This window comes from Hydrogenophaga crocea (assembly GCF_011388215.1).
GTDB classification, from domain to species: domain Bacteria; phylum Pseudomonadota; class Gammaproteobacteria; order Burkholderiales; family Burkholderiaceae_C; genus Hydrogenophaga; species Hydrogenophaga crocea.
Window position 1 is genome coordinate 1,165,742 of record NZ_CP049989.1, and the last position, 110,841, is coordinate 1,276,582.

Annotated in this window: 109 protein-coding genes and 3 tRNA genes (2 of these 112 only partly in view); 50 read left to right on the forward strand and 62 right to left on the reverse strand. The window is 65.1% G+C overall.

Annotated features, from left to right (window positions below; genetic code table 11):
- The 7 genes from pheT to G9Q37_RS05735 form a co-directional block, all read left to right on the forward strand.
- Positions 1-1,756: the 3' portion of a phenylalanine--tRNA ligase subunit beta gene (gene pheT / locus G9Q37_RS05705; protein ID WP_166225804.1), read on the forward strand. 665 nt of this gene lie to the left of the window's left edge; 1,756 of the gene's 2,421 nt are visible here — the last part of the coding sequence; its start codon lies off the left edge, out of view; it ends in the stop codon at positions 1,754-1,756.
- Positions 1,757-1,788: 32 nt separating this feature from the next.
- Positions 1,789-2,115 carry an integration host factor subunit alpha gene (locus tag G9Q37_RS05710; protein WP_166225807.1) on the forward strand — a complete coding sequence of 109 codons (327 nt, stop codon included), beginning with the start codon at positions 1,789-1,791 and terminating at the stop codon, positions 2,113-2,115.
- A gap of 122 nt (positions 2,116-2,237) precedes the next feature.
- Positions 2,238-2,693 carry a MerR family transcriptional regulator gene (locus G9Q37_RS05715; RefSeq protein WP_166225810.1) on the forward strand — a complete coding sequence of 152 codons (456 nt, stop codon included), beginning with the start codon at positions 2,238-2,240 and terminating at the stop codon, positions 2,691-2,693.
- 37 nt (positions 2,694-2,730) lie between these two features.
- A tRNA-Pro gene (locus G9Q37_RS05720) sits at positions 2,731-2,807 on the forward strand.
- A gap of 131 nt (positions 2,808-2,938) precedes the next feature.
- Positions 2,939-3,685 (forward strand): translesion DNA synthesis-associated protein ImuA, encoded by a 747-nt coding sequence (gene imuA, locus G9Q37_RS05725; protein WP_166225813.1) that lies wholly within the window; start codon positions 2,939-2,941, stop codon positions 3,683-3,685.
- Positions 3,645-4,949 carry a Y-family DNA polymerase gene (locus G9Q37_RS05730; RefSeq protein ID WP_205710727.1) on the forward strand — a complete coding sequence of 435 codons (1,305 nt, stop codon included), beginning with the start codon at positions 3,645-3,647 and terminating at the stop codon, positions 4,947-4,949. The genes imuA and G9Q37_RS05730 overlap by 41 nt, the downstream gene beginning before the upstream one ends.
- 8 nt (positions 4,950-4,957) lie before the next feature.
- Positions 4,958-8,083: an error-prone DNA polymerase gene (locus G9Q37_RS05735; protein ID WP_166225816.1), complete on the forward strand. Its 3,126-nt coding sequence runs from the start codon at positions 4,958-4,960 to the stop codon at positions 8,081-8,083.
- Between the two features lie 5 nt (positions 8,084-8,088).
- Here G9Q37_RS05735 and G9Q37_RS05740 read toward each other — a convergent pair whose 3' ends face one another.
- The 10 genes from G9Q37_RS05740 to G9Q37_RS05785 all read right to left on the reverse strand — a co-directional run bounded on the left by G9Q37_RS05740 (position 8,089) and on the right by G9Q37_RS05785 (position 18,634).
- Positions 8,089-10,698 carry a hypothetical protein gene (locus G9Q37_RS05740; RefSeq protein ID WP_166225819.1) on the reverse strand — a complete coding sequence of 870 codons (2,610 nt, stop codon included), beginning with the start codon at positions 10,696-10,698 and terminating at the stop codon, positions 8,089-8,091.
- A gap of 20 nt (positions 10,699-10,718) precedes the next feature.
- Complete coding sequence (locus G9Q37_RS05745; RefSeq protein WP_166225822.1) at positions 10,719-11,198, reverse strand: hypothetical protein; 480 nt, start codon at positions 11,196-11,198, stop codon at positions 10,719-10,721.
- A 74-nt stretch (positions 11,199-11,272) separates the two neighbouring features.
- Positions 11,273-11,722: an EVE domain-containing protein gene (locus G9Q37_RS05750; protein ID WP_166231000.1), complete on the reverse strand. Its 450-nt coding sequence runs from the start codon at positions 11,720-11,722 to the stop codon at positions 11,273-11,275.
- 20 nt (positions 11,723-11,742) lie between these two features.
- Positions 11,743-12,921, reverse strand: coding sequence for an MFS transporter (locus tag G9Q37_RS05755; RefSeq protein ID WP_166225825.1), 1,179 nt, complete (start codon positions 12,919-12,921; stop codon positions 11,743-11,745).
- Between the two features lie 11 nt (positions 12,922-12,932).
- Complete coding sequence (locus G9Q37_RS05760; RefSeq protein WP_166225828.1) at positions 12,933-13,487, reverse strand: NUDIX hydrolase; 555 nt, start codon at positions 13,485-13,487, stop codon at positions 12,933-12,935.
- 71 nt (positions 13,488-13,558) lie between these two features.
- A complete protein-coding gene (locus G9Q37_RS05765) occupies positions 13,559-14,605 on the reverse strand; it encodes a TRAP transporter substrate-binding protein (RefSeq protein ID WP_166225831.1) in 1,047 nt (348 codons plus the stop codon).
- 95 nt (positions 14,606-14,700) lie between these two features.
- Positions 14,701-15,396 carry a fumarylacetoacetate hydrolase family protein gene (locus tag G9Q37_RS05770; RefSeq protein WP_166225834.1) on the reverse strand — a complete coding sequence of 232 codons (696 nt, stop codon included), beginning with the start codon at positions 15,394-15,396 and terminating at the stop codon, positions 14,701-14,703.
- A gap of 33 nt (positions 15,397-15,429) precedes the next feature.
- Positions 15,430-15,753 carry a 2Fe-2S iron-sulfur cluster-binding protein gene (locus G9Q37_RS05775; protein WP_166225837.1) on the reverse strand — a complete coding sequence of 108 codons (324 nt, stop codon included), beginning with the start codon at positions 15,751-15,753 and terminating at the stop codon, positions 15,430-15,432.
- 23 nt (positions 15,754-15,776) lie between these two features.
- Positions 15,777-17,252 carry a glutamine synthetase family protein gene (locus G9Q37_RS05780; protein ID WP_166225840.1) on the reverse strand — a complete coding sequence of 492 codons (1,476 nt, stop codon included), beginning with the start codon at positions 17,250-17,252 and terminating at the stop codon, positions 15,777-15,779.
- Positions 17,249-18,634: a Rieske 2Fe-2S domain-containing protein gene (locus G9Q37_RS05785; protein ID WP_166225843.1), complete on the reverse strand. Its 1,386-nt coding sequence runs from the start codon at positions 18,632-18,634 to the stop codon at positions 17,249-17,251. Before G9Q37_RS05785 ends, G9Q37_RS05780 begins: the two co-directional genes overlap by 4 nt.
- 72 nt (positions 18,635-18,706) lie before the next feature.
- Here G9Q37_RS05785 and G9Q37_RS05790 point away from each other — a divergent pair, with 72 nt between their 5' ends.
- Entirely contained in the window at positions 18,707-19,426 is a 720-nt protein-coding gene (locus G9Q37_RS05790; protein ID WP_166225846.1) for a GntR family transcriptional regulator, read from the forward strand.
- A 190-nt stretch (positions 19,427-19,616) separates the two neighbouring features.
- On the opposite strand, the gene G9Q37_RS05795 is transcribed toward G9Q37_RS05790, so the two are convergent.
- The 6 genes from G9Q37_RS05795 to G9Q37_RS05820 form a co-directional block, all read right to left on the reverse strand.
- Positions 19,617-20,327, reverse strand: coding sequence for an ABC transporter ATP-binding protein (locus G9Q37_RS05795; protein ID WP_420810308.1), 711 nt, complete (start codon positions 20,325-20,327; stop codon positions 19,617-19,619).
- Positions 20,327-21,088, reverse strand: coding sequence for an ABC transporter ATP-binding protein (locus tag G9Q37_RS05800; protein WP_166225852.1), 762 nt, complete (start codon positions 21,086-21,088; stop codon positions 20,327-20,329). The genes G9Q37_RS05795 and G9Q37_RS05800 overlap by 1 nt, the downstream gene beginning before the upstream one ends.
- Entirely contained in the window at positions 21,085-22,068 is a 984-nt protein-coding gene (locus G9Q37_RS05805; protein ID WP_166225855.1) for a branched-chain amino acid ABC transporter permease, read from the reverse strand. Before G9Q37_RS05805 ends, G9Q37_RS05800 begins: the two co-directional genes overlap by 4 nt.
- Complete coding sequence (locus G9Q37_RS05810) at positions 22,065-22,928, reverse strand: branched-chain amino acid ABC transporter permease (RefSeq protein ID WP_166225858.1); 864 nt, start codon at positions 22,926-22,928, stop codon at positions 22,065-22,067. Before G9Q37_RS05810 ends, G9Q37_RS05805 begins: the two co-directional genes overlap by 4 nt.
- A gap of 82 nt (positions 22,929-23,010) precedes the next feature.
- The gene (locus G9Q37_RS05815; protein WP_166225861.1) at positions 23,011-24,198 is read right to left on the reverse strand and encodes an ABC transporter substrate-binding protein; all 1,188 of its coding nucleotides are present in this window, start codon (positions 24,196-24,198) and stop codon (positions 23,011-23,013) included.
- Positions 24,199-24,315: 117 nt separating this feature from the next.
- Positions 24,316-24,807, reverse strand: coding sequence for a flavodoxin domain-containing protein (locus G9Q37_RS05820; protein WP_166225864.1), 492 nt, complete (start codon positions 24,805-24,807; stop codon positions 24,316-24,318).
- Positions 24,808-25,048: 241 nt separating this feature from the next.
- Between G9Q37_RS05820 and G9Q37_RS05825 the strand changes: the two genes are divergently transcribed.
- Complete coding sequence (locus G9Q37_RS05825) at positions 25,049-26,197, forward strand: site-specific integrase (protein ID WP_166225867.1); 1,149 nt, start codon at positions 25,049-25,051, stop codon at positions 26,195-26,197.
- 101 nt (positions 26,198-26,298) lie between these two features.
- Positions 26,299-26,454: a hypothetical protein gene (locus tag G9Q37_RS05830; protein ID WP_166225870.1), complete on the forward strand. Its 156-nt coding sequence runs from the start codon at positions 26,299-26,301 to the stop codon at positions 26,452-26,454.
- A 111-nt stretch (positions 26,455-26,565) separates the two neighbouring features.
- On the opposite strand, the gene G9Q37_RS05835 is transcribed toward G9Q37_RS05830, so the two are convergent.
- Together G9Q37_RS05835 and G9Q37_RS05840 are read right to left on the reverse strand one after the other, a co-directional pair.
- Entirely contained in the window at positions 26,566-26,895 is a 330-nt protein-coding gene (locus G9Q37_RS05835) for a hypothetical protein (protein ID WP_166225873.1), read from the reverse strand.
- Positions 26,896-27,403: 508 nt separating this feature from the next.
- Positions 27,404-28,510, reverse strand: coding sequence for a ParM/StbA family protein (locus tag G9Q37_RS05840; protein ID WP_166225876.1), 1,107 nt, complete (start codon positions 28,508-28,510; stop codon positions 27,404-27,406).
- 1,629 nt (positions 28,511-30,139) lie between these two features.
- Here G9Q37_RS05840 and G9Q37_RS05845 point away from each other — a divergent pair.
- From G9Q37_RS05845 to G9Q37_RS05860, 4 genes are all read left to right on the forward strand, one after another.
- Entirely contained in the window at positions 30,140-31,576 is a 1,437-nt protein-coding gene (locus G9Q37_RS05845) for a tyrosine-type recombinase/integrase (protein WP_166225879.1), read from the forward strand.
- A 216-nt stretch (positions 31,577-31,792) separates the two neighbouring features.
- On the forward strand, positions 31,793-33,790 hold the full coding sequence (locus G9Q37_RS05850) for an AAA family ATPase (protein ID WP_166225882.1): 1,998 nt from the start codon (positions 31,793-31,795) through the stop codon (positions 33,788-33,790).
- Positions 33,791-34,269: 479 nt separating this feature from the next.
- Entirely contained in the window at positions 34,270-35,409 is a 1,140-nt protein-coding gene (locus G9Q37_RS05855; protein WP_166225885.1) for an XRE family transcriptional regulator, read from the forward strand.
- Positions 35,406-36,005, forward strand: a complete 600-nt coding sequence (locus tag G9Q37_RS05860) for a hypothetical protein (RefSeq protein WP_166225888.1) — start codon at positions 35,406-35,408, stop codon at positions 36,003-36,005. Before G9Q37_RS05855 ends, G9Q37_RS05860 begins: the two co-directional genes overlap by 4 nt.
- Before the next feature lie 101 nt (positions 36,006-36,106).
- On the opposite strand, the gene G9Q37_RS05865 is transcribed toward G9Q37_RS05860, so the two are convergent.
- From G9Q37_RS05865 to G9Q37_RS05875, 3 genes are all read right to left on the reverse strand, one after another.
- The gene (locus tag G9Q37_RS05865; RefSeq protein WP_166225891.1) at positions 36,107-37,705 is read right to left on the reverse strand and encodes a DEAD/DEAH box helicase; all 1,599 of its coding nucleotides are present in this window, start codon (positions 37,703-37,705) and stop codon (positions 36,107-36,109) included.
- Positions 37,702-40,356 carry a hypothetical protein gene (locus tag G9Q37_RS05870; protein ID WP_166225894.1) on the reverse strand — a complete coding sequence of 885 codons (2,655 nt, stop codon included), beginning with the start codon at positions 40,354-40,356 and terminating at the stop codon, positions 37,702-37,704. The genes G9Q37_RS05865 and G9Q37_RS05870 overlap by 4 nt, the downstream gene beginning before the upstream one ends.
- A gap of 2,490 nt (positions 40,357-42,846) precedes the next feature.
- Positions 42,847-43,488, reverse strand: a complete 642-nt coding sequence (locus G9Q37_RS05875) for a LysE family translocator (protein ID WP_166225897.1) — start codon at positions 43,486-43,488, stop codon at positions 42,847-42,849.
- A gap of 206 nt (positions 43,489-43,694) precedes the next feature.
- On the opposite strand from G9Q37_RS05875, the gene G9Q37_RS05880 reads away from it, so the two are divergent.
- The gene (locus G9Q37_RS05880) at positions 43,695-44,561 is read left to right on the forward strand and encodes a PhzF family phenazine biosynthesis protein (RefSeq protein WP_166225900.1); all 867 of its coding nucleotides are present in this window, start codon (positions 43,695-43,697) and stop codon (positions 44,559-44,561) included.
- A 48-nt stretch (positions 44,562-44,609) separates the two neighbouring features.
- On the opposite strand, the gene G9Q37_RS05885 is transcribed toward G9Q37_RS05880, so the two are convergent.
- The 3 genes from G9Q37_RS05885 to G9Q37_RS05895 form a co-directional block, all read right to left on the reverse strand.
- A complete protein-coding gene (locus G9Q37_RS05885; protein ID WP_166225903.1) occupies positions 44,610-45,536 on the reverse strand; it encodes a DMT family transporter in 927 nt (308 codons plus the stop codon).
- Positions 45,537-45,621: 85 nt separating this feature from the next.
- Positions 45,622-46,527, reverse strand: a complete 906-nt coding sequence (locus G9Q37_RS05890) for an EamA family transporter (protein WP_166225906.1) — start codon at positions 46,525-46,527, stop codon at positions 45,622-45,624.
- Positions 46,524-47,090 (reverse strand): hypothetical protein, encoded by a 567-nt coding sequence (locus G9Q37_RS05895; protein WP_166225909.1) that lies wholly within the window; start codon positions 47,088-47,090, stop codon positions 46,524-46,526. The genes G9Q37_RS05890 and G9Q37_RS05895 overlap by 4 nt, the downstream gene beginning before the upstream one ends.
- 194 nt (positions 47,091-47,284) lie before the next feature.
- Here G9Q37_RS05895 and G9Q37_RS05900 point away from each other — a divergent pair, with 194 nt between their 5' ends.
- Entirely contained in the window at positions 47,285-47,566 is a 282-nt protein-coding gene (locus G9Q37_RS05900; protein WP_166225912.1) for a DUF2917 domain-containing protein, read from the forward strand.
- 37 nt (positions 47,567-47,603) lie between these two features.
- On the opposite strand, the gene G9Q37_RS05905 is transcribed toward G9Q37_RS05900, so the two are convergent.
- Positions 47,604-49,055, reverse strand: a complete 1,452-nt coding sequence (locus G9Q37_RS05905) for a CoA transferase (RefSeq protein ID WP_205710728.1) — start codon at positions 49,053-49,055, stop codon at positions 47,604-47,606.
- 368 nt (positions 49,056-49,423) lie between these two features.
- Here G9Q37_RS05905 and G9Q37_RS05910 point away from each other — a divergent pair, with 368 nt between their 5' ends.
- Genes G9Q37_RS05910 through G9Q37_RS05925 form a run of 4 tightly spaced genes read left to right on the forward strand, consistent with a single transcriptional unit; the run spans position 49,424 to position 52,504 of the window.
- Entirely contained in the window at positions 49,424-50,167 is a 744-nt protein-coding gene (locus G9Q37_RS05910) for a sulfite exporter TauE/SafE family protein (protein WP_166225914.1), read from the forward strand.
- A 2-nt stretch (positions 50,168-50,169) separates the two neighbouring features.
- Positions 50,170-50,430 carry a hypothetical protein gene (locus G9Q37_RS05915; RefSeq protein ID WP_166225917.1) on the forward strand — a complete coding sequence of 87 codons (261 nt, stop codon included), beginning with the start codon at positions 50,170-50,172 and terminating at the stop codon, positions 50,428-50,430.
- A complete protein-coding gene (locus G9Q37_RS05920; RefSeq protein WP_166225919.1) occupies positions 50,427-51,758 on the forward strand; it encodes an MFS transporter in 1,332 nt (443 codons plus the stop codon). The genes G9Q37_RS05915 and G9Q37_RS05920 overlap by 4 nt, the downstream gene beginning before the upstream one ends.
- Positions 51,755-52,504 carry an SDR family NAD(P)-dependent oxidoreductase gene (locus G9Q37_RS05925; RefSeq protein WP_166225922.1) on the forward strand — a complete coding sequence of 250 codons (750 nt, stop codon included), beginning with the start codon at positions 51,755-51,757 and terminating at the stop codon, positions 52,502-52,504. The genes G9Q37_RS05920 and G9Q37_RS05925 overlap by 4 nt, the downstream gene beginning before the upstream one ends.
- A gap of 35 nt (positions 52,505-52,539) precedes the next feature.
- Here the strand turns inward: G9Q37_RS05925 and G9Q37_RS05930 are convergent, their stop codons facing one another.
- On the reverse strand, positions 52,540-53,442 hold the full coding sequence (locus G9Q37_RS05930; RefSeq protein ID WP_166225925.1) for a LysR substrate-binding domain-containing protein: 903 nt from the start codon (positions 53,440-53,442) through the stop codon (positions 52,540-52,542).
- 236 nt (positions 53,443-53,678) lie between these two features.
- Between G9Q37_RS05930 and G9Q37_RS05935 the strand changes: the two genes are divergently transcribed.
- Complete coding sequence (locus tag G9Q37_RS05935) at positions 53,679-54,761, forward strand: TRAP transporter substrate-binding protein (RefSeq protein ID WP_166225928.1); 1,083 nt, start codon at positions 53,679-53,681, stop codon at positions 54,759-54,761.
- Between the two features lie 42 nt (positions 54,762-54,803).
- Here G9Q37_RS05935 and G9Q37_RS05940 read toward each other — a convergent pair whose 3' ends face one another.
- Both G9Q37_RS05940 and G9Q37_RS21820 read right to left on the reverse strand, forming a co-directional pair.
- Entirely contained in the window at positions 54,804-55,574 is a 771-nt protein-coding gene (locus tag G9Q37_RS05940) for an enoyl-CoA hydratase/isomerase family protein (RefSeq protein WP_166225931.1), read from the reverse strand.
- 46 nt (positions 55,575-55,620) lie between these two features.
- Positions 55,621-55,926, reverse strand: coding sequence for a hypothetical protein (locus tag G9Q37_RS21820; protein ID WP_240936698.1), 306 nt, complete (start codon positions 55,924-55,926; stop codon positions 55,621-55,623).
- Here G9Q37_RS21820 and G9Q37_RS05945 point away from each other — a divergent pair.
- Positions 55,816-56,439, forward strand: coding sequence for an aspartate/glutamate racemase family protein (locus G9Q37_RS05945; protein ID WP_240936629.1), 624 nt, complete (start codon positions 55,816-55,818; stop codon positions 56,437-56,439). The genes G9Q37_RS21820 and G9Q37_RS05945 overlap by 111 nt on opposite strands.
- A gap of 50 nt (positions 56,440-56,489) precedes the next feature.
- Here G9Q37_RS05945 and G9Q37_RS05950 read toward each other — a convergent pair whose 3' ends face one another.
- From G9Q37_RS05950 to G9Q37_RS05965, 4 genes are all read right to left on the reverse strand, one after another.
- Entirely contained in the window at positions 56,490-57,632 is a 1,143-nt protein-coding gene (locus G9Q37_RS05950; RefSeq protein WP_166225937.1) for a YbfB/YjiJ family MFS transporter, read from the reverse strand.
- A 43-nt stretch (positions 57,633-57,675) separates the two neighbouring features.
- Positions 57,676-58,335 (reverse strand): glutathione S-transferase family protein, encoded by a 660-nt coding sequence (locus G9Q37_RS05955; RefSeq protein ID WP_240936530.1) that lies wholly within the window; start codon positions 58,333-58,335, stop codon positions 57,676-57,678.
- A 234-nt stretch (positions 58,336-58,569) separates the two neighbouring features.
- On the reverse strand, positions 58,570-58,965 hold the full coding sequence (locus G9Q37_RS05960; protein WP_166225943.1) for a VOC family protein: 396 nt from the start codon (positions 58,963-58,965) through the stop codon (positions 58,570-58,572).
- Between the two features lie 33 nt (positions 58,966-58,998).
- Positions 58,999-59,874, reverse strand: coding sequence for a LysR substrate-binding domain-containing protein (locus G9Q37_RS05965; RefSeq protein WP_166225946.1), 876 nt, complete (start codon positions 59,872-59,874; stop codon positions 58,999-59,001).
- A gap of 164 nt (positions 59,875-60,038) precedes the next feature.
- On the opposite strand from G9Q37_RS05965, the gene G9Q37_RS05970 reads away from it, so the two are divergent.
- Positions 60,039-60,950: a LysR substrate-binding domain-containing protein gene (locus G9Q37_RS05970; RefSeq protein ID WP_166225949.1), complete on the forward strand. Its 912-nt coding sequence runs from the start codon at positions 60,039-60,041 to the stop codon at positions 60,948-60,950.
- Here G9Q37_RS05970 and G9Q37_RS05975 read toward each other — a convergent pair.
- On the reverse strand, positions 60,947-61,873 hold the full coding sequence (locus G9Q37_RS05975; protein WP_166225952.1) for a LysR substrate-binding domain-containing protein: 927 nt from the start codon (positions 61,871-61,873) through the stop codon (positions 60,947-60,949). The two genes, G9Q37_RS05970 and G9Q37_RS05975, sit on opposite strands and share 4 nt — an antisense overlap.
- 93 nt (positions 61,874-61,966) lie before the next feature.
- On the opposite strand from G9Q37_RS05975, the gene G9Q37_RS05980 reads away from it, so the two are divergent.
- The 5 genes from G9Q37_RS05980 to G9Q37_RS06000 all read left to right on the forward strand — a co-directional run bounded on the left by G9Q37_RS05980 (position 61,967) and on the right by G9Q37_RS06000 (position 66,099).
- Positions 61,967-62,314: a hypothetical protein gene (locus tag G9Q37_RS05980; protein ID WP_166225955.1), complete on the forward strand. Its 348-nt coding sequence runs from the start codon at positions 61,967-61,969 to the stop codon at positions 62,312-62,314.
- Positions 62,311-63,513: an MFS transporter gene (locus G9Q37_RS05985; RefSeq protein ID WP_240936531.1), complete on the forward strand. Its 1,203-nt coding sequence runs from the start codon at positions 62,311-62,313 to the stop codon at positions 63,511-63,513. The genes G9Q37_RS05980 and G9Q37_RS05985 overlap by 4 nt, the downstream gene beginning before the upstream one ends.
- Positions 63,510-63,659, forward strand: coding sequence for a hypothetical protein (locus tag G9Q37_RS05990; protein ID WP_166225958.1), 150 nt, complete (start codon positions 63,510-63,512; stop codon positions 63,657-63,659). The genes G9Q37_RS05985 and G9Q37_RS05990 overlap by 4 nt, the downstream gene beginning before the upstream one ends.
- A gap of 128 nt (positions 63,660-63,787) precedes the next feature.
- Positions 63,788-64,330, forward strand: a complete 543-nt coding sequence (locus G9Q37_RS05995) for a TRAP transporter small permease subunit (RefSeq protein ID WP_166225961.1) — start codon at positions 63,788-63,790, stop codon at positions 64,328-64,330.
- Positions 64,331-64,383: 53 nt separating this feature from the next.
- Positions 64,384-66,099 carry a TRAP transporter large permease gene (locus G9Q37_RS06000; RefSeq protein WP_166225964.1) on the forward strand — a complete coding sequence of 572 codons (1,716 nt, stop codon included), beginning with the start codon at positions 64,384-64,386 and terminating at the stop codon, positions 66,097-66,099.
- 139 nt (positions 66,100-66,238) lie between these two features.
- Here the strand turns inward: G9Q37_RS06000 and G9Q37_RS06005 are convergent, their stop codons facing one another.
- Positions 66,239-67,327: a TRAP transporter substrate-binding protein gene (locus G9Q37_RS06005; protein ID WP_166225967.1), complete on the reverse strand. Its 1,089-nt coding sequence runs from the start codon at positions 67,325-67,327 to the stop codon at positions 66,239-66,241.
- Positions 67,328-67,619: 292 nt separating this feature from the next.
- Between G9Q37_RS06005 and G9Q37_RS06010 the strand changes: the two genes are divergently transcribed.
- Both G9Q37_RS06010 and G9Q37_RS06015 read left to right on the forward strand, forming a co-directional pair.
- Positions 67,620-68,471 (forward strand): CmcJ/NvfI family oxidoreductase, encoded by an 852-nt coding sequence (locus tag G9Q37_RS06010; RefSeq protein WP_166225970.1) that lies wholly within the window; start codon positions 67,620-67,622, stop codon positions 68,469-68,471.
- A gap of 16 nt (positions 68,472-68,487) precedes the next feature.
- Positions 68,488-69,081 (forward strand): 2-hydroxychromene-2-carboxylate isomerase, encoded by a 594-nt coding sequence (locus G9Q37_RS06015; RefSeq protein ID WP_166225973.1) that lies wholly within the window; start codon positions 68,488-68,490, stop codon positions 69,079-69,081.
- Position 69,082: 1 nt separating this feature from the next.
- Here the strand turns inward: G9Q37_RS06015 and G9Q37_RS06020 are convergent, their stop codons facing one another.
- Positions 69,083-69,910, reverse strand: coding sequence for an isocitrate lyase/PEP mutase family protein (locus G9Q37_RS06020; RefSeq protein WP_166225976.1), 828 nt, complete (start codon positions 69,908-69,910; stop codon positions 69,083-69,085).
- Positions 69,911-69,932: 22 nt separating this feature from the next.
- Positions 69,933-71,171, reverse strand: coding sequence for an aminotransferase-like domain-containing protein (locus tag G9Q37_RS06025; RefSeq protein ID WP_166225979.1), 1,239 nt, complete (start codon positions 71,169-71,171; stop codon positions 69,933-69,935).
- Positions 71,172-71,268: 97 nt separating this feature from the next.
- On the opposite strand from G9Q37_RS06025, the gene G9Q37_RS06030 reads away from it, so the two are divergent.
- Positions 71,269-71,790 (forward strand): PaaI family thioesterase, encoded by a 522-nt coding sequence (locus G9Q37_RS06030; RefSeq protein WP_166225982.1) that lies wholly within the window; start codon positions 71,269-71,271, stop codon positions 71,788-71,790.
- On the opposite strand, the gene G9Q37_RS06035 is transcribed toward G9Q37_RS06030, so the two are convergent.
- Entirely contained in the window at positions 71,774-75,346 is a 3,573-nt protein-coding gene (locus G9Q37_RS06035; protein ID WP_205710764.1) for an indolepyruvate ferredoxin oxidoreductase family protein, read from the reverse strand. The two genes, G9Q37_RS06030 and G9Q37_RS06035, sit on opposite strands and share 17 nt — an antisense overlap.
- Before the next feature lie 325 nt (positions 75,347-75,671).
- Here G9Q37_RS06035 and G9Q37_RS06040 point away from each other — a divergent pair, with 325 nt between their 5' ends.
- Together G9Q37_RS06040 and G9Q37_RS06045 are read left to right on the forward strand one after the other, a co-directional pair.
- Positions 75,672-76,628, forward strand: coding sequence for a LysR family transcriptional regulator (locus G9Q37_RS06040; protein WP_166225987.1), 957 nt, complete (start codon positions 75,672-75,674; stop codon positions 76,626-76,628).
- A gap of 89 nt (positions 76,629-76,717) precedes the next feature.
- A complete protein-coding gene (locus G9Q37_RS06045; protein ID WP_166225990.1) occupies positions 76,718-77,233 on the forward strand; it encodes a pyridoxamine 5'-phosphate oxidase family protein in 516 nt (171 codons plus the stop codon).
- 42 nt (positions 77,234-77,275) lie between these two features.
- Here the strand turns inward: G9Q37_RS06045 and G9Q37_RS06050 are convergent, their stop codons facing one another.
- Both G9Q37_RS06050 and G9Q37_RS06055 read right to left on the reverse strand, forming a co-directional pair.
- Positions 77,276-77,872, reverse strand: a complete 597-nt coding sequence (locus G9Q37_RS06050; RefSeq protein WP_240936630.1) for a LysE family translocator — start codon at positions 77,870-77,872, stop codon at positions 77,276-77,278.
- Positions 77,873-78,005: 133 nt separating this feature from the next.
- Positions 78,006-78,893, reverse strand: a complete 888-nt coding sequence (locus G9Q37_RS06055) for a LysR substrate-binding domain-containing protein (RefSeq protein ID WP_166225996.1) — start codon at positions 78,891-78,893, stop codon at positions 78,006-78,008.
- A gap of 79 nt (positions 78,894-78,972) precedes the next feature.
- Between G9Q37_RS06055 and phnC the strand changes: the two genes are divergently transcribed.
- The 4 genes from phnC to G9Q37_RS06075 are packed head-to-tail and all read left to right on the forward strand — an operon-like array spanning position 78,973 to position 82,505.
- Complete coding sequence (phnC, locus tag G9Q37_RS06060) at positions 78,973-79,812, forward strand: phosphonate ABC transporter ATP-binding protein (protein WP_474099922.1); 840 nt, start codon at positions 78,973-78,975, stop codon at positions 79,810-79,812.
- A 34-nt stretch (positions 79,813-79,846) separates the two neighbouring features.
- Positions 79,847-80,725 carry a phosphate/phosphite/phosphonate ABC transporter substrate-binding protein gene (phnD, locus tag G9Q37_RS06065; RefSeq protein ID WP_166225999.1) on the forward strand — a complete coding sequence of 293 codons (879 nt, stop codon included), beginning with the start codon at positions 79,847-79,849 and terminating at the stop codon, positions 80,723-80,725.
- Entirely contained in the window at positions 80,722-81,522 is an 801-nt protein-coding gene (phnE, locus tag G9Q37_RS06070; protein ID WP_166226002.1) for a phosphonate ABC transporter, permease protein PhnE, read from the forward strand. The genes phnD and phnE overlap by 4 nt, the downstream gene beginning before the upstream one ends.
- A 14-nt stretch (positions 81,523-81,536) precedes the next feature.
- The gene (locus tag G9Q37_RS06075) at positions 81,537-82,505 is read left to right on the forward strand and encodes an NAD(P)-dependent oxidoreductase (RefSeq protein ID WP_166226005.1); all 969 of its coding nucleotides are present in this window, start codon (positions 81,537-81,539) and stop codon (positions 82,503-82,505) included.
- Positions 82,506-82,512: 7 nt separating this feature from the next.
- On the opposite strand, the gene G9Q37_RS06080 is transcribed toward G9Q37_RS06075, so the two are convergent.
- The 7 genes from G9Q37_RS06080 to G9Q37_RS06110 form a co-directional block, all read right to left on the reverse strand.
- On the reverse strand, positions 82,513-82,878 hold the full coding sequence (locus G9Q37_RS06080) for a VOC family protein (RefSeq protein ID WP_166226008.1): 366 nt from the start codon (positions 82,876-82,878) through the stop codon (positions 82,513-82,515).
- A 25-nt stretch (positions 82,879-82,903) separates the two neighbouring features.
- Entirely contained in the window at positions 82,904-83,623 is a 720-nt protein-coding gene (locus tag G9Q37_RS06085; RefSeq protein ID WP_166226011.1) for a penicillin-binding transpeptidase domain-containing protein, read from the reverse strand.
- A gap of 183 nt (positions 83,624-83,806) precedes the next feature.
- Positions 83,807-84,853, reverse strand: a complete 1,047-nt coding sequence (locus G9Q37_RS06090) for a helix-turn-helix domain-containing protein (RefSeq protein WP_166226014.1) — start codon at positions 84,851-84,853, stop codon at positions 83,807-83,809.
- Positions 84,854-85,004: 151 nt separating this feature from the next.
- Positions 85,005-85,721 (reverse strand): ABC transporter ATP-binding protein, encoded by a 717-nt coding sequence (locus tag G9Q37_RS06095; protein ID WP_166226017.1) that lies wholly within the window; start codon positions 85,719-85,721, stop codon positions 85,005-85,007.
- Entirely contained in the window at positions 85,718-86,509 is a 792-nt protein-coding gene (locus tag G9Q37_RS06100; protein ID WP_240936533.1) for an ABC transporter ATP-binding protein, read from the reverse strand. Before G9Q37_RS06100 ends, G9Q37_RS06095 begins: the two co-directional genes overlap by 4 nt.
- A 13-nt stretch (positions 86,510-86,522) precedes the next feature.
- Positions 86,523-87,680: an ABC transporter permease subunit gene (locus tag G9Q37_RS06105; protein ID WP_166226022.1), complete on the reverse strand. Its 1,158-nt coding sequence runs from the start codon at positions 87,678-87,680 to the stop codon at positions 86,523-86,525.
- Positions 87,681-87,710: 30 nt separating this feature from the next.
- Positions 87,711-88,640, reverse strand: coding sequence for a branched-chain amino acid ABC transporter permease (locus G9Q37_RS06110; protein WP_166226025.1), 930 nt, complete (start codon positions 88,638-88,640; stop codon positions 87,711-87,713).
- A 353-nt stretch (positions 88,641-88,993) separates the two neighbouring features.
- Here G9Q37_RS06110 and G9Q37_RS06115 point away from each other — a divergent pair, with 353 nt between their 5' ends.
- Both G9Q37_RS06115 and G9Q37_RS06120 read left to right on the forward strand, forming a co-directional pair.
- Complete coding sequence (locus tag G9Q37_RS06115) at positions 88,994-90,133, forward strand: branched-chain amino acid ABC transporter substrate-binding protein (protein WP_337179382.1); 1,140 nt, start codon at positions 88,994-88,996, stop codon at positions 90,131-90,133.
- 122 nt (positions 90,134-90,255) lie between these two features.
- Positions 90,256-90,504 (forward strand): DUF1272 domain-containing protein, encoded by a 249-nt coding sequence (locus G9Q37_RS06120; protein ID WP_166226028.1) that lies wholly within the window; start codon positions 90,256-90,258, stop codon positions 90,502-90,504.
- Between the two features lie 39 nt (positions 90,505-90,543).
- On the opposite strand, the gene G9Q37_RS06125 is transcribed toward G9Q37_RS06120, so the two are convergent.
- On the reverse strand, positions 90,544-91,209 hold the full coding sequence (locus G9Q37_RS06125; RefSeq protein ID WP_166226031.1) for a GntR family transcriptional regulator: 666 nt from the start codon (positions 91,207-91,209) through the stop codon (positions 90,544-90,546).
- A gap of 79 nt (positions 91,210-91,288) precedes the next feature.
- Between G9Q37_RS06125 and G9Q37_RS06130 the strand changes: the two genes are divergently transcribed.
- Positions 91,289-92,479 carry a pyridoxal phosphate-dependent aminotransferase gene (locus G9Q37_RS06130; RefSeq protein WP_240936535.1) on the forward strand — a complete coding sequence of 397 codons (1,191 nt, stop codon included), beginning with the start codon at positions 91,289-91,291 and terminating at the stop codon, positions 92,477-92,479.
- Between the two features lie 278 nt (positions 92,480-92,757).
- On the opposite strand, the gene G9Q37_RS06135 is transcribed toward G9Q37_RS06130, so the two are convergent.
- The 3 genes from G9Q37_RS06135 to G9Q37_RS06145 form a co-directional block, all read right to left on the reverse strand.
- Positions 92,758-93,675 (reverse strand): MBL fold metallo-hydrolase, encoded by a 918-nt coding sequence (locus tag G9Q37_RS06135; RefSeq protein WP_166226033.1) that lies wholly within the window; start codon positions 93,673-93,675, stop codon positions 92,758-92,760.
- 62 nt (positions 93,676-93,737) lie between these two features.
- Entirely contained in the window at positions 93,738-95,021 is a 1,284-nt protein-coding gene (locus G9Q37_RS06140; RefSeq protein WP_166226036.1) for an MFS transporter, read from the reverse strand.
- Between the two features lie 20 nt (positions 95,022-95,041).
- Positions 95,042-95,326 (reverse strand): metal-sensing transcriptional repressor, encoded by a 285-nt coding sequence (locus G9Q37_RS06145; protein ID WP_166226039.1) that lies wholly within the window; start codon positions 95,324-95,326, stop codon positions 95,042-95,044.
- 112 nt (positions 95,327-95,438) lie between these two features.
- Here G9Q37_RS06145 and G9Q37_RS06150 point away from each other — a divergent pair, with 112 nt between their 5' ends.
- From G9Q37_RS06150 to G9Q37_RS06170, 5 genes are all read left to right on the forward strand, one after another.
- Positions 95,439-95,789, forward strand: a complete 351-nt coding sequence (locus G9Q37_RS06150; RefSeq protein ID WP_166226042.1) for a hypothetical protein — start codon at positions 95,439-95,441, stop codon at positions 95,787-95,789.
- Between the two features lie 182 nt (positions 95,790-95,971).
- The gene (locus G9Q37_RS06155; RefSeq protein WP_240936631.1) at positions 95,972-96,619 is read left to right on the forward strand and encodes a HupE/UreJ family protein; all 648 of its coding nucleotides are present in this window, start codon (positions 95,972-95,974) and stop codon (positions 96,617-96,619) included.
- A gap of 19 nt (positions 96,620-96,638) precedes the next feature.
- Positions 96,639-97,352, forward strand: a complete 714-nt coding sequence (locus G9Q37_RS06160; RefSeq protein ID WP_166226048.1) for a transmembrane anchor protein — start codon at positions 96,639-96,641, stop codon at positions 97,350-97,352.
- Between the two features lie 54 nt (positions 97,353-97,406).
- Positions 97,407-97,787: an ATP-binding protein gene (locus G9Q37_RS06165; RefSeq protein ID WP_166226051.1), complete on the forward strand. Its 381-nt coding sequence runs from the start codon at positions 97,407-97,409 to the stop codon at positions 97,785-97,787.
- Complete coding sequence (locus tag G9Q37_RS06170) at positions 97,784-98,164, forward strand: response regulator (RefSeq protein WP_166226053.1); 381 nt, start codon at positions 97,784-97,786, stop codon at positions 98,162-98,164. The genes G9Q37_RS06165 and G9Q37_RS06170 overlap by 4 nt, the downstream gene beginning before the upstream one ends.
- Before the next feature lie 442 nt (positions 98,165-98,606).
- Here G9Q37_RS06170 and G9Q37_RS06175 read toward each other — a convergent pair whose 3' ends face one another.
- Positions 98,607-99,083 carry a hypothetical protein gene (locus tag G9Q37_RS06175; protein ID WP_166226056.1) on the reverse strand — a complete coding sequence of 159 codons (477 nt, stop codon included), beginning with the start codon at positions 99,081-99,083 and terminating at the stop codon, positions 98,607-98,609.
- A 110-nt stretch (positions 99,084-99,193) separates the two neighbouring features.
- Here G9Q37_RS06175 and G9Q37_RS06180 point away from each other — a divergent pair, with 110 nt between their 5' ends.
- Positions 99,194-99,424 carry an MBL fold metallo-hydrolase gene (locus tag G9Q37_RS06180; RefSeq protein WP_240936539.1) on the forward strand — a complete coding sequence of 77 codons (231 nt, stop codon included), beginning with the start codon at positions 99,194-99,196 and terminating at the stop codon, positions 99,422-99,424.
- Between the two features lie 287 nt (positions 99,425-99,711).
- On the opposite strand, the gene G9Q37_RS06185 is transcribed toward G9Q37_RS06180, so the two are convergent.
- The 4 genes from G9Q37_RS06185 to G9Q37_RS06200 are packed head-to-tail and all read right to left on the reverse strand — an operon-like array spanning position 99,712 to position 103,986.
- Positions 99,712-100,743 (reverse strand): Cj0069 family protein, encoded by a 1,032-nt coding sequence (locus G9Q37_RS06185; protein WP_166226059.1) that lies wholly within the window; start codon positions 100,741-100,743, stop codon positions 99,712-99,714.
- Positions 100,740-101,651: a Fe-Mn family superoxide dismutase gene (locus G9Q37_RS06190; protein ID WP_166226062.1), complete on the reverse strand. Its 912-nt coding sequence runs from the start codon at positions 101,649-101,651 to the stop codon at positions 100,740-100,742. The genes G9Q37_RS06185 and G9Q37_RS06190 overlap by 4 nt, the downstream gene beginning before the upstream one ends.
- A gap of 11 nt (positions 101,652-101,662) precedes the next feature.
- Positions 101,663-103,045: a chromate efflux transporter gene (gene chrA, locus G9Q37_RS06195; protein WP_166226065.1), complete on the reverse strand. Its 1,383-nt coding sequence runs from the start codon at positions 103,043-103,045 to the stop codon at positions 101,663-101,665.
- A complete protein-coding gene (locus G9Q37_RS06200; RefSeq protein ID WP_166226068.1) occupies positions 103,042-103,986 on the reverse strand; it encodes a chromate resistance protein ChrB domain-containing protein in 945 nt (314 codons plus the stop codon). Before G9Q37_RS06200 ends, chrA begins: the two co-directional genes overlap by 4 nt.
- Positions 103,987-104,515: 529 nt before the next feature.
- On the opposite strand from G9Q37_RS06200, the gene G9Q37_RS06205 reads away from it, so the two are divergent.
- The gene (locus G9Q37_RS06205; RefSeq protein ID WP_166226071.1) at positions 104,516-105,037 is read left to right on the forward strand and encodes a hypothetical protein; all 522 of its coding nucleotides are present in this window, start codon (positions 104,516-104,518) and stop codon (positions 105,035-105,037) included.
- 623 nt (positions 105,038-105,660) lie between these two features.
- Positions 105,661-105,846 carry a hypothetical protein gene (locus G9Q37_RS06210; protein ID WP_166226074.1) on the forward strand — a complete coding sequence of 62 codons (186 nt, stop codon included), beginning with the start codon at positions 105,661-105,663 and terminating at the stop codon, positions 105,844-105,846.
- Between the two features lie 60 nt (positions 105,847-105,906).
- Here G9Q37_RS06210 and G9Q37_RS06215 read toward each other — a convergent pair whose 3' ends face one another.
- Positions 105,907-107,253: a type II toxin-antitoxin system HipA family toxin gene (locus G9Q37_RS06215; RefSeq protein WP_166226077.1), complete on the reverse strand. Its 1,347-nt coding sequence runs from the start codon at positions 107,251-107,253 to the stop codon at positions 105,907-105,909.
- A gap of 3 nt (positions 107,254-107,256) precedes the next feature.
- Positions 107,257-107,541 (reverse strand): helix-turn-helix domain-containing protein, encoded by a 285-nt coding sequence (locus tag G9Q37_RS06220; RefSeq protein WP_166226080.1) that lies wholly within the window; start codon positions 107,539-107,541, stop codon positions 107,257-107,259.
- 190 nt (positions 107,542-107,731) lie between these two features.
- On the opposite strand from G9Q37_RS06220, the gene G9Q37_RS06225 reads away from it, so the two are divergent.
- Positions 107,732-108,199, forward strand: a complete 468-nt coding sequence (locus tag G9Q37_RS06225) for a hypothetical protein (RefSeq protein ID WP_166226083.1) — start codon at positions 107,732-107,734, stop codon at positions 108,197-108,199.
- A 42-nt stretch (positions 108,200-108,241) separates the two neighbouring features.
- On the opposite strand, the gene G9Q37_RS06230 is transcribed toward G9Q37_RS06225, so the two are convergent.
- From G9Q37_RS06230 to G9Q37_RS06245, 4 genes are all read right to left on the reverse strand, one after another.
- On the reverse strand, positions 108,242-108,562 hold the full coding sequence (locus tag G9Q37_RS06230; RefSeq protein WP_166226086.1) for a hypothetical protein: 321 nt from the start codon (positions 108,560-108,562) through the stop codon (positions 108,242-108,244).
- Between the two features lie 277 nt (positions 108,563-108,839).
- A tRNA-Arg gene (locus tag G9Q37_RS06235) sits at positions 108,840-108,916 on the reverse strand.
- A gap of 60 nt (positions 108,917-108,976) precedes the next feature.
- Positions 108,977-109,053: transfer RNA gene (locus G9Q37_RS06240), tRNA-Pro, on the reverse strand.
- A 77-nt stretch (positions 109,054-109,130) separates the two neighbouring features.
- Positions 109,131-109,835 (reverse strand): glutathione binding-like protein, encoded by a 705-nt coding sequence (locus G9Q37_RS06245; protein WP_166226089.1) that lies wholly within the window; start codon positions 109,833-109,835, stop codon positions 109,131-109,133.
- Positions 109,836-109,900: 65 nt separating this feature from the next.
- Between G9Q37_RS06245 and G9Q37_RS06250 the strand changes: the two genes are divergently transcribed.
- The gene (locus G9Q37_RS06250) at positions 109,901-110,584 is read left to right on the forward strand and encodes a hypothetical protein (protein WP_166226092.1); all 684 of its coding nucleotides are present in this window, start codon (positions 109,901-109,903) and stop codon (positions 110,582-110,584) included.
- Here G9Q37_RS06250 and G9Q37_RS06255 read toward each other — a convergent pair.
- Positions 110,568-110,841 carry the end of an acyl-CoA dehydrogenase family protein gene (locus tag G9Q37_RS06255; RefSeq protein ID WP_166226095.1) on the reverse strand. It continues 986 nt past the right edge of the window, so 274 of the gene's 1,260 nt are visible here — the last part of the coding sequence; its start codon lies beyond the right edge, outside the window — the gene reads right to left on this strand; its stop codon occupies positions 110,568-110,570. The two genes, G9Q37_RS06250 and G9Q37_RS06255, sit on opposite strands and share 17 nt — an antisense overlap.

Here is a 110,841-nt window from a genome sequence, read left to right on the forward strand (position 1 = left end):
CGGCCGTGTGGTGCGTGGCGTGAACACGCAGGTGCAGACGCCGGCCTGGATGGTGGAACGACTGGCGCGCTGCGGCCAGCGCAGCGTCTCGCCGCTGGTGGACATCTCCAACTACGTGATGTTCGAGTTCGGCCGCCCCTCGCACATCTTCGACCTCGACAAGATCCACGGCGGCCTGCAGGTGCGCTGGGGCCGTGCGGGCGAATCGCTCAAGCTGCTCAACGGCAACACCATCACGGTCGACGCCGAGGTCGGCGTGATCGCCGACGAGCAGGCGGTGGAGTCGCTCGCGGGCATCATGGGCGGCGACGCCACCGCGGTGTCCGACGACACGAAGAACATCTACATCGAGGCCGCGTTCTGGTGGCCCAAGGCCATCGCGGGCCGCTCACGCCGCTACAACTTCAGCACCGACGCGGGCCACCGCTTCGAGCGCGGCGTCGATCCCTCGACCACGGTCGAGCACATCGAACACATCACGCGCCTCGTGCTCGAGATCTGCGGCGGCCAGGCCGGCCCGATCGACGACCACGTGGTCAATGTGCCGCAGCCCAGGCCCGTGACGCTGCGCGTGGCGCGCGCGAGCAAGGTCATCGGCATGCCCGTGAGCCAGGCGCAGTGCGCCGACACCCTGCGTCGCCTGGGCCTGGCGGTGCAGGAAGGCGAGGGCACGGTGACCGTCACGCCGCCGGCCTACCGCTTCGATCTGCAGATCGAGGAAGACCTGATCGAAGAGGTGGTGCGCCTGATCGGCTACGAGCAGCTGCCGACCACGCCGCCGCTGGCGCCCATCACCGCCAAGATCCGCCCCGAGGCGCGCCGCGGCCCGTTCGCGCTGCGCCGCCAGCTCGCGCAGCTGGGCTACCAGGAAACCATCAACTTCAGCTTCGTCGAGGCGCGGTGGGAGCATGAACTCGCGGGCAACGCCGACCCGATCAAGCTGCTCAACCCGATCGCGAGCCAGATGAGCGTGATGCGCTCCTCGCTCGTGGGCAGCCTGATCGCCGCGCTCAAGTTCAACCTCGACCGCCGCGCGGAGCGCGTGCGCCTGTTCGAGATCGGCCGCGTGTTCCGCAAGGACACGTCGGTCGCCGACAGCGACACCAGCGTGGCCGGCTTCGACCAGCCCATGCGCGTGGCCGGCCTGGCCGGCGGTCCGGTCAATGCCTTGCAGTGGGGCGAGGCCGAACGCGTGGCCGACTTCTTCGACGCCAAAGGCGATGTCGAGGCGCTGCTCGCGCCGCGCCGCGCCGAGTTCCGCGCCGCCGAGCACCCCGCGATGCACCCGGGCCGTTGCGCCGCCGTCTGGCTCGATGGCCGCTGCATCGGCCATGTGGGCGAACTGCATCCGCGCTGGCGCCAGGCCTACGACTTGCCCAGCGCCCCCGTGCTGTTCGAACTTGAACTCGACGCGGTGCTGGCCCGTCCCGTGCCCGTGTTCCAGGGCGTGAGCCGCCACCAGCCGGTCGAGCGCGACCTGGCCCTGGTGGTGAACGAGTCGGTGACGCACGACGCGGTGCTGTCGGCCATCCGCGCCGCGGGCGGCGAGTGGCTGCGCGACGCGGTGCTGTTCGATGTCTACCGGCCCAAGAAAGGCGCGCCCGCGGGCAACCTGGCCGCCGACGAGAAGAGCCTCGCGGTGCGCCTCGTGCTCAACCGCGACGACGCTACACTGACCGAAGAACAGATCGAGGCCACGGTGGCCGCGGCACTGGCGGCGCTGCAACAGCGCACCGGCGCGCGCCTGCGCACCTGAACCCGGCCCGTCGCAAGCAAGGAGATCGAAGAATGGAACTGGCTGTCGAAAGCCTCGAAACCCCGGCCCTCACGAAGGCGCAACTGGCCGAGCTGCTGTTCGACCAGATCGGTCTGAACAAGCGTGAGTCCAAGGACATGATCGACGCTTTCTTCGACCTCATCACCGAGAGCCTGGTCAACGGGACCGACGTGAAGATCTCCGGCTTCGGCAATTTCCAGATCCGCACCAAGGCGGCCCGTCCCGGCCGCAATCCGCGCACCGGCGAGCCCGTGGCCATCGAGGCACGCCGCGTGGTCACCTTCCACGCCAGCCCCAAGCTCAAGGAGCAGGTGCAGGCGGCGGTCATCGGCGATTGATCGCCGCTGCTCGGCCGCCTGGAGTCTGGCTGCAACATATCTCACGAAAACCGGCATACCCCCCTCCGGTTGGCCGGCACTTAGAGTAAATTCAAGGTTCGGTTTCTACCGCCTTGATTTACATGGAGAATTCTCTCCCCCCGATTCCCGCCAAGCGCTACTTCACCATCGGTGAGGTGGGCGAGCTCTGTGGCGTCAAGCCGCACGTGCTGCGCTACTGGGAGCAGGAGTTCACTCAGCTGCGCCCCATGAAGCGCCGGGGCAACCGGCGCTATTACCAGCACCACGAGGTGTTGATGATCCGTCGCATCCGCGAGCTGCTGTACGAACAGGGCTTCACCATCAGCGGGGCGCGCAACAAGTTGCAGGAACTGGCCCAGACCGAACGCGACGAGAAGCGCCGCCGCGACGACGAGGACGAGGCCATCGATGTGATCGATCTCGACGCCGTCATCCACGAGGACGACACGGTGGTGGTGTCGGCCACGGTGGCCGCGCCGGTGGTCCCGACTTCGCTCGTGAGCGAGGTGCGGCGCGAGTTGCTCGAAATTCGCGAACTTCTGCGCCTGACTCCCTGAAAACGGCCTTTTTCGCAGGCTATAATGCGAGGCTTGTCGGCGTGTAGCGCAGCCTGGTAGCGCACTTGCATGGGGTGCAAGGGGTCGCGAGTTCGAATCCCGCCACGCCGACCATTTATTGCGAAAGCCCTCGAATCGAAAGGTTCGAGGGCTTTTTTGCTTTCCGGCTGCGTGAACTCTTTATACTGTAAATAAATACAGTATCGTGAGGATTCCATGATCCAGCCACCGCGCCGGAGGACACCATGTCCCTGGCCGTTTTGAAGCCTTCTGCGTCCGTGGCCCCTGCCTGGCCCGCCGGCGTCTGGTCGGCCAATCAGCTCGACGCGGCCGTGCGGCGCACCTGGTCCAGCGGTTTTGCGCCGCTCGACGCCGTGCTGCCCGGGGGCGGCTGGCCCGCACACGCCCTCACCGAAATCCTGGGCGAGCCCGATGGCGGCACCGAGTGGCGCCTGCTGGCGCCCGTGCTGGCCAGCCTGGCCCGCGAAGGCCGGGAGCTGCTGCTGGTCGGGCCGCCGCACCCGCCGCACCTGCCCGGGCTGGTGGCCTGGGGCCTGCCGGCGCGGCAACTGGTCTGGCTGCAGGCCCGGGCACCGGCCGAGCGCCTGTGGAGCACCGAGCAGCTGATCAAGGCCCGCACCGGCGGCGCGGTGCTGGCCTGGTTGCCGCAGGCGCGCGGACCGCAACTGCGCCGCCTGCAGGTGCTCGCAGCCGAGCACGACGCGCCCGTGTTCATCTGCCGGCCGGCCCAGGCCGCGCACCAGGCCTCGCCCGCACCCTTGCGCCTGAAGACCCGGGCGCAGCCCGATTGGGGCATTGAACTCGAGTTGCTCAAGCGCAAAGGGCCGCCGCTGGCGCGGCCGTTGCGCCTGCAGGTGGTGCCGCCCGGGTTGGCGGCCGTGTTGCCGCCGCGGCTGTGGCCGCTGCCAAGGCCTTCGACGGAGCCCGCACGTGTGGTGGTGCGCCCTGTGTCCGAGCCCGTCCTGCACTGAGGCCACCCAGCGCGCGCTCGGGCTCTGGGCCCTGGGGTACACGCCGCGGGTGGCGCTGGTCGACGAGGCCGTGCTGGTCGAGTTGTCGGCGAGCGTGCGCCTGTTCGGTGGCCGCGCGGCCTTGCGCGCACGCGTGCAGAGCGAGGCCGCGCAGCTCGGGGCCGAGGCCATGGCCTGGGGGCCCAACGGCCTGGCTGCGCTGGCCCTGGCGCGAGCCGGCCGGGGCGAGCTCGACGGCCGCACACTCGCGCCAGCGCTCGATGCCTTGCCGTTGTCCGTGCTGAGCGCGGCGCGCCCGCACGCCCAGGCCCTGGCGCAGACCGGCTGCCGCACCCTGGGCGAGCTGCGCCGCCGCCCGCGCGCCGCGCTCGGACGCCGTTTCGATCAGGCCCTCTTGCATGCGCTCGACCAGTTGTATGGCGAGGCCCACGAGGCCCATGGCTGGCTGGTCGCGCCCGAGGTGTTCGAGGCCCGCCTGGAGCTGCCGTCGCGCGTGGACGAGGCCGGCGCCCTGGTGTTCGGGGCGCGCCGCCTGCTGATGCAGCTGGCGGGTTGGCTGTTCGCGCGGCGCAGCGGGGTGCTGGCCTTCACGCTGCGCTGGGCGCACGACGCGATGCGTTCGCGCGAGGTCGGTCCCGAAGACGCCCTGGGCGTGCGCACCGCGCAGCCCACGCGCGACGTCGAGCACCTGGCGCGCCTGCTGGCCGAGCACCTGGCGCACGTGCAGCTGCAGGCGCCTGTGGGCGAGTTGTGGCTGCGGGCCGACGAGGTGCGCCCCCTGGTCGAGACCAGCACCGACCTGCTGCCGCCCACGCCCGGCGCGGCGCAGGGCGGCGAGGCCTTGCCGCGGGTGCTCGAGCGCATCGCCGCGCGGCTGGGCGAGCAGCGCGTGCTGCGCCCCGTGCCCGTGGCCGACCACCGTCCCGAAGCCATGTGCCGCTGGCAGCCCGCCGATCGGCCACTGCCGCGCCAGGCGGTGCCGCTCACCGACACCCCGCAGCCGGGTTTTCTGCTGCCCGAGCCGCTCAAGCTCGTGGTGCGTGGCAACCGCCCGGTGTACTTCGACGAACTGCGCCTGTTGCTCGGACCGCAGCGGGTGGAAGGCGGCTGGTGGGACCGCGAAGAATCGCGGGGCCGCATGCACCTGGTGGTGCGCGACTACTGGCTGGCGTTTTCCGCGCGCGCGGGCCTGTTGTGGGTGTTCCAGACCCGTGCCACCGACGGCGCGGCACCGGCTTGGTACCTGCACGGCTTTTTCGCCTGAGGCCCCCGATGGATGCCCCCGCCACCCTGCCGGCGTACGCCGAGCTGTGCTGCCTCTCCAACTTCTCGTTCCTGCAGGGCGCGAGCCACCCCGAGGAGCTGGTGGCGCGCGCGCACGAACTCGGCTACAGCGCGCTCGCCATCACCGACGACTGCACCCTGGCCGGCGTGGTGCGCGCGCACGTGGCCGCGAAGGAGCGCGGCCTGCCGCTGCTGATCGGCAGCCGCTTCGAGGTCGACGACCCGGTGCACGGCCGCTTCGCGCTGGTGCTGCTGGCCACCTCGCGCGAGGCTTATGGCCACCTGTGCGAGTTCATCACGCGCCTGCGCCGGCGCTCGCCCAAGGGCACGTACCGGCTGGCGCCGCACGACATCGACGGCGCCGCGCTGCCCGAATGCCTGGCCATCGCCATGCCCGCACGGCATGCGCCGCAAAGCGCCTGCGACGCGATCGCGCGCTGGCTGCTGCAGCACTTCATCGGCCGCTGCTGGCTGGGCGTGGTGCAGCGCCGCGCGCTCGACGACGAGCTGCACCTGCACCGCCTGCGCGAAAGCGGCCGGTTGTGCGCCGTGCCGCTGGTGGCGGTGGGCGATGCGCGCCTGCACCGGCGCTCGCGCAAACCGCTGCACGACGTGCTCACCGCCACGCGCGTGGGCCGGCCCTTGCGCGACTGCGGCTTCGAGCTCGCCGAAAGCGCCGAGCAGCGGCTGCGTTCGCGCCTGCTGCTGTCGCAGCGCTTTCCGCCCGAGCTGCTGGCCGAGACCCTGCAGGTGGCGGCGCGTTGCCGCTTCTCGCTCGACGAGCTCAGGTACCAGTACCCCGACGAGGTGGTGCCGCCGGGCCACACGCCCGCGAGCTGGTTGCGCCAGCTGGTGCGCGAAGGCATGGCCTGGCGCTGGCCCGAGGGCGTGCCGCCGCGCTGGGAGCGGCAGATCGAGCACGAGCTCGCGCTCATCACCGAGCTGCGCTACGAGCACTACTTCCTCACGGTGCACGACGTGGTGGCCTTCGCGCGCCGCGAGAACATCCTCTGTCAGGGGCGCGGCTCGGCGGCCAACAGCGTGGTGTGCTTCTGCCTGGGCATCACCGAGGTGAACCCGGGCGAGATGTCCATGCTGTTCGAGCGCTTCATCTCGCGCGAGCGCCGCGAGCCGCCCGATATCGACGTGGACTTCGAGCACCAGCGGCGCGAGGAGGTGATCCAGTACCTCTACCGCAAATACGGCCGCGACCGCGCCGCGCTCACGGCCACCGTCATCAGCTACCGCCCGCGCAGCGCGTTGCGTGACGTGGCCAAGGCCCTGGGAGTGGACCTGGGGGTGATCCAGGCACTCAACAAGGGCGTGCGCTGGTGGGAGGGCGAGGGCATCGCGCCCGAACGGCTGATCGAGGTCGGTCTCGACCCCGCGTCGCTGCAGGTGCGCCAGCTGGTCGAGCTCGCGACCGAACTCATGGGCTTTCCGCGCCACCTGTCGCAGCACACCGGGGGCTTCGTGCTCACGCGCGGGCCGCTCACGCGCCTGGTGCCGGTGCAGAACGCGGCCATGCCCGACCGCACCGTGATCGAGTGGGACAAGGACGACCTCGACGCGCTGGGCCTGCTCAAGGTCGACGTGCTCGCGCTCGGCATGCTCACCGCCATCCGCAAGGCGCTCGAGCTGATCGGTCAGCGCCTGGGCCGGCCCTTCGGCATGCCCGACGTGCCCCGGGAAGACGCGGCCACCTACGACATGGTCTGCGAGGCCGACACCGTGGGCGTGTTCCAGATCGAAAGCCGCGCGCAGATGAGCATGCTGCCGCGCCTGCGGCCGCGCCGCTTCTACGACCTGGTGATCGAGGTGGCGCTGGTGCGGCCCGGCCCGATCCAGGGCGGAGCGGTGCACCCCTACCTGAACCGGCGCCAGGGCAAGGAGCCCGTGGTCTACCCACCGGCCCTGCACGACGCGCTGGAACGCACGCTGGGCGTGCCCGTGTTCCAGGAGCAGTGCATGCAGATCGCCATGATCGCCGCGGGCTTCACGCCCGACGAGGCCGATGGTCTGCGCCGCGCAATGGCGGCCTGGAAGCGCAAGGGCAACCTGGGCCGCTACGAGCAGCGGCTGCTGCAGGGCATGGCCGATCGCGGCTACGACCCGGCGTTCGCGCGTGGCGTGGTCGAGCAGGTGAAGGGCTTTTCGAGCTACGGTTTTCCCGAGAGCCATGCCGCGAGCTTTGCCAAGCTGGTCTACGTGAGCTGCTGGATCAAGCGCCACCACCCCGATGTGTTCCTGGTGGCTTTGCTCAACAGCCAGCCCCTGGGCTTCTACACGCCGAACCAGTTGATGCAGGACGCGCGCCGCCACGGGGTGGAGGTGTTGCCGGTGGACGTGTCGCACAGCGACTGGGACGCAGCGCTCGCCCCCCCGACCCAGGCGGCCGGCCCCCTGCGAGCCGTGCGCCTGGGGCTAGGTCTCGTGGACGGTTTGTCGGCGGCGGCCGGGCAGCGCATCGTGGCCGCGCGCAGCGCGCGGGCTTTCGACGACGTGGCCGATCTGGCGCGGCGCGCGCGGCTGGGGCGGCGGGAGCTGGCGCAGTTGGCCGCGGCCGATGCGCTGGCTTCGCTCAGTGGGCACCGGCGCCAGCAGGTGTGGGACGCGGTGGCGCTGCAAGCGGTGCCCGCCTTGCTGGCCGAGGCGCCGGTGCACGAAGCGCCGCTGGCGCTGCCCGAGGCGCCCGAGGGCGAGGCCGTTGCCTGGGACTACATGAGCCTGGGCCTCACGCTGAGGCGCCACCCGCTGGCCTTGTTGCGTCCGGTGCTCGAACGCCGCCGCCTGCTCAGCGCGGCCGATCTGCAGGCCGCGCCCGACCGCCGGCTTGTGCGCTGCGCGGGCATCGTCACGCTGCGCCAGCAGCCCGAGACCGCCAGTGGCGTGGTCTTCGTGAGCCTGGAGGACGAGACCGGTGTGGTGCAGGTCATCGTGTGGCGGCGCATCCGCGAGCGCTTTCGCCAGGTGCTGTTGCACGCGCGCCTGCTCGCGGTGTATGGGCACTGGCAGCGCGAGGGCCCGGTGGGCAACCTGATCGCAGGTTACCTGGAAGACCTCACGCCCCTGCTCGGGCAACTGGCCACGGGCAGGAGCCGGGACTTTCATTGAGGGGGTCAGGCGGCCGCAGGCATGGTGGGCCCAGGATCGGCGGCTTGCAGCCGCTCGATCACCTGGGCCATTTCCCCCAGGCGCCGCTGCATGCGCGAGGCCTGCTTGAGGCCATGCATGGTGTCGGTCAGGCCACTGACGAGATCCTTGGTGGTCTGCAAAACCTGTTGGCTCTGCGGTTCGACGGGGCTCAGGCCCAGTTGCTTGAGCAGGGCACCCGCCAGCAAGGGGTCGGCATCCAGCGCTTCCAGCACGCGCTTGGGCGTGCCCAAGGGGTTGCGCACCGGCACGCCCTTGCGCGCCAGCGCCCGGCCCACGCGGTCGCGGCGGGTTTCGCCCAGCGCCTTCATGGCGGTTTCCAGGCGCCCGAGCCATTGGACCGCGGGCGGCTCGGAGGGCACCTGGTCTTCCCGGTCAGAGTCGGTCGCAAGGCTGATGTCGTCGGACGTTTCTGTGGCTTCCGACGTTGACGACGTTGCCCAGGCTTCTTCCACTTCCGAGGCGTCCGAGGCTTTCGAGGCGACAGGTGCGCTGGGTGCGTCGGTGTACCAATGGCGGCCAAAAGCGCGGGCGGCGAACTGGTGTGTCAGCTTCACGTGATCCGCGGGGGGGCAATGGGGGGCGAGGCTGTCGATCAAGGACAGCGGGATGCCCAGCACCGCGGCCCAGCGCACCATGCGGGCCGGCGAGGGGTAGCCGGGGCATGGGTGGTGGTGGGCGCCCTGGCGCAGTCCTTCGGCCACGTAGGTGCTGACGACGTAGGGGTTGTGGGCCAGGCGTCGGGCCTTCGACAGGCCCAGGTCTTGGCACATGTGGTCGCGGTCCTCGTCGCTGGCGTTCATGAACGCGTGAAGCGGTTTTCCCGCGGCCTGCAGCGCCTGCAGCAAGCGCAGGGCGTCCTTGTGTTCGCGGCGGGCTTGCTTGTCCAGGCTCCAGTCGCGCTTTTTCAGGTAGCTGATGCCCCCGAGCAGGGGAAGCACCGCGGTCGACGCCACGGCGCCCACCACCCCCAGCGCCACGCCGCCCGTGCTGACGGAAACGCCCGTGACGCCCATCACCCCCACGGCAAACATGGCACTCAGGTTCGCGGGCGTGCCGACCGACAGCCCAGCCGTTGCACTGAAGCCGCGGAAGCGCGCGAGCCACTGCTTGATCTTGCGCGTCTTCTCGTCGGTGAGGTGCCGGTTCAGGGCGGCGTGCATCACCGTGCGGGTCAGGTGCGCTTCGTGTGGCCTTGCCCGGTCCGCGCCGGCGAGTTCGCCCGCGATCCGCTCCAGGCTTTCCAGGCGTGAGGCCTTGTCGAGCGCCAGGTCGTGGTGGCTGCGTTTGACGTCCTTGAGGTCGAGCATGCCCTGCAACACGGCCATGGGCAGCAACAAGCCGGCCACGCCGGTCAGGGCGCCGGGCGCCTGGGCCAGCAGGCTCGCGTGCGCGCTGAGCAACAGCAGCGGTTGTGCGCCCGCCAGGTGAACGTCGCGCCAGAACTTGGCCTCGTGCTGGCCGATGCCGCCCAGGGGGTCGTTGCCCCCGAGCTTGTCGGTGCGGGTTTGCAGCCCCTTGAGCAGCGTGAGCACTTGGGCAAAGGTCGGGTTGCTCTTGTGCTGCGGGTCACATTCTCTGGCAGCGCTGTCTTGTTCTTCTTGCGCTTCCTGCCTCGCCCTGAGTCGCTTGACCAGGGGTACGAGCCGCACCCACTCGCTGTGCCCCACACGCCAGCGCTGCCAGGGGCCTTTGCCGTGCAAACGTGCCTTGGGCATCGCCTCGAGCGTGTCTCGCAATATGGACGCGGTTTGCAGGGCGTCACCCAGTGCCTGCCGCACGAGACCGTTGTCGGCTTCGAGAGAGTCGCTTGTCTGCATCAGCTCGGCGATGGCGGTGTCGGTGTCCACCAGCATCCTTTGGAGTTCGCGCCGCGTCGCCCAGACCGCGGCCACATCCTTGTGCACATAAAGCTTTTCGAAGCTCGCCGACAGGCCGTGCAGCAAGCCGAGCACTTCGCGTGCCGCGCTGATGAGCATGCGTTGGGCGTCGGGGTCTTCGTTCCTCGCCAGCCGCTGTTGCGCATCCGTCAGAATCTTGATGCAGTCGACGCGCATCTTCATGCAGTGCACGTGCTGTTTGTGGGCGTCGACCACGCCCATGCCCGTGGCATACATGTCGTACATGCTGCCGATGGTGGTGAAGCACATGAGGATCTTCGACGCATCGAAAGCAAAAGCGACGCCCTTGCACGCCAGCGCTGCCGCGAGACCGCCGTAGGCCGCGCTCGCGCTGGATGAGGCCAGCAGGCCGCTGGTTGGCGCGGCCTGGCTCAGGGCCATCGAGCGCTCGGGCGTGACACCATCGTGCGTGCCGCCTTCGGGCCCCGAACCGGCCCGCATGAACAGCGTCCCGCTTTCGAAGCGGAACGAGGGAGCGCCGCGGGCGGCGTCGTCGCGCCGCTGCACCGCTTGCGCCGCCTCGCAGACCCTGCGCGGCGGTGGGGCGTGTTCGCTTCGGCGGCCGGCCCCGTGTTGCGGTGGCGACGGCAGCAAGTCGGATGACTCAGAGCAGGATGAGTCCAGGGGAATCAGGGCATAGCTCGCGTTTCTGCTCAGGCTTTTCGGCGTACACATCAATGACCTCCTAGGTGGATTCAGCTCAACTCGTTGTTCGCGATCGATGCGCTGCCGCTGCGTGCCGGGCGTGCCGCCAGGGCCAGCAGCCCTTGGGCGCACACCTGGCACCAGGCGTCCTGAACCGCATCGACGAGGTCGTGCAGTTGTTCGGTCAGGGTGTCGAGCGGCGTGTCGGGTTCGAGCGGCCAGTCGCTGTGGCACACCACGGTGCCGTCGGCCGCGAGCGCGAACTGCAGGTGCTGCAGGTCGTAGGGGCGTTCAAAGTGCCAGCGCAGCAACTCGCGGTGCAGCGTGGCGTCGGTCAGGCTCTCGGGGGGATCGGCGAGCACCACGTCGATCCGCAGGCGTTGATCCTCTTCGTCGAGGGACACCAGCACCCACAGGTCATCGACGAGGATCAGGTGGGCGGCGCTGTCAGCAGCCAGTACCCCGGCGCCCGCCAGGGCCGCGTCGTCGTGAAGGCTTTGGAGCCATCCGCCCAGTTCGAATCGATCCATCGATGCGCACCTCGCTTGAAGACATGCTGTGTACTTCGCGCGAATGTGTGAACGGGCGCAACGTCAAGGTTCCGTCAATCGGCCGTCAGCCGTTTGGTGATATGCCGCCAGTGTGCTTCGCTCACCGGCGTGATGGACAGCCGGCTGCCGCGCTGGAGCAGCAGCATGCCGTCGAGCGCGGGATCGGCGCGCAAGGCCGGCAGGCCGAGCAGGGGCGTCTTGCGCAGGGCCTGCACGTCCACCAGTTGCCAGCGCGGCGCGTCGCGTCGGGATGCCGGGTCGAAGTAGGGCGAGTCGGGATCGAACTGGGTGGGGTCGGCGTAGGGCGCCGATGCCACGCGGGCCAGCCCCGCGATGCCGGGCTCGGGGCAGCTGGAATGGTAGAACAGCACGCCGTCGCCGATGCGCATGGTGTCGCGCATGAAGTTGCGGGCCCGGTAGTTGCGCACACCGGTCCAGGGCACGGTGGCGCCGGGCGCGGCCAGCGCGTCATCGATCGAACATTCGTCGGGCTCGGATTTCATCAGCCAGTACTGCACCACCGTCAGGCTCCTGTCGAAGGGCTGTTGCCGGTGCCCGTGCGCAGGCACCACAGGCAGGCGAGCGCACTGGCCACGATCGCGCCCGACACCCACAAGGCGCCGGCGCCCCAGCGCTCCACCAGCGTCCCGAAGGCCAGCGGCGAGAATGCCTGGGCGATCCGCGAGGGCGCCACGATCCAGCCCTGGCGCCGACCGTAGCCCACCGGGCCGTAAAACGCCAGGGGCAGGGTGCCCTTGGCGATGGTGAGCATGCCGTTGCCCATGCCGTGCAACAGGGCGAACACCGGGGCGGCCGCTGCGCCCAGCGCCATCCACACCAGCACCCCCACGGGGTGCAGCGCCGCGGCCAGCCGCGCCGACCACAGGGGGTGGAAGCGGCGCAGGCCGCCGAACTCCAGCAGGCGGCCCGCCACCTGCGCCGGCCCCACCAGCGCTCCGACGGCGAGTGCGCCGGCCAGCGACAGGCCGCTGGCCATCAGCAGATCGGGCAGGTGGGCGGCGAGCGCGCTGCTCACGAACCAGGTGGCTGCGAACACGTAGGCCAGCACCCAGGCCACGTGGCGCGGCGGCTCCGACGGCGCGGCCGCGCTGTGCGGCGCCAGCGCTTCGGGCGGCGGCAGCGCCTCGGTGCGCGGCAGGCTGGCATTGAGCGGCAGACCGAGCAGCAGGTGCAGGGCGGCCCAGCCCAGACAGGCACCGCGCCAGCCGAACTGCGCCTCCATCCACGCCGACAGCGGCCAGCCCACGGTGCTGGCCAGGCCCGCGAGCAAGGTGATGCCCGTGATGGCGCCGCGGGCGTCGCGGCCCTGCAGGCGCACCAGCGTGGCGAAGGCGGCCTCGTACAGGCCGGCGCCCATGGCCAGCCCCACCACCGTCCAGGCCAGGTACAGCGACACCGGGCCCTGCGCGAGCGCGAGCAGGCCCAGGCCGAGGGCGAACAGGCCGCTGGTGGCCATGAGCACCGGCCGGCCGCCGAGCCGGTCGATGCGGCGACCCGCCGACGGGCCGATGGCCGCGGACAGCAGCAGCGCCAGGGAGAAGGCCAGCCACACCGAGGCGAGCGGCACGCCGGTGGCCTCGGCCATGGGCCGCGCGAGGATGGCGGGCAGGTAGTAGCTGGAGGCCCAGGCCAGCGTCTGGGCCGTTCCCAGGCGCAGCACCAGCGACGTGTTGCTGCGCATGCCGGCCGGCCTCAGAGGATGTCGATCACGTGAAAGCCGAAGCGCCCCGCACGGCGGTCGGCGAAGTGGTGCTGCAGCGTTTCGCGCACCGTGCGGAAGGCGATCTCGTCCCAGGGGATCTCGTCTTCGTGGAACAGGCGCGCCTCAATGGTCTCGTGGCCCGGGTTGAACCGGTCGCTGAGCAGGCGTGCGCGGTAGAACAGGTGCACCTGGCCCACGCGCGGCACGTTCATGAGCGTGAACAGCTCGCCGAGTTCGATCTGCGCGCCGGCTTCTTCGTCGGTTTCGCGGCGCGCCCCTTCGGCGGTGGTTTCGCCCAGCTCCATGAAGCCCGCAGGCAGCGTCCATTTGCCCCAGCGCGGCTCGATGTTGCGCTTGCACAGCAGCACCTGGGCGCCGTCTTCGCCCCACACGGGCACAGTGCCCACCACGTTGAGCGGGTTGTCGTAGTGCACCGTGCCGCAGGCGGGGCAGACCGCGCGTTCGCGCGTGTCGCCGTCGTCGGGCAGGCGCATCAGCACGGCGGTGCCGCAGTTGCGGCAGAACTTGGCGGGCGGACGCAGCATCGCGGCAGTTTAGTGGGACTCGGACGCAAAAAAGGCCGGGGAGCCCCCGGCCTTCGCTCGGTCAATGGGCTTTACGCCTTCTTGCCGTGTTTTTCGATCAGCGCCTTGGCGCCTTCGAACAGCTTCTTGCCGTCGTGGCCGCGCTTGTCCATCTCCTGCATCCACTCCACCTCGACCAGGCGGGCCTTGCGCTTGAATTCCTGCGCGTCGGCGGCGGAGATCTTGTGGATGGTGTTGCCCTGGTCGACCGCCGACTTGCGGCCGGCCGCGTCACCGGCCTGCTGGGTCTTGCCCAGCCAGCCCGAGGTCTCGATGCCCGAGTTCTTGTCGATCACGGCCTTGAGGTCGGGCGGCAGGCTGTTGTACTTGGCCTTGTTCATGGCCATCACGAAGGTCGTGGTGTACAGGGCGCCGCCGGCGGGGTCGAACTCGCTGTGGAACTTGGTGAGCTCGTGCACCTTCACCGAAGGCACCACCTCCCAGGGGATCACGCAGCCGTCGATCACGCCCTTGGAGAGCGAGTCGGGGATCTGCGGCAGCGGCATGCCCACGGGCGTGGCGCCGAGGTAGCCGAGCATCTTGGTGATCTGGCGCGTGGGGCCGCGCACCTTGGAGCCGCGCAGGTCGTCGGCGGTCTTCACGAGCTTGTTGCGCATGTGGAACATGCCCGGGCCGTGCACCTGCAGCGCGAGCACCTGGGTCTCCTTGAATTCGTCCACGGCCAGGGTCTGCACGTACTCCCAGTAGGCCTTGGAGGTGGCTTCGGCGTTGTTCATCATGAACGGCAGTTCGAACACCTCGATGCGCGGGAAGCGGCCCGGGGTGTTGCCCGGCAGGGTCCAGACGATGTCCACCACGCCGTCGCGGGCCTGGTCGTACAGCTGCACCGGCGTACCGCCGAGCTGCATCGCGGGGTAGCCCTCGAACTTGATGCGGCCGCCCGAGTCCTTCTCGACCTTGTCCATCCACGCCTTGTGCATGTTGATGTACACGTTCGATTGCGGCGCCATGAAGGTGTGGAACTTCAGGGTGACGCTTTGCTGCGCGAAGCCGGTGAGCGCGGGTGCGCCCAGGGCCATGGCCGCACCGGACTGGAGCAGGGTTCTGCGTTGGATCATGGTGGAGGGTCTCCGTGGTGTTGAACTTGTTTGAAGCCTAAAGCGAGAGACGGGCGCGGTGTGAGAGGTCAAACCCGAAGGCGGGCGTGCATGCCTCAGGCCACGCGCACCGAGATGGGGACCAGGCCGTCGACACCGCCGGTGAGGGTGTCGCCGCTGACCACCGCGTTCACCCCTTCGGGCGTGCCGGTGTAGATCAGGTCACCGGGCTGCAATGCCCAGGCCGCGGACAGGTGCTCGATGGTCTCGGCGATGTTCCAGATCAGCTTGTTGATGTGGCTGCGCTGGCGGTCGGCGCCGTTCACCTGCAGCCAGATCGCGGCGTTCACGATGTCGCCGGCCTCGCTGGCGGGCGTGATCGGGCCGATCGGGGCGGACTCGTCGAAGGCCTTGCCGATGCACCAGGGCCGGCCCTGCTTCTTCATGTCGTTCTGCAGGTCGCGGCGCGTCATGTCCAGGCCCACGGCGTAACCGTACACGTGCTTGAACGCGTCGGCGGCCTGGATGCCACGGCCGCCGGTGCCGATGGCCACCACGAGCTCGATCTCGTGGTGCAGGTTCTTCGTGAGCGGGGGGTAGGCGATGGTCGCGGTCTGGCCGGCCTCGGCCACCACCAGCGCGTCGGCGGGCTTGAGGAAGAAGAAGGGCGGTTCACGGCCGGTGAAGCCCATCTCTTTCGCATGCTCCTCGTAGTTGCGGCCGACGCAGTAGATGCGGTGCACGGGGAAGCGTTCGCCACGGCCCACAACGGGCACGGACACGGTGGGGGGTGGGGTGAAAAGGTAGGTCATGGGCGGAGTGTGCCACCGGCCGTGCGCCGGCCGTCAGTACTGCGTGGCCGGCAGGTGCACCACCAGGCCATCGAGGTCGGGCGTGAGCACGATCTGGCACGACAGCCGGCTGTTGGGCTTCACCGGCGCGGCCGCGAAATCGAGCATGTCGGTTTCGTCGGCCACGGGGGCGGGCAGGCGCGCGGCCCAGGCCTCGTCCACGTACACGTGGCAGGTGGCGCAGGTGAGGGTGCCGCCGCAGTCGGCGGCGATCTGGTCGACGCCGGCGTCGACCGCGGCTTTCATGAGGCTCTGGCCCGGGGCGCAGCGCAGCTCGCGCGTGCGCTGGTCGGCGGTGACGAGGTGGAGGGTGATCATGGTTGTGGGCTTCGGTGGCGGGGTCAGTAGCGCGCGAAGTACTCGCGGCGCTCGAAGTCGGTCTTGTCCTCGGCCGCGGTGTGGCGGTCGAGCTCCTGCTGTTTGATCCGGCAGAAGTGGTTCACCACGGCGGGGCCCAGCGCGTGGGTGAGCACCGTGTCGCTGCGCAGCGCGGCCAGCGCATCGCCGAGGTTGTTCGGAATGCGTTCGCTGCCCTCGGCATAGGGCGCTTCGGTGCCTGGGGGCGCGGCGAGCCGGCGCTGCAGGCCGTCGAGCCCCGCGTGGATCTGCCCCGCCATGCACAGGTACGGGTTGGCCGCGGGTTCGCCCAGGCGGTTCTCGATGCGCGTGGCGGCGTCCCCCGCGCTGCCCACCACGCGCAGCATGGCGCCGCGGTTGTCGCGGCCCCAGAGAATGGCCTGGGGCGCGAGCGCGTTGGGCCGAAAGCGGCCGAAGCCGTTCACCGTGGGCGTGCACAGCGGCGTGAGCGCGCGCGCGTGTTCGAGCAGGCCCGCGAGCCAGTGCGCGCCGGTGTCGCTGAGCGTGTGCAGCGCGTCGCGCGGCGTGGTGCCCGGGGCCGGGGTGTCGCGCTGGAACACGTTGCGGCCGCTGGCCAGATCGATCACCGACTGGTGCAGGTGCCAGCCGCTGGACATGATGTTCGGGAACGGCGGTCTGCACATGAAGGTGGCGTGGTAGCCGGCGCGGCGCAGCGCCTGCTTCACGCCGTTGCGCAGCAGCACCATCTGGTCGGCCGCGGTGAGCGCGTCGGTGGCGTCGAACACCGCCTCGACCTGGCTCGGGCCGAGCTCGATCTCGAGCGACTGCAGCGGCAGGCCCAGGCCGAGCGCGGTGCGCTCGACGATGCGCAGCGGCTCGTCGGCGAGGTCGATCAGCGCCTCGCCCTGCAACTGGTAGCCCGGGTGCACCATCTGCACCGCGGGCGGCTCGCCCGGCCAGGCCGCGCGCTCGGGGTCGAGCTGCGGCGTGGGGTCGGTGAGGCGGTAGATGTGGAACTCGACCTCGAGCCCGGTCTTGTAGCCCAGGCCGTGCCGTGCGAGCGCGGCCAGCGCGGTCTGCAGCACGCGGCGGCTGTCCAGGGCCACCGGTGTGCCGTCGGCGTGCCAGGGCTGGCAGCGCAGCCAGCCGGTGCCGGGCGCCCAGGGCAGCTCGACGAAGCTCTCGGGATCGGGCAGCACCATGAGGTTGGCCGCGCCCGCGAAGCCGGGCAGGTCGTCGGTGCCACCGGGCTCGAACACCTTCCACGCGGTCTTGTCGGCGGTGTCCTTGAGCATCAGCGTGCCCACCATGCCCACGCCATCGCGCAGTGCGCGGATCGCCGCGTGCGGCATCAGCGTCTTGCCGCGCAGCAGGCCATGCGCATCGCACCAGCCCAGGCGCACGCGCTGGATGCCTCGCTCCTCGATCAGGCGCGCCAGGCGCAGGCACGCGGCTTCGCGTGCGGCGTCGTGCACGCCGCAGGTGTGCGCAAAGCTCATTTCGCGCCCAGGGCTGCGGCGGCGTCGGCCAGCGCTTTGGCTTCGGCCGTCCAGGGCGCGCGCTCGCGGCGCTCGCGCACCGCGGTCTGCCACCAGGTCTGCCAATCGCCCGTGGGCGCGAAGCCGTCGATGGTGTCGGGGCCGTGGATCTCGGCGTGTCGGGCCGGATCGGCGATGCCCGGTGCGCTGCCGCCTTGCTCCACCGCGTCGATGGCCTGCTGCAGCAGGCGGCGGTGCGCCATGATGACCTTGTCGCTCGTGCCCAGGTGTTCGCGCGTGCGGTCCTGGATGGCGCCCATGCTTTCGCAGGCCCACTGGTCGTGCACGTTGATGTCGTCCTCGCCCATGCCCAGGTAGGTGCGCTCCACCTGCTCCTGCGGGTTGAAGCCCCAGTGGTTGTGGCGGCCCATCTTGGGCGTGAAGAAGGGCAGGGTCACGGCCTCGAGCCTCGGCTGGCGCATGGCGTCCTTGTCCACGGGGGCGTCGAAGCTGGTGAAGAAGGCGTACCAGTAGTTGTGCGTGTCGTCCACGGGCACGTGCATCTGCGTGATCGTCATCGTCTCCGAAAGCGGGATCACAAAAGTCTGCGGGAAGACCGCGTTGGTCACGCGCACGTGGGTCAGCTGTTCGTTGAGCTGGCGCAGCGCGGTGAGCTGCAGGCCCCAGGGCTTGGCCTCGTGGCTGATCTCGGGGCGGCCGAACTCGCGCATCACGCGCGTCATGGGCCAGCGCTCGCCCGCCACCTCGCCCGCGCTCGCGCCGCGAAACTGCTTGCCGTAGGCGTCGTCGAGCGAGGCGTCGTTGAAGAAGCGGTGCAGGTACGAGGCGTGCGCGGGGTCGATGCCGACCTCGAACGACTGCAGCCAGTTGCAGTGCCACAGGCCCTTGAACGCGAAGGTGTGCGTGGACGGGGCTTCGAAACAATCGAGCGCGGGCAGGGCGGGCGGCTCGCCCTCGCCGAGCCAGGCGAACAGCACGCCGCTGCGTTCCTGCAGCGGGTAGCTTTGCTGGCGCACGCGCGTGCACAGCGTGCTGCCCTCGGGCTCGGCCGGGGTTTCGAGGCAACGGCCGTCGACGTCGAACTTCCAGCCGTGGAAGGGGCAGCGCAGGCCGTCGCCTTCGTTGCGGCCGTAGGCGAGATCGGCGCCGCGGTGCGGGCAGTCGCGGTCGAGCAGGCCGAAGCGGCCCTGCGCGTCCTTGAACAGCACGAAGTTCTGGCCCAGCAGCCGCACGGGTTTGACGGGGCGCACCGCCATGGCCGGATCGATGGCCGGGTCGAACTCGTCGAGCAGGGCCACGGGTTGCCAGTAGCGGCGCAGCAGCCGGCCGCCGGGCGTGCCCGGGCCGACCTGGGTCAGGCGTTGGTTGAGTTCAGCTTTCATGGGGCGGGGCCTCGGATGCAGGGAATGGGAAAACGGTATCCCGTTTTTTGCGTTCAGTGTACAGTCCGGCCCATGGGCTTGCAAGAAACCGTTTTGATGCAATTGCGCGACTGGATCCTCTCGGGCCAGTTCGAACCCGGCCAGCGCCTGGCCGAACAACAACTGGCCGAGCGCCTGGGCGCCTCGCGCACACCGGTGCGCGCGGCCTTGGTGACGCTGGAGCAGGAAGGCCTGGTCGAGGCCAACGAGACCGGCAAATACCTGGTGCGCCAGTTCACCGCGCAGGAGGTGATCGACGCGATCGCGGTGCGCGGGCACCTCGAAGGCATGGCCGCGCGGCTGGTGGCCGAGCACGGCGTGCCGCGCGCGCTGCAGAACGACCTGCAGGCGCTGCTCGACGAGGGCGACCGCCTGCTGGCGGACAACCCGCTGACGCTGGAAAGCTATGCGGCCTACGCGCGCATGAACGATCGCTTCCATGCGCTGATCCTCGACGCCTGCGGCAACCGTGCCTTGCAGCGCGCGGTGGCGCTCAACGACAAGCTGCCGTTCGCACCCGCGTCGGCCATGCTGCCCATGCAGGGCACGGTGGCGCTGGACCGCGACTGGATGCTGTACGCGCACCGGCAACACCACATGCTGTTCGACGCGCTGCGCCGCGGCGAAAGCGCGCGGGCACAGGCCCTGGCCACCGAGCACACCGAAGTGGCGCAGATGAACATGCGGCTCGCGCTCGAACGCCGTTCGGAGAGCGAGCGGGTGATGCCCTTGATGAAGCTGGTGGTGGGCTGAGCTTTTTTGCCTGCTTTTGCGCGTGGGCCGCTGGAGCGGGTGCCCGTGCTTCGGCGTGCTCGCGGGTGTCTGCTTCTGGGGTGCAGGCGCTGCTGCGTCAACACCGTGGTTGGCGCGCGGCCTCTGAGGCAACCGCGAATGGCGCCTGCGCACGGGCACCCGACCTGCGCGAAGTGGCGGAGAGAAAGGATCAAACGCCCAGGTGCTGCGCCAGCAACTCGGGCTTGGCCAGCAGCTCGGGCGTGGCCCCTTCGAACACCACCTCGCCCTTCACGAGGATCACGTTGCGGTCGGTGATCTGCGTGACGTGCTTCCAGTTCTTGTCCACGATCACGCTGCTGATGCCGCTCTCGCGGATCAGGCCGCAGATGCGCCAGATCTCGCGCGCGATCAGCGGCGCCAGGCCTTCCGTGGCCTCGTCGAGGATCAGCAGGTCGGGGTTGGTCATCAGCGCGCGGCCGATGGTGAGCATCTGCTGCTCGCCGCCGCTCAGTTGCTGGCCACCGTGGTTGAGCCGCTCGGCCAGGCGCGGGAAGGTGTCGAGCACGCGCTCGTAGGTCCATTCGCGCTGGCCCCGCGTGCCCGGCCGCGCGGCCATCACGAGGTTTTCCTTCACGCTCAGGTTGCCGAAGATGCCCCGGCCTTCGGGCACGTAGGCGATGCCCTCGCGCGCCACCGCGTAGGGCGACGCGCCCGTCATGTCGCGGCCCTTGACCTGCACCGTGCCGCCGCTGGGCTTGACCAGGCCCATGAGCGATTTGAGCAGCGTGCTCTTGCCCATGCCGTTGCGGCCCATGAGGCCCAGCGTCTGGCCGGGCTCGATGCGGAAATGAATGCCGCGCAGTATGTGGCTCTGGCCGTAGTGCGTGTGCAGGCCCTTGGCTTCAATGAGAGCGGTCATCAATGCTCCTCCCCGAGGTAGGCCGCCTGCACGCCTTCGTCGTTGCGGATCTGCTCGGGCGTGCCGCTGGCGATCACCTGGCCATTGACCATCACGGTGAGCACGTCGGCGAGCGCGAACACGGCGTCCATGTCGTGCTCCACCAGCATGATGGCGTGTTCGGCCTTGAGGCGGTGCAGCAACGCCACCATGGTCTCGGCCTCGGCCGCGCCCATGCCCGCGAGCGGTTCGTCGAGCAGCAGCACGGTGGGCTCGGTGGCCAGGGTCATGGCGATCTCGAGCTGGCGCTGTTCGCCGTGGCTGGTGGCCGCGGCCACGCTGCCGGCGCGCGCCGTGAGCCCCGCGAGTTCGAGCGCGCGCTCGCAGCGGCGGTTCGCCTCGGCCATGTGCGTGGCGGCGCTGAACCAGTGCAGCGGGTTGAACGGCGCGTGGCGTTCGCGCGATTGCGCGGCCAGGCGCACGTTCTCGCGCACGGTGAAGGGCAGGAAGATGTTGGTCTTCTGGTAGCTGCGGCCCAGGCCCTGGCGCGAGATGCGCTCGGGCGAGAGGCCCGTGATGTCCTGGCCGTTGAGCCGGATCTGCCCGCTGGTGGTGGGCAGGTCGCCCGACAGCAGGTTGGTCAGCGTGGATTTGCCCGCCCCGTTGGGGCCGATGACCGCGTGGATGCGGCCGCGGTGCAGGTCGACCGAGACGCCGTTCACCGCGGCCAGGCCGCCGAAGCGCTTGACCAGGTTCTGGGCGGAAAGCAGCAATTCGCTCATGCTTTCTCCCCGCGCTTGCCGAAGCGGTCGATGAGGCCCAGCAGCCCGCGCGGTGCCACGATCACCACCAGCACGATGAAGCCGCCCATGAGCAGCTGCCAGTGCTTGGTGAGGTCCTTGAAGAGGTGCATCACGTACTCGAAGGCGAAGGCGCCCACGATGGCGCCCGCGAAATTGCCCATGCCGCCGAGGATGACCATCATGATGGCGTGCGCGCTCATGTGGAAACCCATGAGCTCGGGGTTCACGAAGCCGGTCTGTGCGGCCCACAGGTAGCCCGCCACGCCGGCCAGCGCGCCCGCGATGGTGAAGGCCGTGAGCTTGTAGCCGAAGGTGCCGTAGCCCACGGCGCGCATGCGGTGCTCGTTCACGCGGATGCCCGCGAGCGCGCGGCCGAAGGGCGAGAACAGCAGGCGGCGCAGGCCGGCATACACCAGCAGCAGCACCGCGAGCGTGAAGTAGTAGAAGACGGTCTTGTTGTCGAGGTCCAGGCCCAGAGCGGTGGCGTCGGGGCGTAAGGTCACGTAGATGCCGTCGGAGCCGCCCAGGCCTTTGTTGTCGAAGAAGAGGTAGTACACCATCTGCGCGAAGGCCATGGTGACCATGATGAAGTAGATGCCGTGGGTGCGCACCACGAAGAAGCCGATCACCAGCGCGGCCAGCGCGGCGGCCAGCGCGGCCAGCGGCAGCGACCACCAGAGCGCGATCGGCGCGTCGGGCGGCGTCATGAAGGCCAGCGCATAGCCAGCGATGCCGAAGAAGGCCGCGTGGCCCAGCGAGACCAGGCCGGTCACGCCCTGCAGCAGGTCCAGGCTCATGGCGAAGATGGCCAGGATCATCATCTGCGAGAGCATGCCGAGGTAGAAATCGGCGCCCGCGATGGGCAGCAGCGGGAAGGCCGCGAGCGCGATGGCGCCCAGCGCCAGCACGAACCGGATGCTGCGCGGCAGCTTTTCGAGTTGGGCTTTGGCGGCACTCATTGCTTGAACAGGCCTTCGGGTTTGTAGAGCAGCACGATGGCCATGAGCATGTAGACCGCCATGCCCGCGATCTGGGGCAGCAGCACCTTGCCGAAGGTGTCGACCAGGCCCACGAGCAGTGCCGCCACCAGCGCACCGCGCACCGAGCCGATGCCACCGATGACGACCACCACGAAGCACATGATCAGCACCGAGCTGCCCATGCCGGGGTAGACGCTGGCAATGGGCGAAGCGAGCATGCCCGCGATCGCGGCCAGGCCCACGCCGAGCGCGAACACCACGCCGTGGATCAGGCGGATGTTCACGCCCAGCGATTCGGTCATGTCGCGGTTGAAGGCGCCCGCGCGGATCTTCATGCCCAGGCGCGTCTTGCTGATCAGCAGGTACAGGCCGATGGCGAGCACGATGCAGATGCCCGACATGACGAGGCGGTAGATGGGGTAGGAGAGGGTGTCGGTCAGCGGGATCGACCAGTTCAGCAGCTCGGGCACCTGCACCGCGTGCACGTCATCGCCCCAGAAGATCGAGCGCACCTCTTCGAAGATGTAGATCAGGCCGAAGGTGAGCAGCACCTGGTCGAGGTGGTCGCGGTGGTAGAAGTGGCGGAACAGCAGCCACTCGAGCAGCCAGCCGAACACCACCGCGAGCACTGTGCCGAGCACGATGGCCAGCGTGAGGCTGCCCAGCGTCGAGCTGAAGTACCACGCGAGGTAGGCGCCCAGCATGTAGAAGCTGCCGTGCGCCAGGTTGACCACGCCCATGATGCCGAAGATCAGCGTGAGGCCGGCGGCCAGCATGAACAGCAGCAGCCCGTACTGGACGCTGTTGAGCAGCTGGATGAGGAAATTGGCGAAGTCCATGGTGTCGTGGTGCGGGCCCGCGCGGCACACGGCAAACCGGCGCCGCGTGGGCGCCGGTTGCGGTGGTTCAGGCGCTGGAGGTTCAGGCCATGCGGCAGCCGGTGGCCGGGTCGGCGACGGCCTTGCCGGCGATGCCGATCACCTTGTTCTCGCGGTTCTCGACCTTGCGCAGGTAGATGTCCTGGATCGGGTTGTGCGAGGGGCTCATCTTCCACTTGCCGCGCGGGCTGTCGATCTCGGCGCCGCGCATGGCCGCGTAGAGCGCCTGCTTGTTGGCCATGTCGCCCTTGACCGCGTTGGCGCCCTTGACCAGCAGCAGACCGGTGTCGTAGCCCTGCACGGCGTACACGTCGGGCTGGAGCTTGAAGGTCTTGGCGTAGTCGAGGCGGAATTTCTTGTTGCGCGGGGTGTCCAGCGAATCGCTGTAGTGCATGGTGGTGAGCACGCCGTTGGCCGCGTCACCGGCGGCGTCGAGCACGCCCTCGGTGAGGAAGCCCGAACCCCAGAGCTGGATGTTCTTGCTCAGGCCCGCGGCCTCGTAGTCGCGCAGGAACTTGGCCGCACCGCCGCCGGCGAAGAAGCAGGCCACGGCATCGGGCTTGAGCGCGGCGATCTCGGTCAGCAGGGCCTGGAATTCCACGTTGGGGAAGGGCAGGCCGAGCTTCTTGATGATCTGGCCGCCGGCCTCGGTGTAGCTCTTCTCGAAGCCTTCAAAGGCCTCGTCGCCCGCGGCGTAGTTCCAGGTGATCCACACGGCCTTTTTGTGGCCGCGCTCCATCATGGGCTTGCCCAGGGCCAGCGTGGGCTGGCTGTTGGTGAACGAGGTGCGGAACACGTTGGGCGCGCACTGCGCGCGCGTGGCGATGTGCACGCCGGCATTGGGGATCAGGTTGAGCACGCCGGTGTCGCGCGCCACCTTGTGGATGCCCATCTGCACGCCCGAGTGCACCGTGCCCACGAGCACGTCGACCTTGTCGCGCTGCACCAGTCGGGTGGCGTTCTCGATGCCCTTGGCCGGGTTGGATTCGTCGTCGACCTTGAAGAACTCGACCTCGCGGCCGCCCAGCTTGCCGCCCTGCTCGTTGAGCGCCATGCGGAAGCCGTTCTCGATGGCCACGCCGAGCTGCGCGAAGGTGCCGGTGTAGGGCAGCATGAAACCGACGCGGACCTTGTCGGACTGCGCGCGCACGATCTCGGGCAGCAGCAGGCCGGAAGAGGCCGCGCCGATCACGGCGGCGCTGCGGGTCAGGACAAGACGGCGGGTAGTCATGTTCGGAGTCTCCAGGGGGTGGATGGGATGCGGCTCACTGTAGGTTCGGGCAGCGGGGCTTGGCGATCCTGAATAACCCTATGCGCTTCAAATTTGAATTGTTCAGCTTTGAACGTTTCAGGCCGCGGACGCGGCCGCCAGGGCCTGTGCCAGCCACGCGCGGCACCAGGCCGCACCGGCCGCTTCGGGATCGACGTCGCTCGACGCATCAAGGATCAGCGGCTCGCCGATGCGCACAGCGCCGAGGTCGCGCAGGCGCTCGTCGAACTGGCGGCCGCCATTGGCGAAGGTCATGGGGTACTGGGCGCTGTCGCCGAGCGCGATCAGGCCATAGCGCACGTGGCCGAGGTAGCGCGGCTGGCTGTCGAGCGAGGCGTAGAAAGCCTGGGCGTTGTCGGGCACGTCGCCCGAGCCATAGGTGGACGAGCATATGACGTAAAGTGCATTTGGCTCGTCGAAGACCTCGGGGCCCAGCCCGTCCATCATGCGCACCTCGATCTGCCCGATGAGATCGGCGCTGTCCATCTCGATCGCCTGCGCGACGTACTCCGCCGTGTTGGTCATGGTGCCCACGAGAATGAGCAGCTTGGAGGGCAGGGCAGAAGACATGACACGCACTTTAGTGCATGTTTCTGCGGCGCATCATGGGGTAAACCCGCGGAGGGCTGGCCTGCCCGGAGGGACTCGAACCCCCGACCTGCTGCTTAGAAGGCCAAAAATCCAGGCTTTCTAAGCCGTTGATCTGTCTAAAGTTTTGGGCATTTCTGCCGAAATTCGAGGTCAACGGGGACAATTTGGGGACAGTTCGCAGTATGAAATTCAGTGCGATCGCATCGAATAGGGGCCTTTCATGGCCTCGGTGAAGCAGCGCCCCAGCGGGACTTGGCAGGCAAAGGTCCGTCGCCTGGGGTTCCCCGATCAGTCCAAGACGTTCGCGCGAAAGACCGACGCGGAAGCGTGGGCGAGGGCTGTTGAGCGGGAAATGGACGTGGGCAGTTTTGTTTCGAGGAACAAGGCAGAGAACACCACATTCGGCGAGGCCGTCGATCGCTACCTGGCTGAAGTCGTGCCCAAGCTTCGGGCGCAGCGCCAGCCCACCAGCATGTTGCTCAAATTGAAAGAGCGTTTCGGCGAGTACTCGCTGGTGGCCATTCAGCCGTCGATGCTCGCGGCCTATCGTGACGAGCGGCTTCGAGCCGTTGGCCCCCAGACCGTGACCCACGAGCTGGGGCTGGTGAACCGGGTCTTTAAAGCCTGCCAACTCGATTGGGGCATTCCGCTGCCGCAGGGCATCCCGACGGCGGGCATTCGCAAGCCCAAGTTGCCGCCCGGCCGAGATCGACGCCTGGAGGGTGACGAGGAGGCGATCCTGCTGCGGTCGCTCGGTCAGGCGGCGACTCCCTGGATGAAGGCTGCTTTCGTTCTGGCCGTTGAAACGGCAGCCCGAAGGAGCGAACTGCTTTCCCTGGCCTGGCAGGAGGTTGACCTGACCAGGCGTGTCGCTCGCATTCGAGGGGTCGATGGTCGCGCCACGAAGAACGACCAGCGCTACCGCGATGTGCCGCTGTCCACGCGAGCGGTGGCGACACTGGCTCAACTGCCGCGTTCAACGACCGGTCGGGTGCTGCCCATCACCGCGGATGCGCTCGACTCGGCCTGGGATCGCCTGATCGCCCGATGCCGGCGCGAGCACGTTCATGGCGTTCTCTCCAGGAAGCTCGAAGAACAGGGGATCGATGCGGCACGAGAGATTCGGGCCTTGGTCTACAAGAAGCGGGCCCCGCTGGACATGACGCTGAAGCTGCTCGCAGAAGTCGAGCGTGTGGAGATTCGGTTCCTGGATCTGCATTGGCATGACCTTCGGCACGAAGCGGTCTCGCGCTTGGCCGAGCGCTTGCAAATGCACGAACTGATGAAGGTCACGGGGCAGAAGACCGCCAAGATGGTCGCTCGGTACTACCACCCACGTGCCGAGGACCTTGCTGCGAAGCTGGGCTAGCTAGATGCGCGCCTTGCGGAGACTGAAACTCATTGAAGGGCGCCGTCCAAATAGAATGAATGACCTCAGTGCGACAGTGGACCTCAACCTCGAAAGATCTCATGTCTGCGGCGGACTACCTCAAGCTCTTCATGCTCTTTGGCATCGCGATCGGCATCGTGCTGAATCGGCGTTTGGCGCGATCGAGCGTCGCGCTTCGAATCGCGAACAAGCACTACGTTGACCAAACTGATCGCATGTTTGGTCTGAATGACTGAGCGGTGCCGAGCGCACGAAAGGCGTGCTCCTCGTATTGCCGTGAGGATTTCCACGCGATTTCGCGGTGCGCTTCCCATCCGCATGAAATTGACCCTGGCAAGGAGGCGGGTTTAGGTGAAGGACCATTGAGGCAGAGGCTCCCCACGGCTCAAGGCGAGCATCGAGCGCGAAGCCAGCTTCATGAACTTGAGCGTTTCCCACATCGTTCTGGGCTTGGCCGTATCCCGCAGGCCAAGATCGTCCACCATGCGCTCCAGTTCCGGGTCCAGGTGCGCGGCGTATCTCCACTCCGGCACAAACATCTGCGGTTCGAGCTGGCGCAGTCGCATTTTCAGTAGGTCGCGGCCGAAGGCCGACCTGAGGAGCCAGTGCGGCTCCGGGGTGTAGTGCTGGCGGAAACAAACCGTAGTCGTCAGGTCGAGGTCGGTCTTGTGTGGCATTGCTGTTCCTTGGTTCAGGGGGTGGATACCAAAGTCGCACGCAAGCGGATTTAGTCAAGAGACACTCGGACCAAAAATCAGAAGGGCCAGCAAAGCCAGCCCTTCACGGAGATACAGCCCACCGGGCTACGCCCCCCAGTTGCCTAAGAGCGGAGCCTGGCGAGCGCAGGGCCAAACAAAGACGCCATGAGTTCCGTATCGACAGCCGCAGCCGGCGCTGGCTCAGCGATAACCTCGCGGCGCCGCTTTGGGAATTTGTGAGGTTTCATAGCATCCGTTGACATGACGGGTTCCGACGTGCCCATGCTCGAGTCCGGAATAAGCCCGACCTGGAGCATTCGTTCCAACTTGACCCCTAACAGCATCAGATCGCGAGCTACCTTCACGCGTCGGCGCACAGGCACCGCCAGAAGATGCTCGTATAGGCCAGAGTGATCCGGCTGAAGGGAGAGCCGAAGCCTAAGACCGGCCTCCTCGTCCTCCCCAGCCATCGAAACGCCCTGATCAGTCATTTCGTCATGCCCTGGACGCTCACGAACTCGGACGCCAGCTGAAAGCCGCGCACGTTCGAGAAAGCCGACCCGGGGTCGCACTTGAGGCGGCGCTTGAGCTCCGGCGCTACTTCGCAGAGGAAGTCATAGAAGACCGAACCACCGCCTCCGCACACCAGGATCGTGTCGAAGTCGGACAGATCTCCCACATCGCTGAGCATCGCGTCGTAGCCCCTGCGCAGAACTTCGTCGACAGTGCCCTTGTAGTCGGCCATCTCCAGGTCCACGCCAGCGATGCGAACCGTTGCGCTGCGCGTTCGGATCGCGGCATCGATTGCCTCGATCACCGTGAAATTGTTCTGGTACGAGGGGTTGATCTGCTGGGCAACCGCGTATGCGCACTGAAGCATCGACTCAGGGTGTGCGCCAGACCGAGTGTGGTTCGGCTCGCGCTCAAGCGAGACGAGGTAGTCGATAGTGCCGCCGCCTACGTCGACTACCAGGCTCCAGCCGCGCAGCCCGGCCCCCTTGTTTGCCATGCCGTAATTCATCAGTGCCCCCAGGGGCTGCACCATCACGTCCGCGTCGAGCACGCGCACGGTGCGCACACCCAGCGGGTCTTCAGGGCCGCCAAGAACGTGGGTGCCGATAGCCGACTGGCGCAGCTTCTCCTTGTATTCGTAGTGGGTGTTGAGCGGCAGGCCCAGCCCAAGATGCTCGATCACCAGCTCCCGAGGGTTGCCAACGTCTTCCAGCATGTAGTGCATGGCACCGTGCATGAGGGCCATGTATGCGGGCGTCATGCAGTAATTGGGAAGGACGTGGCGTGGCTGCGAGCCCTTCAGGTGCATCGGAACGCCGCGACCGGCAAAGTGCAGCACGCCGTCGATCTCAGTCAGGCACCCATCCGAGGCGCGAGTACCGGCCTTGCGCTCAAAAGGTCGCCCCTTGGGTAGCACAGCCGTGATCGAGGGGAACAGGTCAGCCACGATCACGGTCTCGCCGTTCACCTTCTTGCGGCCAACGGTGAACTTGGTGTTTGCGTAACCGACGTCAATGGCGCGACTTGAGACTGTCACGGTGTTGTGGGACTGCGCGAGGGCAGCGGGAAGATCGCGTTTCATATGGGACTCTCTGCGTTGAGGATGCGCACGGGATGTGCTGGCGCCGATTCTTTAGCCCCGCTCACATTCCTTCAACCGACCTGGCTCTCCACTTCCAGAACGGGCCAAAAATGGTCCCTAGCGTCGTCATGCGCTGCTCAACTAAGCAGCAAGTGGGCAAAAAATGGTCCCTGGCGCGCGAGGCGTGCGAACGAGCAACGCTTCAGTGGGCTAAAAATGGTCCCTAGAACCTCCGCACGCTGCGTGAAAAAGCGGCAGATGGGCCAAATTTGGTCTCAAGCACTTCGCGCATTGCGCGAAGCGGCACCAGATGGGCGAAAAATGGTCCCTGGGGCTTTGAATCGGGCCGCGGCAGCGAACTGCGCGCACGTGCAGCCCGCAAAAGCAGCACTCGAGGCATCGACGGATGAGAGGCCCAAGTGCCTTGTCTCCGGACCGACCTGCGGCAGAACCGGCCAGCAGACCAGGCTCGCGGCACAGTGCAAACGGGAGCGGCATTGCTCTCACCGAAACTCGGGCGCGAGCAATATCCACAGGGGCAAAGCCGCACGCGTTTCGTGTTCCGCGTAGTCCATGGGTAGAGCCTGAGTGATATACAAGGCTAGCTGTGACAAGCAAAAAACAGCAGAAGCAAACACCTGAGATGGGCTTTGAAAATCTTTTCTAGTCTGTGGACAACCAACCCAGCGGGTCAAAGCGCAAAGCAGTTGTCAACATGGTGAGCCAGGTCGAGTGACAACCGACAAACGACCTCCGAGAATGCGCGTACTGCACTTGATGTGCTCTGGCATCCGGTAACCCGGTGATGCCCTGCCCCCAGAGGGCGTAACGCAGAACGGCGCTCCATGTGAGAGTCGCAAAGCAACAAGCCGGCTTCCCAAAGTGGACGTCGTAGCCAAGTCGGCTCTCTTTGTGAGGGTCGCACTAACAGGTCGGAGATAGACCTAGCAGCTGAGCCCGCGATGCGGCTCGGAAGCGGTAGCCCTCGCACGAGGAGTTGCCCGCAGCAAGCTCAAACCGGCTCCCTCTGGGGGCCACCAGCCAATGCTCCTCCTCAGCTACGGAGCACGTGTGGTCGCGTAAGCGAAAAAGCGAACCTACGTTTCTCGTTCTCCTTGATGCGGCCCTTGTGTGGTGCGCCATCACGAATTCCCTCCCACCCGGCGCCTGAGCCGGGAGCCCCAGCGGCATGAAATAGGAAAGGGTGGACACAACGGAGAAGGAGACGCCGCATAGAAGTCATGCGGAGAAGTAGGTGAACTTGGGCGGTGACGAACTGCCTCGGCCTGGCCACCCACCCCATTTGGCTCTGTCTGAGACCCAGACAGTAACCCCCCCGGCGATCGATTGCGTCTCCGGGGTGCCCATCCCTCAAGGATGGGGGTCACACAGTTTCCCGCTGTGCCGACAGGAAAGCTTGCTAACGAACCGGGATATGAAGACTTGATGGCCGCGCGCAGGGCCTTGTACTGGGCGAGAGGTAGCTGAGAGGGTGCTGGCGTGAGCTGGCGAGATAGCACTGGGAATTGGCTGAGACCGCTATCCGGTGTGGGTGCGCGAGACGCCCGCAGGGGATAGGGGCTTTAGTGGCGATCCCTGGAAGAGAAAGCCGCATCCGAGAGGAGTTCTATGGACAGGCAGATTGGAGTTGGTCAGGTGAAGACAGCGGGCAACGCGATGGCGCGGGGGCCATTGCCAAAGCGCGGTCCGCGCAAGTCGGTGATCGGGAGCGGGCGTGCGGCCTTGGCTGAGGCGATCCGCCGGCATCCTAACGATCCGGGCCGCCAGATGGCGGCGTTCCTTGAGGAAGCGCCCTTGCCGTCATTGATCGGCCGCGCCAGGGAGGTTTCGGCCAAGACGCGAACGAACCATGGAGACATGCTGCGGGGTGCAATCGCCGACCTGAAGGCCATCAACATGAGAGTGCAAAGGCTGGATCAACTGAACAGGCGTCAAGTCGTGGCCCTTGCGGCGTACTGGACCAACGAGCGAGGGCAGACGGCGGGGACGGTGGCGAACAAGCTGAGTGCGCTGCGGAAGTTTTTCACGCTGGTGGGTCGCCAGGATGTGGTTCCGAAGCGCGACGCGCTTTACGAGGCGCTGGCTGCATCGGGTGTCACGCAGCAGATGGTGACGCGCCAGCAGGTTGCGCTGGACAGCAAGGCGTGGACGCCCAAGGGGGTGTTGCCGCGCGAGGTGATCGAGGAGGTCCGCGAGACCCATCCGCATGAGGCACTGCTATTGGAATTGATGCTTGCGTGGGGTCTGCGGGTGTCAGAGGCACTGGGCCTTCGTCCGCACGCGTCGGACACCCCGGACGGTCTGCTGGTTCACCGCGAGACAAAGGGTGGGCGCTGGCGCAAGGTGCCCTATCTGAAGGATGAGCAGAAGGCGGCGTACCAGCGTGACGTACTGGATAGGTGCCGCCAGTGGGCCGAAAAATCACGAGGCCTGGAGATGGGGTATCCGAAGATGACTCTCAAGCAGGCGAGAAGTCGGCTGTACAACGTGATGGCGGACTTGGGCGTGACGCTGGAAAGGCGTGGGGTGGTCTGCCACGGACTGCGGCATGAATTCGCAGGGGACATGTTCTTCGACCTGACGGGGCACCGCCCGCCGAGCGAGAACGGCGCAGTCGCGGACTGGTACAAGAAGAACAAGATGCAGGTAAATGCTGCCTACCAGCAGGTGTCGGAGGCGCTGGGCCACTGGCGGCGCGACATTTCCTCTGCCTACCTGGGTTCGCCGGCCAAGATGAGCACGACGCAGCGCGCACGGGTTGAGCAGTGGGTGGAGCAGATCGAGGGCAAGCCCGAGTTGTTGCTGAGGCTGCTGAACGGGGGTGCCGAGCAGATCTGGATCACGGGAGCTGCTGCGCAAGGGCTGCCCCTGCGCAACGGGGAGACGATGCAGTTGGCCGTGCGCCTGCGGTGTGGGTGGACGGCTGCGGATCTCAATCGCGTTGATGATGTCGTGCGAGCGATGGCTACCGTACCGATCCAATTGATTCCGTGTCTCGGTCAGCAGCCGCAAGGGGAGGCCGTCGAGGTGTTTCTGCGGAGGTGAACTGGAGTAAATCGGTTCGCAGTCGACGAGTAGACGCGCACGTCAATCGCCTTGGTGAGTGCCCCGTTCGCCAGAGGCCCGCATCCGTACGTGAAGACCGCGAGCAATCCCTGGAATCTTTGGTGATTATCCCCGTGTGAAAGAGGTGAACGCGGTGCCCTTGACGACGTGGGGTTCTCCGGTACGTTGGTCACAAGACCATTCACGTACCTCCCCATGTTCAAAGAGTTCATCTACGCGATCGAATACCAGGCGTCGCTGCGCACGGCCCAGCTGACCGCCATTCTTCAATTCTTCTGGCTGCTGAAGATGCTGGTTTCCATCGTCTTCGAAGGAGGCCCCCAGCTCGATCACCGCGCGGTCAACGGAGAGTTCATGATTCCGATGCTCATCGTGATCATCGGCACCATTGCATTGTTCTGGCGTGTGCTGGGTCGTTGGGTGCTGGGCAGTTGGAGCAACAACGAGTCGTTCTGGATGGAGCACAGCGCCTTCAGGCACGCCCTCTGGGGCGCGGGCGTGATGGCAATCCTCTGGCTTGTCTACGAACGCTTCGACGCGACCATGATGTACCTGACTGGGTATGTGCTGTACCTCACGATTCTCACCTTGCTCGCGCGAGCCGGGCCGCTGACCAACGGCATATGTCGCCAAGCCCGAACTCGTGCCGGTGCACGGGCGCAGCGGCGTGAGGACGGTCCGCCGAGCGTGGCCAGAGCGGTCATGCCGAAAATCAGCTTCAAGGACATTCATGGCAACGCTGACACGAAGGCTCGGCTGAAGGAGGCCGCGCAAGCGGTGATTGCAAAGCGGGGAGGGGCGCGCACCGAGCGAAACGGCATCCTGTTGTCCGGCAAACCTGGCAACGGCAAAACCATGTTCGTGGAAGCGCTGGCCGGCGAGCTCAAGCTGCCCCTGCTGCAACTGACCTACGGCGATGTGGCAAGCCCCTGGGTGGGCGAGAAGACTGCCCGCATCAACGCGGCCTTCGCCCAGGCGCGCCGTCAACAGCCATGCGTGCTTTTCATCGACGAGGCAGACAGCTTCCTGAGTTCGCGCGACGGTGAGGCTGGCAACGGCGTCAAGGAAGACCGCGACGTGGTCAACGCGCTGCTCACCCTGATGGTGGACATTCGCAAGGAGCGGGTCATCCTGGTGGCCGCCACCAATCACATGGATCGCCTTGATGCGGCTGGCGTCCGCGAAGGCCGGTTCGACTTCAAGGTGGAGATCACGCCGCCCGATGCCGAGGCGCGGGTAGGTCTGCTCAAGCTCGGCCTCGAAACCCATCTGCCGAAAGCCAGCGTGGATCCGGTGGTGATCGAATCGGTTGCCCGCCGTTGGAACGGCTATTCGGCCAAGCGCATCCTGGCCGTCACCGAGGAGCTCGGACCTTACCTGCATCGCGCGGGCCGGGTGACACCTGGCTACGAAGACTTCATGGGCGCACTCCGCGCGCTGCAAGGTCGAAAGGGCGTATTGCTGGAGAACGTCAAGACACTTGACGAGCTGGTACTGTCACCCGTCACCCGTGAATCGCTCGGTCTCATCGCCGGCCGTATGGCCGATCCGCAGCACACCGAGGCCCACGGCGGCACCCTGCCAGCCGGTGTGCTCTTCTATGGTCCGCCGGGAACCGGCAAGACGGCCACGGCCAAAGCCCTGGCCAAATCGATCGACTGGGCGTTCCTCACGGCCACGGGAGCTGACCTGGCGCGCACTCCCGCGGAGCTGCAAAAACTCCACGACCAGGCGAACGAACTGCGCCCCTGTGTCATCTTCGTGGACGAGGCCGACGAGTTGCTCAGGAGCCGTGACCTTTCGCCCCACACCGAGGGGACCAACAAGCTGCTCACCCTCATGGACGGGGTAGGGGACCGCGTGAAAGACGTCGTGTGGATCGCCGCGACGAACAACCCTGAGCAGATCGACCCGGCGCTGCTGCGTGGTGGACGGTTCACGGAGAAGGTGCCGTTTGACCGACCGAGCGCGAAGAGCCTGAGCCTCTACCTGGAAACCTGGTTCGCGAGCCGCAAGGTCCGCCTCGCAGGCGGCCTCACGGTCGCAGCGGTGGCCCAAACGCTGAAGGGCGAGAGCATCGCAAACGCGGAGGCGGTTGCGCAGGGAGCGCTCAACAGAGCGATTTCACGGCGAAGCACACCGCTGGTGGTCACTTCAGCCGACATCGAACATGCGGTAGTGACGGTGCTTTGAATCACATGCCAACAGGAGGTCCGCTGACTTCACGATCGGCGCACTGGTGACCTTGCTTTCAAGAGCTGGCGAAAAGTTCACGTGTGCGTTCATTGTGAAGCACCGTGCCTAGCTCAGCATTTACTGGGCCAATCGAGTTCGCCGCATTGCTTTTGGACGCTCGGCAGCAAGCGGCCCGCCAGCGCGTGTCCGCGGCCTCCAATTGCGGTGAGGGCTTTGCAGCGGAAGCAGTAGTTAGCCAGGGGCACGCGAGCTCACGCATTCTGAGCCGAAGCGGACGCTGGAGGCGCCCCCGCTATCCAGAACATCCGCCCCGGGTCCACGTGGCCAGACGCGATGGCGACGAATGCGGTACTTCCTGAGACAGTGGAGCGGGCACCAGAAGGCAGTTTGCCCCGCGCCTGCGTGGCCCCGGCAAAGCACCAGCGCGACGACCCCTGCAGAACGTATACTCCTGGACTTAACTTCACTTAAGTCCCTTGTCCGACCACCTCAACGTCGATGCACTGCGTCGCGCCCTGCAACTGAAGGGCATGCAGCAGAACGAGTTGGCAGCGAAGCTCGAGGTCACGGACGCGGCGGTGAGTCAGTGGCTTTCCGGAACGACGGAGCCCAAGCCGGCGACCTTGCTGAAAATGGCTCGCGCCGTTGGGCTAACCGTCGCCGAACTTCTCGTCACGGAGGAGCCGGCCCCTCTGGTGGCATATCGACGCAAGGGCCAGCAGAAGACGACCGAGTTCAACGAAGACGAAGCGCTCGACCAAGCGTACGCGCTCGACGCTCTGGTGGATCTGCTCCCGCCTCGCACGTTCCGACCTCCAAGCGTCGCTAACGCGAGCCCCACGTACCGCTGTGCTGAATTGGCCGCAGCCGAGCAGAGGTCGCGGCTGGACACTGAACCCGGCCAGCCGGTGAGCTGGCGCTCGTTGATGAAGTGGTTCACCGACTGGCAGTCGGTCGTTGTCCCGGTGTTCTGGGGAGAGCGCGAGAACCACGGCAATGCCCTGCACATCCACCTGCCGCGGACGAATCACACCTTCGTCTTCATCAATCTCGACAGTGAACGGCTGGACTTCAAGTTCTGGCTGGCGCACGAGATGGCCCATGTCCTGACGCCAGACTTGGTGGGCTCGGAGGACGGTGAGGACTTTGCGGATCTGTTCGCCGGGGCACTGCTGTTCCCACGCGATGTCGCTGCCGAGGCCTACCGGGAAGCGGTGGGAGCCAATAGCGCTGCGATCGCGCTGAACACCATGGCTGACTGGGCGCGGAAGTGGGAGGTATCGCTCTTCACGGTGTACTCGCAGTGCAACCGTCTCGCGGAAGATCGGAAGGTGCCCCCGCTAAAGATCGACTCCACAGCCGTCCACGCCGCGCGGCGGCGCCTCGACAAGACTCTTCCCAAGGTTCGGGACGAACTCTTCGAGGGCCAGACACCGAACGTGCACCAGTACATCGACGTCGCGGCCCGGCAGTTCGGAGGCGAGTTCTTCAATGCCCTGGCACAGTACGTCAGGACGAGAGAGGGCGGCCCTACCTACATCCGCCGGTGCATGCATGCGACCTTGCGTGACTCGCTAGCGCTGTACAGCGCCCTGACGAAGGGGGCCGAGCATTGAACGTCGCCCTCGTCGATACCTCCGCCTACCTCAACCTCGCACGATGCCTGCACCCGATGTTCGGACGGACCTTCGGCCCGCCGCCGTGGACGGCCCAGGGCGCCGCCGAGCTTCAGCGGGAGTTCGAGGACAAGCCGTCGCTCGGGGTGACGTACTACTGGTTCAGCGAGCCGTCCTACGCGGATAACCGGAGCGCGAACGTCTTTGACTGGAAGTCGGTGAACCTGATGGAGGTCAGGGCCTCGACGGACGGCATCCTTCAGTACTGCCGGGCGAACTCCAAGAAGTTTCGCGATGCGCAGTGTTCGGTACCGTCTCCCGCCGACTGCCTTCTGGCGGGCTACGCCGCAGCACTTGTCGAGGCTGGCAGGAAGGCAGCAGTTGTGACCGACGACAAAGGACTTCACCTAGCTATACGGATGCTGGCCACGAGCGAGGTGATGCATGGGTACGAGATGCTCGCCCATTTCGTCTCGGCTGGGCATGTAACGCGCGACGCGGCGAAGGCTCTTTACCAAGAGCTGGCCTACCTTTCGAACGTGCCGACGGCGTGGCGCCTGGCCTGTAAGTCGACATTCGGCTTCCCCTGCCCGTGACCTAGGACCCGGGTCGGTCACGAGATTCGCAACAGGCCGGCGGCTGGAAGCGACGCGAGTCGCTACCCCAATCTCTGTCGATCCGACACGCCGTCTCGCGGTCAGAGAGTGGTAGGTGAGGGCACTGCCAGCGCGCGAGCGTAAAGCTGGCAGCGCCGCGTCCTGGTTGTGCCGGTCGCGTCGATGTAGGGCAGGTCGACCGAGCCAGCAGGCGAGCAGTAGCCATCTGGGAAGAGCTGCAGGTGCGCTGCGCCGCGGGCGATAGTGTCGTCCGCGGGCAGATGAGACAGCAATGACTTGCTGATGAGCATGACGAACTTCATGCGCGCACGCGTGAGCGTCACGTTGAAACGCCGCGGATCGAGGATGAACTCCTCCTCGGACGCAATGAAGTCCGGGTCCGAAACCGTGTAGCTGGCGACGATGAGGTCGCGCTCCTGGCCTTGGAACCGGTCGACGGTGTCAATAAAGGACGAGTCGAGCACGGCCACGTCCAGCGTCGACCCAAGAAGGTTGCGAATCGTCGCGATCTGCGCCCGGTGCGGTGTGACCAAACCGACCCGCTCTTGCCAGAAGTCTTGTGGCACGCTGCCCCCATTTACGGCACTCAGCATCGCGCTGTATTCATGTACCAAGGCCGCGGCAACCTGCGCCTCGAATAGGTTGGACACGGTGCTCGTGTTGTCGTCGTAGCAGACCACTAGGACAGGCTTTTCAGGGTCGAGCAACTCTTGCCAGTGCGGCGACCAAGGCGGCATCGCAGGCCACGACTCGGGCTGGCTTGCAGGCAAGGGTTTGACGTCCAAGCGGCGCATCTTGTGATGCGACTCATAGTCGTCCTCGTAAAATCGGCGCGACGGCCAGCCGGAGATCGCCTCGTTCGACCGGTAGTTCTTCGCCAGGTTGACAGGCTTGATCTGATGGGCGAGCCGGTAGTAAGAAAAAATGCAGTCGAGCAGACCCGAACGCGAGTCCTCGACCTTGTACTGGTAGACCGGGCCGAGTTGCCGATCGTCGCCGCAGACGACGACGTGTGCGTCGGGCCTGAGCAAGCACATGTAGGCCAACGCAGCGGCCGACGCCACCTGGGACGCCTCGTCGATGATCAGCAGGTCGAACCAAGGCGCTCCGATCTGCGAAGCAGGGGTGTCCTTACCGGTCGTGAGCTTCAGGAGCTGTTGGTGGGTTCCTCCCACCACCAAGAGGTCGTCCGCGGCGGCAAGGAGTCCTGGAAGCCAACCGCGTTCCTTCCATCGATCGATGTCCTCGACCCCCTCGATGTCCCGCGGTTCGCTGGAACTGGATCGAATGCGGAGGACTCTGGCATGCATCGCTCCATTGGCGCAGCGACGCGTCTCGAGCAGCTCGGCGCATGTTCTGAGGACGTTGTCGATCGCGTTGTAGTTAGAAGCGCCGATGCCGATTCGCAGACCTGTTCCGCGTGCGATCGCATCCTCCAGCCATGACAGCGCGAGAACGCCGAGGGTTGCCGTCTTGCCGGTGCCGGGCGGCCCCCAGAGCATGGACAGTCGATCGCTGAACGAGTGGGCAATGGCGTCGGCTTGCCGCTCGTTCGGCGGGTCGGGTGCGTAGGCCTTCACCTTCGCCAGCGCGTCGGCGGCATCGCGCCGCTGGGGTGCGGCTAACTTGGTGGGCGCGTAGAAGAAGGTGTACGCGGGTTCCAACTGCTTCGTGCTCATTGGCGCACCTTCGCTGGCTTCTTGCCTCCCACGCGCCGAACGGCTCGCTCCAGCAACTCGGTACTGAAATCCTTAGCAACCGGATCGAGGACGCAGGCGTGATCGAGCGATCGGAGACCGGCGTCCCTAAGCAGCTTTTCCTTCGTCGGGTCGAACAGGAGGACCAGAAGGGGCGGCGTGTGCAAGGTGTCGAGCCGCGCGACGGTGACTTCCAATAGGTTGCGGAGCGGCGCGTACTGAAGCCGTTCAGGGACTGAGATTCCTGCCGAAAGCGCCTCTCCGAGGTTCTTGTGCCCCGCGGCGTGGTACCACTTCGCGTCGATCGAGCCCTCCATGGTCTCGTTTCGCAGGATGACGGTGAAGTCGCCTTCGCGGATCCGCGTATCCCGTGAGTCGTCCGAGAATGTGAACGGCAGGGCCTGCTTGGTCCCCTTTCTCAGCTCCGGCGCGTACCGCGGGTCTGCTGACACAGCAGCCATGACCTCCTCAATGCAGGGTACGCCGTCGGCGACCGTGATGCCGCGAATCGAGTGGAAGTTCGCTTCGCGCTCCTCGATCGGGAGCGCAAGAACGTGCATGTTCTCCAGATCGTCCGCGATCGCATTGAGCTGCGAGAACACGATCATCTGCGCCGAAGCAGTCGGCAGGTTGAACTCTTTGGGTGGCTTGAGGCTGAAGGGTTCCTTTCGCAGAAGCAACTGCTTCCGATAGTCCTTCTGCAGGCCAACAACGACGTCGTGGACCGCACTGAGGTGCATGCTGGTCACTTTGCGGAGAAGATCACTCAGCTCGCCGCGACTGAACGGCTCTCCCTTGTTGAACCCGTCGACCAGACTGTTTTTGCGCAGCAGGATCTTGTCCTGCCACAACTCGTAGGCGCGCTCGAAGGGGATCTGGTCGCTCAGTTCCGTGCGGAAACCATACGGTGGGCGCACCATGATGTGCTTGCCTTCTTCGTTGATGAACGGCGCGAGCCAGTGCTTCGCGTCCCATAGCGTGTATCCAAAGCGAACGGGCAGGCCGACAAGACTCTGCACGATCCTCTTGACGATCGTGACGGGCTGCGTCCTGAAGTCCTCAGGTGCGGCCAGATCTCCTTCGAGAGGGAACACGCGGATCAGGAAGACAGCGATCTCCGCGACGGCCTCGTCTTCGATGTGCCTAGCTAGAATCCTTGCTACGTGGCGCGCTTCGAGTTGGTCCCAGACGTAGAACTGGACCGTATGTTTCTGGAAGTCCTCGTCGAACAGCTTGTTCGTGTTGTCCAGTTCCGTCAGCCAGGACTGCAGGCGCCTGCAAAGCTCGATGAGGCGCAGCCTCTCGCTTCTGGAACTCATGCCGTCGCCGGCCGAGTCGATCAGAAGCGTCAAGTCCTCGACCTCCGGCTTCGCTCCCTTGGTCCTGAAGTACACCTTGCGCAGACCGAGCGCGAACGTGATGCCGGTTCCGGGATCGAAATGCGCTGTCAGGAAGATGCTCATGTGCGCGAAGGAGGGCATAGCCGCCGCCTTGCGTCCTGCCACAGGAATCGCCTTGCAGGTGGCGACGGCCTCTGCACGCGCCACGAAGGCCCGCTCAAGCGACTTCAGCCGCTGACTCTGGCTCTTCGCGGCTTGCCACTTCGGCCCATTCGCACGGAGCTCGGTGGATAGCTCGCTGAACTTTGCGATGCCCGCTTCCCGCAGCACCTGGGCTTGGCCGGCAGTCAGGTCCGGCATCTGCGACAGGTGGTCCACGTCAGGCCGGACTGCCTCCTCTCGGCAGTGGTGGAGGAAGTCGCACAGCTGGCAATTGCCAGAGACGTGCCAAGGGGCCTCCAACGGCTTGTAAGCGAGAACACGTGGCAGACGTTCCTCGAGGAACTGCCGGAGGCGAGGGCGATACACCTCGTAGGGTACCGCCTTCGTCGTTTCGAGTAAGGCTTTCGCGACGGGGTCTGCGAGTCCGCTCGCCTTGTGCCGCTGGACCAGCTCCTTGAAGGCTCCGGCCGTGTGGGTCCCCGGCCAGACGCGGCCTTCCGCGGACACGCCGTACTGATCGTCCAGCCCTTGCTCCTCCAGCCAGGTCTGAAGGCCGAAGGCGTAAAAAGTAACCTCGACAAAGTGCCGAAGCGCCGGCTCTGCGGCTAGCTTGACGTCGATGACATGCAGGACAGTTCTTGGCTTCTTGGTCGGATTGATGAGTGGCACCTGGGCGTCATAGGGACGCACCCACAGCAGGTCCGGCCTAGCGCTGGCCTCCTCTAATTTGCGCGAGTCGACCGCAGCTTTCAGCGACGGACTTAGTGAGCCCGGCACCTGGAATTCGGCCTCGACGATGAACTCTGGCGGAGCCGACTTCTTCAGCAGAGCGTCAAGCGCCTTGATCGGCTGGAAGGTGGCGATCCGGAGTTCTTCGTCGACGTCTCTGCTCTTGGAGGCCGCCACTCGACCTTTCGCGACTTCGCAGATGTCGTCGAAGCACTGAGCCTCCCAGACGCGGCCTTGAGCGGTAACCAGTTGGATGCCGGGGCGACTACCCCGCTCCTCATTGGCGTTTGGAACCGCGGGCCTTCCCCTTTGCTCCGCCTTCGTGGCCAGCCGATATCGGAGGAATCGGTCGCAGTCGAACTTGAACGTGAGCGCGACCACGCTCTTGTTGAGTATTCCCATTCGGAGGCTCCCATTTCCCTGCCATGTCGAGCGCCTCCGAGAGTTCCATTCTTCTCGAACCTCGGCTGTCGACAAGAGCAGTCGTCGCATTAGCACAGAGCAGCGCGCGCAAGAAGTTTCGCGCATCAGGAACCCGGAAACCCACTGCCTCGTGCCTACTTAGGTCTTCCCACCATGAAGCCATCGATTCGGTCGCCTGCTCCACGGCTCTTGCGCTTACCGCAGTCGACCCTCGGGGCGTCTTGACGGGCTGCAGGACCAAGACCGCGTCCCAGCGGAGCGTACCTTCGTAGCTATGCAGCCCGCCTTGTCCTTCACCGCGCATCGGAAACGTTCTCACGACTGTGAATCCGGAGGCAATGATGGCCTGGGTAAGCAGCAGCCAAGCCTCTGACGAGGTGTGATGGTAAGTGAACACCAATCGGCCGTCGATCTTCAGCACCCGGTGCACCTCGCGGAGGATCCGGGTCAGTTGATCAGCAAACTTGCATCGCGACACCTCGTCGCCGCTCACTACGGCGAGCGACTCCCTCATCGGAGCGCTGCGCGAAGCTCTCCTATATCCGGCCGGCGCAGAGCCCAGGTATTGCGCCCACGCGAGGTAGAAGTCGGACAGTTCGGAATAGCTGACGTTGTCGAAGTACGGTGGGTCCGTAAGTACCAAGTCGATGGTGTGAGCCTCCACCTCAGACATCGACTCGGAGGACTTGTTGTAGATGCGGCTTGTGCACCGTCGCTTCGGCTGCAGTGGCTCCGGCTCGCTGAGACCGCCGCGAACGTAGAAGTGAGGCGCGCGGGCGTAGTCCAACGCTCGCAGCACCTTGGACGCCACGTTTGGAAACGTCCCTCGCCCTTTGCCAGCGAGCCACGGGTTGACCTCGACTGGGCGGACGATGTGCCGAAAGCCGTGCATGGCAAACATCGCGCTCGTTCGACGGTACCCGGCGGCATAGCTCGTGTACATTGAGTTCGTTGTCAGGTGCTCGCTGAAGGCTAGTTCGAGCACCTTCTTTAGGTCGGTGTCCTTCTCGGCGGCGATTCGCTTGGCCAGGACGCCGAGATGCAGGCGCTGCCTGTCGTTGAAGAGCTGCCGATAGTTGACGATTCCGTTGATCATCGGCCGCGAGTCGCTGCGACCAATGGTGGGAATGAGTCGCTCAGGCCCGACGAGGCCGAATTCACGCTCGAACCGGGCGAGTGCGTCGGCGGCCAGCTTGAAGCGTGCCCGGTCCTCATCGTCGGCCGCCTTGAATGCTCGGTGGCGGTCGGATCCGGATCCCGCAAAGTACTCCTGTGCGAAGAGTCGGTAGCGCGGCGCCGCTCGGCCGGAGACCGAGTGTGGCTCGCTGTGGCCGCACTTCGGGCAGACACAGGCGCCGCGCAAGTAGTTACCGTCGTTGATTCGGGTCTTGACCCCGCACGCGCAGGAGACTACCTGGCGCGACGCCGGAACTTCGTGGACACGATCGCACGAGGAACAGTGAACCCACTGTATTCCGCGCACCGCGTCCTTCGCGAGCTGGAAGGTCGGATGCAAATCGAACGAAACGCCGCACGCCGCGCACTGGAACAACTCGACCCAGAAGTGGTACAGGACCGAGCTCTGTGTGCCATTGACCGTCGTGGTGTGATATGCGGCGAAGAACGCGGATAGGTCCTCCACCAGCTGCTGGTAGGAGTGCCGGGAAGGCTGGAGATTCCTGGCATTTAGTTCGAAGCTTGTGATCATTGACGCAATTGGGTCGATTTCGTACCCTACGACGTCGGCTCCGACTCGGGCTGCTTCCACTAGCGAGGTGCCCCCCCCAGTGAACGGATCCAGGATCGTCTTGCCGGAGAGGTCCGGCGCACCTTCAAACAGCGCCCAAAAGTCATCGGTGGAAGCTGTTGCCGGCAGCGCCGCAGCAGTCAACAGTGCTCGAAACTGCGATCCCAGGCGACGCGCGAACCAGCGGTGGACGCGGTAGATCGGAAGTGAGCTCTGTCCCTCCCGCAGTCCGATCTTCGCGAGGTCGACGACGGGGATGTCACCTCGATCGAGCAGCAACCGGTGGGCAACTTCGGATTCGGAGTGCGGGGCCGGCTCGATGGGTGTGTCGGTTCCCTTGTACATGCAAGACGCGCGAGTTTTGTTCCAGTGGGGGCAGTGTACCGATCTCGCGGCGATAACCACGGTGCAGCCCCACGCTCGTACCGCTCCGACGCCACGCGACGGCGCCGACGAAAGTCGGTGAACTGGACCGGAGTCGGACCTCAGCGCGGCCACTGGCAGGTTTACTGACTTGCCCGCTTGCGGCCTGCACCGCGCGATGAGGTGGCTTGGGGCAAGCGGTTCATGCTGCCGAGGCCTTGAATGCAGGCAGGACTAAACGCCAGTTGTTCGTCGACATCAGCCGTCGGCCGCGTGCGCAGCGGTCAGTCTTCCGGAGTATCCGCAAGCGGCACGACCGGTCATCCCGCACGCTGGAGCCGAGCGGCCGCATTCAGTCTTCATCGGTCGTTCCCGATCACCGACCCTGCCAGCCTCGCCGCCAATAAGCCCATCGTGACTCCAGACAGCCTGTCAATCCACAATTTGCAGCGCACATAGACAGCCTGAGCGCCGTCAGACGAGAGAATCAATGCGACTGTCGCGTACCAGCCTGCCTCGATGGTAAAGACTAGTATGGCCACCAGAAGGTGGAACTCGATGTCTGGCGAGGGGGGAAGCAGCGTCGCAAAGACGCTGGCGTAGACGATGGCGGTCTTGGGGTTGCTGATCTGGGTGAAGAAGCCAAGCAAAAAGTGTCGCGGCGACGCAGTCGAGCGTCCGGTCGACAAGATGTTTTGAACCTCCAGCGGCTGATTGGCGCCTCGCCAAAGCCGGATCGCGAGATAGCCGAGGTAGGCCGCTCCTGCCAGCTTCAACGCGGCGAAGACCTTTGGCGCTGCGACGAGTGTTGTACTCAGCCCGAGCAGAGCGACGACCGCGAAGATCAGGCCACCCAGTCCCATGCCCAGCGCCGCTTGCAAGCCGGCACGCCGGCCACACGACGCTGCTGACTGCACGACCATGATGAAACTGGGTCCTGGGCTGGCGGCTCCGATGAGCAGGGCGACGCCGATGGCAAGCAACGATGCAACTTCGCTCATGACGTCTGTGTGTCCTGGCGCTGAATCTCGGCAGTGTTCTCCGCGGTTTTGTACAAATCCGGCGACGTTTGTCGCTGTTGCATTTCATCCCATGCTGACTTCGTGGCGCAGCCTGTGCAACGAACATCCCAACCAGCAGGAGGACAAGGTTTCAGCGCTGAGCTGCGATCCGCGGGCAACATTCCGCGAATTACCGGACTCAGGCCATGAAGCTCTATCGTGCAGCGGCGTTCTCATCAGGTGGCAAAGGTGGCAACCCGGCCGGCGTGGCCATATGCAGCAGGGCGCTTTCCGAATCGACCATGCAAGCCTTGGCGCGGGATGTCGGCTACTCCGAGGTCGCGTTCCTCCATCCGGAGGGAGGCTCATGGCGAGTGCGCTACTTTGCACCGGAGATCGAGATTCCCTTCTGCGGTCATGCCACGATCGCAGCCGGCGCCATTCTGGGACTCAACCACGGCGTGGGGCAGTACGACCTGAAGACCAACCTCGCCAATGTCCCTGTGGTGGCCTCCATGTCCAATGCGGGATGGATGGCGCGGTTTGTGTCGCCCCGTACGTTCACCCGTGAACTGGCACCATTGCATGTCGAACGCCTGCGCGACTGCTTTGGCCTGGCAGCAGACGAGCTGGACGCGGGACTGCCACCGCGCTTGATGAACGCTGGTGCCAATCACGCGCTCATCGCCCTGCGGTCCAGGCGTCGGCTCTCGCACATGGGGTATGCGTTCAGCGAGTTGCTGCAGGTCAAACGGGAGCTTGATCTCGCCACCGTGACCCTCGTGTACCGCGAAAGCGATGATGTGTTTCATGCGCGGAACCCTTTCGCCGCGGGTGGGGTGTACGAAGATCCGGCTACCGGCGCGGCCGCTGCTGCGCTGGCTGGCTACTTGCGTGATCTCGGTATCAAGCGCAGCGGATCACTGCGCATCATCCAGGGCGAAGACATGGGCCGACGCAGCGAAATCTTTGTCGACTACGACGCCGCGCGGGGGACTGGTGTCCGAATTGCTGGAGAGGTGTCCGTGTGGGGAGGCAGCGAGCTCGATGCGCGTTTGATGGCCGTGGATTGACAACGGATCTTCAGGCGGTGACTCAAGCGCGCGGCTTGTAGCACCCGCTCAAGTACGTGGTTGATTGAAGACCACGGTCAGCACGCCCAGCATCACCGCGGTCACGCCGGCCAGGGTCGCGATCGACGGGATCTCCCGGATCAGGAAGATGCCGAGCACGGCGGTGAGTGCGGGGCACAGGGCTCCGATCACCGCGGCACGCGTGGCGCCCAGGCGCTTCACGGCCTCCGAGAATAGCCAGAGCGCCAGGATGGACACCGCGATGCCCTGGGCGGCCACCTGGGTGATCACTTCCTGCATGGGGGCCTGGGCCAGCTTCGGCGTCATCCACAGCAGGTAAACAGGGGTGAACACGGCAGCGGAGACCACGTTGACGAGGGCTGTCGCCACCCAGGGGGAGACGCCCGAGTTCCGCTGCGCAACGGTGTATGCGGCGAAAAGGAATCCGGCAAACAAGAACAGGGCGTCTCCGCGCCACTCGCCGGCCTGCCGGTTGAACACCACGGAGTGGCCGCCAATGAACACGATGCCCATCAGCACCAGCACCATGCCGTACACCTGCGTGCGAGACAGATGCTGCCCATAGAGGGTGGACGAAAGAATGGCCACGAACACCGGCATGGTGCCGATCATCAGCGTGGCGACGTGTGACGCCGGCGCGAACTGCATGCCGGTGGACGTCGACAGCATGAAGGGAGCACCCGCCCCCGTCACCATGGCCAACAGAAGCAAGGGGCGAACGCCCCGCAGTTGATGGCGGCCGAGCCAGAGGACGGGCAGCAACAGCAGGCCAGACACCGCAAAGCGAAGAAAGGTCACATCGCCCGGTCCCAGCGAGCTGGTCACTGCGTGCCGGGTGGCGATGGCCCATGTCGACCAGATCAATGCCGTCATGAGCCCGCATGCGACGCCGACGCCGGTTGCCGAGAGCCACGCCGTGGGGGTGACGCTGGCGGAATGCTGAAGATGGGCCATCGCTTGGTGCTTGAAGTGGATGGCCCACTGTCGTTGGGAATACGGCCTCCAACAGGAAAGCTGTTGACCGTGCGTGAACGCGGATTCAGTTCCGCTTTGGCGACCGGGGCTGACGCGGCCTTGAGACGATGAGCACCAGGCCCAGCAGAACGAGCGGGATGGCGATGAAGCTGACGGTATCCAGCCGTTCGCCTGCCACGGCTGCGCCGATGCCCACTGCGATGACCGGATTGACAAAGGCATTGCTCCCGGCCAGCGGCGCGCTCACATTGCGTACCAGCCAGAGATAGGCGGTGTAGGTGAGTAGGGTGCCGAAGACGAGCAGGTAGGCCCAGGCCCACCATGCTGACGCCTGGTTCTCGGTGGTCAGTCGCCACACCTCGTCCGCTTCGAAAATGAGTCCCACGGCAATCCCGATGAGCCCGCCGCTCAGCCACTGAATCGCTGAGGCAAGCGCCATCGGTGGCATGTCGGACCGCCTCACCCAGTAGGAACCGGCCGCCCAAAGCATGGGCGACAGGAAGGCCATGCCAGTACCCAGGGGAACGAAGTGCAGGTTCCCGTCGAGAAGCAGAAGACCCGCGCCCGAGATGCCGACCAGAACGCCCACCCAGCCCACGGCGTGGGTTCGCTCACCACCCCCATGGGCAAAGAGCGTCAACCACAACGGCATGGTTGCGATGATGCAGGCCACCAGGCCCGTGGGCACACCTTGCGCGATGGCGAGCACCGCCAGTGCAAAGCTCGCGAAGGACATGATGGTCCCGGCAACGACACAGTTGAACGCCTGCCGCGCGCTCAGTGAAAGCAGCGCCGGTGCGCCGGCAAACGCCAGCATGATCAAGCCCGCTGTGGCGAAGCGTGCCCCGGTCATGAAGACCGGTGGCAGGCCTTGAACAGCGAGCAAGGTCGCGTATTGGGTGGTGCCCCAGACCAGGTAGACGGTCAACAGGGCAAGAACCGTCTTCCACCTTGCACCGTTGGCGGTCATCCCGCCTCCCTGGGCATCTCCTGTCGCTCAAAGGACGGAAGCGCCACGAACAGCTTGAACGCCAGGGCCAGGGACAAGAGGACGAACAAGGGCGACGAGCCTGGCAGTGCGGCTGCGTAAGCGGGCCATGCCAATGCCAGCACAACGCGAAACCCGCTGGCGACCGAGCGGCTGCACATGGCACCGCCCACAGCCCCCAGAAACAGCAAGCTGAGCCCCATGGCGGCAGCACCGGCCGGGCCATCGGAGAGCAGCCATGCGATCGCGATCACATGTCCGGCATGGCTCAACTGGAAGCCGGCTTGCTTGAGTGGATCGCAGTAGCGGCTACGGTGCCACCGTTGAAGCGGTGGCAGGCTGCAGGCGATGCAGCCGCCGATCAGGTCGATGGCCAGCAGGGCAACGAGGGTGATGGCCCAGTCAGAGGCGTTCTGGTGCGCGAGCACCTGTCCGCACAACAGTCCTGCCATCAAGGCAGGGATCAGGATCAGGGCGATCTGGCCGACAGAAGCGCCGGGCCCGACGAGTCGATCCACAAGTGATGCGGGTTGGGGGGTGCGCATGGCGATTGTCACAAGGCAAGGGCGATGTGACACCCACGGTAACCATGTCGTAAGGTCGATACTTGAAATCCATGTGCTCGACCCGCGCGCCGTTTCTTCCCTATCTATCAGGGCGATGGCCATCCTTGAAGGCAATGCGACGCAAGGGTTGTTGATTTCCTGATCGTGGCAAGCGCGCTGGGCACGATCGGCGAATGGACCACAGCGCCACGCATCAAACCCACCCGACGACGCCTGTTCACCTCGTCGGCCAGGTTCCCGTCGAAGTCCACCTGCCCGTCGGTTCCGAGATCGAATGTGTGGGGGGACATCTGTGGTTCACGGTGCGCCCGCCCGACAGCAACTTCTTTGTCGACGACAAATTCCTGGTAGCGGGCGAGAAGTTCCTGGCCTCGCAGAACCTCAGGATATGGATCTCCAGTTTCAGGGGAGAGCCCGCGGGTTATCGCTTGAGGCTTGGTGTGCATCTGAAGTAGGCCAGGGCGCGCATCGACAGCCTGGCGCCGGCCGCCCTCACGGCCATTGCGGCAAGTGGCTGCCAGGCGGCATGGAGGGCCTTGTCCATCCAGCCGGTGTCTGCGCGAAGCGAGCGGCGTGCGTTGACGCAACCAGACGCCCGTAGCCCGTGTCCGTGGCTTCGAGGAAGCGCTCGATCTCGGGCTTGGCGCATGCGAGTCCGTTGGGAATGCGGCCCATGGAGCGCAACCAATGGGCCGTCTGTGCCAGTGAGACGCGCACGTGCCACGAACCGCCCTCTTGTTGCTGGCGGACGAGCGCTGCCTGGGCGCCCAGGGCCATGAGGTACCCGCTCGCGTGATCGAGGATCTGCATCGGCAGCGCCTTGGGCGTGTCGGACCCCGCGGCCTGCGCCTCGGCGTGGTTGAAGCCGGTTGCCGTCTGCACGAGCGAGTCAAATCCTCGACGTTGAGCCCATGGGCCTTCATGCCCGTAGGCGCTGAGCGACACGCAGACGATGCCCGGGCGCAAATGTGCCAATCCTTCTGCGCTGAAGCCCAGTGCGGCCAGTCCACCTGGCCGGTAGCCCTGCATGAACACATGCGCTTGACTGCAGAGTTGGGCCAGGCGTTTGCGGCCTTCGGGCAGGCACAGATCGATCTGAGCTGAGAGCTTGCCGCGGCTGGTCTCAGCGATCACCTCCACGTTGGGCAAGTTCGGTGAGTTGATCAGCATCACGTCGGCGCCATAGGCTGCCAACGTGCGGCCGGCGACCGGGCCCGCCAGGATGCGCGTCAGATCAAGCACCCGGATACCTGTCAGCGGACGATCCGAGGATTTCATGCCTGGGAGTTGCCGTGGTTCCGCTTCTCCGATTTTCTCGATCGTGAACAGCGGAAGTTTGGCGACTGCCCTGGCAGGCTCGGACGCATCCCACTCCTCGAAGGTTCTGAGCGCGGCCACGACGAGGCCCTGCTCGGCAGCCATCTGCTCGAAGTCGAGCGCCGTCGTGTGTGACAAGGCCGCGATCACATCGGCCTTCGTGGTGGTGTCGTCGGCCTTCAGGCCCAGCAAGGCCAGCGCCCCTTCGCGGTGGTGTTTGAAGTTGGCGTGGATGCGAACCCAGCCATTGCGCGCGTCGGGGCCGCACGGGTAGAGCCCGGAGAAGCGGTCCCACACCTCGGGAATCACCCCATCCAGGCTCATGAAGTTGGAGCACTCCACCGCCGCATGCAGCATGTCGACCGACACCTGCTGGCGCCCGAAGCCACGCACGTGTCGCACCTCCGCGGCAGCAAGAGCCGCGGCAGCAATGCTCGACTGGGCTGCCGTGCCCACGGCAAACGACGACGGCATGACCGGGTCGGAACCCGTCAAGGTCAACGAGGTCAGGGCGGACGTGGGCAGCCCGGCCCGGCACCAGAGGTCGGCGGTAACGGCGTTGGCGGGGGGTGGTACGGCGTTCATGGTGTCGATGTCGATCTTCGGGATCTCGGCGCTGCCAAGCATGCAATCGGCCCATCCTGTCGCCGTCGGCGGTCGAAGCAATGAAATTCGATTCCCGACCTGCGACGCGCCCTCCTGCGTGGACCATTGCCCATGGCTGCCGCACGAAGCTGGCGCGTTGCCAGTCGCTGCGATTTCATGTGTGCGAAGTTTGACCCACCTAGGATGACCCGCGATCGATACCACCTCGCCATGGCCGTCTTGCCCGAAGGTGGGTGCAGCGTGGTTTTGACTCCGTGTTCACCTTGCATGGGTGACTTGTTGGCGGTGAGGGTCTCGGCCCTCACCGCTTTTTTTCCTTCGATTTCTCGCAAGCCTGCCTACCAAAGTTCCCGATGGTTTGAACAGGACAGGGGCCGAACAATGACGCCATGCCTGTCTCTGCGTTCTTGTTCGCCGCATTGGTGTTTGTTCTCGCCGGCATGGTGAAGGGCATCACCGGCATGGGTTTGCCGACCGTTGCGATCGCACTGCTGCCGATCCTCCTGCCCACCGGTCTGGCGGCGTCGCTGCTGGTGATGCCTTCACTGTTGACGAATATCTGGCAGTTTGTCCGGTCTCCCCGGTGCACAGCACTGATCAAGCGCCTGGCTGGTTTACTGGCCGGGGTGGTGTTTGGGGCCGTGCTGTCCCCTTTGCCCAATGTCTCGTCCGCCAGCACCCAGACACTTGTTCTGCTGGGCTTGGCACTCACTTTCTATGGAGTTGTCGCCCTGGTCGGCTGGCGGCTTCCCCATCCTGGTCGGCACGAGTGGTGGGCGGGCCCCTTGGCCGGTGTGGCCACTGGTGCGTTGACGGTGGCCAGTGGGGTGTTTGTGGTGCCTTCCGTCCCTTACCTGCAATCCCTCGGGCTCGACAAGGCAGAACTCGTGGGTGCGCTGGGATTGACGTTCACCGTCTGCACCGTTGTGCTTTGGTTCAGCCTCGGTGTATCGCCCACGTTGAGCGCTAACGCCTTGTGGTCGCTGCTCATGCTGGGTCCTGCGTTGCTGGGGATGTGGATTGGCGCAGCCTTGAGAGGCCGCCTCAGCGACCTGATGTTCAAGCGTTGCTTCCTGGGCACCTTGATCATGCTCGGCGTCTACACGGTGATGCGCGCCATCGGGAGCACTTGAGCATGACCGAGCTTGAAACCACAGGGCGCGAACTGGAGAGGCTCTACCGGTGTGCATTGGGGCTGACCGCGCTGCTCGAGGAGCTTGCACCCGGCGAAGCCATTCCCGAGCGCAAGTGGTTCCTGGTTCAGCAGTTGCTGCAGGAACTGACCGACTCTGCCGATGATGCGCGCGCCGGTCTGGTGCTGGCCACGCTGCGCATGCCGAAATCCGTGCCAGCGATCGCGACGGCGGCCGGACCGAACCTTGAATCCCGTTCGTGACGCAGGTAGCAGGCTTCCTGCAAAACCCGTCCTTGTTCCATAGAGTGCTTGTGCGCTCCCGCATCTTGAGAACAACACCCGCCGGGATCACAGGCAACACCATGCAGACGGCAAGCACTCGCCGCGGGGCTGACGCAACGCCCAGCTCAGACACCTCCCTCGTGATCCGCCTCGGGCTGTCGCAACTGGTGGCCTGGGGGGCGCTGCACTACATCATCGGGGTCTTCGGTGCCGACATCGCCCGTTCCATGGGCTGGAGTGCGGTGCGCGTGCATGGCGGCTTCTCCGTTTCCCTGGTGGTGATGGGTTTGAGTTCGCGTTGGGTCGGGGAATGGATCGATCGCCATGGAGGGCGCCGGGCGATGTCGATGGGCTTCTGGATCGGGGCCAGCGGCTGCGTTCTGCTTGCGCTCTCAAAAGACGTCGCGACGTTCTATCTGGCCTGGGTGGTGCTCGGTTTCGCCATGCGCCTGTCGCTCTACGACGCCGCGTTCGCCTCGCTGGTCAAGGTGAAGGGCGTGCAATCGCAGCAGTCCATGACGGTGATCACTCTGTTCGGCGGTCTGGCCTCTACCGCGTTCTGGCCGCTCGGTCATGCGCTTGCTTCGGTTTGGGGATGGCGTGGTGCCCTGGTTGCCTACGCAGCCATTCTGGTGGTCTCGTCGCTGCTGCTGAGGACCATTCCGCGCGCGGCGACCGCGCAGGGCGTGGCGCGAACCGAGCCGGCCGGCAGCGAGACGGTCTTGCCGGTGCCGCTTGAAGCCGCCAAGACCGCCGCCTACGGTCTGGGCGCCACCCTCATCCTGTTCATGCAGGCCGGCATGGCAGCGCACTTCATCGAATTGCTGTCGCGGCTGGGTTGGGCGATCGGGGCGGTGGTCGCCATGTCCACGATGCTGGGCATCGGGCAGCTTCTGGGGCGTCTCTACATGGTGTTTCATGGCCACCGGTTTCCCATCTTGTGGATGAACCTGCTGCCCCCCAGCCTGCTGCTGCTGAGCTATGGCCTGTACTTCAACGGCGGCCAATCGATCGTGCTCGCTGGCGCCTTTGCGCTGCTCTATGGTGCTGGTAACGGTATATCAACCATCACGCGGGGCGCGGTACCCGTTGCCTTGTTTGGTGCCAAGGGTTATGGCGCTCGCGTCGGCCGCGTACTGCGGCCGGCGTTCTTTGCATCGGCCGCTGCGCCGATGGCCTTTGCGTGGACTATCACGCAGTGGGGCGCGCAGGCAACGGTGAGCATCAACGTCGCGTTCTCGGCCATCCTGCTGGGCACCGCAGGGACGCTGATTCATCTCGACAGGAAAACCAGGAGATCGACATGAGCAAGGAGACGCGAGGAACGGTGATCGTGACGGGAGGCGGCAGAGGCATCGGTGCCGAGGTCGTCCAACTGTGTGCCCAGGCTGGCCACGACGTCTTGTTCACCTATGTCAGCAAGCCCCATCGGGCCCGGGAGGTGGTGGACCGGTGTGTACCTTACGGCGTGAAGGTGGTGGCCGTGCAGGCCGACGTTCGGGATCCCATGCTGGCCAACGCAGTGGTGGAGCAGGCAGAGAGACTCTCCGCCGTGATCGGGCTGGTCAACAACGCCGGCATCACCAGCCGGATTGGATCATTCCTCGATGTGGACATCGACACCATGCGCGACGTACTGGACGTCAACGTGCTCGGCACGATGGTGATGTGCCAGGCCGTTGTACGGCACTGGGTTGGGCGTGGTTCGGGTGGCAGCATCGTCAACGTGTCCTCCATCGCTGCCACGCTGGGCTCGCCCGGGGAGTACGTCCACTACGCGGGGTCCAAAGCGGCCGTCGAAGGCTTCACCATCGGACTGGCCAAGGAGTTTGCGGACCAGGGCATCCGCGCCAACGTGGTTTCGCCAGGGACCACCGACACCGAAATTCATGCCCTCTCGGGCGAGCCCGGCCGGGCCGAGCGTGTCGCGCCAAAGATTCCGATGAAGCGGGCAGGGGACCCGCGCGAGATTGCGGAGGCCATTGCCTGGATGCTCTCGGACAAGGCGTCCTATGTCACTGGCACGGTGCTGCGTGTCGCCGGGGGACTTTGATCGCCAAGGGGGCACGGATCCGATACCAAGGCCGTTCAACCTTGCTGCCCGGCGTCGATGAGGTAGTCAATGAGGGGTTGCACATAGCCGGGCGCCGCGCCCGCCGCGTGGTGCGTGCAGAGGATGAGCCGCCGTCTCGCCCAGGCATCACGCAGTGCGCGAACCTCCAGCCCGGGGTGTTTGGCTGTGAGGTGTTGCGTGGCCAGACTGGATACCACCGACACACCCACGCCGAGTGAAGCCATTCGCAACACCCCCTCGAAAGACCGCATGCGCACCCGGTAGTGGATCGCCTTTCCGTGCGCTGCGGCCTTGACCTGCAGGTAGGTGTAGAGCGCACTCTCTTCCGACAGACCCACCATCGCGTGTTCGATGCACTCCTCAAACGTGGGCGACCCGCTCAGGGGCCGCATGAGTTCAGGGTGTCCGACGACCACAAGGGTGTCATCCGCCAGGGGAGTGCTGTGCAGCCCCGAGGTGTCCATGGTGTCGGCCAGGATGCCGATGTCCGCTTTCTTGCGGTGCAACGCCTCCAGAATCTCGCCGGTCCACATCTCCTGAACGTCGACATCGATCTCGGGGTGCAGGCTCAGGAAGCGCGCGAGCGGTTCCGGCAGGTAGGCCGACAGTGCGGCGGTGTTTGCCAGCAGCTTCACACGTCCACGAACGCCGCGCGAAAACGGCGTCATCTGGTTGCGCAGCTTGTCTACCTCCTGCAGAACACTGCGTGCGTGCTTGGCCAGTTCAAGCCCCGCATCGGTGGGCGTAACGCCGCTCTTGCCGCGTTCGAAGAGCCGCACACCCAAGGCACCCTCAAGTTCCTGCAGCCTGTTGCTTGCAGCAGCCAGTGACAGGTGGCACCGGCTCGCCCCCGCGGTGATCGATCCCGTTTCGAGCACTTCGATGAACAGCTTGAGTTTGGCGAGATCGATTTTCATGAGATCGCTTGTCGGCTTCCGTGGTGCGCCCTGTCCTTGTGCGCCAGCGTCGCCCTGACTTTCTGATTCAGCTCGCCGCGGCCAACTGAAACCTGTTGGCTGGATGACGAGCGCAATTCAACAGTGAACGGCACCGGTTGGGCACCCTATGGGCGCTCGAACCGACGCACTGCGTCATGGGCGCACGAGGCACAGAAGACGAGTGCCGCAACGTAACCCTCGACTGATTGGATGATATGGAACGCAGAACCCTAACCAAATCGCTGGGACTGGCGGGCATCTTGGCCGCTGGCGCAGCGCCGGCCATCAGCAGCGCGCAACAGGAGATTCGCTGGCGACTCGCTTCGAGCTTCCCGAAGTCGCTCGACACGATCTATGGTGCGGCCGAGGACTTCTCCAACGTCGTGTCCGAACTCACCGGAGGCAAGTTCAAGATCAGTGTTCACGCCGGCGGTGAGCTGATGCCTCCATTCTCGGTGGTGGACGGCGTTCAGGCGCGCACGGTTGAAATGGCGCACACGGCCAGCTACTACTTCTTCGGCAAGGACCCGACCTTTGCCATCAGTGGTGCGATCCCCTTCGGCATGAACGCGCGTCAGATGACGGCATGGATGCTTGAGGGCAACGGCCTGAAGGTTACCCGGGAGTTCTACGCCAACTTCAACATCGTCAACTACCCGGGCGGCAACACCGGCGCCCAGATGGCGGGCTGGTTCCGTCGGGAAATCAAGACCGTCAACGATCTCAAGGGACTCAAGTTCCGGGTCGGCGGGTTTGCAGGGCGTGTGCTCAGCCGGCTTGGCGTGGTGCCTCAGAACATCCCCGGCGGCGAGATCTACCAGGCTCTGGAGAAAGGCACGATCGACGCGGCCGAATGGATCGGACCGTACGACGACCTCAAGTTGGGCTTCCACAAGGTGGCGCCCAATTACTACTACCCGGGCTGGTGGGAAGGCGGGCTGAACTGCGAGTTCTACATCAACGACAAGGCCCTGGCGGAGTTGCCCAAGGAGTACCGCGACGTCATCGAGCATGCGTCCAAGGTGGCCCACGTGAACATGCAGGCCAAGTACGACGCTCGCAACCCGGTGGCGCTGCGCCAGCTGGCACAGAATGGCGTCAAGCTGCACGGCCTGAACACGACCATCATGGAAGCGGCCTTCAAGGAAGCGATGGACCTGTACAACGAACTCGGGTCGAGCAACGCCAACTGGAAGAAGGTGTACGACGACTACCGCAAGTTCCAGCGTGAGGTGAACCTCTGGTTCCGCTTCGCCGAGTCCGGCTTCGACCGTTTCATGCAGGCACAGCGCCTGTAACGCCCGCGAACCGCTGGGTGCCCAGGAGGCCAGATGCTGAAGTCAGCGCCTGGCCTCTTGCTTCTTGACGAAGGCTTGCATGGCTTGCAGGAAAGGTTCTTCCTGGAAGCACGCCTGAAAGCTGGAGGCTTCGAAGGCGAGTCCTTCGTCCAGCCCGGGATGTGCCCGCAAAACGGACTGCTTCATGCGCGTGAGCAAGCCCAGTGGGCGCTGCGCAATCTCCTCTGCCAGTGCCAGCGCCTGCGAGCGAAGCTGATCCCGGGAAACAATTCGCGAGACCAGGCCGGCTTGTCTCGCTTCCTCTGCTGAAAGGCGCCGACCAGTCAGCAGCATGTCCATGGCGAGGTGTCTGCCCACGGCGCGTGGCAGCCGCTGCGTACCGCCGGCACCTGGCATGGCGTTCAGAGTCACCTCGGGGTGGGCGAACACCGCATCGTCGGCGGCCAGAACGATGTCGCACATCTCGGCCAGCTCACAGCCACCGCCCAGCACCATGCCATGTACCGCCGCTATCACCGGCTTGGGGAATCGCCCCAGTTCCCTTGAGCAACCAATGAAGTCGGTCCGGGTGGCCTCGTCGTAGGTCATCGTCGACATGTCGGCGATATCGGCACCCGCGCAAAAATGCTTGCCGTCGGCCTGCAGAACGACCACGCGAACCGTTTCATCCGCCGCGAGCCGAAGCAGGTTGGCGTCCAACTCATCTGTCAAAGCGCGGCTGAGCGCATTGAGGTTCTGGGGGCGCGCGAGTGTCATCACGGCCACGCCTGATTGCGTGCTGATGCCGACACGGGGCTGGGTCTCATTGCGCATGTTCACCTCCATGGCTGACGGTCAGGCTAGACGCCCATGATCCGCGTTACATGAAAACCAGCAGGCCTTGCTTGAACAACATTCCTGCGAGCGTGCAAGGTCGACGCGTTGAGCGGTGGAGAATCGGCAACGCCTGCCGCAATCGAGCCCGGTTGTTCCGCTTCCCGTAGATGTTCGTTGAAAACCGATGAAGACAGTTGGCGTTCTGGGCGGTCTGGGTCCATTGGCAACGGTTGACTTTCTGGACAAGTTCTACCGCTGTGGCGATGCCTGCCAAGATCAGGATCATCCGCCCGTCGAGGTCAGGCTTTGCACGGCCACACCGGATCGAAGTGCGTTCCTGGACGGGCATGGACCCAGTCCTCTCGGTCACCTGAGGGAGGCCGCGGTGTCTCTCAAGAAGTCGGGTGCGCAGTTTGGTGTCCTGATCTGCAACACCGCGCACATCTGGCATCGAGATTTGGAGCTCGCGTCCGGATTGCCGTTTCTGCACATCGCAGAACAGGTTCGATCCTTTCTGGAACACGCACGCACACCGGTCGGACTGCTCTGCACACCATGGACTGTCAAGGGTCGTGTGTACTCAAATGTGCTGCCACGTGAGAAGCTGGTCGAGCCCAGCGCTGAGGTGCTTGAACACGTACTGATGCCCGCCATACGACTGCTCAAGGCGAACCGCTTCGACGAAGCCAGGCAACTGATCGCACGCGTGCTGACGCAGTTTGAGCGCGCCGGTTGCGAGGCGGTCATCCTGGGATGCACGGAGTTGCCAATCATCGCCAAGGCGTGCGCGACCCGTATGCAACTGATCGATCCCAATCAACTGCTGGCCGAAGCGGCGCGTCGCTACGCCATGGAGCGCTAAGCAGAAGCCACGGCGGTGCTTCGACAGCTTTCCTGCGTGACTCCGTCGGATCAGTGGCCGGATCGGTAGGCCCAGGTCTTGGCCTCTGACGGCGCATTGGCCAGCGCCGCCCCCAGCAGGATGATCGCGACACTGAACGCCATGCCCGCCGTGAGGTTGATGTGATCGGCGATCACGCCGGCCGCCCATGGACCGATGGACTGTCCGACCGAGAACATGAGCGTGAAGAGCGCGACGTACGATGCCCATTCGGAGGCCGGTCGGGTGCTTCTGGCCAGCAAGGTGACGGAGGTCGGTGCGATGAACAGTGACAGACCGTAAAGCAGCGCTGACGTCAAGGTGGGCAAACCGCCGCTGCCCAGGAAGCTGATGCTCACGCCCACGGCTGTCGTGAGCAGGCAAGTGGCCAGCGTTCTGGTGGCTGGCCAGGTGTTGAGCGCGCGTGCCCAGATCAGCGGCGACAGGCAAATGCCGAAACCGAGCACACACCAGGCCAGCGTCACAGCCTGCCACCCCTCGCCGCGTTCGTTGATCCATGCGGCGAGGAAGGTGAGGTAGACGTTGTTACCTGCGCCGAACAACAGATAGGCTGACAGGCAAGGCAGATAGGGCGCAATCGGGATCGGCTTGTCGCCAGCCGCAGGACTCAGGGATGCGTCGTGCTTCAAGCTTGCCGCCACCCGAAGCGGCAGGACTGCCAGCAAAGCGCTGGCAACGCCGATCGCGTACCAGGTCGACACCCAGGCGGTCGAACCCATCTGTTCCAGCCAGCGTGGCACGAACGCGCCGGAGAGGATCATGCCGATGCCAGCGCCGGCAAAGTAAAGCCCTGTTGCCGTGCCGCGGATGCGCGCATGGTTCGCGTAGATCTTCGAGACCAGTGCGGCCCCGCAAGAGAACATCCAGGCGGAACCGAACCCGGTGAGGCTCCTCATGACGGCAAGGTGCCAGAAGTCCTTCAGCACGGGCGTCGCAAGCAGCGATCCGACCACGATCACGGTGCCGATGCGAAACGCACGGGCGGGTGAAACTGCCCGCAGACCCGCGTAACCCGCCAGGGCGCCGAGCATGTAGCCCACCGCATTCACGGTGTTCAGAAGGCCGGCTGTGGCGTAAGTCCATTGCAGGTCCTCGCGCATGGCCGGCAACACCAACCCGTAAGCGAAGCGCGCGATGCCGTTGCTGATGGCCACGGCCATCGAGAGTTGAATCGCGGGCCAGAGTCCAGGCGTCACGTCACACCTCGACGTTATGCACGCCGCTGATCTCCGCGTCCACCGGGAACTTCAGTGTGCTGTGCGGGGCTCTGCGAAAGCACTCCAGCAGCTCTGCCTCAGCGGCCAGGGTGTCCAGCACCGGGTGGTTTTGCGTCTCGATCATGGTCGGCACCATGCGCTTGCAGAACGTCCAGGCCACGGCGCTGCTCACCTCCGGCAAGGCCGGTGGCTTGTCCCGGAAGTTCCATTGGTGAAGGCGAAGCGCCGCTTCAAGCTGGTCGAGGGCTTCGGTGAGCTGAATGCCGACCCGGATCAGCCAGGGAGAGTGACGCTTCTCGGGAGGGCGAAGGAAATCCTCGAGCACCAGCTGGATGGATTTCTCCATGACGGCCAGCGCCAGGCTCTCCAGCCGGAGATACATCGCGCGCTGCTTGCGTCCGTTGGGGATGGCGCTCCACGCGTTTCTCGACACTACCGAGGCGTACTGAATGATCAGGCCCGAATCCATCAGGACATCGCCGCTGTCGCAGACGAAGGTCGGGGCCTTGACCACCGGGTTGATTTGCGCGAACTCGTGGTAGTGCGAGAAAACCGAAAGTGGGACGTGCTCGAAATCCACGTCCATGAGCTGCAGGGCAATGGCCAGGCGCCGGACGTAGGGGGAGTCGAGAAGGCCCACCAGCTTCGTGTTCGTACTCCGCCGACGCGAGCTGGCGTAGGGGTGGCTTCTGTGAACGCTCATGCCTGTTGACCGTTGGAGTATCCGGGCGCACCAAGGGGCTCGGGTGCCGATGGCGAATGCGGTCAGTAGGCCCTAAGCGGCAGGCGATGAATGGAAAGATGATTCCGGCCACTGCAGCCGGATTCGTGTCTACCTCGGGATTATTCAAGCGTCCGCGATGGCGCGTCGGCTTCAGCCTGGCGCGTTGTGGCAGACCACACAGAGCTTGTTGCCCTCGCTGTCCCGGAAGTAGGCGCCGTAGTAGTGCGGGTGGTACTCAGGGCGCAATCCCGGTCCGCCTTCGTCCGTTGCACCGGCGGCCATGGCCACCGCGTAGGCCTCGTCCACCATCTCACGCGTCGTCGCCAGCAACGCGATCATTTGTCCGTTGCCGGGTCGATGCGCTTGCTGGTCATACGGGCGACCAATGAGAAACAGGGGGCGTGGTCCTGGATCGGACTGCCAGCCAGCCCATGGCCGGGCGGGATCGCAGAACCGTTCGTCAATCCCCATCGCAGCAAATAGCGCGCGGTAGAAGCGCAGTGCGCGGTCGAAGTCTTGCACACCCAGGAACGTGTGGGAAATCATGTGGTCGGGGCTGTGTCTTGCTTTGTGACGTGATCAATCGGCCATCGCAGCCGAATCCGAAGCGACCTGACGCTGGATCCAGTCGAGAAACAGGCGCATTGGCTCGCGGCGCGATTGCTCCTCCGACACCACGGCGTGATACGGCTTGGCCGGTATCGAGTGGCTGGTGATCAGTTCGACGCGGCCGCTTTGCAGGTGCGCTTGCGCCAGTCGCCGTGGAACGATGGCCAGGCCCACGCCGTGCGCCGCGCATTCGAGGCCGAACTGCAAATCGACGGTGTTGATCCGTGGTCTGGCCTTGAGGCTGGCGGGGATCAGGCCGCTGGCCCATGTTGTCCACTCCATGGAAGGGTGCTGCACCAAAGGCAGTGTCGAAATCACCTCGGCCATGGTCATGAATCTTGCTTTTCGCGCAAGCTGCGGATTTCCTACGACCACGAGCCGGTCCTCCCACATCGGGATCGACATCATGTCCGGCAACGAGGGTCCGCCATAGCGAAGGCCAATGTCCACGCCATCGCCGAGGACCGATTCGAGCCGATCCACCGCACTCACGATGAGCTCGATACGAGGGTGCGCAGCATGAAAGCCGTTCATGCGCGGGCCCAGCCACAGTCGCGCCAGCCCGCGCGATGACGATACGCGGATCTGCGTCGTGGCCGTGGACGATTTCAGGTAGTGATCGTCTCTCAGCCGCCGGGCAAAGGCCTGTGATGCGGCGAAGTACGAGTGGCCCACCGGTGTCAGGATCACCAGAGGGGAGTAGCGGTACACCAGGCGCAACTTGAGGCGATGTTCGAGCAGCGCGATCGAATGCGTCAGCGCGGACTTCGTGATGCCGAGTTCGCTGGCGGCACGAGACAAGCTCTGGTTGCGTGCAACCGACTCGAAGGCCAGCAGATTGCTCATCGGCGGGAGCTGTCCGATGGGTGCACTCTTTTGTCGCGTCGTGTTCATGGCTATATGCTATCGAGCACTGTTGCCATCCGGAACGACCCGAAGCCCATGGGTTTGCAAGGGCAGCCAGGTCAACCCGGTGCAAACGACGACCGACCGTTGACAAACTTTCGAACATGAGTCAGCCCACCACACCAGCGGCCGCCCAGTTTCCGCTCCATGAATTGCTGGCGTTCGAAGCAGCGGCCCGCCACGGCTCGTTCCAGAAAGCCGCGGACGAGTTGAGCGTGACGCAGTCGGCGGTGAGCCACCGTGTCATCAACCTCGAGCGGCGCCTGGGCGTCTCGCTGTTTGCGCGCAAGGGCCGTGGCATTGCGTTGACAGACGAGGGCGCCACCTACCTAGACGGTGTCTCCGCCGCGTTGACATCGCTGTGGGCGGCGGGCGAAGAGCTCCGCCTCGCCGAGCATTCCCTCATTCGCGTGAACTTCGCGCCATCCATTGGCAACGTCTGGCTGCTACCTCATCTGCCGGAGTTCATGCGCAACCACCCGAGCATCCAGATCGAGGTGGCGAGCATCGCCACGCCTGAGGAAGCGAACCGGGCAGACTGGGATGTGCTGGTGCACTACGGTAGCGGTGTAGGCGACGACGCGCGCCGCGCCCCGCTGCTGACCGATGAGGTGCTGGTGGTCGGTCGCCCCGACATCCTTCCCGAAGCCGGGCAGGGATTGCGAGTCGAGGATGTTGCATGCCTGACCGTTCTGCGCCATACGCTGTTGAACTGGCTCGACTGGAGTGCGGGCGCGTTCGGCAGGAAGACCGAACCTGCGCGATACATGCATTTCGACGACTCGATCACGATGCTGGAGTCGGCGGTCAGCGGTGCGGGCATCGCGGTCACCACGCGCATTGCTGCAACGCCGTACCTGAAAGAGGGCGCGCTGGTGCAGATCCACCCCTTCGTGCTCAAGGATAACGAGTACTACGTGGAGCTGTCGGAGTCGGGCGAGCTCAAGCCCGCGGCCAAGGCGTTTACCGACTGGATCGTTCGTCTCGCGTCGGCGGATCGGACTCCCGCGTTCTAAGTGGCTTCGGCAGCGAGCTCCTGCTCGATCCATTGCGCGAGGCGCTGCACGGCGGGGTTGGCCACCGATTGCTCGGCGAACACCAGGTAGTAGTGGAGGCCGACGATGCGGTGTTCTGGGAACACCACCTGCAGCCGCCCTTCGCGCAGTGTTCTCGTGATCGACGGTGTTCTGCCAATGGCCACGCCGCCACCCTGGACGGCCGCCTGAATGGCGTGGTCGTATTGCGTGAACTGCACCGTTTTTTGCCCCAGGCGGTGTTCCAGGCCCAGTCGCGTCAGCCATTCCGACCAGGCCATCCAGGGAAAGCGGCTCCTGCCTGGTCCGTAGACGATCAGTGTCTGACTCAGCAGGTCGACGGGTTTGCGGATCTGGGCGGCCACCTCCGGACTGGCCACCAAAAAGGCTTCCTCCGTACCGAGGCGCCGGGCGAGCGGAGAGGCCAGCGGATCCAACGGAAGGCGTATCGCCAGGTCATAGCCTTCACGTTCCAGGTTCGACACGCCCTCGCTGGAGTCGATGATCACGTTCACATCCGGCGCGACCTGGCGAAAACGCGTCAGGCGAGGCACCAGCCACATTGAGACGAACGACGGCCAGGCGGTCAAGGTCACCGTCTCGACGTGCTCCGACAGCAAACGGCCGATGGACGACTCCAGTGCATTGAGAGCCTGCTGAACGCCTTGCAGAACCACCTTGCCTTCTTCGGTCAGCTGCAACTGGCGGGAGCCACGAACAAAGAGCTGGCACGACAGCACCTCCTCCATCGAGCGGATCTGCTTGCTGATGGCCGATTGCGTCAGTGAGAGCTCCTCGGCCGCCTGCGTGAAGCTCAACAGACGCGCGGCGCTCTCGTAGCCTCTCAGTGCATCGAGCGAGAGGTGGCGAAGTTGTCTGGCGACTGAACTCTTGGTGGGTGTCATGAATTGGAGGCATGCCTGGGGTTCTGAAGATTCCAACCACGCCGGGTGTGACTCGTTGACGATCGGTTCCTCCCCTCGCAAAGGAGGCACACGATGCTTTCACACACTTCGGCCCGCACTCTACAAGTCGAGCCTGTTCTCATCAACCTGAAGGCCGGCGAAGCGCTTGAATGCACGGCCGGCGCCATCTGGGCAACGCTGGATGCGGGGCGCGATACCCCCGACGCCATCGATGAATTGCTCTACCCGGGCGATGTGCTGCTTTCAAGTCAGCGGCGAACCTACTGCCTCTCCAGCCTGCGTCGGCAGCCGGCGAGCTATCGCGTCCTTGTCGCAAGCCCGTCATTCGACAAGCGGGTCGCGAGTTGTCCGCGATTGCACGGGGCGGCGTACACCCTGTTCAAGGCCGCGATGGGGCAACCCGAAGGAGCACTCGCATGAAGCTGAGCTCCAGAGACCTCTTCTTCATCGTCCTGTGCGGGCTGATCATGTTCCTGTCCATCGGGCAGCGGCATTCGTTCGGGCTGTACCTGATTCCCGTCACCAGCGACTGGTCGTGGGGGCGTGAGACGTTTTCCATTGCCATCGCGCTGCAGAACCTGGTCTGGGGCGCTGCGCAACCCTTTGCGGGCATGCTGGCCGACAAGATCGGCTCCAAGCGCGTGATGGCCTTGGGCGGCGCCTTCTACGCCTTGGGCGTCGTGCTCATGCCGTACAGCAACGATGGTGTGCTCTTCGCCATCACTGCTGGCCTGTTTGTCGGTCTTGGCCTCAGCGGAACGGCCTTCGGCATCGTCTATGGCGCCGTGGGTAAGGCCGTTGCCCCGGAGCGCAGGCCGGCAGCGCTCGGCCTGGTGGGCGCAATCGGCGGTGCAGGGCAGTTGTTGATGCTGCCCGTGAACATGACCCTGATCGAGAGCTACGGGTGGACGACCGCCGCGCTGGTGATCGCCGTGATCGTCGCAGCCATGATTCCGCTCGCCCTGTCCACGGGAAAATCCGAAGTCACGCCGCCCCAGGCGAGCGAACTGACCATGCGCCAGACCCTGGCCAACGCCTTCGGGGATCGCGACTTCTGGCTTCTGACCGTGGGCTTCCTGGCCTGTGGCTTCCAGCTGGCCTTCATCGGCACGCACATGCCCGCCTACCTGGCGGACAACGGACTGAGCCCTTCCGTGGCCACCACGGCACTGGGCCTGATCGCCCTGACCAACATCGCCGGCACGTATCTGTTCGGCGTGTGGGGAACCCGTTGGTTGCGCAAGACGCTCACCGTCTGGATCTACCTCGGGCGGGCTGCGGCCATTCTGATGTTGCTCTGGCTGCACCTCAGCCCATGGACGGTATACGCATTCGCCGCCGTCATGGGTTTCCTGTGGCTCGGGACTGTGCCGCTGACCAACGGAATGATCGGTCAGATCTTCGGGATGCGTTACGTCAGCACCTTGTTTGGCTTCGTGTTCCTTTCGCACCAGATCGGCAGCTTCCTGGGGGTCTGGCTCGGTGGATGGTTGTTCGATGCTTACAAGAGCTACACCTGGGTCTGGATCCTGGCCGCTGCGCTGAGCCTGCTTTCGGCGGTCCTTCATGCACCCATCCGGGAGCGTCGCGCGCCGGTGGCCGCGGCGGCAGCGGCATGAGTCGGACGCCGCTGCACCGCGCGCAGAACCTAGCACTTGCAGTGGTGCTCGCGGCCCTGGCCACCGGGGCGATGTCCTGGTACGCGAGTCCCATGACCTCGTTTCTGCTGGCCGACACCTGGCTGCTGTGCGCCGGCCTCAGGTAACCCGTTCCGCACGAAAGAGCCACCCAATCCACCTCATGCCAAAGGCCACGCCCATGTGGCCTTTGGCGTTTTCGTTTTTGCATCGATCCCCTTAACCCAACGTTCTCAAGCAAAGGAGACAAGTCACCATGCCATTCCTTCTCAGCCTGTCGCGCGCCTCGGATGCACTCAATCGATGGATCGGTTGGTCTGCGATGTGGCTCATCCTGGCGGCCACCTTGATCAGCGCCGGCAATGCGATCGTTCGCAAGGCGTTCGGCGTGAGTTCCAACGCGTTCCTCGAGGTCCAGTGGTACCTCTTTGCTGCGGTGTTCGTGCTGGGGGGAGGCTATGCCTTTCTGCAGAACGTGCATGTCCGCATCGACTTCCTGTCGGCCAAGCTCAGCGCGCGAACGCGCAACTGGATCGACATCGTCGGCATCGTCGTGTTCCTGACGCCGTTGTGTCTGCTCATGATCCATGAGGGCTGGCCCGTGTTCGCCAACGCCTGGGCCACGGGTGAAGTCTCCTCCAATGCCGGGGGGCTGATTCGTTGGCCTGTCCTGCTCCTGATTCCCGTGGGCTTTGCCGTGCTGCTCCTGCAGGGCCTGTCCGAACTCATCAAGCGGGTGGCCTACCTCAAAGGCCTGATTGAAGACCCGTTGCAGCCAGAGGCCGGCCAATCGCACTGAGCGCTCCGGACGATCCAGACACCCACCGCCATTCCTAGAAGAAATCGTGCGTCATGAATGAACTGCTTTCCACCCAATTCGTACCGCTGATGTTTGCGGGCCTCTTGTTGTTCTTGCTGTCGGGCTTTCCGGTGGCCTTTGCGCTGTCGGCCACAGGTCTGTTCTTTGGCTTCGTCGGGATGGAGATCGGCCTCTTTCCCGCGAACCTGTTCCAGGCGCTTCCGCTGCGCGTTCTGGGGATCATGCAGAACGACACCCTGTTGGCGATTCCCTTCTTCACGCTGATGGGCTTGATCCTGGAGCGCAGCCGCATGGCCGAGGATCTGTTGGAGACGGTTGGTCAGGTGTTCGGCGCCGTCCGCGGCGGCCTGGCGGTAGCAGTGATTCTGGTCGGGGCGCTTCTGGCAGCCACCACCGGTGTGGTGGCCGCGGCGGTGATCTCGATGGGCCTCATCTCGCTACCCATCATGCTGCGCTACGGCTACAACCGCACCATCGCCACCGGAACCATCACGGCCTCCGGCACACTGGCCCAGGCCATACCGCCGTCGCTGGTGCTGATCGTTCTGGCCGATCAGCTCGGCCGCTCGGTCGGTGACATGTACGCCGGCGCGCTGATTCCCGCGCTCATGCTGGTCGGCCTGTACCTGACTTTCGTGGTGCTGGTCGCGATTTTTCTGCCCAGGTGGGTGCCCGCGCTGCCGAAGGAGGCGCGCATTTACACCGAGCCCAACGGTGCCTCGGGCCACGTCTCGTTGCTGGTGCTGCTGGTCATCTGCGGTGCAGCCAGCTGGGTCTGGAGCCTGAATCACGCTCGCATCATCAATCCGGTGCTCGGTCGCGAGATGGCGCCCGGCGGAGATGAGGTGCTCATCCTGTCCATCACCGTGGGTTCGGTGCTTGCCTTGCTGCTGGCGGCTGTGAACCGCCTGCTGGGCTTGAGGCTGCTCTCGCGCCTGGCCCAGCAGGTCACCTTCGTGCTGATTCCGCCGCTGGTGCTCATCTTCCTCGTTCTGGGCACCATCTTCCTCGGCATCGCGACCCCTACCGAGGGGGGGGCCATGGGCGCGGTGGGCGCGATGCTGATGGCCGCGATGCGGGGCTCGTTCAGCTGGCGACTCTTGAGGGAAGCACTGGAACGGTCGACGCGACTGTCCATCTTCGTGATGTTCATCCTGGTTGGCTCGACCGTCTTCAGCTTTACCTTCAACGCCGCCGATGGTCACATCTGGGTCGAGCATCTCTTCGACAAGCTGCCGGGCGGGCAGCTCGGCTTCCTCCTGTTCGTGAACTTCCTGGTGTTCATTCTGGGGATGTTCATCGACTTCTTCGAGATCGCGTTCATCGTCGTGCCGCTGCTTGCGCCGGTGGCGGAGAAGATGGACATCAACCTCATCTGGTTCGGCGTTCTGCTGGCCATGAATATCCAGACCTCGTTCCTCACCCCGCCTTTCGGCTTCGCGCTGTTCTATCTGAGGAGCGTGGCCGCGCGGGACGACTACCGTGACAAAGTGACGAACAAGCTCGTCAAGGGTGTGCGCACCGAGGAGATCTACAAAGGATCCATCGCCTTCATCGTCATTCAGTTGGTGATGGTGGGCGTCATCCTGTTCTTCCCGAACCTGGTCATCGGCAACCTGCACCAGGACAAGCGCATCGATGACAACGCCGTCAATGACATGCTCTATAACATCGACAGCGACATTCCGTCGGCGGTCACGCCGGGTGGCAACCCGCCGCCGGACGGTGGTTCGATGAACCTGGATTGATGGGTTTGGTCTGACTGTCTGCTTGCTCGCGTCGCGGGCGGGCAGCCTCGGTGGCTCGCGAACAAGTCATGCCGGAATGCAGGAGGGGGCGCCAGGTTCACTGGCGCCCCCTCCGTTCACAGGCTTGCAGTTGGAGTGTTCAGCGCCGCACGCCGGCCTGTGCCATGAAGTTGGCGAACTGCAACTCGTTCACGCGCGACCAGAGCGATTGGGTCTCGCGAAACGGACGCCAGGAGTCCAACAGCTTCTTGAAGGTAGCGTTCTTGGCGGCTTCCTCATCCAGCAGGGCTTCGCTGACCTTGAAGGCCTCTTGCAGCACATCCCTGGGAAAGGTGCGGACCGTGGCCCCTTTGGAAACCAGGCGTCGAAGCGCTTCGGCATTGGCGACGTCGTAGCGCGCGGTGGCCATGACGTTGACTTCCTGGGCCGCCACTTCGAACGCGGAGCGAAACGCCTTGGGCAGCGCGTCGAGCTTTTCCTTGTTGGCGAAGAAAGAGACGTTCGCACTGCCTTCCCAGAAGCCCGGTGCGTAATAGTTCTTGGCCACACGGTAGAAGCCCAGCTTCTCGTCGTCGTAGGGGCCTACCCATTCGGTTGCGTCGATGGTCCCTTTCTCGAGCGCGGTGTAGACATCGCCGGCAGCCAGCGTTTGCGGCACCACACCGAGCTTGCTGAGTACCTCACCGCCCATGCCGGGGATGCGCATGCGCAAGCCCTTGAGGTCTTCCAGCGAGTTGATCTGCTTGCGGAACCAGCCACCCATCTGGGCCGCGGTGTTCAGACCGGGGAAATTGACCATGTTCTGTTCGGCGTAGAAGTCCCGCAGGAGCTTCAGGCCGCCGCCATAGAACACCCAGGCGTTCTGCTGCCGCGCCGACAGGCCGAAGGGCAGCGTGGTGTCGAAGGCATGCGCCTTGTTCTGGCCGACCCAGTAGTAGCTGGCGGTTTGCCCTGCCTCCACCGTGCCGTTGCGAACACCCTCAAGCACCTGGAACGGGGGCACCAGTTCGCCTGCCGCGTACACCTTGACGTCGAAGCGCCCGTCGGTGAGTTCGGCGATGCGTTCCGAGAACATGGTGCAGGCACCGTAGAGGATCTCCAGGCTCTTGGGATAGCTCGACTGCAGGCGCCAGGTGACCGCTGCGGGTTGTGCCCGGACAGCGGGACTGGCGAGCAGCGCAGCACTGGTGGCAGCGGCGCTGCCGACAAGGAACTTCCTTCGGCTCATTCAGTTGTCTCCATATCGGGCGCGCAAAGTCGCCCAGGTTCGCTGGACATTCAGCGACCCGCATGTTGCAGATCGTGGAAAGGGGACGGACGAACTCTTCTTCCCGTGCATGCAGCACTTTTCAGGGAAATGGCCGTGACCGAGATGGCAGAGTTCGTGCCGGCTCTTGTCGTCACATGGCGGATGTCGATGTCCAGTCCGCGCGGGAATCCAAAGCTTTCCGTGAATTCGCTTGTCCGGTTCGGCGCCTGTCGCTGAAATCCGGGCATCACCCGATTTGGAGGACGTCGACATGCATCAGCCGGTTGCAGAACCCACCGTATCCGTGCGGGCACAGGTGGGCTACCTGGATGAATTCGCATCAAAGCCCGAGATCTATCTGTGTCAACCGCCCCGAGGTGTGGAAGCCGAAAACTGCTCGACCGATCTTCGGTGGGTGGACATCGAAGACGTGCGATCGCGCGACCGGATGCCAACACTCGAACACGACGGTTTCATGTTCATGCGCGATGGGCTGCCGGACATCGACTTTCGCGATCCGGAGCAGGTCAAGGCCCGCTACTACCCTGTGATTGCGCAACTGGCGCTGCAGGCCACCGGCGGGCAGTCAGCGTTCGTGTTCGATCATCTGGTTCGACAACGCGACCCTGGCATGAACCTTCACCGGTTCGGCGAGCGAGGGGCCGATGTCAAGGTCGGCGCCCTGGGTCGTGTCCACAACGACTACAGCGAAGAATCCGGCCGACGGCGCCTGGCGTTGGTGATGGACAGCCTTGGTCTCGATCAGCGTCCCCGGCGCTACTGCATCGTGAACCTGTGGCGTTCCATCGGCGGCGTGATCGAGGATTCGCCGTTGGCTTTTTGTGCGGCGCAGTCCGTGTCGACCCAGGACCTGGTGGCCGCGAAGCTGCACTACGGACACCGCACCGGCGAGATCTACCTGCTCCGGTTCAACCCAGGCCACCGCTGGTACCACCTCGACGCGATGGACACGCACGACGTGGCTGTTTTCAAGCAGTTCGACTCCCGGGTCAGCGGCGTGTCGAGATTTGTTCCTCATTCGGCATTTGACCTGCCGCAAGCAAAGAGCGCGAAGTCGCGCAGGCGCAGCGTCGAGGCGCGCGTTCTGGTCGTCATGGAGTGAAAGCGAGTCATTGAAGATGAAAACACTGGAAATCTGGTACGAGTTCGGCAGCAACTACAGCTACCTGAGCGTGCAACGGGTGGGCGAGCTCGCCCGTTCGCGCGGTGTGCCGCTGAAATGGGAGCCATTCCTGCTGGGCCCGATCTTCAAATCGTTCGGTTGGGAAACCTCACCGTTCGTGCTGCAGGAGCAGAAAGGCCGCTACATGTGGCGCGACATGGAGCGGCAGTGTGAGAAGTACGGCCTGCCGTGGAAGCGCCCCACGAACTTCCCGCGCCGGGCTCTGTTGCCCATGCGGGTCGCGGTGCTCGGCAAGGATGCCGTGTGGATCGAGGCCTTCTCGCGGCGCATGATGGCCCTGAACTTCGTCGAGGACCGGGAGATCGATTCGGTGGAGGCGGTGTCCCGTGTTCTTGTGGAACTGGGCCTGGATGCCGGCGCGATCATTGAACAAGCACAGGACGCCCAGAACAAGGAGCGCTTGAAGGACCAGACGCTGCGAGCGCGGGCGCTCGGCGTCTTCGGTGGGCCCACGTTCTTCGTGGAGGGCGAGATGTTCTGGGGCAACGACCGCTTGGATGAGGCCGTCGAGTGGGCAGCCAGGGCTTAGGTCATGACCGAGAAAACAGCTCGTTGAGCTGTTTTCCTGTCAGCGAGTTCTGGGTCCGGTGGAAGGTCCCTTGCCCTCGAAACTCGCTGGCGGCGGCCATCATCGCCGAGTATGCGGTGCGGGCGAACGAGCCGCCGGTGCTGACGCGACGCACGCCGAGCGTCTTCAGCGTGGCCACGTCGAGTGTGGACCCGGCGAAGCCCAACATCACGCTGACCGGCTTGCTGACGGCAGCCACCACCGCGCGAACCTGTTCCTCGGTCTTGATCCAGGGAGCGAACAGCACGTCGGCGCCGGCCTTCTCGTAGGCTTGCAGGCGCATGAGGGTGTCGTCCATTGACGCATCAGGCAGGGTGAAGCACTCCGCCCGGGCGGTCAGCACGAAGGGGTGCCCCAGGGTCCGCTTGGCTTCCACAGCGGCGTGCACCCGTTCGACCGCAAGTGACAACGGCAACAGCGGGGCACCGGGTTCGCTGCCCGAGTCTTGAATCGACGCGCCAACGATGCCGCAGGCGGCCGCCTGTTGCAAATGGCGGTACACGTCTTCGGGGGAGTCTGCGAACATGGCCTCGAGGTCGGCCGAGACCGGCAAGCTGGTGCAAGCGCACAGTTCCCGCAGGTGATTCAGGACTTGTTTGAAGGACGGTGTCCCGTCCGGCATGCCCTGGGAGAAGGCGAACCCGGCGCTGGTACTGGCCAGCGCCTCGAAGCCCAGCTTCTCCAGCAGGACGGCCGAACCCTTGTCCCATGGGTTCGGCATCAGGAAGATCTGCTTTCGCTCGTGAAGGTCGCGAAAGGCCTCGGCACGCTGTTGCTGGGTGCTGCTCATGGTTGCTGGATCAAAGGCATGGTCAGGAGTGAACGGTGGCGTCGCACGCCGCCGCGACGTGCAAACGCCCATGTGCGTTCCTCAGCCGCTGCACGCCTTCCCGAATCCGATCGGGCGGGTTGGTGACGAAGCTGAGTCGCAGCTCGCTGGTGCCGAGGTCGCCTTGTGCGTAGAAAGCGCTGCCCGGCACAAACATCACGTTGTCCCGTATTGCCTCGGACAACAGCGCGCGGGTGCGGGTGCCGTCATTGAACCGCGCCCACAGGAACATGCCGCCCTCGGCTTCGCCGACGGTCAGGCGCTCGCCGAAGGCGTCTTCAAGCGATTCGCGCATGGCGCGGTAGCGGCTCTCGTAGGTGACGCGCATGCGTTCCACGGCCGCGTCCATGAGACCGGATTGCAGGTAGGCCGCCGCGACCTCCTGCACCAGTGACGAGGTGTGCAGGTCCATCGCCTGCTTGATGCGGACACATGCGTCAAGCACGGTGGCGGGTGCCAGCATCCAGCCAATGCGCAGCCCGGGCGCCATGCATTTGGACAGCGTGGACAAGTAGGCAACCCACCCGTGTGCACCCGCCTGGTGGCTGGCCAATTGATACAGAGAGGGCACCGCGTGTGCTCCGGGGAATCGGAGTTCGCCGTAGGGATCGTCCTCGATGACGAATACCTTGTTGTCAGCTGCCCACTTCAACAACTTGATTCGTGCTTCCAGGGGCATTTGCGCGCCGCAAGGGTTGCTGAAGGTCGGAACCACATAGAGCAGCTTGGGGCGCGCCTGGCCGCTCACCAGTGCATCCACATCCAGGCCGTTCGGTGTGGTGGGTACTGTCAGGAACCGCGGGCGCGCCAGCTCCAGCGCATTGACGGCAGCCAGATAGGTGGGCGACTCGATGGCGACCAGGTCTCCCGGGTTGACCAAGGCGCGGGCCAGAAGGTCCAGCCCCTGCTGCGACCCCGTGGTGATCAGGAGGTCATCGGGCAAAGCCGGCACACCCCGCCGGCGCATGAGTTCGGCGACGGCTGATCGCAGGCCCGGCTGCCCCTCGGTGGCGCCGTACTGCAGCGCTCGCCTCATCGACCGGCTCTGGATCAGGTCGATGGCCCGGTTGATGCCGGCCAGATCAAAAAGCTCCGCGTCGGGCAGACCGCCCGCGAACGAAATCATGCCCTCCCGGGAGGCGTGGTGCAGGAGGTCCCGGACATCGGATCGTCTGGCGGACGTTGCCACCCATGAAAGTCCGTCGAACTTGCCTGCATCCATCGCTTCTCCTTGTGAAGTGCGATATGTAGGTCAATGGTGTTCTGACAACATGAAATGTGATCCCCGGCATGTGAGCACGACTCGTGGGTGCTGGCGCATGGCCATGCGGTACTTCGGCAATCCATCCACTTCACCGTTCCCGATCATGGAAACGTCGCCCAACCCGATCGAGCCCGATGCGCTTGATCCCCTCTACAGGACCGATCTCAAGCAGATCATCGAGGCCATGCCGGCTGCCCGTCATCTCGGGGTTGTGGTGACAGGCTTCGACAGGTCCGGCCGCTCTCGGGTCGAACTGACGATACGCCGGGAGCACACGTTCAATGGGCACACGGTCCAGGCCGGCATCGTCGGCGCACTGGCCGACTTTGCCGGCGTGAGCGCGTCGGCCGCCGTGCTGGGTGAAGGCTGGATGGCAAGCACGACCGGCTTCGAGTTGCACAATCTCGCCCCGGCCAACGGCGTCCGCCTGATTGCCGTGGGCCGACCCTTGACGGCCAGTCGAACACACGGCGTTGCCACCGTGTCCGTCTTTTCTGTGGGTGCCGAGGAAGAGTCCCTCGTGGTGGCCCACGCCACCACGATCTGTCGGCCGTTTCGCCTCAACCCGGGTGGGTGACTGAGGTTTCCTCCATCGGAGTTGCCTGCGCGGCACCGGGCACGGTCGCCAACAGGTCGTTCCAGCGTGCCTGAGCCGTTGCCACCGAGGCGTGCTTTACTTGACCGAAGCCGCGGATCGAATCTGGAACGTTGGCGACCTTCACCCAGTGGTGGTAGTTGTCGCCAGTCAAGTTCGCGAGACCACGTTCCACGATCTCGAGGTAGCGGTCGATCAGGCCACGCTCCATGCGCCGCTCGGCCGTCCAGCCAAAAGGGTCGAGCCGCGTGCCGCGCAGGAAGCGCATGGCGGTGAGTACGCGCATGGCGGGGAACATCCAGCCGCCGTATTCCTGCTTGACGGGGTTGCCGTCGGCATCTCGCTTGGCGAACAGGGGCGGGGCGAGATTGAGCTTGACCTTGTAGTCGCCCTCGAACTTGGCGTCGAGCTTGTCCCAGAAGTCAGCGGCGGTGTACAGCCGAGCCACCTCGTACTCGTCCTTGTAGGCCATCAGCTTGAACAGGTTCCTGGCGACCGCGCGGGTGAGCGCCTGATCGGCCGAGACGCCCAGCGCCACATCCCGCTGCCGCACCTTTTCGACAAAGTCGAGGTACCGGCGCGCATAGGCTTCGTTCTGGTAGTCGGTCAGTTCGGTGACCCGAAGGTCGATCGTCTGCTGCAGCGTGCGGCGCGGAAGCACCTTGATGACAGCCTGCTGGTTGACTTGCTCCTGGATGTTCTGCAGGTGGACGGCCGCAGCGCGTCCCCAGCGGAAGGCCTCGAGGTTCTTGTCGACCGCCACGCCGTTGAGTTCGATTGCGCGCTCAATGGACGCGCAGCTCAGGGGGATCAGGCCCTTCTGGAACGCGAAGCCGACCATGAACAGGTTGCTGCCAATGGAATCGCCCAGGATGGCAAGGGCAAGGCGGGTGGAGTCGACGAAGTCCACCTTCTCGCCCACCGCCTGCGTGATGAGCTGTCGAACGGTCTGCTCCGGGAAGGACCAGTCGGGGTTCTTCGTGAAATGGCCCGTCGGTTGCTGGTGGGTGTTCACCAGGGCGTGCGTTCGGCCGCGGTGCATCTTGGAGACCACCTCTTTCGATCCCGCTGTGAGCATGTCGCAGCCGAGGATGAGGTCGGCCTCGCCGGTGGGAATGCGCTGCGCCATGATGGCTTCGGCGCTTCGGGCCAGCCGCACGTGTGAAGTCACGGCGCCGTTCTTCTGGGACATGCCCGTCATGTCCAGGATGGACGCGGCCTTGCTCTCCAGATGGGCGGCCATGCCCAGCAGGGCGCCGATGGTGATGACGCCGGTTCCGCCGATGCCCGTCACCATGATGTTGTAGGCCGTCTCACACGGGGGCAGGGTCGGCTCCGGCAGCGACTGCAGCATGGCGGCGAGATCCAGCTTCGCCTTGCTGGGCTTGCGCAGCTTGCCTCCCTCAATGGTGACGAAGCTCGGGCAGAAGCCTTTCTGGCAGGAGAAGTCCTTGTTGCAGTTCGAGTCGTCGATGCGGCGCTTGCGGCCGAACTCGGTTTCCAGCGGCAACAGGGACACGCAGTTCGACTGCTGGCCGCAATCGCCGCAGCCTTCGCACACCGCCTCGTGGATGTGCAGGTGCTTTGCGGGCGTGGGGTAGCTGCCTTTCTTTCGCCGGCGGCGCTTCTCGGCGGCACAGGTCTGGTCGTAGATGATGACCGACGTGCCCTGGACCTCCCGCAGTTCCTTCTGAACCCGCTCGAGCTCCGATCGGTCGTGCACCGTGACCGAGGGCGGCAGCCCGACGCGGTTGGCGTGTCGGGTCACGTCCTCACTGACCACTGCGATGCGTCGAACACCCTCGGCGTGCACCTGCTGCGCGATCATGGGCACGGTGACCACACCGTCGTGCGGCTGTCCCCCCGTCATGGCCACGGCATCGTTGTAGAGGATCTTGTAGGTGATGTTCGTTTTTGCGGCAACCGCGGCGCGGATGGCCAGAAGGCCCGAATGGAAGTACGTGCCATCACCCAGGTTGGCGAACACGTGCTTGACCTGGGAGAAGTGGTGCTGACCGATCCAGGTGGCACCTTCGCCGCCCATGTGGGTCGTGGTCTTGTTGCCCTCGGGGTAGATCGTGGTGGCCATGATGTGGCAACCAATGCCAGCCAGGGCGACGGAGCCTTCGGGCACCTTGGTGGAGGTGTTGTGCGGGCAGCCCGAGCAGTAGTAGGCCGGCCGCGGTGGGGTCTTGTTGGCCTGGCCGAGCAAAGCCTCCTTGCTGCGGATCAACTCCAGCCGACGATCGATCGCTTCGCTGGAGTGAAACCGACGAATTCGCGAGGCGATGACGGTGGCCACCTGGGCCACAGTGAAGTCGGCCATGGGCGTGAGCAACCATTCCCCGCGCGGATGAACCCATTCGCCCTGATCGTCGAACTTCCCGATCACCCGGGGACGAACGTCATCGCGCCAGTTGTAGAGTTGCTCCTTGAGCTGGTACTCAACCAGTTGGCGCTTCTCTTCAACGACCAGAATCTCTTCCAGGCCGACCGCGAACTCGCGGATGCTGTCGGGCTCCAGCGGCCAGGGCATGGCCACCTTGAACAGCCGAACGCCGATCTGGTTCAGGCGTTCCTCGGTGAGGCCCAGTTCCTGAAGAGCCTCCAGCACGTCGCTGTAGGCTTTCCCCGATGCGACGATGCCCAACCGGTCACGGTCAGAGCGCACCGTGGTGCGGTTGAGTTGGTTGGCGCGGCAGTACGCCAGGGCCGCGTAGATCTTGTGGTCGTGCATCAGCGCTTCTTGCGCCCGCGCGACGATGCCCAGCGTCTCTGTCCACAGACGGGAATGCAGGCCGCCAGGTGGCATCTCGATATCGGGCGGCAGAACGATCTTCGTTGCGAACGGATCGGCACTCACCGAACCACTGGATTCGACCGTGTCGGCAATCGCCTTGAAGCCGACAAAGCAGCCGGAGTAGCGTGACATGGCCCATCCATGAAGGCCCAGCTCGATGAATTCATGCACGTTGGCGGGGTAGAGCACGGGCACCATGCTGGCGGCGAAGACGTGCTCGCTCTGGTGTGGCAGCGTCGAGGAGTAGCCTCCATGGTCATCGCCCGCTACCAGCAGCACGCCACCCTTGGGGCTGGAGCCGGCATGGTTCGCATGCTTCAGGACGTCGATCGAGCGGTCCACGCCAGGCCCCTTGGCATACCAGAGGCTGAACACGCCATCGTAAAGGCTGGGACCCACTTGGTCGATGTGCTGTGTGCCCCACACGCTGGTCAATGCCAGGTCTTCGTTGACGCCCGGCTGGAACTTGATCTTGTTGGCCTCCAGGTGCTTCGACGCCTTCCAGAGGGTTTCGTCGAGACCGCCGATCGGTGACCCACGATAGCCCGATACGAAACCTGCGGTGTTCAAGCCCGCGGCCTCGTCGCGCCACTTCTGCACGAACAGGAGCCGCACCAGGGCCTGAATGCCACTCAGGTAGACGGCTCCGCTGCGCGCGGTGTACTTGTCATCGAGGGTGACCTCGCGCAACCTGCATTCGTGGGCCAGCGCGTCTTTGGCGCGCGCGATGTCGTTCATCATGGAGTGGACGTCCAAAATTGTGTTCTGGGTCAACACCGCGGCCTGCACGAGGGTGGCCGTGCATCGGGTGCCATCTGCTGCGCTCATACATCGGGTGATCAACCCGATGCAGTCACGTGGCGATGGTCTCAGAAGGGCGCCTGGCCGGGACGCTCGCAGCCATGAAACGCACGACTTGATCGGCCAAGACTTTGCGAACGACCAAAGGGCGAACGCGGTACACCTGCACTGCCACCCGAGCGACAACGCGGACGAGAACGTCCAGCACGGGTAGCCATGACCAGAAGGTGCCGCGTCCTTGCGATTCGGCGCGGAGAGTTCAGTGACCGAGCGGATCCGATCGCCCTACAACAACCAGGCCGTCAGCTTCAAGCTGTTGCACCACTTCGTCGTCGTTTGCGAGGCAAGCTCACTCAGCCGGGCGGCGCATGTGCTCAACGTCTGCCAGTCCAACCTCACCCTGCAGATGTCGGACCTGGAGCGGCGCATGGGTGTGCAGCTGATGCACCGATCCTGGAAGGGAGTGGAGCTGACCGAGGCCGGGCAGATTCTCTTGCCCGAAGCCCGCGGCATCCTGCGCCGCTTTGAGAAGATCAAGATACAGGTTCAACAGGCGCACCTGCACGGGCGCGTCGATCTGGCGTGCGCCAGCTTTGCGGTGCCGGACTACCCGGCGGTGCCGCAAGCGGCGCGCATGCTGCGCCGCAACGACGCCCGCTTCGAGGTCAAGCTGGTGGAGATGCCCAGCAGTGCGCAACCGATCGCGCTGGAGAACGGGCAGGTGCAGGTGGCGGTGATGCTGGGCAAACTGCCGAACATCCAGTTCCGGGTGGCCAGGCTGCGCGAGTCCCGGATCATGCTGCTGGCCTGCGCCGGTCATGCATCGACGCGCTCCGGTGGACCGGTGTCCCTCCGGGATCTGGGGGGAGAGGTGTTCTGGATGGTGGATCGGGTTGTGGAGCCCGTGTTGCACCACGTGACCACCCGTGCATTGCTGGACGCGGATGTACCGAGCGCGATGATGCGGTCGGCCGGCGGCTTGAAAGACGTGATTGCCCAGGTAGCGACGGGCAGTGGCATTGCGCTGGTGCCCGATTGCCTGCGCGGCCTGGACGGCAGCGGGCTGTTGAATTGCGTGGACCTGGAGGAACTGCTGTCCATCGAGGTGGTGGCGGTGCACAGGGGCCTCAAGGCGAACAAGGGAACCAGGGAGCTGCTCAACTGCCTTGCAGCGGCAAACGAGCATGCCAGCGATCCAACCCCAGTGGTACTGGCTTGAACCGTGCAGGTCGCGCGCGCACGGGAATTCGAGGCGAATCCGCATGCATATGGCGATACTGTCGTCTTTGACCACGGCTCGCATCGCCCATGGACTCGATCCACACTTCGGACCGCTCCCCACACGCCGGCGCGCACGACGTGTCCGGTTTCTCCGCCGAATTCTTGCGCCTGAGGGCGGGCAGTGTGCTTTGCTGGCTGGCCACCGTGGATGACCACGGCATGCCGAACGTATCGCCCAAGGAAATCTTCTGTTGCCACGGCGAGCGCGAACTTCTGATCGCGAACATCGCCTCACCCCAGAGCGTGCGCAACATCAAGGCCCATCCGAACGTATGCGTGAGCTTCGTCGATGTCCTGATCCAGAAGGGATTCAAGGTCAAAGGTGCAGCCGTGGTCGTGGAGCCTGGCCATCCCCGTTTTGGCGAGCTGGAGTTTCCGTTGCAGCAGATGACGCGCGGTGCCTTTCCCATCCATTCGGTGATCTGCGTGCAGGTGCTGGGCACGGAGCCGATCCTTGCGCCGAGTTACCGCCTGGTGCCCGGTACCACGGAAGATTCGCAAGCGCGCGCTGCACAGGCGGTCTACCGCTGGCCCAGGCCGTAGCCGGTTGTCGGACCGCTGGGTGGCATGGCGGCGCACCCGACCTTACAGGTGAATTGCGACCGTCGACAAAGCCAGCAGGGCGCCCATGCTGCGGTTGAACAGCCGCGCATTGCGGTCCTTCCCGAGCCAACGCTTGAGCGCCACACCACCGAACATCCAGATGGCGCAGGCCAACGTGGCGGCGACCGCGAATGTCAGTGATATGGCGAGCGCACGATCGACCACCGTGCCGGGCAGGGCGCTGCCGTAGCTGGCGGCCGCGCTGGCACTCACCACCCAGGATTTCGGGTTCACCCACTGGAACGCCAGCGATTTCCAGAAGCCGATGACCTCGCTCTGATCGTCTTGTCGCACGGCCGGTGCATTGGCCACCTTCCAGGCCAGCCACAGCAGGAAGGCCGATCCGAGCCACTTGAGCGCATCCAGGAGGATGGGGTGAGTGGCGATGATGCCGCCCAGACCCGCGACTGCCGCCGCCATCATGAGCGCCATGCCTGCGACGACACCGAGCAGGCACCACAGGCCGCGCACAAGGCCCGCCTGTGCACCAGCCGTCATCACCAACATGTTGCTCGGCCCGGGGGTGACCGCGGCGGTGAATCCGAAGACGAAAAAGGCGATGAGTTCCGGGTGCGGCATGGTTTGCAAAGGGCGGAGGGTGGTTGCCGCTGGTATATGCGGCATGCCGAACCAACACGTGAAAACGCCAACCTTGCCAAGTACGAATCTGCACGGTATCGACCGCCCAACGGGACCTCTGAGCCGTGCAGAGCTAACCCATCAGTTGTCCTGCTTCAGCGGCAATGGACAGGAATGTCGAGATCAACGGCGCGTGGCGCCGTTCCTGGCGGCAGATGAAGCCCACGTGGGTGGCCATCTCGGTGTCGGTGACGCGCAGCTTCACCAGCCTCGGGTCCGGCACGTAGGCGGTCTCGGCCACCACGCCCAGCCCCAGGCCCTGCGCAACTGCCTCGCGCACTGCCTCGCGGCTACCCATCTCCAGCGCGACCTGCACCCGCACACCGCGCTCGCGCAATTCGTTCTCGAACACGCGTCGCGTGGTCGAGCCCTCCTCGCGAATCACGAAGCGTTGGCCCTCCAACGCCTTCAAGGTCAGGGTTGACTGCTGAACGAGCGGGTGGTCCCTATGGGCGAACACCACAAGCCGCTGAGTGCGAAAAGGCATGCCGTGCAGGTCGGGGTGTTCGACGTGGTTGAGCACGACACCGATGTCACCCTGGTAGTCGAGGATCTTGCCGGTGATGGTGCGCGAGTCGCCGACGCCGACCACGAGGTTGACCTGTGGATGGCGCGCGGCGAATGCCTTGAGTACCGGGACCACGTTGTACGGCCCGATGGCGTGCACCACCAGGCGCCCGGCGTAGTGGTTGCGCGCAGCCGTGAGCAGGGCCAGCGCGTCTTCCTCGCCGCTGAAGGTGCGGCGCGTATGGTCGAGCAGGGTTCGCCCGAAGGCGGTGAGTTCAAGTCGGCGACCACGGCGGTGGAACAGCTCCACGCCGAATTCGCCTTCCAGCCGCTGTATGTGCGCGGACACCGTGGGCTGCTGCAGCGCCATCGCCCGCGCGGCCGCCGTCATGCTGCCCGCTCGCGCGGTGGCATCGAAGGCCTTCAGGGCCGCGAGCAGACTCAATCCAGACATAGATGGCACCAATGGATGCCCTCATTTTTCTGGATGAAAGTTTCATACAGGTGACACCTCGTGCCGGGAGACTGGGTACATGCCAATCAACGAGGGCGTGACCATGCAGACGAGCAAGCGTGAAACCCAGCTGAACCTGAAGGGTGTGTCGGTCACCTATGGCGACGGCCACCGGGCCCTGCAGCCGACCCATCTGTCCGTGGCGCGTGGCGAGTTCCTGGTGCTGCTGGGCGCCTCGGGTGCCGGAAAGTCCACCCTGCTGCGCAGCATCAACGGGCTGGTGCGGCCCGATGGCGGGCAGATCGAGGTACACGGTCTGCCCGGTGGCGCGGTGTCGGCGCGCAACCTGCGCGAGCACCGGCGCCGCTGCGCGATGGTGTTCCAGCAGCACCACCTGATCGGGCGGCAGACCGTGCTGGCCAACGTGCTCATGGGCAAGCTTGCGAGCCGCGGATCGCTGGCCTCGCTGTGGCCCTGGAGCCGGGCCGACAAGCTGCAGGCGCTGGCGGTGATCGACCGTGTTGGCCTGCTGGACAAGGCGCTCGCGCGCGCGGACACGCTGTCTGGCGGGCAGCAGCAGCGCGTGGGCATAGCGCGCGCGCTGGTGCAAGGCCCGAACCTGCTGCTGGCCGACGAGCCCGTGGCCAGTCTGGACCCGGCCACCGCGCAGGGCGTGCTCACGCTGCTGCACGACATCTGCAAGAAGGATCGCCTCACCGCCATCGTGAGCCTGCACCAGGTGAACCTGGCGCGCCTGTTTGCCGACCGCGTCGTCGGCATGCGCCAGGGCCAGGTGGTGTTCGAGGGCTTGCCCGCGCAGCTCACGAAAGACGTCGAGTCGTCGCTCTACGCGCGCACCGGCACCGCGACCGCAACCAGCACCACCGAATCCCTGGTGCCCACCCTGGTTCACGCCTGAACCGTTCCCCTCACCCGATGAAGGAGTCTTTGTCATGTTGAACCGCCGCCAACTCTCGCGCCTGGTCGCCCTGACCTCGTTTGCCGCCTTGCTGCCGCTGTGGGCCCAGGCCCAGGGCAAGGACCCGTCGCGCCTGCGCGTGGCACTGCTGCCGGACGAGAACGCCGCCAGCATCATCCAGAACGCACAGCCGCTCAAGCGTTACCTCGAACAGACGCTGAAGAAAGACGTCGAGATCACGGTGACCACCGACTACTCCTCAATGATCGAAGCGATGCGCTTCGGACGCATCGAGGTGGCGTACTTCGGCCCGTTCTCCTACGTGCTCGCGAAGTCCAAGGCGCCCACCATCGAACCGTTCGCGGTCGGCGTCGAGCGCGGATCGCCCACCTACCAGTCGGTGTTGATCGCCACCGCTGGCGGCCCGGTGAAGACGCTCGCCGACGTGCGTGGCAAACCCTTCGGCTTCGGAGACCAGGCCTCCACCTCGAGCCACCTGGCACCCCGCGCGCACCTGCTCAAGAAGTACCAGCTCGACGGCGAGAAGGACTACCGCCCGGTGCACCTGGGCACGCACGACGCTGTGGCACGCGCCGTGCAGGCCGGACAGGTGCCGGCCGGCGCCTTGTCCAAGCCCATCCTGGACAACCTGATCGCGCGTGGCACGGTGGACGCGTCCAAGATCGTGCAGCTCGATCTGTCGGCACCGATCCCGAACTACCCGATCGTGATGCAGGGCGACCTCAAGCCCGAACTCAAGCAGGCCATCCGCGCCGCCTTCCTCGACATGAAGGACGCCGAGGTGCTCAAGGCCTTCCGCGTGCAGGGTTTCGCAGCCACAGATGACGCCGCGTATGACGTCCTGCGCGAGACCGCCACCGTGCTCAAGCTCGACCTGGGACGCATGCAATGACATCGCTTGCGCTCGACGCCATCGTTGCGCTGGATCACCAGCGCCGCCTTCGCCGCCTGGCCGGCGTGGCCGCGGTGCTGCTGGTGTGCGCGTTGGCCCTGCACGTCACCGGCTTCTTCGACGCCCAGCGCTTCATGGAGGGCGCTCCCGCGATCCGGCAGCTTGCGTCGGAGATGGTGCCGCCAAACTTCGCGCGCTGGGAGCATTGGGTGATTCCGCTGCGCGACACGCTGGCGATGTCGATCGCGGGCACCGCACTCACCATCGTGGTGTCGCTGCCGCTGGCGCTGCTGGCCGCGCCCAACACCGCGCCGAATGCGGTGGTGGGGCGGTTGGCGCGCACCGTGCTGGCGGCATTTCGCTCGGTGCCCGAGATCATCCTGGGCATCCTGTTCGTGGCGGCGGTGGGCTTTGGTGCCTTGCCCGGGGTGCTGGCGCTGGCACTGCACTCCACCGGCATGGTGGCCAAGTTCTACGCCGAGGCGATTGAGCACGTCGACCCCAAGCCGCTGGAGGCCGCCGTCGCGGCTGGCGCCAGCCGCCTGCAGGTGATCACGCACGCGGTGTTGCCGCAGGTGCTGCCGCAACTGGCCGACATCACCATCTACCGCTGGGAATACCACTTCCGGGCCTCCGCCGTGATGGGCATCGTGGGTGCTGGTGGCATCGGCTTCGAGCTGATGGCCGCATTGCGCCTGGTCAAGTACGACGAGGTGTCGGCCATCCTGTTGTCCATCCTGGCCTGCGTGCTGGTGGTGGATGGCATCGGTTCGGCGCTGCGAAAGCGCCTCAAGTGAGGGAACACAACAACATGCCGAAGATCGTGGTCACCCAACCCGTACACGCCGAAGTGCTGCAGACCTTGCAGGCCGCCGGCGAGGTGGTGATGAACCCCGGGCCCGAGCCCTGGAGCGATGCTGAGCGTCAGCGGCACCTGGTCGACGCGGAGGCCATGATGGCTTTCATGACCGATCGTGTCGACCAGGAAACGCTGCTGAATGCACCGCGCCTGCGCACCATCGCCTGCGCACTCAAGGGCTACGACAACTTCGATCTCGCGGCCTGTGCCGCGGCCGGTGTGAGCGTGAGCTTCGTGCCCGATCTGCTCACCGAACCCACGGCAGAGCTTGCGGTCGGTCTGGCCATCGCCGCAGCGCGCCATGTGTTGCCGGGCGATGCCGCAGTGCGCGCCGGCTACGCGGGCTGGCGACCCACGCTGTACGGCACCGGGCTACATGGCTCGGTGGTGGCGGTCGTGGGATTGGGTGCGGTGGGGCGCGCCATCGTGGATCGGCTCATGGGTTTTGGTTGCGCCGAACTGCTGGGAGTCGACCCACAGCGCGACGATGCGCGCGTGCGACGCGTTCAGATCGAGGAGGCCATGGCGCGGTCCGACTACTTGCTGCTGGCTGCGCCACTCACTGCGTCCACGCGTCACCTCATCGACGCCGCCGCACTGGCCGGGGCCCGGCCGGGCCTGATCCTGGTCAACATCGGGCGTGGCTCTGTGGTCGACGAGGCGGCGGTGGTTCGCGCGCTTGACGACGCTCGCCTGGGCGCGTATGCGGCCGACGTCTATGAAATGGAGGACTGGCTGCTGCCCGATCGTCCACGCCAAGTGAACGCAGGGCTTGTCCGCCACCCACGAACGGTGCTCACGCCGCACATTGGTTCGGCGGTGCAACGCGTGCGGCTGGCGATCGAGATGCGGGCAGCAGACAACCTGATTCGATCGCTGCAGGGTGAGTCGTTGACGGACTTCGCCATCGCTCATCCGTAGCGCTCGTTCATGTCGCCTGACCGACTCGCCACAGCACACCCGAGGGATCCCAGAACACGAATTCGGTCATTCCCCAGGGCTGCTGCGTCACGGCGCCGACGCGCACGCCGAAGTAGCGTTGCAGCGCGTCTCTCGCCATGTGCCGATGCCAAGCGTCAACGTCGGGCACGAGGAGGTGAAGCATGAGGTTGTCAGCGAGGCCGGGTTCGTAGAAGTCCTGCAGCAGGAACGCACAGCCCTGCAGCTTGAGGTAGGCGACGCCTTGTCCGGCGGATGAGGCCGTGAAGCCAACCTCCTGGTAAAAGCGCAGCGACAGGTCGAAGTCGCTCGCGGGCACGAAGGGTTTCAGTTCAATGGCCTGCAATTCCGGCATGCGTGCTCCTTTGTAACCCTGTGGGCTATGGCCTGCCTTCGACCAGTGCGTCGAACTCGTCCAGAAATTGCTTGCGCACCAGCAGGCCCATAGGTACGCCGTAGGCACGTTGTCCCACGCTCACCCTGGCGAACACGAGGTTTCGGTTTCCCAGGGATGCCCAGCCCACAAACCACCCGATGGGCTCATTCTTGTCTGCAACCCAGGCGCGCGAGTATGTCCAGGTCGATCCCGTCTTGCCCGAGATGGCCCAGCCAGCGTCGGTCCGGAACCGCGGGATGATGGCTTTCGCGGCCTGCTGGGCGCGGGCGGACACGGGGAGCTCCTCGCGCACCAGTTTGCGCAGGTACGTGGTCTGCTCGCGGGCCGATATGGCCAGCGACCCGCCGATCCACGCCGAGTCCGTTCCGGGCCGGCCGATGATGCCGGCGGAGGCATCCTTGTTGCCATAGGCGAACTTGAGAACGTACTGTTCCAGGCGGGCACGCCCGAGCGTCCGTGTCAGCTCGCGCGAGTACCAGACAAGGGAGTGTTGCTGCCAGCTGGTGGGTGTGCCGAGCCGAACGCCCACCAATTGGCCTGGTACCGCCTCGGGCAGTTCCCAAAGCGGGTTCATCGAATCGACCAGGATGCCGGCATCGAAACCCATGACTGCCAGTGGAACCTTGAAGGTCGATGCCGGGCTGTGACGCCTGTCGCAATCGCCCGATACGTGAATCGGCTTGCCTGTGTCGACATCGACCACCAGTGTGCATGCCGGCTCTGGCGCAGTCTCGGTTTGCGTCCAGGCTGGCCCGGACAGCGCGAGTGCCAACGCGGTGAACAGCAGCGAATGTCGCGGCGCGAGCTGACAGGGCAGGAGTCGGGTCCTGTCTCCGTGGCGGCGGCAATTGAATAAGCATGACACTGGTCTGGACATGGCGGGGATCTAGCTGGTGGCCAGCGCAGGCTGGCGCCGCGTGGCAGATGACGAGGGCGTTCGGGCGCTCCTGGCAGGTCGATCGCTCGACGCAAGTCGACGAAAAGCGCCGTGAAGCGCGTTCTCCTTCGAGACCGACGGGTTAGCGCCGAAGTGCTTGCGCCAGGCACGTCGCAGGTGCTGCGTGGACGAGAAGCCCGAAAGCTCGGCCACCCGCTGGAGCGACATGACGGGATGGTTTTGCAGGACGTCGACGGCGCGAGCCAGCCGCTTGCGCTGGAGGTAGTCGAAGACCCCGCAGCCGAGCGCCTCCCGGAACAGGCGCTGAAGATGCCGCTCGCTCACATAGACAGAGTTGGCCAGGGTGCAGGTTGTCCACGGGAAAGTGGGGTTGCGGCTCAAGAGGTCGTCCACGCGCTGTAGCGCGGGATGCGCCGCTGGTATGGGTGGCGTGCGCGCGCGAGGCTCGTTCAACGGCTCCTCGGCGAGTCGCAGCAGGTTCTTCGTCACGCGTGAGACCGCGCTGCGATGGCCGAGTGCATCCAGCACCGAGAGTGCGGCGTCTGCCGCAGTCAGCATGCCCGCGCAGGTCAGAAGGTTGCCGTCTCGCAGGACGGCCTCCGAGGCGATCCAGTCAGTCATGGGGAACTGACAGCGCAGTGCCGCCAGCAGCGACTGGCTGACCGTGGCCTTGCGACCGTTCAGGAAGCCGTGCGTGGCCAGAAAGCGCACACCGCCGCCCACCCCGCACACGAGCGAGCCGGCCAGCAACGCCTCATTGACATAGCGGGCGGCCTGCACCTCCAGGGGGTCGATCGCATCGAGCGACCAGAGCTCGCCGGCGCAGACGAAGAGGGCGGTGGGTATGCCCGGTGTTCGAAGTGCGGGCGCCGGGCCCGCCATAGGTGAATCGTCCATGTCCAGGCACTGGACGTGAAGTTCAACGCCGGCTCGAATCGCTTCGCCCAGCGCCTCCAGGATGGTGACCTTCTCCAGCAGCCTGTGACCGGGCAGCGTCACCACAACGGCAGTTGCCTGCCTGCGGCCGATATCCATGGATGCCTACTTTCTCGACATGCTTGAAGCGACGATCCCGGGGGGAATCGCCGTCAGATGCGAGCAAGTCTCCATGTTGCGCTGCGCAACGGCTTGAATTGCGCAGCCTGCCGCTGCTCGAATTTTCAGAGTTGCGACGTTGCGCGGGCGGTCACTCGCCGAGATAGGCTTCCTTCACGCGCTGGTCGGCCGCCAGCGCGTTGGCGTCACCGAACAGGGTGATGGTGCCGCTGCTCATCACATAGCCCCTGTCCGCGATGTCGAGCGCCAGCGCTGCGTTCTGCTCCACCAGCAGCACCGTGACACCGCTCTTGTGCACCTGCTCGACCACCCGAAAGATCGTGTCCACCATGATGGGCGACAAACCCATGGACGGCTCGTCCAGCAGCAGCACCCGGGGGTGACACATCAAGGCACGGGCCAACGCAAGCATCTGCTGCTCTCCGCCCGACATCGTGCCCGCCAGTTGGTGGGCGCGCTCCTTGAGGCGGGGGAAGGTTGTGAACATGCGTTCGATATCGGCCTGCACCTGAACCGGGGTGCTGCGCGCGGGGTAGCTGCCGATCTGCAGGTTCTCCAGGACCGTCATGCGTGTCAGGATGCCTCGACCCTCCGGCACGAGCGACAAGCCCTGCTGCACGCGCTGGTGCGGCTTGAGGTGACCGATCTCTTCACCGAACAGTTTGATGCTCAGGGTCGTCGAGGGCACCACACCCATGATGGCGCCCATGGTGGACGTCTTGCCGGCACCGTTCGATCCGATGAGGCAGACCATCTCGCCGCTCTGCGCGGCGAGCGATACCCGGCGAACCGCCCGCACGCCGTCATAGGAAACCGACAGGTCCGTGATCTCGAGTGCGGTGCTCATGCGGTGGGCTCCAGATGGGCCTTGCCCAGGTAGGCTTGAATGAACTCGGGGTGGGCGCGAACCTGCTCCGGTGAGCCACAGACGATCTCGCGCCCCCTGTCGAGTGCGGTGATCTGGTCGCACAGGCCCATCACGAGCTTCACATCGTGCTCGATCAGCAGGATGGAGATGCCGTCGTTGCGGATCTGCTCCAGCAGGCGGCGCAGCGTGGCTTTCTCCGATGGATTCATGCCCGCAGCCGGCTCGTCCAGCGCGAGCAGCTTGGGCTCCGTGGCCAGCGCACGTGCGATCTCCAGGCGGCGTTGATCGCCGTAGGAGAGGGTGCGTGCCACCTTGTCGGCGAGGTGCTCCACACCCACGTAGGCGAGGAGGGCGCGGGCCTTGTTCCGGATTGCCGCCTCGCTTGCCTTGAAGGCTTGGGTGGCCAGCACGGTTTGCATCAGCGAGCTTCGGGAACGGATGTGCCGCCCGACCATCACGTTCTCCAGGGCCGTCATCGAGCCGAACAGGCGGATGTTCTGGAAGGTTCTCGCGATGCCGGCGTCCGTGACCTGGTGGACCGAGCGTGGGGAATACGGCCTGCCGTCCAGCGTGAAGCTGCCGCTGTCCGGCGGGTACAAGCCGGTGATGACGTTGAAGAAGGTGGTCTTGCCGGCGCCGTTGGGGCCGATCAGGCCGTAGATCTGGCCCGCCTGGATGCTCAGGCCGACATCAGACAGGGCCTGCAGGCCGCCGAAGCGTTTGTTGACGCCGCGGACGTCGAGAAGCGAGTGGATCGATGGTGTCACGAGCGGGCTCCCGTCAGCCAGCTTTGGCGTTGAGCGTGACGAGCTCCGGTTGCACCGGTTCATCTTGCGTGGCGTGCGCGGCCGAAGCCCGGCGTGAAGCCCGTGCGACGCTGGACACCAGACCGCTGGGGCGCCAGAGCATGATGACCACCATGGCCAGGCCGTAGAGCAGTTGGCGGGCCACCTCGGCGTCGATCACGGCGTTGCCCGGGCCGAGGATGGCCTCCTGGAACGGAATGACGACCAGGCGCAGGGCTTCGGGAATGGCTGCCAGCATGGCCGCGCCGATCACTACGCCCCACACATTGCCAAGGCCACCCAGCACCACCATGGCGAGCACGACGATGGATTCGAACAAGGTGAAGGACTCGGGGCTCACGAACCCCTGGAAAGCCGCAAACAGGCTGCCCGAAACACCCCCGAAGACCGCGCCCGCCGAGAAGGCCAGCAGTTTCATGTTGCGGGTGTTGATGCCCATGGCCTTGGCGGCGATCTCATCCTCCCGGATCGCCATCCAGGCGCGCCCGATGCGCGAATCGATCAGGCGAAAGCAGATGAGGATGGCCACCGCCGTGATCGCAAGCAGCACGTAGTAGTGCGCGACGACCGAACTCACCTCAATGCCCCAGAAGTCGACCACGCCGCGCTCGCCAGCGAGCGAGACCCCGAAGATGGAGATCGGGTCGATCTGGGAGATGCCCTGTGGGCCGTTCGTGATGTTGAGCGGAGCGTTGAGGTTGTTCAGGAAGATGCGGATGATCTCGCCAAATCCCAGGGTGACGATGGCGAGGTAGTCGCCCCGCAGCTTGAGCGTGGGCGCGCCCAGCAGGATGCCGAAGACCCCCGCCACCAGCCCCGCCAGCGGAATGCTCGCCCACAGCGGCACATGCAGCCCGTTGGGCGCGATGGCTGCGATCCACGCGAACTGTTCTGCCAGATGCGGCGACGCCAGCAACGCATACAGATAGGCGCCCACGGCGTAGAAGGCGATGAAGCCCAGGTCCAGAAGGCCAGTGAACCCAACAACGATGTTGAGGCCCAATGCCAACAGGATGTAGAGCAAGGCGAAATCCAGAATGCGCACCCAGGCACCACCGCCGGTTCCGATGATGGGTGGAAGGATCAGCAGGGCAAGAACAAGAATCACATGGGCAGGCTTGACGGCTCTCATGGCGCGCTCCGGGAACGTCGGGTTTCGGAATCAGGCGCGGTCGGCAACCCGCTCACCCATCAGGCCGGTCGGCCTCAGGGTCAGCACCGCGATCAGCACCACGAAGGCGAAGATGTCCTGGTAGTGGCTGCCCAGGAAGTCGTTGGTCAGCGGGCCGATGTAGCCCGCACCGAGGCTTTCCACCAGCCCGAGGATGAGACCTCCGAACATCGCGCCGTAGACGTTGCCGATACCGCCGAGCACCGCGGCTGTGAACGCCTTGAGCCCCGGAATGAAGCCCATATAGAAGTGCACCAGCGAGTAGTTGGCCGCCAGCATGACGCCGGTCAAACCCGCCAGGCCTGCGCCAATGCCGAACGCCAGCAACACCACCTTGTTGGTGTCGATACCGAGCAGCGCCGCCACCTTGGGGTTCTCCGAGGTCGCGCGCATCATGCGGCCCACCTGCGTTTTCTCGATCAGCAAGGCCAGACAGACCATGCAGACAAGCGAGAGCACCAGGATGATGATCTGCGTGACGCTGATGACGAGGCCGTGGAATTCGATGGGTTCCTGCGGTACCAGCGAGGGAAACTCGTGGTAGTTGCGACCGAAGAACACCATGACGATCGTCTGCAGCGTGAGCGAGACACCGATGGCGGTGATCAGGGGCGCAAGGCGTGGCGCGTTGCGCAGCGGTCGGTAGGCCACGCGTTCGATGATCAGGCTCAGCGGAACGCAAACCACCACGGCCGCCACCACCGAAAGCGCGAGCACCAGCGGGCCGGGCAATCCGGGGAAGAGTGTCATCAACACCTTGGCCGCAAGCAACGCGGCCATGGCCCCCACCATGACGATGTCGCCATGCGCGAAGTTGATGAGCTGCAGGATGCCGTAGACCATCGTGTAGCCCAGAGCGACCAACGAGTAGATGCTGCCGACGATGAGGCCGTTGATGATCTGTTGAAGAAACTCGGTCATGGGATCGCGCCGGGGTTGATACAACAAGACTCGCCCGACCCCGAACGAAGGGGTGCTGGACGAACGGGTGGACGCGGGAGGCGCGAGCAGGCCGTGCGAGCGTTCGCAAAAATTCTGCGGCCAGCGAAGCCGTGGCCGCGTGAAAGAAGCGACGCCCAGGCTTCAAAACGCGACAAGTCGCGTGACTGATCGCGTGTGGCGCGGTGTTTCGATGGCATCAGGCGTTGATGCCTTCGATCCAGCTTGTCGCGAATTGACGCCTGTGTGTCGGTTGTTTCAATGCAGGCCGACGCTGTGTTTCTCGATACTGGTTTTCCGGCGAATCAGTTGCCGTCAACCATGGAGAAACTCAGATGTTGCGACTCAAGACCTCGCTCCTGATCGGTGCGTGTGTTGGAGCCATTGCCACCAGCGCAAGTGCTCAGCAAGAAGTTGTGGTCCGTATCGGCATGGCAGCGCCCATGACCGGTCCGCAGGCCCACTACGGCAAAGACAGCGAACGCGGCGCGCAGCTCGCGATCGACGACCTCAACGCAAAAGGCGTGACGATCGGCGGCAAGAAAGTCCGCTGGCAATTGATGCCCGAAGACGATGCGGCAGACCCGCGCCAGGCGACAGCGGTGGCGCAGAAGTATGTGGACATGAAGATCAACGGCGTCATCGGGCATCTGAACTCGGGCGCCACGCTGCCGGCTTCCAAGGTCTACAACGACGCCGGTATTCCCATGGTCACGCCGTCGGCGACGAATCCGAAGATCACGCAGCAAGGGTTCAAGTACGTGTTCCGCACCATTGGCAACGACGGCAGTATTGGCTCCGGCATCGCCAAGTACGTTCACGACACCCTGAAATTCAAGAACGTCGCCATCATCGACGACCGCACGGCCTACGGGCAGGGCGTGGCCGATGAGTTCGAGAAGGCGCTGAAGGCAGCCGGTGGCAACGTGGTGGCACGGCAGTACACGAACGACAAGGCCACCGAGTTTTCAGCCATCCTGACCTCGATCCGCGCCCGCAAGCCCGACTTGATCTTCTACGGCGGCATGGACTCGCAGGGGGCACCCCTGTACCGCCAGATCCGCAAGCTGGGCATCAACTCGCCGCTGGCGGGTGGCGATGGCTTGTGCACGGCCGAGATGGTCAAGGTGTCCACCATCGGACCCGATCGCAACATCTACTGTGGCGAGGCAGGCATCCAGCTCTCACAACTGAAGGGTGGGGCGGACTTCCAGAAGCGGTTCAATGACCGGTTCAAGGCAGACATCCTGCTCTATGCGCCCTATGTTTACGACGCCGTGATGGTGATGGCCGATGCCATGGTGCGCGCCGGTTCGGCGGAGCCGGACAAGTACGTCGATGCGTTGGCCAAGGCAGACTACCAGGGCATCACAGCGCGCATCCGGTTCGATGCCAAGGGTGACCTCCAGAACGCCGCCATCACGCTGCAGACGTTTGAAAAGGGTGGACGCGCACCGGTCGGTGTGATCCAGTAAGGTGGTGGGTCAGGTCTGCGGTCGCCAGAACCGGGGCCTGGCCCGATCTGCCGCGTGGTGGTGCGTTTGCGCGTGCCCAGGCGGTATCTGAATCAACCCGGAACACGCAAGGTGAACTCGTCATGCTGGTGCTCAAGCCGTCCTGCGAATGCTGCGATGTTGATCTCCCGCCCGAGTCGACGCGCGCGCGCATCTGCTCGTTCGAGTGCACCTTCTGTGAGCGCTGTGCAGACCAGAAGCTGAAAGGCGTCTGCCCGAACTGCGGTGGCGAGTTGGTGCGCAGGCCCGTGCGCCCGGCGGAGAAGCTCGCCAAGTACCCGGCATCAAGGGAGCGGACGTTCAAGCCGCAAGGATGTGCTGGCCGTCAGTGATCCGGAAAGCCGGCATCAGGCGGCGGACTGTTGCGGTGCTCAGGCACCGCCTTGCTCGGCAACCTCGTTCGCTTTGATCAGGTCGATCGCAACAGTGGCGGCGCCAAGGATGTGTCGCTTGTTCAGGCGCAGTGCCAGATGCTCGTCCTTCGCTGCCACTGCGGCGAGCAGTTCCTCGTGCTCTGAATCCGACCGCGCCTCGTAGTGCGCGTTCTTCCACGTGTAGTGCAGGTACCTGTCTGCATGCTTCCACAGCGTCTCCAGTTGCGAAAGCAGGAAAGGCCGTGCGGCGCCCGCGTGCAGCAAGCGGTGGAACGCCCAGTTCCATTGCGACCGCTCTTCCAGTGAATCCGCCTTGGCACCGCGTGCCAGGGCTTGCCGCGCCGCGACCAGGTCCTTCGCGGACAGTCGCTTCATCGAATGCTTGAGCGCAATGGACTCCAGGGCCACGCGCATCTCGGCGAGCTCCAGGCATTGATCCGCGCTGAGCGTGGTGACCACGGCGCCGCGGTTGGGCTGGATGTCCACCAACCCGCCTTGTGCCAGGGAGGCGAGGGCTTCACGAACCGGAATGTGGCTCACGCCGAACTCCGTGGCCACCTCGGCCTGGCGAATCGGCATGCCCCCCGGGTAGGTGCCGTCGACGATGCGACGCTGCAGCGTGAGCGCGATGGTGCGCGCGGCAGGGTTGGCCGTTTTTGACATTGAAGCTTCAGTTTAATATATTAAAAAGGTGCGCTGTCAGGAGATCAGCCCGAGTTCCGGTGCACGACAGGAGTGAGAAGTGACATTGTTGAACACACCGGTGGTGGGCAAGCGGACGGCGCTGATGACGCCGATCGGAGTCGAACGGATGGGGGATGTGGCCGACACCCTGAATAACCCCGACGTGCTGCGCCTGGAGAACCTGGATACAGACCTGCTGCCGCCACAGGTGGCGCTGGACACCACCCGCGAGCAGGTGCTGGACGATGACGCCAACAGCTACCTGCCCTTCTTCGGCCACGACAGCCTGCGAAGGGCGGCCACAGCGCTCGTGGAGCGTAACGGAGGCCTGCCGGCAGGCACCTACAACTGGAAGAGCCAGTGCTTCATTTCGGCCGGCGGCCTCAGCGGCGTCCTGAACGCCTTGTTGGCTGTCATTGAGCCCGGCGACGAGGTGGTGATGACCAGCCCGACCTACGTGGGTCTGATCAACCGGGTGCTGCTGGCCGGTGGTGTACCACGGTACATCCCGATGAAGGTGGTCGACGGCGAATGGCGGCTCGAAACCGGGGCGATCGCCGGGGCGGTCACCGAGCGGACCAAGGCCTTCCTGATGATGAGCCCGTCCATGCCCACGGGCGCCACGTTCAACCGACATGAGTGGGAGGCCATCTGCGCTGTCTGCGTTCGGGCCAATGCCTGGATGATCTATGACAGCGCCATGGAGCGCATCCTGTTCGACGGCGCACCGCGCCTGAACCCGTTGCATTTTCCGGGGATGCAGGAACGCACGATCACCGTCGGCGCTGCGTCCAAGGAGTACCGGATGATCGGCTGGCGCGTGGGCTGGATTGTCACGCCCATGCCGGCCGCCGAGGCCTTGAGCCGCGCGGCGCTGGGCAATGTGGTCTGCACCGTGGGCATCGCCCAGCAAGCCGTGGCCAGGGCCATCGAAGCGCCCGACGACGGCATCGAGCGATGCACGCGGGAATGGCAGGCCCGCCACGACTACATCGTGCGGGTGCTTCGGCCGAAATACGACGTGGTGGCTGCCAAGGGCGGGTGGTCACTGCTGGTCGATGTCTCCAGGCATGGCCTCACCGGTGCGGAGGCGTCCAGGCGCCTGCTGGCCGAAGGCGTGGCGGCGACGTCCATGGAGAACTGGGGCCTGGAGAACACGCGCGACTACGTGCGCCTGGTATTTGCCAACGAACCGGTGCTGCGCCTGAGCAACCTGGCCGAGCGTTTTCAGCGCGCAATACCTGCGTAGTGAACAGCCTTGCCGCATGCGAAGCACTGCGGTACGGGCGTGGGGGTCTTCCTGGTAACGGGGTCAAGGCTGGGCGGGTCATTGGTCGACAGCTTGAGACTGAAGTGCGACATTCAGCTACGACCGTTCAAGTTCTGCATCCCCCGGCAAGCGGTCGTTGTCAGATCATTGCCGGGAGTTCCTTGTGGAGCCAGTCTGCTGCTGGCAATCAGGTCACTCTACGGGCAAGACGGTAACGTCACATTCCCGCAGGTAGCGAGGGGCCAGGCCATGTCGGGTTACTCCCTCTCTATCTCCAGGTACACGCGACTGGCATTGCCCGGATGCAGCTCCACCGCATTGTTCAGTGCTTTGAACGGCCCCAGGTCAAACGAGCGGATCGCCACCCCGATGTCCTGCAAGTCGTCCACAGCCCGCCGCATGTGGGCGCGCAATGTGCTCAAGTAGTCGCGCGTCTGCGCTCGCGCCACCGACAGCGTCGCCGGCTGACCATGGCCCGGGATCAGCACCTTGGGCGCGAGGCGTTCAACCTCGTCGAACGCCGCCAGCCACCGGCGGGTGTTGCTGACCGGCAGCACCGCGAGCAATCGGTCCACGTAGATGATGTCCCCCGCAAACAGCGCGCCTTGCGCGGGCAGCCAGACCATCATGTCGCCAGGCGTGTGTCCGCCGCCGCGATGCAGGAGCTCGACCCGTGCGCCACCGAGATCCAGCGTGGCGTCAGCTTGTGCAATCAGTCGATCGGGGAACACGGGGCGCGTCCCATCGAAGCGCGCCCCCAGCAAAGCCCGGAGGGCCTGGATCTGATCGCCAGCGCGGGCGCGCATGTCGGGCACGGCGGACGCGTGTGCGATCAGCTCTGCGCCCTGGTCGCGGAAATAGCCGTTGCCGAGCCATCGATGATCCTGACCACCTGTGTTGATGACCCAGCGCACCGGCAATGGGGTGATGCGGGCCACCGCCTGGTGAATATCCCGCGCGCTCAGGTAGGTGGCGCCTGGATCTATCACGATCGCACCTCCTGGGGCCACCACCAGGCCGATATTGGCGTTGAGTGCTTCGTTCTGCACCGTGCGTGCACCCACGTCACCGACGTGCACATAGACGTTCTCGGCGACTTTCTGAAAGCGCACCTCGACCGCCTCAGACAAGGCCGGGCCAATGCACAGGAGCAGGGCAATCACCAATCGGGGCATGGGGGCTGATCCTCGCGGAAAGTGTGGCGATTCCCATCGGGAGAGTCGCCGGTCATTCAGTGCTATGGCTTTGACCGGGAAACCGGCCAATGGGGGTGTTGATCATCGATCCAGTAGGCGTGAGCGTGGCGGGTGCCGTCGTCGTGATGGTGTTCGATCACCTCGGGATCTTCGGCGGGCCACAACCGCCAGGCCACGCACAGCGCCAGCAAGACCGCAGCGCCAAGCACCCCAAAGGTCGCAGACAGACCCCAATGGGCACCGGCCCAGCCGGCCAGGGGATAGAACAGAAGCCAGCACGCGTGCGAGAGCGCAAACTGTGCGGCGAACAACGCTGGCCGGTCGGTGGGGTGTGCCGATCGACGCAGGAGCCGGCCCGAGGGTGTCTGCGCGATCGCGTAGGCGACCCCGACCATGAACCAGAGCAGCAGCAGCGGGGGATAGCTCGTGAGCCATATGCCCGCCACCATCAACACGCACAGCGCGGCTGTGCCGGTCAGCATGACAGGCCTGTCCGGCCAGCGCTCCAGCAATCGGGGCAGGCCCAGCGCGGCGACCATAGACCCGGCGCCGAAGCTCGCCAAGGCCAATGCCAGCGCGTTCTGCGGCAATCCCCATTGGGCCTGAACCAGCACCACGGTGTTGACGAAAACCATGGCGCCTGCGGCCGCGAGGCCGAAGTTGATAGCCAGCAGCCCACGAAGGCGGGGTGTCGCCAGGTAGATGCGAAGGCCACGTGTCGTGCGGTCGTAGAACCCGCGCCGCTCGGCCGCCGCCGGGCCGGGCAAGGTCACAGAGGCAACCAGCAGCGCAGAAGCCAGGAACCCCAGCACCGTACCTGCGAACAGGGCGTGAAAGGACATCACGCCGAGCAAAGCCGCTGCCAGCATGGGGCTCAGCAGGCTCTCCAGGTCGTAGGCCATCCGCGACAAGGAAAGTGCCTTGGTGTATTCCTGCTCGTCCGGCAACACGTCCGGAATCGTGGCCTGAAAGGTCGGGGTGAAGCTGGCCGAAGCCGCTTGTAGGAGAAAGATGAGCGCGTAGATCTGCCAGATCTGGGTCACGAAAGGCAGGCTTAACGCCACCGCCGCGCGCACGAGATCGAGCGCGACGAGCAACTGGCGCCGTGGCAGGCGTTGAGCCACGGCGGTAGCGACCGGCGCAATGCCCACATAGGCCACCATCTTGATGGCCAGCGCGGTCCCCAGCACCAGGCCGGCGCTCTGACCGGCCAACTCGAAGGCCAGCAGGCTGAGCGCCACGGTGGCCAGCCCTGTGCCGACCAGCGCAATGGCCTGCGCACCGAAAAGACGCCGGTAGGTGCGGTGGCGCAGGACGCTCAGCATGGCGACGCCTTCTCCCCTGGCTAGAGGTAGCGGGTGATCTTCTTGAATTCCTCAAGCGAGGCGGCGGTTGGAGCCGCACCCTTTACGCCGGCGATAGCGTGCTCAAGACAGTGGTCGATGTGGTCCTGCACCAGGGTCTTCTTGGCCTGCGAGATCGCCTTCTCGACTGCCTGCAGTTGCTGGGCGATGTCCAGACATTCGCGGCCCTGTTCGATCATGTCGATCACGCTGTCGAGGTGACCGCGCGCGCGGCGCAGCCGCTTGATCAACGCGGGGTGGGTTTCGTGCCGGTGGGGATGTGACATGGCAGGACTATATCCTCCCCCCCAGGTTAAGATGGCGCTTGTTCCGACATCCCTTTGCATGAGTCCACGCTCTTCGATTCCGCGCTCGAACCCCGGCTGGCTGGGTCGGGGGATGCGCGTCTGGGTGCTGATCACCTTGCTCGTGGGCGCGATGGGCTCTTCGATCGGCGCCATGAACAGCCATGCGCTGGCGGTGCTCGATGCGGTGCGATCAGTGGACATGGCGCACGGCACCGATCATCCGCACACGCACGATCATTCCCACGATGACCTCTGGCTGGCCGACATGGACGGGGCCGCGCACTCGCACCTCGGCGCCGACCACTCGCACGACAAGGCCCACGCCTTGCCAGTCCTGATCAGCCTCGCGAATGCAGTGCCATCCCGATGGACGCGTTGCGCCATCGCGTGGTGTGAGCGATGGCCGGTGCATCGGCTGGAACGTCCTCCGAAGGCGACCTGACAGCTTCGCTCCGAGCGTTGCCTGCTTCCTTCCGCGTCCGCCCGCCTGGGGTGGTCGCCCGTTCTTGTCTTTGAGGAGTTTCCATGCCCGGCTTTCTGGAGCTGCTGCCGACGCCTGCCCGAAGGGCATTGCGCTGGCCCGCAGCCATCTGGCTGTTCCTTGCCTTGTTTGCCCTCGCGCTCATGGGTGCGAGCGATGCGCTGGCCCACGGCGTCACCCAGGGTGACAAGGGCTACATACAGGAGATCTCCGGCGTCAAGCTGCTGCCCTTCGTCTACCTGGGGGCCAAGCACATGATGACCGGCTACGACCATATCCTCTTCCTGTTCGGCGTCATCTTCTTCCTGTACCGGTTGAAGGACATCGGGCTCTACGTGAGCCTGTTCGCCATCGGCCACTCCACCACCATGATCCTCGGCGTGTACTTCAACGTCGGGATCAACGCCTTCCTGATCGACGCGATCATCGGCCTGTCGGTGGTCTATAAGGCGCTCGACAACCTGGGCGCCTTCCAGCGCTGGTTCGGCGTGCAGCCCGACACCCGGGCGGCGACGCTGATCTTCGGCCTGTTCCACGGCTTCGGTCTGGCGACCAAGATCCTTGAGTACGAGATCTCCTCCGATGGCCTGGTGCCCAACCTGCTGGCCTTCAACGTCGGCGTCGAACTCGGCCAATTGCTCGCGCTAGCGGTCATCCTCATCGGCATGAGCTACTGGCGGCGTACCGCCGGCTTCGCTCGCCACGCCTACACCGCCAACGTCGCCATGATGTGCGCCGGCTTCGTGCTGGTGGGCATGCAGCTGGCGGGCTATGTCGTCTTCCACGTCTGAAACCCATTCCCTGAACACCATGTACAACAGTCCCGTCCCCACCACCGCCGAGCTGCCATCCTCCCGGCAACTGGTGCGCTCCACCGTCATCGCCGCAGTTGTGGCGATCGTCCTGCTGGTCACGGTCGTTTTCCCCGCCGAGTACGGCAAGGACTGGACCGGTGTCGGCCGCCTGCTCGGACTCACCGAGATGGGTGAGATCAAGACCGCGCTGGCACGCGAAGCGGCAGCCGAGGCCGCCGCTGCGGCGCAGCAGCGTGCAGACAACCACGCGCAGCAGCACGCCAGTGGTCAGCCGCATGCGCACGACGCAGCCGCGCCCACGCCGGCACCTGCGCAGCCACAGGCCATGTCAGCGCCTGCGCCCGCACCCACGTCGACGTCCGCAGCCGCCGCAACCAACGCACCCGCCGCGAACGCCTGGCGCGATGAACTGAGCGTGGTGCTCAAGCCCGGCGAGGGCACCGAGATCAAGCTGGTCATGAAAGAGGGCGAGAAGGCCTACTTCGCCTGGACCGTGCAAGGCGGCGTGGTCAACTACGACACTCACGGAGATGGCGGTGGTCGATCGATAAGCTACGTCAAAGGCCGCGGCGTTCCCTCAGACGAGGGCGAACTGGTGGCCGCATTCACCGGCAACCACGGCTGGTTCTGGCGCAATCGGGGCAAACAGGACGTCACGCTTGTCCTGCGCACGCGAGGTGACTACAGCGAACTGAAGCGGGCCAAGTGATGCGGAGGGCCTGGGGCCTTGCCAAGTTTTAGCCGCATCCCTGCCGGATCAGTATTGGGTGATCGTCAACACAACGTCATCCACAACGCGTTCAAGTACTGCTCCACCCAGCCTGAGCCCATGGTCGAGATTTTTGCGGGTCCGAGCGCACCGGGGCAGTACACCATCACCGTGCGAGACAACGGCATCGGTATCCCCTTCAATCAGATCGATCGCCTCTTCCAGCCCTTCGAGCGGCTGTCCTCTGCAAAGAGCTTCTCGGAGGAAGGGATTGGCCTGACAACCGCCAAACGCGTGCTGGACAAACACGGCGCGTCCGTGTCCATCCAGTCGGTGGAAGGCGATGGCACCACGGTGGTGATGTCGTTCCCGAATCAAGCCATCGAGTCCAATGATCTCGCATCAGATACGAGCCACACCGGCAGGACCACATGACCACCCCCCCACCCCCCGAGCGTCCGACCTTCCTGATCGTTGACGATGACCCGCTGGTGGTTCACGCCCTGGCCAAGGCGCTGAGGCCGTTGGGCAAGGTTGCGTTTTCGACTGAGTACGACAGGGTCCATGTGGTGGCCGCTTTGTCGCGACCACGCGTGATGCTAGTCGACGTCGACCTCCCTCAGGTTACCGGGTTGGACATTGTTCGACGTTTGCGCATGAACGCGGATCTCGATCTCGTGCATGTCCTGTTGATGACAGCTCACAGGGGCAAGTCCGTACTCGACGAGGCGAGAAGCCTGACGGTCGACGATGTGCTCACCAAACCCATCGACACGGCATCGTTGGTGGCTCGCATCAAGGAACTTTTCTAAGTCGTTTCTGACGGGCCAGCTCCGCACGAATTGGCGCAGTCCTTCGGGTGCGAACGTCTGCATTTGACTGCAGAGCGTACTGTGGGCGATGTAGGTTGACTGACAGCTGTCGCTGTGAAGCCGACGGGAAGGGTTTGAGGTCGGCGCAAGAGTGATTTCGGTCGCTCTTACGTTGGACTGTGAACTGCCGCTATTTCCGAGACAGGTCGCTGCGCTACGTTCCTGCGATCTGATTTGCGGGTTGCGAGCGTGTAGCCCGCTGAGTGAACCGAAGGGGTACGCCGCGTCGCCTGCTAAACCAGAGACGCTGGCCGATGGCGATGGCGAGCACCAAGGCGTGAAACCCGACGGCCGCCTCGGAGGGCCTTGCCCCGCCTGTCGTGTTCGCTCCTACTCCATTTCGATCTCGAGATAGACCCTGCTGGCGTTGCCAGGGTGGAGTTCATCTGCGTCCATTTTGAGCACTATGTCCCGGCGTTGTGTTGCGCTGGTGTCGGGGCTTTTGTTCAGCCTGTTGCCATCGCTTGGTTCGGCCGCGGAGATCCGGTTCGAAAAAGTCACCGAAGGGGTGTATGTCCATGTCGGTGATCTGGGCGGACGCACCAAAGAGAACGAAGCCTTGAATGCCAACATCGGACTGGTGGTAACGCCAGCCGGCGCCATCCTGATCGACAGTGGGGCCACCTACCTCGGCGCTCGCGACATAGACTAGGCGGCCCGACGTGTGTCGAACCAGCCTATCCGTTGGGTCATCAACACCGGTGGCCAGGACCATCGATGGTTGGGCAACGGCTACTTCCGGGAGCAAGGTGCGGAACTGATCGCCCACAGCAGCGCGGTGCCCGACATGCGCGCGCGGGCGGGCGACCAATTGCAGGCGCTGCAGAACCTGCTGGGTCCCCGCTTCGAAGGTACGCATCCCGTGTATCCGGAGCAGCTGCTCACGGCCGCGGACACCGGCCTTGAGCTGGGTGGCGTGCGCGTGGAGCTCCGCATCGAGGAGGTGGGCACACGCCTGGCGACGTCCTGGTGTGGCTGCCCGAGCGGGACGTGGTGTTCACCGGGGACATTGTCTACACCGAACGGCTGTTGGCGGTGCTGCCCGTGAGCCGTACCCGTCCTTGGCTGGAGGCGTTCGGTGTCGCGGAGGCGATCAATCCCCGCTGGCTGATTCCCGGGCATGGTCGTCCCACCGATCTGGCTACGGCGAGGCGGCATACCCGCGACTACATGCAAGCGCTGCGGGCACACATGAAGTAAGCGGTCGATGAGATGGAGGAGATCGGCGCGGCCATCCGGTCGTTTGATGTGCGGCCCTTCCTGTCCCTTCACAACGCGGCTGGGCCTACCCTCTTCATGGCAGCGCCCTCGCGGATGCCGAGAGGCCTTGTGCTGTGATCAGTTTCAATGGAGCGTCTCCTGTGCAGCGAATGAGGCGGTTGGTTGATCTGGGCGAAATAGCCGGCAGCGGTGAAGCGAAGTGTTGGCCGGCGGTGGGCTATGCAGCGCCCGCCTGCAGCACCAGGGACACGAGAACGATCAGCCCTTCATGTTGGCCCTTTCGTCGCACCCGCTGCGAGACGCGCTCGAAGTGCCGCCACAATCGGCGCAGTCGCCGACGGCGGGAACGGCGACACGCTGCTGACGTTGATCTCGCACAGCACCCAGCGGTGCGCTGCGCCGGACGCTGACTCACCGAACATGAAGTCGCAGTCCCACAGCAACGGCAGGTGATCGCGCGCGAGGCCGACACGCTCGCGCAGCAACGTGACCCAGCCCGACGTGAGCTGCACTTTCAGGTCCTGCCCGCCCGGCCAGTCGACGTCGTGGTACAGGCGCGGCCCCGGCTGCGCTTCGTCGGGGTGTAGCGCGTTGATGACCTGGTGACCGAAGCCGGCAACGCGGTCCTCGACGAGGTAGGCGCGTAGCATTCCTTCGCGCAGCCGCGGCTGCCAGGCCTGGTCGATCAGGTGGCCGCCCGCGGCAGGCTCGAAGAACGGCGCCAGGGTCTGCTGCAACGTGGTCAGGTCCATGCGCTGCGGCGCGCTGCCGCGCTGGGCATGCCGCACGTCCAGCAGTCCGTTGCTGCCCTGCTCCACGCGCCACACGCCGATGCCGCTGTGCCCGCGGTTCTGCTTCAGCACCCGGGGTCCGTGCTGCAGTCGCGTCGGCAGATCGGCGGCTAGTTGCGCCGGGCTGTCGATGCGCTGGACGTCGCTGCCAAAAGGCAGGTCGCGGGTCTCGTAGAGCACGTCCTTGGTGCCCAGGCGGCGCACGGCCTCTGGGTGCGCGCTGACGAGCACGCCGGCGCGTGCCACCTCGCCGAGCAGCGCGTCGAGGCGGTCGCGCCGGCGCCCGCCCTCGATCGGGTTGCACCACACCAGTACCGCCTGCACGCGCCGAAGTTGAGCCTCGACTTCGTGGGCGAAGTCGTCGTGCCAGACCGCGGGCTCGGCCGCGATGCCCGCCTGCGCCAGGGCCTCGAAGAGCGCGGCGAAGCGGCTCTCGGCGGGGGCGGCCCGGTCGCGCGCCGCCCGGTCGCCGGGGTAAAGGAGCGCGACCTTGGGCGCGGCGTTCATGGCCCGGCCTTCTCGGTTTGCGGCCGGCCTGCGGCCTGCCATCCGTCAATGCCGCCACGCAGGAAGCGTGCATTCAGCCCGGCTGCGCGCAGCCGCATCGCGGTGGCGCGGCTGACCTCGTGACCGTAGACGCAGTAGACGACCACCTCGCGGCCAGCCGGCTGCTCCGCGGCCCAGTTGGACACTGCCGCCGGATCGCGCCAGCGCGCGCCGGGGATCATCGTGCGTGCCGGCTCGAACACGGCGGCGCGGCGCACGTCGAGCACGGTCGCGTCGCCGATCTCGTCGGCACCGGCACCGAAGGACTCGCTGGCCGCATGTACCGCCTGCTGGTAGCGCTCATGGACGCCTGCCCAGTCGATGTTGCCCATGAAGGCATCGACGTAGGCGCCGGTGGCGGCGCCATAGTCGAGGTGGTAAGCATGCTCGTACATATCCAACGCGAGCAGCGGCACGCCGCCGACCAGCGCATGTGTGTGGTCGGCAGCCCACTGGTTGACCAGCGTGCCCTCGCGCGGCTGGAACACCAGCAACACCCAGCCCGAGCCGCCACCCAGCGCTTTGCCCATCGCCGTGAACTCGTCGCGCCAGCGCTCGGCGCTGCCGAAGTTGGCGTCGAGCGCGAGCTTCATCGCCGGCTCCATCGTCACGCCGTCGCCACCCAGGCTGCCGAAATACAGCTCGTGCAGCAGCATCGAGTTGCTGGCGATCAGCTCCTCGCGCTTCAGGCCGTTGAGCTGGAAGCCCGGCGCGCTGCCGAACGTCGTGGCCGCCAGCTGGGCGCGGATGGCGTTGAGCCGCTTCACCGCACCGCCGTAGTTGTTTTGGTGATGGCTGGACATCAGCCGGGGCGACAGGCCGCGCAGGGCTGCGGGGTCGAAGGGAAGATCATGCAGTCGGGCGTCCATTCGGACTCCTTTCAGCGCAGCACGGGAAGCAGCCAGCTCACCACCAGCCCGATGGCCGCGCAGGCACCGAGCAGCGGCATCACGCCGACCTTGAAGCGGAACAGCGCCACCGCCGCCGCGGCGCCGATCAGCGCTGACGGCCAATCGAAGCGCCCGCCGAAGCCCTGCGGCCACAGCACGTGGTAGGCGAAGAACATCGCCAGATTCAGGATCACGCCGACCACCGCCGCCGTGATCGCCGACAGTGGAGCCGTGAAGCCCAGCTTGCCGTGCGTGGCCTCGACCAGCGGACCACCGGCCAGGATGAACACGAACGAGGGCAGGAAGGTGAAGAAGGTGACGACGGTCGCCGCCAGCGCGCCACCGAGGAACAGGGCTTCAGGCCCCAGCACCTGCTTCAGCCAGCCGCCGACGAAGCCGACGAAGGCCACCACCATGATCAGTGGGCCGGGCGTCGTCTCACCAAGGGCGAGGCCGTCGATCATCTGCGGGCCGCTGAGCCACCGGTGCTGCTCGACGGCACCTTGGTACACGTAAGGCAGCACTGCGTAGGCGCCACCGAAGGTCATCATGGCCGCCTTGGTGAAGAACCAGCCCATCTGCGTCAACGTGCCCTGTAGCCCCTGGGTCGCGACCAGCACCGCCATCGCGAGTCCCCACAGGCCGAGGCCGGCGAGCAGCACCTTGGCGAGATGGCTGCGCGAGAAGCGCGCGTGCGGCGGCGTCGGCGTGTCGTCGTCGATCAGCGCCGGGCCGTACCCGGCCCTGGCGCTGCCATGGCCGCCGCCGAGCGCGAACACCTGCAGCCAGCGGCGCGCGCCGAACCAGCCGATCAGCCCAGCGGCCAGCACGATCGCCGGAAAAGGCGTGTCGAAGGCAAAGATGGCGACGAACGAAGCGGCGGCGATGCCCCACATCCATCGGTTCTTCAAGGCCCGCGTGCCGATGCGGTGCGCCGCGTGCAGCACCAGCGCCGTCACGGCAGGCTTCAGGCCGTAGAACAGGCCCGCCACCAGCGGCACGTCGCCGAAGCGCAGGTAGATCCAGCTGAGCCCGACCAGGATGAACAGCGACGGCAGTACGAACAACGCGCCGGCCACGATGCCGCCCCAGGTGCGGTGCATCAGCCAGCCGATGTATGTCGCAAGCTGCTGCGCCTCCGGCCCGGGTAGCAGCATGCAGTAGTTCAGCGCGTGCAGGAAGCGGCGCTCGCTGATCCAGCGCCGACGCTCGACGAGCTCGGTGTGCATGATTGCGATTTGCCCGGCCGGCCCGCCGAAGCTGATGAAGCCGAGCTTGAGCCAGAAGCGGAAGGCCTCGGCGAAGCTGACTGCCGGCGGAGCCTTGGCGGTTGCGGCGGATGTGTCGGGGGGCGGGTTCGTGACGGTGCTCATGAAGCGGCTCCAGGTGCGGCATGCAGGGCGTCGAACACCGCTGCCGCTGCCACGCTCAGTTCATCGTCGTCGGCGTGGACCTCGTGCAGGCCGGACAGCACCGCCTCCAGCCCCGCGGCCTCAGGTACCGGGATGCCGCCGACGTCCAGGAAGTGCACCGCGCGCGCGATGCGTTGCAGCCGCGGGTCGACATCCAGGCCGAAGCTGGCCGCCAGCACCTCGAAGCTGACGCGCGCGCCGACATGCGTGAAGCGGGCACCGTCGTAGTCGAAGCCCAGGGTGCCGCGCGGCGCGGGCGTCGATCCGGCCGGATCGGCTAGCCACAGGAAGCGCGCCTCGGGGTCGATGAAGCGGCGGATCAGCCAGGCGCAGGCCAGCCGATCAACCCAGGGTCGTGCGCGTGTGGCCCAGCGCTTGCCGCGAAACTTGCCCGCATCTAAGCGCGGGATGCCGTGCGGCGCTTGCGCCACCGGCTCGCCGCGCGAGAAGCGCGCATCAAACGTCTCGCGCAGCGCATCGAGTTCGGCCTGCGCCTGTTCAGCGGCGGCGCCTGGGTAGTAGTCGATGCGCTGGAGTGCCTCCAGAGCCTCAGCAACGGCACGCCAGCGTCGCCTCGCCTCGGTCTCTTCCAGAGCGGCCAGGGTCGCGGCGAGCGCCTGCGCCTGTGCGCGCCATTCGCCGTAAGCCTCGGTGCGGTCGAAAAGTGCCAGCACGTCCGCGTGCATGTCCGGATCACGTGTCGAAAGTTCCAGCACGCTGGCCTGGCCACCGTGGGCGCGTACCTCCGTCACTAGGGGTTCGAACCGCGCGGCGTGTGCCTCAGGTAATACATAGACGCCATCGCGCAGCGAACCACAGCCCAGGGCCTTCAGCGCGCGCCAGATGCGCAGACGGACGGCGTTGGGCTGCGTCGGAAGGGTAAGGAACAGAGCGCTCCACATGTGTGGAGCATATACTACGTTAACGGAAATAGATATTTCATAGACGTGGACGAACAGTGGCCCGACGACATCGGTGCTGTCGCTGCATCTGACAGGCTGGGTCCGCCGCGCTCGCGATCGGAGTCTGATCGGGGTGGAGCCGATGGTGGGCGCTCAGGACGCATTCGGCGACCGTGTCTTTTGGGCCGGTACAGCGAATCGAGCGGCCGGGGAGCTGTCGCCTACTTTGCATGGCCCCTCGCCCGAGTCCTGCGCCGGCTTTAGCTCGCGTGGCCGCCATCCGGGTCCCTGCCTGCCGTGAGGTTCAACGACTGCTTGATGCCAGGCAGCACGAGTAGACGGTCGAGCGTCCACCGTCGGCAGGCGCTGCAGTGCAGCCAATGGCAAGCCCCCCCATTGCATCCACCTGCTGACTCATCGCGCGATGTATCGAGACCGCCAAGGCAGCTGGTTGCTGCCCTAGTGCGGCTCACTTGACAGTAACCCGAAGTGTGCGAGTTTGTAGCAACTCCTCCACTTCGGCACCTACATGAACACGCGAACCACCTGGTCGAGCGACTCTGTCATCGCTCGCAGCGCCCCCAATGGCATCCACATCGAGATCAGCGATCAACTGTCCCTATCGCTGCGCACCGAACTCCCACAACTGCTGAAGCGCTTGGTGGCTCACGTTGACAAACCCGTCCTCGCCAGAGACGTTCGCCAGTTCGTTTTCGATCCGCGCATCCTGGATTGGCACTGCGTGCATCGATCGTTTCCGGTTTACGGCGAAATGTTTTGCTGGCATCGACACTTCTTTCTGCACGCGTACTCGCTCAGAGGTCCGTCAAGCGGTGCACACGGTGAAGGTGGCGCCGCGCGTGCATGGTGGCATGAGCTGAATCGATATCGCGTGGCCAGTTCGCGGAAAGAGGCTGCTTCTCTGGCGGCTTTGGCCGCAGTCGGATGCGTCGGCCCAGCAGGTGAGGCGCACAGGGCAGTCCTGGGACGCTTCTCGCGGTGGCTGATAGGGGAGGAAATGGACACGTGGAGTCGTGGCCTCAAGTTTTGACGTCGGTGCGACATGTCCTCGTGCCGTTGGCTCATGCCAAAACCTGCTTGGCGGGACGTCCCCTTGGGCGCTTGGCGGGCAATGCCGGTGCTTCAACTGGTGCAGGCAGCCGCGTATGGTCGGCGTCATTGATTTCTCCGCGCAGCCACCTCAAGAGTTCTGTGCGTCGGAAGTACCGCGCGCGGCCCACGCGTATGAGGGCAGGCATGCCAATAGCGACCTCACGACGAATCCATTTGTCGAGACAGGCGGCGGTAACGCCGATGATTTGAGCGGCCGTGGGTACGTCCACGAGCATGGGCTGAATTGTGTCGCCCTGAGGCAATGAAAGAACAGAGTGAGTCACAGGCTCTCCTGGGGAACCTGGCAGCAGATCGGGTGCCTGTGAGTGGCCACAGACAAGCCTCATCCTCAACCCTGTTTCTATATGCGGGGTGGAGACGTACCAATCCTTGCGATGTGGTGTGCGCCAGAGAGACACCAGTCGTGGATCGGAGGTGGGCCGATGGATCGGCAATCGACGGGGTGTTTAGGCACCTTCGGCGATATGGTGATGACCGACAGCTGTCGGCGAGAGACACAACTTTCGATCGGTCTCACGCATGTAAGGATGGCCTACGAGCTTGACCAAGGCAAGCGACCTGGCCCAGCACATGCTGTGGGGCATGGATCGCCACCGCAAACTGCTTTGCAAGTTCAGGGGTGAGGAGGGCGCAGGAGATTTGACTTCACTGGCCGATCAGATCGCCGAGCGCGAGCTGGGGCCAGGCCACGACGCCTACGTGCTCGATGATGGCGTGGACGACTGAGGCCTGAGGCACTGTCCACCGGGTCGGCGTGCTCGTAGAGTTGAGCACGCGCGATCATCTCTACGAGTCGAAAATCCGATCGCGCTCGGCCATCTGCAGCGCGATCCCATCGCGCTCTTTGGGGTCGACCTGGGCCTCATCGGCGAAGTCGACCCATCTGCGCACCGCACGGTTCACATCCTCCACCGCGGGGATCAACTCGGCGAGCAGGCCGAAGCGCTCCGCCACCACCCGCACATCCGAGAGGGTGATCCGGTCGAACTTGCCGTTCACGGACATCTGGTGCTGGCGCACCCACTGGCTGTCGGCGCGATAGGCGTGTGTGATGTCGTAGGCCGGGGCCAACTCCCACTGTCCGCCCTCGCGCAGCAAGAAGGAGAAGTTCTTGGTGTGGTCGTCGTTGTTGACGGCCAGCACGTTGAAGACCATTCGGCGCAGCAGTTGAGCCATGGCCTTGCGACCAAGCTTGAGCGCCTGGGCGGTCTGCAGCAGCTGGTTGTAGCTGTGTGTGCCGATTTGCTTGTAGTCCAGGTGGCCCATGGCGCACAGGGTCTGCATGTGCAGCCGCTCATTGCCATCGCGGTCGAATCGCTTGGTCATGAAGTGCGCTCGGCCGTTTTCCCGCAGAAGCCGGCACGGCGACATGACGATACCCGCGTCCTGAGCCATCAGGTAGTAGGCGTACTCGATGCGGCCATAGCTCTTGGACGGGCCCAACACGTGGTCCACGCCCATCCCGTCGAACTTGAGCAGCCAGGCCTCAAAGCCGTCAGGTATATCGAACTGGCCGGTGCGCACCTCTTCTGTGACTGGATTCCAAGCAATGGTGGCCTTCGCGCGAGCGCCGCCAGCGGAAGTGCCCACCTGGATGATCTGCTTGAGCGCGGTGATGGCATGGTCATCACCATCGAAGTCTCCCTGCACCGCCTTTCGGGCTGACTCGACCAGCTTGCCCATTTCGATCGCTGTGGACTTGCTCGGGGGGGGGCCACGCAGCGGCCCGAAGGTGAGGGCGCCCATCCCGCGCTTTCCCATGTAGGCCAAGCGATCGAGCGCACTCACCATGCCCTTGCTCAAGCCTCGCTCGGCCATCCAGGCATCGATCAGGGCATTGCCGAAGTCGTCGGGCAGCGCATCGGCCAGCAGCGCCGGCAAGCGCTTGTACGTCTCCTCGGGGAGGTCCGTGAACAGGAACGGCTCGCTGGCCTGAGCAAGCGGCATCTGTAGCGGCGCCAACTCGATGCCTCGCTTGACCCAAGAGGGGTCGTAGATGAATGCGTAGTAGTTCTTCGTCGGCTCCAGCGCAACCGCGCCTACCAGCTTGCCCCAGGCGCGCACCTCGACGGCCTGCACGGGCCTGTAGGCGCTCTGGCGAGCGGACCTGGATCTTGGTTTGGTCGTGGCCATGGCTCAGCTCTTGTTTTGACCGTGGTGGGGTTTGCTCGCGCGTTGGCGCTGCGCACCGTGGCGCAGCATGTCCAGCGGATTGATGGTCACGGGCGGCTTGAGGGTAGCCAGCCAATCGGCGCGGCCCAGAACCCTGAGCACCGAGACGAATGAGCCCAGCGTCGCCCCCTCGCCAAGCTCCAGACGGCGCACCACATTGATCGAAACGCCGGCGGACTTGGCCACATCCTCCAGCGTGAGGTTCATGCGCAGGCGCTGCGCACGCAGCTGCTCGCCCAGTTCGAGCATGAGTTCCTCGGTCGTATGAGGTGATGGCATAACGATCCGTTAACGAACAACTATCAGTTGAAAATACGGATAAATATCCGAAAACGGATTATAGCAGGTGATGGCATCAAGCAGTCTGGATGACAATAAATATCCAAAAACAGACAATAATGGCGGAAATTACTCCTTAAACGTACGATATCGAACAGTTATGACTGATCAGAACGAGACGGTGGGCGAGGCCTCACAGCAGCCCTCGCGCCTGGGCCCCCAGATCACGGGCAACGTGGGCCTGTACTACTGCTGCTACCGCCTCTCGCTGATGGGTTGGAACGTCATGCCCACCGCGCGCAACGCCCGCGGCGTAGACCTCATCGCCTACGACCACGACGCCAGCCGCATGATCAGCATCCAGGTGAAGGCCCTCAGCGCGCGTGCAGCCGTGCCCCTTGGCACATCATTGGACAAGGTGATGGGCCAGTACTGGGTGATCATCAACCGGGTGGCCACCGCGCCCACCGTGTTCATCCTGGAGCCGGCCGAGGTCAAGGCGCTGGCCAAGAGCAATGTGAAGGACGGCAAGACCACCTACTGGCTCGACCCGCCCATGTACGAGCAAGCGCAGTTTCGCGAGGCGTGGCACCGCATCGGACAGGCCAAGCCAGCGTCGCCTCAGTAGGGCGCCCAGTGCGCGCGCCACGACAATCGTGCCGCGCACCAGCTAACGCAGGAGATCGTCTAGCTGAGGCTCGATGTATCCGCGGCAGTAGGGTGCGCAGGTGCACTGGCGCTCGACCTGCTCGATGATGTCTGGGCCGAAGGTCTTGCCCTCGTTCTGCAAACACCAGGCGCAATCGTCAGGGGTCTGCGTAGAACGCCACTTGAACTCGCGCGCCCCAACCTTGAAGGACTTCTGCAAGGTATCGCGCCGACTGAGCCGATGGCGAGCACTGATTGCGGGGTCGGACAGAGGCGACTTGGTGTCGCGCAACTTCAGGCCTTCGCTGGAGAGCAAGTCGACAAGCTCATGCGTGATCAGCATCCGGGGGTTCAGGCCCAGGGCTTTCTTCTACCGCTCGCGCATGTTCGCAAGGACCCGTCAGCCCCTGCTTCGCAGGTTCAACTCTCAGGAGGAAGCTGGACATTTGACTGCGCCGGGACAATATGGGGACGGCGCCCCTGTCCCTCTCTGTCCACTCGCGTCCGACCCCGTCCACGCGGGGACAATTCGGGGACACTCAGCGTCGAAAATCGGCTATTTTCAGCGTCTGCCGGTTTTTCCGATTTTCGCGTAAGCTATTGAATTTAAAGGGGATTTATGGCCTGCCCGGAGGGACTCGAACCCCCGACCTGCTGCTTAGAAGGCAGCTGCTCTATCCAGTTGAGCTACGGGCAGTGCGCGGGTGCGGTGCCGATGGAAAAAAGGCCCACGGGGTGGGCCTTTGTTCTGTGCGAATGGTCGGAGCGGCGGGATTCGAACTCGCGACCCTCTGCTCCCAAAGCAGATGCGCTACCAGGCTGCGCTACGCTCCGACGAGCCGCGGATTCTACCCGCAGGCCGGGACACCCCGGCTCGGGCAAGCGGCCGATGAGGCGCCCCGTGTGTTCACTCAGCGCTTCGCGTACTGCGTCTTGCCGAACAGGATGTCGCGCGACTTGTCGTCGGTGAGCGGCTTGCGCGCGTCGGCCAGCACGGCCACGCCGCGCTGCACCGCGGGGCGCTCGGCGATGCGGTCGAACCAGGCCTTCAGGCGCGGGTAGTCGGCCCAGTCGATCCCCTGGTTCTGCCAGCTGCGCAGCCAGGGGAATATCGCGATGTCGGCGATCGAATAATCGTCGCCCGCGATGTGGGCGTGGTGCGCGAGCTGGCGGTCCATCACGCCGTACAGGCGCCTGGCCTCGTTGGTGTAGCGGTCGATCGCGTAGCCGATTTTCTCGGGCGCATAAATGCGGAAGTGGTGGGCCTGGCCCAGCATGGGGCCCACGCCACCCATCTGGAACATCAGCCATTCGAGCACCTTGAAGCGTTCGCGGTCGGTGGCGGGCAGGAAGCGGCCGAACTTGCTCGCCAGGTAGACCAGGATCGCGCCCGATTCGAACAGGCTGATGGGCTGGCCGTCGGGGCCGTTCGGGTCGACCAGCGCGGGGATCTTGTTGTTGGGGCTGATGGCCAGGAACGCGGGCTTGAACTGGTCGCCGGCGCCGATGTTGACCGGGTGGGCCTGCCAGTCGCGGCCGAGCCGCAGGCCGCACTCCTCGAGCATGATGTGAACCTTGTGGCCGTTGGGCGTGGGCCAGGTGTAGACGTCGATCATCCGGGCATGCTTTCGTGGTGGGTTGAAACGGACGGAGCGGGCAGCTTACGGGACAATCGCCGCCCATGTGGACCACCGTTCTGAACACCCTGAGCCCGGCGCGGCGCCAGCGCACCCGGCACGCGGCGCTGATCGGCTGGGCCGAGCCGAGAGGACTGGCCTTCGAGCCCCGGCGCGACGGCGCCTGCGCCTTCACCGGCGCCTGGTCGGGCCATGCGGTGCGCATCGAGCTTCAGGCCGCGGGGCGCTCCTACCTCGAAGGCCAGGAGCTCAATGCGCGCGCCGACATCGGCGTGCCCCTGCCCACCGGCGTGGTGCTCATGAACCGCAGCCTCAAGCGCGCGATGGAGCGCTGGTCGGCTTACGTGTATTCGCAGATCACGAACTCGCTGGAGACCGTGGCGCAGGACCTGCCCGAAGAGGTGCGCTGGCTCTCGACCTACCGCGACGCGGGCTGGCAGGGCCCGGGCGAGGCCTTCTTCGCGCGGTATGCGGTGCTGACCGACTCGCCCGAGGAAGCGCGCGCGCTCATCGACCCGGCGGTGGTGCAGGCGCTCATGCACTGGCCCGACGATGCCCGCTCGCCCGACACGCCGCTGTTGCTGATGCGCGTGCGTGGCAAGCTGCAGCTGCGCCTGCAGCTCGAGCCCACGCGCCACGCGGGCTGCGAGCGGCACGCGCTCGGCCTGTTCGAGTTGCTGAGCCAGCGCCTGCTGGCCCAGGCGCGCGACCTCAGCTCCCGCGCGTGATCGGCATCTCGACCTCGTCGGGCAGGTTCATGTGCCGGGCGAGTTCGAGCTTGGCGATCGATTGGCGGTGCACCTCGTCGGGGCCGTCGGCCAGGCGCAGCGTGCGCTGGTGCGCGTAGCTGTAGGCGAGCGGGAAATCGCCGCTCACGCCGCCGCCGCCATGGGCCTGGATGGCCATGTCGATGATGTCGCAGGCCATGTTGGGCGCCACCACCTTGATCATCGCGATCTCGGCCTTGGCCACCTTGTTGCCCACC

Bases quoted from the DNA above. Each gene is read 5' to 3' on its own strand.
- G9Q37_RS05710 (WP_166225807.1), top strand. From the start codon at position 1,789: ATGGAACTGGCTGTCGAAAGCCTCGAAACCCCGGCCCTCACGAAGGCG.
- G9Q37_RS05715 (WP_166225810.1), top strand. From the start codon at position 2,238: ATGGAGAATTCTCTCCCCCCGATTCCCGCCAAGCGCTACTTCACCATC.
- imuA (WP_166225813.1), top strand. From the start codon at position 2,939: ATGTCCCTGGCCGTTTTGAAGCCTTCTGCGTCCGTGGCCCCTGCCTGG.
- G9Q37_RS05735 (WP_166225816.1), top strand. From the start codon at position 4,958: ATGGATGCCCCCGCCACCCTGCCGGCGTACGCCGAGCTGTGCTGCCTC.
- G9Q37_RS05740 (WP_166225819.1), bottom strand. From the start codon at position 10,698: ATGTGTACGCCGAAAAGCCTGAGCAGAAACGCGAGCTATGCCCTGATT.
- G9Q37_RS05745 (WP_166225822.1), bottom strand. From the start codon at position 11,198: ATGGATCGATTCGAACTGGGCGGATGGCTCCAAAGCCTTCACGACGAC.
- G9Q37_RS05750 (WP_166231000.1), bottom strand. From the start codon at position 11,722: ATGAAATCCGAGCCCGACGAATGTTCGATCGATGACGCGCTGGCCGCG.
- G9Q37_RS05755 (WP_166225825.1), bottom strand. From the start codon at position 12,921: ATGCGCAGCAACACGTCGCTGGTGCTGCGCCTGGGAACGGCCCAGACG.
- G9Q37_RS05760 (WP_166225828.1), bottom strand. From the start codon at position 13,487: ATGCTGCGTCCGCCCGCCAAGTTCTGCCGCAACTGCGGCACCGCCGTG.
- G9Q37_RS05765 (WP_166225831.1), bottom strand. From the start codon at position 14,605: ATGATCCAACGCAGAACCCTGCTCCAGTCCGGTGCGGCCATGGCCCTG.
- G9Q37_RS05770 (WP_166225834.1), bottom strand. From the start codon at position 15,396: ATGACCTACCTTTTCACCCCACCCCCCACCGTGTCCGTGCCCGTTGTG.
- G9Q37_RS05775 (WP_166225837.1), bottom strand. From the start codon at position 15,753: ATGATCACCCTCCACCTCGTCACCGCCGACCAGCGCACGCGCGAGCTG.
- G9Q37_RS05780 (WP_166225840.1), bottom strand. From the start codon at position 17,252: ATGAGCTTTGCGCACACCTGCGGCGTGCACGACGCCGCACGCGAAGCC.
- G9Q37_RS05785 (WP_166225843.1), bottom strand. From the start codon at position 18,634: ATGAAAGCTGAACTCAACCAACGCCTGACCCAGGTCGGCCCGGGCACG.
- G9Q37_RS05790 (WP_166225846.1), top strand. From the start codon at position 18,707: ATGGGCTTGCAAGAAACCGTTTTGATGCAATTGCGCGACTGGATCCTC.
- G9Q37_RS05795 (WP_420810308.1), bottom strand. From the start codon at position 20,327: ATGACCGCTCTCATTGAAGCCAAGGGCCTGCACACGCACTACGGCCAG.
- G9Q37_RS05800 (WP_166225852.1), bottom strand. From the start codon at position 21,088: ATGAGCGAATTGCTGCTTTCCGCCCAGAACCTGGTCAAGCGCTTCGGC.
- G9Q37_RS05805 (WP_166225855.1), bottom strand. From the start codon at position 22,068: ATGAGTGCCGCCAAAGCCCAACTCGAAAAGCTGCCGCGCAGCATCCGG.
- G9Q37_RS05810 (WP_166225858.1), bottom strand. From the start codon at position 22,928: ATGGACTTCGCCAATTTCCTCATCCAGCTGCTCAACAGCGTCCAGTAC.
- G9Q37_RS05815 (WP_166225861.1), bottom strand. From the start codon at position 24,198: ATGACTACCCGCCGTCTTGTCCTGACCCGCAGCGCCGCCGTGATCGGC.
- G9Q37_RS05820 (WP_166225864.1), bottom strand. From the start codon at position 24,807: ATGTCTTCTGCCCTGCCCTCCAAGCTGCTCATTCTCGTGGGCACCATG.
- G9Q37_RS05825 (WP_166225867.1), top strand. From the start codon at position 25,049: ATGGCCTCGGTGAAGCAGCGCCCCAGCGGGACTTGGCAGGCAAAGGTC.
- G9Q37_RS05830 (WP_166225870.1), top strand. From the start codon at position 26,299: ATGTCTGCGGCGGACTACCTCAAGCTCTTCATGCTCTTTGGCATCGCG.
- G9Q37_RS05835 (WP_166225873.1), bottom strand. From the start codon at position 26,895: ATGCCACACAAGACCGACCTCGACCTGACGACTACGGTTTGTTTCCGC.
- G9Q37_RS05840 (WP_166225876.1), bottom strand. From the start codon at position 28,510: ATGAAACGCGATCTTCCCGCTGCCCTCGCGCAGTCCCACAACACCGTG.
- G9Q37_RS05845 (WP_166225879.1), top strand. From the start codon at position 30,140: ATGGACAGGCAGATTGGAGTTGGTCAGGTGAAGACAGCGGGCAACGCG.
- G9Q37_RS05850 (WP_166225882.1), top strand. From the start codon at position 31,793: ATGTTCAAAGAGTTCATCTACGCGATCGAATACCAGGCGTCGCTGCGC.
- G9Q37_RS05865 (WP_166225891.1), bottom strand. From the start codon at position 37,705: ATGAGCACGAAGCAGTTGGAACCCGCGTACACCTTCTTCTACGCGCCC.
- G9Q37_RS05870 (WP_166225894.1), bottom strand. From the start codon at position 40,356: ATGGGAATACTCAACAAGAGCGTGGTCGCGCTCACGTTCAAGTTCGAC.
- G9Q37_RS05875 (WP_166225897.1), bottom strand. From the start codon at position 43,488: ATGAGCGAAGTTGCATCGTTGCTTGCCATCGGCGTCGCCCTGCTCATC.
- G9Q37_RS05880 (WP_166225900.1), top strand. From the start codon at position 43,695: ATGAAGCTCTATCGTGCAGCGGCGTTCTCATCAGGTGGCAAAGGTGGC.
- G9Q37_RS05885 (WP_166225903.1), bottom strand. From the start codon at position 45,536: ATGGCCCATCTTCAGCATTCCGCCAGCGTCACCCCCACGGCGTGGCTC.
- G9Q37_RS05890 (WP_166225906.1), bottom strand. From the start codon at position 46,527: ATGACCGCCAACGGTGCAAGGTGGAAGACGGTTCTTGCCCTGTTGACC.
- G9Q37_RS05895 (WP_166225909.1), bottom strand. From the start codon at position 47,090: ATGCGCACCCCCCAACCCGCATCACTTGTGGATCGACTCGTCGGGCCC.
- G9Q37_RS05900 (WP_166225912.1), top strand. From the start codon at position 47,285: ATGGACCACAGCGCCACGCATCAAACCCACCCGACGACGCCTGTTCAC.
- G9Q37_RS05905 (WP_205710728.1), bottom strand. From the start codon at position 49,055: ATGCTTGGCAGCGCCGAGATCCCGAAGATCGACATCGACACCATGAAC.
- G9Q37_RS05910 (WP_166225914.1), top strand. From the start codon at position 49,424: ATGCCTGTCTCTGCGTTCTTGTTCGCCGCATTGGTGTTTGTTCTCGCC.
- G9Q37_RS05915 (WP_166225917.1), top strand. From the start codon at position 50,170: ATGACCGAGCTTGAAACCACAGGGCGCGAACTGGAGAGGCTCTACCGG.
- G9Q37_RS05925 (WP_166225922.1), top strand. From the start codon at position 51,755: ATGAGCAAGGAGACGCGAGGAACGGTGATCGTGACGGGAGGCGGCAGA.
- G9Q37_RS05930 (WP_166225925.1), bottom strand. From the start codon at position 53,442: ATGAAAATCGATCTCGCCAAACTCAAGCTGTTCATCGAAGTGCTCGAA.
- G9Q37_RS05935 (WP_166225928.1), top strand. From the start codon at position 53,679: ATGGAACGCAGAACCCTAACCAAATCGCTGGGACTGGCGGGCATCTTG.
- G9Q37_RS05940 (WP_166225931.1), bottom strand. From the start codon at position 55,574: ATGCGCAATGAGACCCAGCCCCGTGTCGGCATCAGCACGCAATCAGGC.
- G9Q37_RS21820 (WP_240936698.1), bottom strand. From the start codon at position 55,926: ATGCCCGTCCAGGAACGCACTTCGATCCGGTGTGGCCGTGCAAAGCCT.
- G9Q37_RS05960 (WP_166225943.1), bottom strand. From the start codon at position 58,965: ATGATTTCCCACACGTTCCTGGGTGTGCAAGACTTCGACCGCGCACTG.
- G9Q37_RS05965 (WP_166225946.1), bottom strand. From the start codon at position 59,874: ATGAGCAATCTGCTGGCCTTCGAGTCGGTTGCACGCAACCAGAGCTTG.
- G9Q37_RS05970 (WP_166225949.1), top strand. From the start codon at position 60,039: ATGAGTCAGCCCACCACACCAGCGGCCGCCCAGTTTCCGCTCCATGAA.
- G9Q37_RS05975 (WP_166225952.1), bottom strand. From the start codon at position 61,873: ATGACACCCACCAAGAGTTCAGTCGCCAGACAACTTCGCCACCTCTCG.
- G9Q37_RS05980 (WP_166225955.1), top strand. From the start codon at position 61,967: ATGCTTTCACACACTTCGGCCCGCACTCTACAAGTCGAGCCTGTTCTC.
- G9Q37_RS05985 (WP_240936531.1), top strand. From the start codon at position 62,311: ATGAAGCTGAGCTCCAGAGACCTCTTCTTCATCGTCCTGTGCGGGCTG.
- G9Q37_RS05990 (WP_166225958.1), top strand. From the start codon at position 63,510: ATGAGTCGGACGCCGCTGCACCGCGCGCAGAACCTAGCACTTGCAGTG.
- G9Q37_RS05995 (WP_166225961.1), top strand. From the start codon at position 63,788: ATGCCATTCCTTCTCAGCCTGTCGCGCGCCTCGGATGCACTCAATCGA.
- G9Q37_RS06000 (WP_166225964.1), top strand. From the start codon at position 64,384: ATGAATGAACTGCTTTCCACCCAATTCGTACCGCTGATGTTTGCGGGC.
- G9Q37_RS06005 (WP_166225967.1), bottom strand. From the start codon at position 67,327: ATGAGCCGAAGGAAGTTCCTTGTCGGCAGCGCCGCTGCCACCAGTGCT.
- G9Q37_RS06010 (WP_166225970.1), top strand. From the start codon at position 67,620: ATGCATCAGCCGGTTGCAGAACCCACCGTATCCGTGCGGGCACAGGTG.
- G9Q37_RS06015 (WP_166225973.1), top strand. From the start codon at position 68,488: ATGAAAACACTGGAAATCTGGTACGAGTTCGGCAGCAACTACAGCTAC.
- G9Q37_RS06020 (WP_166225976.1), bottom strand. From the start codon at position 69,910: ATGAGCAGCACCCAGCAACAGCGTGCCGAGGCCTTTCGCGACCTTCAC.
- G9Q37_RS06025 (WP_166225979.1), bottom strand. From the start codon at position 71,171: ATGGATGCAGGCAAGTTCGACGGACTTTCATGGGTGGCAACGTCCGCC.
- G9Q37_RS06030 (WP_166225982.1), top strand. From the start codon at position 71,269: ATGGCCATGCGGTACTTCGGCAATCCATCCACTTCACCGTTCCCGATC.
- G9Q37_RS06035 (WP_205710764.1), bottom strand. From the start codon at position 75,346: ATGAACGACATCGCGCGCGCCAAAGACGCGCTGGCCCACGAATGCAGG.
- G9Q37_RS06045 (WP_166225990.1), top strand. From the start codon at position 76,718: ATGGACTCGATCCACACTTCGGACCGCTCCCCACACGCCGGCGCGCAC.
- G9Q37_RS06050 (WP_240936630.1), bottom strand. From the start codon at position 77,872: ATGCCGCACCCGGAACTCATCGCCTTTTTCGTCTTCGGATTCACCGCC.
- G9Q37_RS06055 (WP_166225996.1), bottom strand. From the start codon at position 78,893: ATGTCTGGATTGAGTCTGCTCGCGGCCCTGAAGGCCTTCGATGCCACC.
- phnC (WP_474099922.1), top strand. From the start codon at position 78,973: ATGCCAATCAACGAGGGCGTGACCATGCAGACGAGCAAGCGTGAAACC.
- phnD (WP_166225999.1), top strand. From the start codon at position 79,847: ATGTTGAACCGCCGCCAACTCTCGCGCCTGGTCGCCCTGACCTCGTTT.
- phnE (WP_166226002.1), top strand. From the start codon at position 80,722: ATGACATCGCTTGCGCTCGACGCCATCGTTGCGCTGGATCACCAGCGC.
- G9Q37_RS06075 (WP_166226005.1), top strand. From the start codon at position 81,537: ATGCCGAAGATCGTGGTCACCCAACCCGTACACGCCGAAGTGCTGCAG.
- G9Q37_RS06080 (WP_166226008.1), bottom strand. From the start codon at position 82,878: ATGCCGGAATTGCAGGCCATTGAACTGAAACCCTTCGTGCCCGCGAGC.
- G9Q37_RS06090 (WP_166226014.1), bottom strand. From the start codon at position 84,853: ATGGATATCGGCCGCAGGCAGGCAACTGCCGTTGTGGTGACGCTGCCC.
- G9Q37_RS06095 (WP_166226017.1), bottom strand. From the start codon at position 85,721: ATGAGCACCGCACTCGAGATCACGGACCTGTCGGTTTCCTATGACGGC.
- G9Q37_RS06105 (WP_166226022.1), bottom strand. From the start codon at position 87,680: ATGAGAGCCGTCAAGCCTGCCCATGTGATTCTTGTTCTTGCCCTGCTG.
- G9Q37_RS06110 (WP_166226025.1), bottom strand. From the start codon at position 88,640: ATGACCGAGTTTCTTCAACAGATCATCAACGGCCTCATCGTCGGCAGC.
- G9Q37_RS06115 (WP_337179382.1), top strand. From the start codon at position 88,994: ATGTTGCGACTCAAGACCTCGCTCCTGATCGGTGCGTGTGTTGGAGCC.
- G9Q37_RS06120 (WP_166226028.1), top strand. From the start codon at position 90,256: ATGCTGGTGCTCAAGCCGTCCTGCGAATGCTGCGATGTTGATCTCCCG.
- G9Q37_RS06125 (WP_166226031.1), bottom strand. From the start codon at position 91,209: ATGTCAAAAACGGCCAACCCTGCCGCGCGCACCATCGCGCTCACGCTG.
- G9Q37_RS06135 (WP_166226033.1), bottom strand. From the start codon at position 93,675: ATGCCCCGATTGGTGATTGCCCTGCTCCTGTGCATTGGCCCGGCCTTG.
- G9Q37_RS06140 (WP_166226036.1), bottom strand. From the start codon at position 95,021: ATGCTGAGCGTCCTGCGCCACCGCACCTACCGGCGTCTTTTCGGTGCG.
- G9Q37_RS06145 (WP_166226039.1), bottom strand. From the start codon at position 95,326: ATGTCACATCCCCACCGGCACGAAACCCACCCCGCGTTGATCAAGCGG.
- G9Q37_RS06150 (WP_166226042.1), top strand. From the start codon at position 95,439: ATGCGCGTCTGGGTGCTGATCACCTTGCTCGTGGGCGCGATGGGCTCT.
- G9Q37_RS06155 (WP_240936631.1), top strand. From the start codon at position 95,972: ATGGGTGCGAGCGATGCGCTGGCCCACGGCGTCACCCAGGGTGACAAG.
- G9Q37_RS06160 (WP_166226048.1), top strand. From the start codon at position 96,639: ATGTACAACAGTCCCGTCCCCACCACCGCCGAGCTGCCATCCTCCCGG.
- G9Q37_RS06170 (WP_166226053.1), top strand. From the start codon at position 97,784: ATGACCACCCCCCCACCCCCCGAGCGTCCGACCTTCCTGATCGTTGAC.
- G9Q37_RS06175 (WP_166226056.1), bottom strand. From the start codon at position 99,083: ATGCGTACCTTCGAAGCGGGGACCCAGCAGGTTCTGCAGCGCCTGCAA.
- G9Q37_RS06185 (WP_166226059.1), bottom strand. From the start codon at position 100,743: ATGAACGCCGCGCCCAAGGTCGCGCTCCTTTACCCCGGCGACCGGGCG.
- G9Q37_RS06190 (WP_166226062.1), bottom strand. From the start codon at position 101,651: ATGGACGCCCGACTGCATGATCTTCCCTTCGACCCCGCAGCCCTGCGC.
- chrA (WP_166226065.1), bottom strand. From the start codon at position 103,045: ATGAGCACCGTCACGAACCCGCCCCCCGACACATCCGCCGCAACCGCC.
- G9Q37_RS06200 (WP_166226068.1), bottom strand. From the start codon at position 103,986: ATGTGGAGCGCTCTGTTCCTTACCCTTCCGACGCAGCCCAACGCCGTC.
- G9Q37_RS06205 (WP_166226071.1), top strand. From the start codon at position 104,516: ATGAACACGCGAACCACCTGGTCGAGCGACTCTGTCATCGCTCGCAGC.
- G9Q37_RS06215 (WP_166226077.1), bottom strand. From the start codon at position 107,253: ATGGCCACGACCAAACCAAGATCCAGGTCCGCTCGCCAGAGCGCCTAC.
- G9Q37_RS06220 (WP_166226080.1), bottom strand. From the start codon at position 107,541: ATGCTCGAACTGGGCGAGCAGCTGCGTGCGCAGCGCCTGCGCATGAAC.
- G9Q37_RS06225 (WP_166226083.1), top strand. From the start codon at position 107,732: ATGACTGATCAGAACGAGACGGTGGGCGAGGCCTCACAGCAGCCCTCG.
- G9Q37_RS06230 (WP_166226086.1), bottom strand. From the start codon at position 108,562: ATGCTGATCACGCATGAGCTTGTCGACTTGCTCTCCAGCGAAGGCCTG.
- G9Q37_RS06245 (WP_166226089.1), bottom strand. From the start codon at position 109,835: ATGATCGACGTCTACACCTGGCCCACGCCCAACGGCCACAAGGTTCAC.
- G9Q37_RS06250 (WP_166226092.1), top strand. From the start codon at position 109,901: ATGTGGACCACCGTTCTGAACACCCTGAGCCCGGCGCGGCGCCAGCGC.